Genomic DNA, 115,343 nt, shown 5'->3' with positions numbered 1-115,343 from the left:
TATCTTGGGTGATCATTTGCAGAATAGCATCACGCTTGGTGCTACGGTAGTTTAATTTGGGTACCTGTGCTACCTTGGTAAGCAAAGGAACATCGCCGAATTGGAATACGAGATTCAGATAGCGGAAGGCACGGTGGAAATAGGCCCTCCCTTTATACATATTTTTAGTCTCTTCGTCCAATGTCTCGATATCATCTACATATTGGATGACGGTATTCGCTTGCATGATGACGTAATAGGTTTCGTGCCAAAAATGCCAGATGCTGTTCGTTTGGGACAGGCTTTGGAACAACCGTTGGTCACTGCCGATATCTAAGCTCGTAGGGGTAAGCTCATTGGCCATATCGGAAAGCATTCTGGCCCTATCGGTCGCCGCAGAAACCATGAGATCGGAAAACATATATTCTGTTCCGATCGGAAGCAGTTCTCCATGATCGGCAGCATAATATAATTTGATGTGGCGATCACAAAATGCCAACACCGACTGTAACCCTTCTTCGGTGGTAAATGTAAGAGCCGGTTCGTAGAACGATAAGGGATCGGGTTTCAGAAAATCCTTTGAACAGCTGTTGAAAAATATCGTGCCGCCCATCATCGTAAGCAGGGCGAGGGCTATCTTTTTCATATCAATCATCATTAAAAGCGTTTATAAAACTAAATTTAGTCCCAATGTATAGAGTCGTGGTGCCCAGGCTGATGGATTATCGTTGGCATGCCAGGTCTCCGGATCACCGTATTCCCATTGTTTGGACCAATGGGCGACATTGCGTACCGATGCGAATGCTTTCACGCGGCCTATGTCGAGCCTTGACGTCCAGCTTTTGGGCAGTGTATACCCCACGGAAATATTTTCGAGACGGATAAAAGAGCGGTCATACAATTTTGGAGCAGTTTCGGCGCCAGTAGGGCCTTTAGCTTGTATGCGTCCATATTCATTGGTAGGATTGTCAATCGTCCAGTAATTTTTAGACGGTGAATTTGCCATACCGAAAGACATTCGCCCTCCATCGTCATCGTTGTTCAGATAATAGCCCGATACACTTTTGTGCCCCATATAAGAATATATATTGACCAAGACAGTGAGGTCGTTCCACAGGGTAAACTCGTTGCGTATAGACCAATTGAAAGGTGGTGCTGTTTGTCCGAGAATCACTTTATCATTGTTGTTATAGACAGGGGTGGTCGTGCCGTCTATATTTTCTCTATCATCAGCTGTGTACAGATTTGCTACCTTAGGATCGCCTGGTCTCTGCCCGTATTTGGCAGCTTCTTCAACCTCCTCCTTTTGCCAGATTCCCGTGACCCGATAATTCCAGATGGAACTGATCGGCTGTCCGATAAACCAACCGTTTGTTTCATCATCCATTTCTTTTCCGTCCTTATAATCATAGTAAAGGTGTTTTATCTCGTTCTTATTATAGAAAAAGCCCAATGTGGTCGCCCACTTAAAATTCTGCCGGTCTATATTAAGTGTATTGATAGAAATCTCGACCCCATTATTGTTCACCTGTCCAAGATTGGTCGTAATATGGGGGAAACCCGTGAACTCCGGCAAACGTTGTTGCATAATCATATCGTGGGTCTGCATCCGATAGTATTCTATACTTCCCGACAAACGATTGTTGAGAAAACCGAAATCAAGCCCTATATTCCATGAGGAGGTTTTTTCCCATTGTAATCCCGGATTGGCCATCCGCTCGGCCATTAGATAACGCAATAGTTCGAGTTCTCCTTGGTCATTGATATAGCCATGGAATCTACCTGCTCCCGAAGAAAGGTTAGAAAGTGCCAGATAGGGGTTGTCAAGCGATCTGTTTCCATTCTCACCGTAGGATACACGCAACTTGCCGAAATTCATGATATTGCTCCATTTAAAGAAATCTTCATTGGTAAATGTCCATGCCACGGCTGCTGAAGGGAAGAAGGCGTATGGATTGGATGTGCCGAAAGCCGAATAGCCGTCCCGTCGAAAAGATGTGGTAATCATATAGCGGTCATTGTAAGAATAAAACAAACGGGCCAATAGACCATCCGCTGATTCCCGGCTGTCATTAGAAGAGAAATTACTGTCTTCCTTACTTCCGTTTTGGGTGTTGTGGAATCCTAAGGCATCGGAAGGCAAGATTCTGCGAGCTTCAATGCGGTCGCTCCAGAATTGACGTTCCTCGGCTTCTTGTACCAACGTTACATTTACACGATGTTTTTGTGCGAACGTCTGTTCCCAACTTAGTATATTGTTGAGCGACCAATCGAAACGTTTTGCCTGCTCACGGTTTACACCCCGGTCGGCAGGGTTAGAGCCGGGGAGTGCGGCGGACATAAAGTAGCGGTCGTGAAAAAACTGATAACGCGGTGAGGCATTGAAGGTATAGGTGATATTGTACGGAAGTTTTATTTTCGCATTCCATATACTGTTTAGCACTGTATAGCCTTTTTCCAATTCCAGGTATTGTTTCTGAAAATCGTAGTTATACCCTCGTCTATCATAATTATTGTCTAATGGAAACTGCAATGGATTCCCGTATTCGTCGGCATAATCGGCGTATGGGCTGTTTTCCAATGTGCTTCCGACATTCAGATCTACATTGCCATCCGAGCGGTTTTGAAAGTTGACATTTGCACCGATTTCGAGCCACTTGTTCACATGGAGATTCACTTTCATATTAGCGCGTACCGCTTGATATTGATCGCTCTTTACGACACCTTCATTATTGAGATAACCCATAGAGAGGTAGTAGTTTGCCTTTTCTCCGGCTCCGCTGACACTTGCGTTATAATCCTGATTGAACCCTGTCCGAAAGGCGTGGTCTTTCCAGTTGATGGTTTTGCCGTTCAGTATGTTTTCCAGGGCATTCCCTCCTTTAAAACCAAGGCGTTTTGCCCAAATGCTCATGTCGGATTCGTCGGCAGCATTGGTCGTGTAATTCCGCCACGTATCCAGGGATACCGTTTCCGGTAACTGGTCGGGACGCATAAAGTAACCGGGACTATCTTTATAAGTTCCTACTTGATATGCCTCATAAGCACCGGTTACGGGATTCACCCCATGGGTGTTGACGGTGAGCCAATCCTGGCGATGTTGCAGATAGTCATCAGGGCTGAATCTTTCCCGGTAAGTGCTTAGTTGTGACCAACCAAAATTGGTGGTCATATTGATAACGGGTACACCTTGCTGTCCTTTTTTTGTCGTGATGATAATGACACCATTTGCGGCCTTCGCACCATAAACAGCTGCGGCCGAAGCGTCCTTGAGGATGTCGATTTGCTCAATGTCGTCCGGATTGATTTCGGAAAGTTCGCCATAGAAAAACATACCATCAAGAATAAGCAAAGGGGTATTGTGATTTCCGGCGGTATAAACCGAACGCTGTCCACGTAGCTCCAGCGAACCTCCTCCTTTGGCCGAAGTCTCAAAACCTACCCGTAAGCCCGGTGTTCCACGTAGGATATCTTGAACCGTTTTGGGATTTTCAATAGCTATGTTGTCCGGACGGATCTGTGTCACGGATCCGGTCAGATCTTTTTTCTGCATCGTTCCGTAACCGACTACCACCACTTCTTCAAGTGCATCTACTTCACTGGATAACGATATGTCAATGACATGTTGCGTGCCGATTTCCAATTCCTGTGTTTGATAGCCTATGATGGAAAAAACCAATATCTTGGCTGTGTTGGGTACAGATAAGGAATACTCTCCCTGTTCGTTGGAAGCCGTACTGACCGAGGTTCCTTTGGCAGTGATGGTGACCCCTCCCAAGGGCGTACCTTCTGTATCGGTTATTTTTCCGCTGATTTCTCTGGACTGCTTCCAAAAGGTTTTCGTTTCAGTGGTCGTGTTGGCCATCAACATTCGATTTGGTATGCCTACCGAAAGCAAACATATAAGGCATGTCATGGACATCCATCCTGCTCTTGTCAGAAAAAAGGGATGCCGGGTTTTATAACGAATGAGTGTACGGTTTATATGTATCATTGTAAAAACAGTTTATAAGTGGAGTCCCGTAAGGGATTTTCATAAAACAAAGTTTATTAATATTTGCGGATAGAAATTGCTCAATTGTATCAATAAATTGTTGTTTTGTCTCAAACTGGAAAAACTGGAAGTAGCATGGGGTTTTTGAATGTAGCGGTGATACAAAATGAAGTTTTTTTGATTTAAAATGGCAACTTTTAGTAGAAAGCAATTTGCAAATTTGTCATTGGTTTTTGTATGGCTATGTACAACGGGACCTTAGTCTAGGATGCAATTATAAACGAGTTTGCTTATTATTTTGATGTTAAATGATTGTTAGAGTCGGCAGTAGCGATAAAAGAATGAACAAAAATAACAGATCGTTGGGATCTTTTGTTTTTCCGTTGGTTTCCTCTTGTTTGTTTCTCTCCTGTGCGGGCAGTATGGGTGGACAGGGACAATTTTCAAAAGACGTGGACCGTGAGACGTATTTTGTCAACCCTGTATTCGAACCGATTTTGGCTGACCCCACTGTTCTTAAGGATCCGGTTTCGGGAGACTTCTTTGCGTATGGTACACAGGATGACTGGGGGGATGGTGCCGGGAGCAGATTGGTTCCCGTGTTGAGATCACGGGATCTAGCCAACTGGAAATTGGTAGGTACAGCTTTTGAATCGTTGCCTGATTGGAAAAAATCGGGCGGCATATGGGCACCGGAAGCAGTCTATATGGATGGGAAGTACTTTTTGTATTATGCCTATTCTGTATGGGATGATCCCAACCCTGGCATTGGTGTAGCAAGCTCGGATAGACCAGATGGACCTTTTGAGGATCATGGTAAAATCTTTGATAGTAAATCGATCGGTGTACCCAATTCGATTGATCCCTTTGTGTGGATGGAGGACGGACAGAAGTATCTTTTTTGGGGTAGCTTTGACAACGGCCCCCATCAAGGTACATACGGTGTCCCATTGCACAAGGATGGCCTTCAGATCACGGATTCCCATGAGAAATTTAAGATCGCCGCCGGTGATCTGGAAGCTGTCGTAATACATAAACGGAATGGGTACTACTATTTTATCGGTTCGCGTGGACATTGCTGCAACGGTTCCAGAAGTACGTACCATATGGTTGTGGGTAGAGCGGACGATATGAAAGGGCCTTATCTCGATAAGGAAGGTCGTGATCTGAAAGAACGGGGCAATGGAACGCTCTTGCTCGAAGGGAATGAGAAATTTGTCGGAGTAGGGCATGGATCCCGTATCATTACCGATGATGCTGATCGGGACTGGATATTATACCATGGAATTGATGTAGCACAGGGAAAAGTTTCTAGCGGAGCCAGCAGACGCATGCTATTCCTGGACAAAGTGGAGTGGGTAGATGACTGGCCGATCATAAAAGGAGATACCCCTGGTGTCAAATCACAGAATAGACCTTATTTTAAATAATAAATTATCATGAAGAGATTATTTTTTGTCCTGATCGGGCTGGTTTTTATGGCTATGTCGTGTCACCATCGAACGGATAGCAACGCAAAGAATACAACGGAAGTACACGAATCGAACAATCCTCTGGATGTCGCGTTTGGGGATCCGTTTATTGTGTATGACGATGAATCGGACACTTACTATATGTACGGAACCGGTGGTGTGCCTAATGGTTTTAGGGCATATTCTTCCAAAGATCTAAAGAATTGGGAGGAACGTGGACAGGTTTATTCGTCAGATCAGGAAAAAGCATGGGGGACAAAGGATTTTTGGGCGCCCGAAGTGTACAAGAGAAATGGAAAATATTACCTGTTCTATAGTGCGCATTGGAAGAACAACCCCAATAACGAACTTGAAAACTACAAAATAGGCGTAGCGGTAGCGGATAGTCCCTTAGGACCATTCGAGGATATGACCGGAGCGCCTTTGTTTGATCCGGGATACCCTATTATCGATGCCAATGTCTACTTTGCCGAGGATGGTAAATTGTATTTGTATTATTCGCGATGCTGTTACAAACATGCGGTAGAGTCTGAAATAGCGACTTGGGCCCGGGAAAAAAAGATGTTTGACGAAATCGAAGAGAGCTGGATTTATGGAGTAGAGCTGGCCGCAGACTTCTCCACTGTCATTGGTGAACCGGTATTGTTATTAAGACCGCCGGTTTCGATGGACGATCAGCAGGCCGAATGGGAGAGCCGTTCGGTAACCTCCGGGGAAGTCAACCGCAGATGGACAGAAGGTTCTTTTCTTTTTAAGCATGGTGACACCTATTATATGATGTACTCGGCCAATTTCTTTGGAGGGCAGCATTATGCAGTAGGTTATGCCACAGCATCTACTCCGTTAGGACCTTTTCAAAAATCAGCAGCTAACCCTATCCTGCAAAAAAATACGGACAGCGGAGGCGTTGTTTCGGGTACAGGACATAACAGTCTGCTAAAGGATAGAGACGGAAAAGTCTGGTGTGTATATCACGGTAGAACAAACAAAACGGGTGATGATCGCCTTGTATTTTTGGATGAACTGCAGATCGAGGAGAATGGGGAACTTAAAGTAAATGGCCCTACGGTGAAAATGGATTAAGTTAATTGGCATATACAACGTTTTCGTAAATTAATTATTACGGGTTAGGAAAGGATGTCCGATATTCTTTATTTTTGGTTAGCGTATAAACCGAAATAATTAGGATTATAAATTTCTTCTGATCTGAAAAATTAAAAGCGATAATGAATAGAAAAGATTTTATAAAGATATCATCCATCTTTGCCGCCTCCTCTTTCATGCCGCTTTCCGACGTGCTTGCCAGTCAACAGGATCTCAGAGTGGGACTGATCGGTGCACATGGAATGGGTTGGGGAAATCTGAATGCTATTTTAAAGCAAGCCAATGTGCGCTGTACTGCGCTGTGCGATGTGGATGAAAATGTTTTGGCAAAGCGTAAGAATGAATTGGCAGAGCGTGGCATCGATGTCAAAACTTTTGTCTCTTACAAAGATATGCTTGAAGGAGATATAGTAGATGTTGTCATTGTCGCTACACCGGATCATTGGCACTGTCTACAATTGGTAGATGCTGTGCGGGCAGGAAAGCATGTCTATCTTGAAAAGCCTATCGGAAATTCGGTGCAGGAATGTGAAGTCATGGTCAAAGCCGTGGACAATAGTTCAAGCATTGTCCAGGTCGGCCAGTGGCAACGTAGCCAGCAACATTTTCGGGATGCGATAGATTTTGTGCACTCAGGGCGATTGGGAAAGATACGGACTGTCAAGGCTTGGTCTTATGTGGATTGGAAAAAAACAATTGTCAAGAAACCCGATACCGCTGTTCCGGAAGGGGTACATTATGATTTGTGGCTAGGGCCTGCACGCAAACGTCCGTTTAATCCCAATAGATTTCATTTTGAGTTCCGTTGGTTTTGGGATTATGCCGGAGGGTTGATGACCGACTGGGGGGTGCATATGCTGGACTATGCCCTATTGGGCATGAAGGTATCGGACCCTGTCGCCGTAATGGCGTCGGGAGGAAAATTTGCCGATCCGGACGGAGCGTCCGAAACGCCGGACACGATGAGTGTTGTGTATGAATTTGATGATTTCAGCATACAGTGGGAACATGCCATAGGCATCGGTCTCGGTCCATATGGCAGAAGCCACGGGGTCGCCTTTATTGGAGACAACGGTACATTGGTATTGAACAGGGGCGGTTGGGAAGTCATTCCCGAAAAAGGGAGAATGGAAGCCGTTGCCCTTCAAAAGCCCAAAGAGAAAGGTTTGGATGCACATATGGCAAATTTTGTGCAGGCTATTGCCAAAAAAGACCGTTCGCATCTCCATGCACCGATCCAAGCGGGGGCACATATCGCTATACTTTCCCAAATGGGCAACATTGCCTATCGGACGGGTAAAAAACTATATTGGGATCGTGCTAAACGGCAGTTTACAGATCGGCAGGCCAATAGCTATCTATTTGCACATTATCATAACGGCTATAAATTGCCGAAAGTGTAAATGGACAGAAAGAATAAAGAATAAGGACATTATAAAGTCAGTTCTTGTTCCTTGCTCTTTTATCTTTTATCAAAAAACTAAACACAAAAAAATAAACATATGAAAACCAATAGTATTTTTAAGATTTTAGTTGCCCTTGCCGTAGGTTTTGCCTCACATCAACCCTTGTCGGCACAAAGCAAAGCAGGCAACGACAAGAACTGGATCAACCTTTTTGATGGGAAAACATTGAAAGGATGGAAGACCCTTGGTGGAGATGCCCCCTATACCGTGGAAAATGGGACTATCGTCGGAACCATGACAAAAGGTACACCCAACTCTTTCTTAGTGACAGAAAAAGAGTATGGAGATTTTATATTAGAACTGGAGATAAAGCTGGAAGGTGACCGAACCAATTCAGGTGTACAGACACGGAGTCATTTCGACCCCCAAGGCAATAAAGGAAAAGGCAGAGTCTATGGTAGACAAGTCGAAATCGACCCTACGGAACGGGCATGGACGGGCGGCATCTATGACGAAGCGCGTCGCAAATGGCTCTATCCACTCGACCTCAATGAATCTGCCAAATCCGCGTACAAACCCAACGAATTCAATCATATCCGTATTGAAGCGATCGGTGATGAGATGCGCACTTGGATCAATGATGTCCCTACTTCGTACGTAATCGACACCATAGACCGGGAAGGTTTCATCGGATTGCAGGTTCATAGCATTCCGGCAGACTTGCATGGCAAGAAAGTCTATTTTAAAAATATCCGTATTCAGACGAACAACTTAAAAACGAAGCCGTTCCCCAACGATGTATTTATCGTCAACCTCAAGCCCAATAACCTAAGTCCCGCAGAACAGAAGGCAGGATTCTCCTTGTTATTTGATGGCAAAGATGCCAGCCAATGGAGAAGTGTACGGGGCGATTCTTTCCCTGCAAAAGGGTGGAAAGTAGGTGACGGTGAGATTACGGTGCTGAAGTCAGATGGTGGCGAATCCACCAACGGTGGCGATATCATCACCCGCGATCAATACGCTGTCTTTGATCTATCATTTGAGTTTAAATTGACTCCGGGAGCAAATAGTGGTGTGAAGTATTTTGTCACACTCAAAGAAAAGACAAAGGGATCCGCGATAGGCTTGGAATATCAGGTTCTGGATGATAAGTTGCATCCGGATGCCAAGATGGGCCGCGACGGCAATCGTACATTAGCCTCTCTGTATGATCTGATTACCTCAAACAAAGATGCTCGTGCCCGCAGACCGATAGGAGAGTGGAACCGTGGTCGGGTAGTCGTGTCGGCAGATAATACCGTGACCCATTACCTCAACGGCATCAAGATGGTCGAATACAAACGTGGGTCGAAGGAATACCGTGATCTGGTAGCACTCAGTAAATATAAGGACTGGGATAGTTTTGGTGAAGCTCCGCAAGGACATATCCTGCTCCAGGATCATGGAGATAATGTGTCCTTTAGAAGCATCAAGGTTAAAAAGTTAAAATAGTTCATATTAAACTGAAAAAAGATGAATCATTACCTTTCGCGTCGTAGTTTCATTAGTCGTGCCGCCATGGCCGGCGGTGGTGTGATGCTATCCAATAGTCTGCTCGGAAAAATCCCTTTTGCTTCTGCTAACGAGCGGGTAAATCTAGCTTGTGTAGGTGTGGGAAACCGTGCCGGAGCCATCATTGAAGACCTGTACAAGACCGGGCTTTGTAATATTGTCGCACTGTGCGATGTGGATATGGAAGCCCCACATACACAGAAAATTTTAAAGATGTTTCCCGATGTTCCGCGGTTTACGGACTTTCGGGTGATGTTTGATAAAATGGCCAATCAGATCGACGCTGTATCTATAGGTACACCCGATTTTGCCCACTTTGCGATCACCATGACCGCTTTGGATCTGGGCAAGCATGTGTACGTCGAAAAGCCTATGGCACAGACCTTTTGGGAAGTGGAGCTTATGATGCAAAAAGCGAAAAAGCAACGTAAGGTCGTGACACAGATGGGTAATCAGGGACACTCGGAAGCCAATTATTTCCAATTTAAAGCCTGGAAAGATGCGGGTATCATCAAAGATGTGACCCGGATCGATGCACATATGAATATGCCACGTCGCTGGCACGGATGGGATCCGAATATGAAAAATTTCCCGCAGGCGGAAAAAGTTCCAAGCACATTGGATTGGGAACTATGGCAGATGCAAACGCTCGGGCATGACTATAATAAAGATTTCGTGAATGGCCAATGGCGCTGTTGGTTTGACTTTGGGATGGGTGCGTTGGGTGACTGGGGTGCGCATATTCTCGATACCGCACACGAATTTTTGCAGTTAGGTCTGCCGACAAGTATTGACCCAACTTTTCTGGAAGGACACAACTCTTTTTTCTTTCCGATGTCGTCTACTATTAAATTTCATTTTCCGAAACGTAAAGGTATGCCGGCTGTAGACATCACCTGGTACGACGGACTGGACAATCTGCCCAAGATTCCCGAAGGCTATGGTGTGTCTGGTCTAGATCCCAATATTCCGCCGCCAAGTACAGGTAAAATCGAACCTGTAAAACTGAATCCTGGAAAGATTATATACGGAAAAGACTTAACGTTTAAAGGAGGTTCGCATGGTAGTACTTTACAGATTATTCCCGAATCAAAAGCGAATGATCTAAAGAATAAGCTTCCGGAAGTACCTAAGTCTCCGTCAAACCATTTTGCCAATTTCCTGAAAGCATGCAAGGGAGAGGAAAAGACCCGGTCTCCATTTGAAATTGCGGGACCGTTGAGTCAGGTGTTTTGTTTAGGAGTCATTACGCAACGGTTAAATAAGAAGATAGACTTTGATCCGGTAAAAAAGGAAATTGTCAACGATAAGTTTGCGAACGCATTGTTGGTAGGGCCACCCCCGGCTAAAGGCTGGGAGCAATACTATAAGGTCTAATGGGATAAATGTTTTTGCCGTTTTACCTGCCTGCTTGATTCTTTTCTTAACTAGATAAGCCGTAAAACCATTATATAAAAGCTGTAATCTCTTTAGCTTGGGGTCTGACACCTTGAGCTAAAGGGATCTTACAGATCAGGCCCTTTAATGGTCTATACCAATAGGTGCGTGATACAGCATCTTAAAAAACAATTTATTCCCATGAAACATATCATACTGTACATTGTTGCGATAGGGCTGTTGTTTTCGTACCAGGAGACCCGTTGCCATGAATACCGTGCTGACGTGATCATCTATGGAGGCACTTCGGCTGCCATCACTGCTGCTGTGCAGGCGAAGAAATCCGGAAAATCTGTCATAGTGGTGTCGCCGGACACACATCTGGGTGGGTTGTCTTCGGGTGGTCTTGGTTTTACGGACACCGGTGATAAGTCTGTCATCGGTGGATTGGCACGTGATTTTTATCACAGGGTGTACCGACACTATCAGGACAGCGTGGCCTGGCGCTGGCAGCGACAGTCAGAATATGGCAACAAAGGACAAGGAACTCCTGCTATAGATGGAAATGAGCGTACCATGTGGATATTCGAGCCTCACGTGGCAGAGCGTGTATTCGAGGATTATGTGAAAGAATATGATCTGGAGGTTCGGCGTGAGGAGTGGCTGGACAGGGAGAAGGGAGTGCTGAAAGAGGGGGGGCGTATCGTTTCCATCACGACACTTAGTGGGAACACTTATGTGGGAAAGATGTTTATCGATGCGACCTATGAGGGTGATCTCTTGGCAGCCGCGGGAGTAAGTTATCATGTGGGACGCGAAGCAAATAGTGTGTACGGAGAGAGATGGAATGGTGTACAAACAGGCGTATTGCACCATCAGCATTGGTTCAGACATGACATTAGTCCTTATGTTGTGCCGGGAGACCGGAACAGTGGGCTCTTATATGGGGTCTCTGTGGATGACCCTGGTGTATATGGTACGGGTGACCATCGTGTGCAGGCCTACTGCTTTCGTATGTGTCTGAGCAGTCATCCGGACAACCGTGTACCTTTTACAAAACCGGACAATTATAGTCCGGATAACTATGAGTTGTTGGCACGGGTTTTTGCTTCGGGTTGGAGGGAAACATTCCATAAGTTTGACCCTATACCCAACCGCAAAACCGACACAAATAATCATGGTCCCTTCAGTACCGATTTTATCGGAATGAACTACGACTATCCCGAAGCCGGTTACCAACGCAGAAAAGAGATCATCAAGGAGCATGAAGAATACCAAAAAGGACTTATGTATTTTCTGGCCAATGATCCCAAGGTACCTAAGGAGGTGCGGAACGAAATGGCAAAATGGGGATTGGCAAAAGATGAGTTCATCGACAATGGGCATTGGCCACATCAGTTGTACATCAGAGAAGCCCGTCGGATGGTAGGACAGCATGTGATGACGGAACACGATACCTTTAGCGAACGGGAGATTTCCGATCCTGTGGGTATGGGGTCTTATACGCTCGACTCACATAATGTCCAACGGTATGTGAAAGCAGATGGGTATGTACAGAATGAGGGGGATATCGGTGTAAAACCGAAAAAGGGTCCTTACAAAATCTCTTATGGCTCACTTGTGCCCCAAAAAAGGGAATGTACAAATTTATTGGTTCCGGTATGTGTCTCCAGTTCGCATATCGCGTTCGGAAGCATACGGATGGAACCAGTATTTATGATTCTGGGACAAAGTGCAGCGGCGGCGGCTTCTCTGGCCATAGATGAAGGTACGGGGGTTCAGGATGTATCTTATGCCAAGCTCCAGAAAATTTTATTGGAATGCAAGCAGGTGTTGTCAAAGCCGTAGCTGTAGAAGTTTTATATAATGAGTTTCCCCTGTCTTCCTGTTGTTTAGTCTTGTGACCAATAACTTGGAAGGACTACATGTGCTGATTTTTAAATGAATCCAATGAATAGAGATATTATAAATAGAAGGACTGCCCTTCGTAGATTATTGTATATTGCCGGAGGAACACTTTTGCTCCCTGCCTGTTATCGGAAATCAGGCAAGGTAACCATAGAACTGACCCATCTGGTTATTGAGGAGGAGCATGAAAATCTACTTGCTGAACTGGTTGAAACCATTATTCCTTCTTCGGATACACCTGGCGGAAAGGAATTGCTGTTGCATCTTTTTGTTTTGAAGATGGTGGACGATTGTCATAATCCGGAGGATCAGGAAATCTTTATAAAAGGATTGACTGCATTTTCTGCTTATGCATACGATAGGTTGGGAAGGGATTTTATACAATTGGAGCCTGACAAACGTCTTGCTGTTGTAGAGGCTATCCCGGAAATTCAGGATGAAGATATCACGCGATTTTATGCCATTACCAAACGCAGGACAATACAAGGGTATCTGAATTCGAAGTACGTTATGACCAACTTGATCAAATATGAGCTTGTACCGGGACGGTATAACGGTTATGTAAAAGTAGAAGGGGTATAATAATGAAGATCTGTTAATTATCAACGAGAGAGCATGGCAAACTTAAATATAGATAGTGTAAAGGAGCGGACTTTCGATGCTATAGTCATCGGTTCGGGTGCAAGTGGTGGTTGGGCAGCAAAAGAATTTACGGAGCGAGGGCTCAGAACATTGGTTCTCGAACGAGGTCGTGACGTCGTACATATAAAGGATTACCCCACTACCAACCTTTATCCGTATGAGCTGGAACACCGTGGAGAGATCGTATATGCCGATAAGCAAGCAAATCCTATTGCAAATAGATGCTATGCTTATAGAGAAGATTCTCAACATTTTTTTGTCAAAGACGATGAGCATCCTTACGTTCAGGAAAAGGACTTTGATTGGATACGTGGCTATCAGGTAGGAGGGAAATCGCTGATCTGGGCCAGACAGACACAGCGTTGGAGCGAGTATGATTTTGAGGGGCCGGCACGGGACGGATTTGCAGTAGACTGGCCGATCCGATACCAGGATATTGCACCCTGGTATAGCTATGTAGAGCGTTTCGTGGGTATAGCGGGAAATAAAGATGGATTGTATACGCTTCCGGATGGCGACTTCTTGCCGGGGTATCCATTGAATGCTGTAGAGGATTATTTTCGCCAATCGGTCGACAACAATTTTAAGGACAGGCATGTCATCAGTGCGAGATGCGCACATCTTTCCGAACCACAGCCTATACATATCCAGCAGGGACGGGTGAAATGCCAGCACCGTGTGCTGTGCCAGCGTGGTTGTCCTTTTGGCGGATATTTCAGCAGCAATGCATCTACACTTCCTTGGGCACAAAAAACAGGTAATCTGACATTACGGCCACATTCCGTAGTGCATTCTATATTGTATGATCAGGAATCCGGAAAAGCCACCGGTGTCAAAGTGATCGATGCGGAATCTTTAGAAGAGATGGATTTCTTTGCTCCTGTGATTTTTGTGAACGCTTCGGCGTTGAATACGAATCTCATTTTGCTTAATTCCAAATCTGATCGTTTTCCGCAAGGACTTGGAAATGACAACGGATTGTTGGGTAAATACGTGGCTTTCCATAATTATACTGCTCGGATCAGTGCCGAATACGATGGATTGCTGCAATACCGTACCGATGGACGCAATCCGGCAGGAGGGGGATATATCCCCAATTTCCGTAATGTAACCCATCAGGAAACAGGCTTCCTACGGGGATGGGCTGCTACATTTGGGGCAAACCGTGCGGTGATCCGAGATACCCAAGCTGTGGGCGATGCACTCAAGAATGCCCTGTTGGATGACTCAAAATGGAGTAATTGGCGTGTACATTCACACATGATGGCCGAGACTATTCCGAAAGAAAATAATTGGGTATGGTTGGATGGCGATAAAACAGACAAATGGGGCGTGCCACTCTTGCATATCTCCATAGACTATGCCGAGGATGATTGGCAAAGGCGCCAAGATTATTACGAGCAGATGACCGCCATGTATGAGGCAGCGGGATTTACGAATATCAGGACCAGGGATGATCCCCGTCGTCCGGGAAATGATATCCATGAAATGGGAGGGGTGAGAATGGGACATGATCCCCAGACTTCTTTATTGAATAAGTGGAACCAGCTCCACCTCTGCCAGAACGTGTACGTCACGGATGGTGCCTGTATGACTTCGACCGGTACACAGAATCCTACATTGACCTATATGGCACTGACAGCGAGAGCTGTGGACCATGCCGTGAAATCGCTGAAAGATGGAACGTTATAGGTGGTTCACTGAATTTTTGACTTCTCGGACACCCTCCATCTCTGCTACCTGTACTTGGCAATAGGTCTATTAAAGAGGGATAACATATTGTCATTATTGAGACGATTTGACGTTATTTTGAATAAAAAGGTTAAGTTTATGTTTGTATTATATTGCATTTTTGAGACATAAACCGAAATCGAAGCGCTCATGGAGAGATTTTTTGTATTTGCATGTCTTATGACAAATATTTGGTTCACGGCACAGGCACAAGTTTGGAAGCCTGTGGAAGGCAAGATCCTAACGACGTGGGGAGAGCATCTGGATTATAAAAAGCCACATGCCGAATATCCTCGCCCGCAACTGGTGCGGGAAAACAATTGGGTAAATCTCAATGGTTTTTGGAAGTATGCGATCGTCGATAGAGAGCTGTCTACTGTACCCGCAGATTGGGAAGGAGATATTTTAGTGCCTTTTTCGGTAGAATCTGCCCTGTCCGGTGTGGGAAAACGAGTCGGCAAAGACAAAGCGTTGTGGTATCACAATACAATTACTATTTCCAAACAGCTTAGAAAAGGCCATGTTCTTCTTCACTTTGGTGCGGTGGATTGGCAATGCGATGTCTATGTGAACGGACAGCACGTGGGGCGTCACGAAGGCGGTTTTGATCCCTTCTCATTCAATATTACCCCATCCTTGAAAAAGGGAGAAAAGCAAGAAGTGGCTATCCGTGTCTGGGACCCGACCAATGAAGGGCCTCAGCCACGGGGAAAGCAGATCAACAACCCCCATGGTATTTGGTATACGCCGGTTACAGGTATCTGGCAAACCGTTTGGCTAGAGTCTGTACCGTCTACCTTTATCGCTCATACCAAGCACACCCCCGATGTGGATCAATCCGTGTTGCATGTCGAGACTGACATACAGCATGCTGAAGCAGGAGATGAATTGAAGGTCGTAGCCTTTGATAAAGATAAAATAATCGCTGAAACCTCTGTTTCTGTCGGAAACTCCGTAAAACTGTCGATACCGCAAGCTCAATTGTGGAGCCCGGATAACCCTAAACTCTATAATCTGGCTATACAAGTCGTCCGAAAAGGGAAGACGGTTGATGAGATCAAGAGTTATTTTGCCATGCGCAAAATTGAAATGAAGAAAGACAAGAACGGCATACAGCGTATATTTCTGAACAATGATTTTGTTTTTAATTATGGACCGTTAGATCAGGGTTGGTGGCCGGATGGATTGCATACACCACCTTCTGACGAGGCGATGCTATTTGATATTGTCAAAACCAAGGAAATGGGTTTTAACATGATCCGTAAGCACATCAAAGTAGAGCCCGCACGTTGGTATAGCTACTGTGACAGTATCGGTATTTTGGTGTGGCAGGATATGCCAAGTGGTGATCTGGGCGGAAATGTGTGGGATATGCAGCCCGGTAAGATTTCCAATGGTGTGCATGACAAGAATAGGACAGCCGAATCGGAGGCAATTTACAAAAGGGAATGGAAACACATCATGAATGCTTTGCACAATTTTCCGAGTATTGTGGTTTGGGTTCCGTTCAACGAAGCCTGGGGCCAGTTCAAGACAAAGGAAATTACAGCATGGACCATGGATTATGATCCGTCGAGATTGGTCAATAGCGCGAGCGGAGGCAACTTCTCGTACACCGGACATATATTGGATATACACAATTATCCGGATGCCGCTATGCCGGATCCTAGTCTGTTTGGCGATAAATTTATTTTGGCTTTGGGTGAATTTGGTGGACTGGGCTTGCCCATAGAGCATCATACCTGGCAGGATAAAGACAACTGGGGCTACCAATCTTTTAAAAACAAAGATGCCTTGAAGAAACGCTACCGAGAACTGGTCCATGATATGAACGAGCTTATCAAAAGAGGGCTATCTGCCGGTGTATATACCCAAACTACGGATGTAGAAGTCGAGACTAACGGTCTCATGACCTATGATCGAAAAGTGATCAAAATTCCGGAAGTAGAGCTGAAGAAAATGCACGAAGTGCTTTATCTCCATTCTATCGATTGATTAGATCGGAGATAGGACGGTTATTTATGCTTTGCGGCATAATCTTTAGGGCTGATTCCAAAATGTTTTTGGAAATTGCGGGAAAAATGTGAAGCCGTACTGAAGCCTAAGAGATCCGCAATCTCATAAACTTTGTGTTCACCATCCACCAATAGCTGGGTGGCCTTGTTCAACCGGGTGAGGTTGATCAATTCATTGGGAGACAGGTCTGACAGTACTTTTATTTTTCGATAGAGCGTCGGCCTGCTCATATACAGTCGATCTGCCAACATATCTACGCACAGAGCAGGGTCGGCCATGTTTTCCAAAATAAGTTTGTTGAGCTTCTTTAAGAAAATCTGATCGGATTTATTGTGTCCGCTGATGTCCAATGGACTGCTCGGCATACGCTGGAAATGATCTTTCACATGTTTTCTATTGCGTAGGAGGCTGGATATCTGAGCTTCTAAAAAGTTTGGAGAAAAAGGTTTTTCGATATAGGCATCTGCCCCATACTCCAAGCCTTCTATTTTGGATTGCAAACTGTTCTTTGCTGTCAGCATAATAAAAGGAATATGGCAATATTTTTCATTCTCTTTGAGCTTCGTGCAAAATTCATAGCCATTTAGTTGAGGCATCATGATATCACTGACGATCAGATCGACATCGTGCAGATAAACATAATCTAAAGCCTCTTGTCCATTTCGCGCTTTGACCACTTCGTACTTGCCCTCCAGGTCATCAGCTATAAAATCCAAGATATCCTCGTGATCATCTGCTAATAAGACAATGGATTTTTCGGTTTCAAAATCTGTTTGCATAGCATTTATATTGGTATCTCTAAGACAAATATATTCAAATTTTCTGTGTTTTTTTTGTATTCCAGTTTTCCGCCGTGCAGCGAAGCAAATGAGTATGCCAATGCCAGCCCTAAGCCCGATCCCTTCACGCGATAATGTGTACTGGCGCGTTGGAAAGGCTCGAAAATCTGCATGATCTCTTCGTCGGAAAGTAAAATCCCATCATTTTTTACTTCGATGCAGAAAGCCGTTTTTTCCCTTGTTTTGTACAGGTTGATATAAACTTCCTTTTCCGCATATTTGAAGGCATTTGATAAGAGATTGGACAGGATCTTATAAATGGTTTCGATATCGATATTGGCATATAAACGCTTGTCCAGCTTTGTGGTCAGCTTGATCTGTTTGCTCTCTATCAATGGGGAAAAATCTTGTAAACATATCAAAATGAGGGAACTCACCGATTGTTTTTTTAGTTTTAATGAAAATTGATTGCTTTCTACTTTTCTGAAATCTAGCAGATTGTCCGTCATTAAGAGTAGCTTTTCGGTGTTTTGGTGAATAGTTTTTAGCCACTTGTCTGCTTTTTGAGGTTCATTGCCCTCCATGATTTTTTCAAGGGGAGCTTTGATGAGGGTCAATGGTGTCTTGATATCGTGGGTAATCTGCATAAAGAAATCCATTTTGGCTTTATAAAGTTCCTTTTCTTTATGTGCCTTAATCTTTTCCAGACGTCGCCTATTCTTATCCTTCACTTTTCGGTCATAATTGTAAATCATCCAACCTATGAGGCCTATGGTCAGTAAAGCGTAAATGATATAAGCAGGGACACTGGCCCAATAGGGAGGAAGTATGACAATTTCCAGGGATTTTATTTTGGAGATAGGAGTCTTATTGGCATCGGCCGCCATGACTTCAAATGTGTACTTTCCCGGAGGAATTTTAATGAAATTAGCTTTTGCATTATTTCTCAAAAAAGTCCAGGTCGTGTCCAACCCAACCAGTCTATAAAGGTAAGAGGTGGAATTGGCCGAGGCAAAATTTAATGCAACAAAGTCTAGGCTAATGGTCGACTCATCGTATTTTAACTTTATTTTGTCGGTGTACAAAATGGATCGGGACAAGGCATTGTTATGGTCTTGGATAGTCAGCTCCTGTTGGTTGGCTTGTATGCCGGTGATATAAATAGGGGTGTCAAAATCTGTTTTGTACAGATCGGTGACAGCAGATGGGTTGAATCGGATAAGTCCTTTTGAGGATCCAAAGTAAAGCAGGCCCTGGGAATCCTTGAAAGCGGAGTTGTAGTTGAATTGCAAGTCCAATAAACCATGTTCCAGACTATAGGTCTCAATTCTGTGGGACTGAATATCCATTTTTACCAACCCTTTTGTAGTCGATATCCAAAGATATCCCAGGTCATCCTCTTGCATGGCCAAGATCAGATTACTAGGTAATCCCTCTTTTGTCGAGAAACGTCTAAAGGACGCATGTTCTTTATGATAGAGGCATAATCCGCTCTCTGTGGCCACCCAAATCTGTCCTTTGGAATCTTGAAATACACGATTGACACGGTTGCTGCTGATAGAGGTATGGTCTTTGGGGTCGTGTACAAAACGTATAGCTTCATTTTCTTCGGAATCTACTCTGTACAAACCATCCCGCCAGGTGGTCAGCCATAAATTATGGTCTTTGTCTTCAAATATATACGTAAAAAAGATGTATCCAGGAGCCGCTTTGAAAGGTATAAACTGATCCTTTCCAGGGATAAACTGATAAACTCCTGGGGCGGTGGCCAATAAAATTTTGCCTTTGGAAGTCTTGCAGATATGGTAGACAAAATTGTTTTTTAGGGTTTGATGGGTGTTGTTGGAATCGAAATGTTTTATCACTTTTTTTCGTCGGATGTCCATGACATCGAGTCCTTGAAAAAAAGTGCCGATGAGCAGACTGTCTCCTGCAATCAACAATCCGTGTATATTGGTATGCGCTAATCCGGCTTCGGGTCCAAAATTTATGAAGTTTTTTGTTTTTTGATCCCAATAGGATAGTCCTTGGTCCTCTGTGCCGATCCAAAGATTTTTTTGCGGATCTTCCACAATTTCCCTGACCGCGTGCCCACCGATAGTGTTGGGCGAATTGCGGGGAAAGATCTTTTCAAAAAGGTTGTGTTGCGGATGATAATAGTTTATTCCGCCGAAAAATGTGCCCACCCATATTCCATCTTGATTGTCTTTCAATACCGTATAAACAGCATTGTCAGAAAGACTCCAGGGATTGTCTTTTTCATGTATTACATGCAGCGTACGCTGTGACTTGATGTCGTGCATAAATAGCCCACTTTCGGTGGCTATCCACAATTGATTTTCATTTATTTGCTCGATATCCCGTACATATAGAGGTTTGTTGCCGATATCTTTGATGACTTGTTGTGTTTTTTTTGAATCTCTGTTCCATCTGTAGACTCCGTTTTGAGAGGTTCCGATCCAAATGTCATTGTTTTTGTCTACAAACAATTCTTCGACTCCGCCCGAGATTTGCTTGCCACTTGCAAATACATAGTGCTTGCCGCTTGCGATATGGCAGATGCTTTCTCTCAGACCTACCCAGACATTATCGTCATGGTCAATACAGAAGGCATGGATGTTTTCATTCCAACGCTGTGCGTAGGTATTGTCAATTTGTTGTGTTTTGGGGTCGTATTTGTAAAGTCGGCTGTTGGTTATAAACCAGATATTTCCTTGCCGGTCTTCAGAGATCTGTAAGGTTTCGCTTCTGGAGATCTTATCAAAACGAGCAAATTCTTCCTGTTGGGGGTTGTAGATGTAGATGCCTTGGTCCGTACCGACCCAGATCTCATTTGTATTGCGTACCATAAGGCTGTGGACGAGGTTGCTTCCCAAGCTTTTTTCGTTTTCGGATTCATGGAAAAAATTCTTGAAGCGGTATCCATCAAATCTGTTCAGCCCGTCTCGGGTACCAAACCAAATAAAACCATCCTTGTCCTGTACGCTACACAGTATAGCATTGTTTGATAGTCCCCTGTTCACTTGAAAGTGATTGAAATAGTATGGCGATGGCGACCCTCTGAGCAGTGTAGAGAAAAAGCAAAGAACAAGAAATAGCCAAAGTCTTGATAACATGCACACAGGTTTATCTTATAAAAATAGGGGAAGTTTTTATAACGGTCAAACACTAGGGGCTAGAAAAGTTTTTTTGAGACAAAATCGTGTTTTTATGATACGATTTTGATTGAAATTTTATGGGAATGTCGACATTTTTAGATGAACATAATGTATGGGTGCACGACAAAAATCCGTTTTTATGTCATGTCGACGATAGGAGACATCTGTTAGCCACAAAGATAGATTCCTCCTATTCCCGAATGCGTTCGGGACAAGCTGTCGGAATGACAATGATTTTTCAACAATCTGCATTTTGTCGTGCACCCTAATGTATGTTAAAAGAAATCCGTAATATTGGTAAGTCTAAGAGCCTGTCTAAAATTTTACCGAAAATTTTATTATGGTCTTTTTAGCTTTATCTTTGCTATATTTTGATGCTCTGTTGAGCCTATTTTTCACTTCATATTCTTGATTTAGCCCGCTAAATCTGCCAACACGAAGCAAAAAATCCATCTCAAAATAGCTATAAAATATTTAGCAATAAAATTTAAACAGGCTCTAAAAACAAAGAAATGAAGAAAAATTCCCTAGGCATACTTTCGGTCCTGGTATTGATATGGTGTTCTTGTAGCAATCATCGGGAAGAGCAAAAAACAGTTTCCGGACTGGAACGCAAGAATTTCCAAAGTATAGTCAAAGGTAAAGAAACAGATTTGTTTACCTTAAAGAATGCTTCCGGCATGGAGATCTGTATCACGAACTATGGAGGTAGAATAGTCTCTATTATGGTCCCGGACCGTGATGGTAAGCTACAGGATGTGGTATTGGGCTTTGACAATATACAAGAGTATGTGGTGAAACCGTCCTCCTTTGGCGCTACGGTAGGACGATTTGCAAACAGGATTGCTTATGGAAAATTTCCCTTAGACGGTGATACGGTCTCACTCGGTTTGAATAACGGCAACCATACTATTCATGGTGGTGCAGAGGGATGGCAAAACCAGGTATTCGATGCGGAACAGGTCGCGGATAGCTTGCTGCTGTTGCGCTATGTATCGAAGGATGGAGAGGCTGGTTTTCCGGGAGAAGTGCATGTTGAAGTCAGTTTTCGTCTAGAAGACGACCATACGTTAAAAATAGATTATTTGGCGAAAACCGATAAAAAGACCGTCATTAATATGACCAACCATAGTTTTTTTAATTTATCGGGTGGCCCAAAGAATGCTATACTGGATCATGTTCTTTTGGTAAATGCAGATGCTTATACACCACTAAATGGAGAACTCATCACTACAGGAGATATTGAAAATGTAGCTTCTACAGCATTTGATTTTACAAATCCGATTTCGGTTGAAGCCGCATTGCAACGGGATAGCCTACACCCTCAACTTCAGTTGGCACAAGGATTTGACCATAATTATGTACTGCGTGACACGCGTAGTCCGGAGGTGCCTGCTGCCCGTGTATATTCCCCTCGTACGGGTATCCTATTGGATGTGTACACCACGGAACCCGGATTGCAGGTGTACACCGGCAATATGCTGGATGGTTCAAGACAGGGTAAAGGGGGGATATTTTATCATAAGTATGCCGGGCTTTGCCTGGAGCCCCAACATTATCCCGACTCGCCGAACAAACCAAACTGGCCGTCGACGATACTGGAACCCGGCAATACTTATACAAGTTCCAGCATCTATCGATTTGGCCTTAAGGAGTAAGAATTGTTGCGAAAGAGATAAGAGTATATCCGTTAGGACAAAAATATCTTTTCCAATTCCAATGGAGGGATATACGTTCCTTGTTGGTAGACACGCATATTTCCACCCGAAATCTCATCGATCAAAAGGAGTTGGTTTGTTGCCTTGTCGTAACCAAATTCCAATTTGATATCGTACAGTTCGAGGCCTTTTTTTGCCAACTCTTCCTTGACAATATCACAGATTTGTTGGGTGAGTTGTTTGAGCTGCTGGTACAATTCTTTGGAGAGGATGCCCAACATCGCCAGAGCATCTTCTGAAATAACAGGGTCACCACGTTCGTCATCTTTGATCGTGACCTCGACAAAACGATCCAGATCCTGGCCCTCTTGGCAATAGGCCGCATAGCGTCTTAGGAAGCTTCCTACGGCTTTGTAGCGACAGATGACTTCCAGTCCCTTGCCCAATACCTGCGCTTCCTTGACGGTCATGGACACGTTGTCCAGATCGGCGCCGATAAAGTGGGTAGGGATGCCACGGCTGTTGAGCAGTTCGTAGAAGTATTTGGTCATTTTCAGCCCGGATTTTCCGGCTCCTTCGATAGTCAGTCCTACGGTGTTGGCTCCTGGATCGAAGACACCGTTTTCGCCTGTCACATCATCTTTGAATTTCAGTAAGATTTGGTTGTTGTCCAGTTTATAGACATCTTTTGTTTTTCCTCGATATATCAGTTGCATAGTATTTTTTGTTAGCGGCCGCAAATTACCCGAACTTTTCCAAAGTTCAAAACTTTGGAAAAGTTAATGGGAATCATTCAGACTTTTTATTTAATTTAGCCTAGTAAATCCGATCATAATGTCAACGAAGAAAACGCTTATTCTAAACAAAGAACAGATACATCAGAAATCCCGCCGTATTGCGTATCAGATTTTGGAGGACAATTTTGAGGAAAAAGAAATTGTTTTGGTCGGTATAGCAGACCGTGGTTATGTATTTGCCCAGCGTCTACAGAAAATTCTACAGGAGTTGGCCACGGACAAGAGTATCGCGCTTATAAAGGTTACGATCCAAAAAAACAAACGTAATCTCGAAGCTGATACAGACCTTCCTGTTGAGATTGCCAAGGACAAAGTGGTCATCATCGTGGATGATGTGCTCAACAGTGGCCGTACATTTACGTATGCTTTGGGTGTATTTATGGATGTTCCGCTCAAAAAGTTGCGTACAGCAGTACTCGTAGATCGCAGCCATCACTTATTTCCTATATTCAGCGACTTTTATGGGGTCAAACTATCCACTATTTTGAAAGAACATGTGGAGGTGTGTCTGGAAGAATTGGATAATGACGAGGATGCGGCGTGGGTACGATAAAGATTTTTGCTACAACTTGACGTCGCATTTTGCGACGTCAAGTTGTAGCCCTTAACCGATCCACCCAAACAATTTGGCAGCCCTCTCTGATAGCCAGGAATAATCCTTTGCATCGGCTGGAGGATTGAACAGTTTGGAGCCTAAGCCTACCGAGAATACCCCGGCATCAAACCAGTTCCGTATATTTTTTTCTTCTACATCTACGCCTCCGGTAGGCATAAATTTGGTGTTTGGAAACAACGGTCTGATTGCTTTTAGGAAGTTGGGTCCTAAAGTGTCTCCCGGAAAGAGTTTGACCAGGGGAGCACCCAAAGCTTCGGCTTGAGCGATTTCGGTGGGGGTCATACAACCCGGTATCCATAAGACGCCTTTGTCTAGTGTTACTGCGGCGATACTGCTCAATACAATAGGGCTGACGATAAAATCTGCTCCCGCTTCGATAAAGTCTTCCGCCTGTTTTGCCGTTTTGATCGTACCTATACCTAATAGGAGATCCGGGAAATGAGTTTTTTTGTATTCCAACAGGATACGGAAATTTTCCAAGGCCCTGGGACCTCGACTGACGAATTCGAAGACCCTTATCCCTCCGGTGTAGGCAGCTTGGAGTACATTGATACAGGTTTGGCTATCATCGTGATAGTAAACCGGTATGACGGGATGTTTTGCGATGGTTTGTAATATCTCGTTCATGATTGTATGTTCTTTACGGTTCTCAATATTTTCCATTTCCAAAATCACCTTCTACAAAAAGCTTTTGATAGCCTGCTCCTGTAGCTGTGTCGATGATCTCTTGAGGAGATTTATGCTGCTTCAATGCATGGATGAACCCGCCCATAAAGGCATCGCCACTACCGATTCGATCGACGACCTCGTGTGTTTCGTAGATGCGGGACATGGCATTGTCCTGGCGAGAGTGGTAGGTACCATAGAAGTAATTGTGACGAGCCTCATCCATAAAACGGAAGGTGTTGGCAATGTGTTTGGCCTTGGGAAAACGAGTAAATATCTCCGCAGCAGACTTCGCGGAGTAGTCTACATAGGTTTCCGTAGGTGTGTGTCGATGAAAGGCTTCGTCGATGGATGTCCCCAACATCTTATTCGCCGCCCATATATTGCCCATGATCACATCACAATATTCCACGAGTTGAGGCATGACTTCGATAGGATCTTTGCCATATTGCCACAATCTATTTCTATAATTCAAATCGACGGAGATCGTGATGTTACGTTTGTTTGCCTCGCTCAGGATATATTGGATCAAGGTAACCATCTGTGGATTGAGGGCAGGTGTCAATGCGGTCCAATGCAACCAATCGACGCTATGTAGTAATCTATCCACTTGAATGTCGGCTATATCCAATTGACTGAACGCCGAGTACTTCCTATCGTAGATCACTTCGCCTTTTGTCAGTCCATTGGCTGATAGAAGGATATAAGTTCCTATCCGGTCTCCGGTTTTGATAACTTTTGAGGTATCTATCTTTAATGCATCGAGTGTACGGATGATTTCGTCGGATAGTGCATTGTCGGGGAATGCACTGAAATAGCTCGTAGGCGTACCCATTTGTGCCAAAGTCGCGGCCACATTGGCCTCTGACCCTCCTGGATATATACGGAGTAGATTGTTATTTGGTTCGAAAAAAGAATTGCCTAGAGCCTGCTGTCTGATCAGTATCTCGCCAAGGCATAATACACTATTCATCGTTACGGTTTTTTAATATGACGGAAGCTAAAATACAACTATTAAACGAAATAGTAGACTGTTTTTCTATAGAATTCTACACGAAATCGTTATCGTAATTAATGTTCCTATAATTGGCTAATCTTCATTATCTTGCGAGCTATTTACGCTTATAAACAGTTAGCAATTATAACATGAATATCTTAGAAAAATTTTCATTAAAGGGAAAAGTAATCGTTGTCACCGGAGGTACCGGTATACTGGGCAAAAACTTTGTAAAAGCGCTTGCCGAGGCCGGAGCAAAAGTATGTATCCTCGGACGTAGCATTGAAAAGGCCAACGAACGTGCAAAGATGGTGGAAGAATTGGGAGGCGAGGCATTGGCGCTATCGGCCAATGTGATGGATGAGCAGTCGATGATCGATGCGAGGGAGCAGGTGCTGGCAAAATGGGGTACCATCGATGGCTTGGTCAATGCGGCAGGAGGAAATATTCCCGGTGCTACGATAGGACCGGATCAAGATTTGTTTGCCAGTAATGTACAAGATACGATCAAAGCTATCGAATTAAATTTGTTTGGCTCTATCATACCGACACATGTTTTTGGTAAAGTAATCGCCGAAAAAGGAAGTGGAAGTATTGTCAATATTGGATCTCTATCTTCCAGTCAGGCCATTACAAGGGTATTGGGCTATACTGTGGCAAAAAATGGAATCATCGGATACACCAAATGGATGGCGACAGAAATGGCCTTGAGATATGGAGACAAGGTGCGTGTCAATGCTATTGCACCGGGAGTGTTCCTCACAGAGCAGAACAGGACATTGCTCACCAATCCTGACGGCAGCTTTACAGAAAGGGCACAACGTTTTGTCAATGGTACACCTTTTTCGAGATTGGGTGATCCATCGGAGTTGGAAGGTACGCTGATCTATTTATTGAGTGATGCTGCTGGATTTGTCTCCGGGGAGACGGTATATGTAGATGGAGGATTTAATGCCTGGACAGGAGTTTAAAAAAAACGGATTAAATAAAAGTATGAATAAAAGATTTGAACAGACGTGGAGATGGTATGGGCCTAATGACCCCGTATCTTTGCAGGATGTAAAACAGGCCGGTGCCACAGGGATAGTGACGGCGCTACACCATATTGGCCATGGAGAAGTATGGCCTTTGGAAGATATACAAGAACGTAAACGTATTATCGAAGAGTCGGGGCTGACCTGGTCGGTGGTCGAAAGCGTGCCTGTGCACGAGGCGATCAAGACGCGCCGTGCCGATGCGGGGCCGTATCTCGAAAACTATAAGCAGTCTTTGCGCAATCTAGCCGCTTGTGGTATACATATCGTAACGTACAATTTCATGCCGGTACTGGATTGGACGCGTACCCAACTGGATCTGGAAATGCCCAATGGTGCCAAAGCTTTGTATTTTGATTGGAATGACTTGGCTGTGTTTGATATTTATGTCTTAAAGAGAGAGGGTGCGGAACAGGATTATCCGGCAAGTATCGTTGCAGAGGCTAAGCTACGTTATGAAACCAAATATTCTCCAGCGGATTTAGAAGAACTGAAACGTGTTGTTTTGATGGGGATACCGGGCGAAAAAGATGTTACGGTAGAAGAGTTCAATAAAAACCTGGAAACGTATAAGGACATCGGATTGGACGGATTGTTGGATAATCTGTTGTGGTTTTTGAATGAGATTGCGGAGGTGTGTGAAGAAAATAATATAAAGATGGCGATACATCCGGATGATCCACCTTATCCGATATTGGGCTTGCCTCGTATTGCATCCAATAAGGAGGATTATCTAAAAATAATACAAGGCGTGGACAAAGCTTTCAATGGAGTTTGTTTTTGTACGGGCTCTTTGGGTGCCGGCAAGGACAATAATGTGCCGGAGATAGCCGAAGCAATCAAACATCGTGTATATTTTGCGCATTTCCGTAATGTCAAGAAAGATGCTGAAGGAAATTTCTTCGAAGCGGATCACTTGGCCGGAGATGTAGACATGGCTGCGGTGGTCAAGATATTTATCGAGGAAAACCAACGTAGGAATACGCCGATTCCATTCAGACCTGACCACGGGCATCAGATGTTGGACGATCTGCATAAGCAGACCAATCCGGGATATTCTGCCATCGGCCGATTGAGGGGGCTAGCAGAAGTAAGAGGATTGGAATTAGGTATTCTAAGTGTGATTTAATACATTTAGCCTTTATAAATCTATTTTAAATATTAATTTTATAAAATGAATTTAACAAAAATGAGTAACTACCGATGGACCATCTGTAGCTTATTGTTTTTTGCGACGACGATCAATTATTTGGATAGACAGGTTCTTTCTCTCACTTGGACAGATTGGATACAACCTGAGTTTCATTGGACCAATGAGGATTATGGAAATATTGCCGGTGTTTTTTCTTTGGTATATGCGATCTCCATGCTGTTCGCAGGAAAATTTATTGATTGGATGGATACGAAAAAAGGCTTTTTGTGGGCTATTTTTATCTGGTCTATAGGAGCCTGTATACATGCTCTATGCGGGATAGCTACGTCAGGGATTTTAGCCGGGGAATGGTTTGTAGGATTTGAAGGTGCCAGAGAGGTTATTTCAAAAATTGGCAATACGACTTTAGTTGCTTCGACGAGCGTTACTTTATTTATTGTGGCCCGTGTTGTGTTGGCGGTCGGTGAGGCCGGGAACTTTCCGGCAGCTATCAAGACGACGGCAGAATACTTTCCAAAGAAAGATCGTGGCTTTGCAACGAGTATTTTCAATGCCGGCGCAACTATCGGTGCATTATTGGCTCCACTTACCATTCCGTTTATCGCGGATGCATGGGGATGGGAAGCTGCGTTTATCATCATCGGTGCGTTAGGTTTTATCTGGATGGGCTTTTGGTTATTCATGTATGACAAGCCGCACAGGCAAACTAAGGTGAACCAGGCAGAGCTCGATTACATCAATCAGGATGATAGCGTAGAGGTGACGGCTGAGCCTGTACAAGCTGTAGTGACAGAGCAGCCGAAAGTCAGTTTCGCTAAATTGCTGCAATACAAGCAGACATGGGCTTTTGCCGTGGGTAAGTTTATGACTGATGGGGTGTGGTGGTTTTACTTGTTTTGGATACCGGCTTATTTACACTCTGTGTATGGCCTGTCGTCGACAGAGAGTGCGCCATTGATCTTTGTGCTTTACTTGATTACATTGCTCTCTATCGTGGGAGGCTGGTTGCCGACGTATTTCGTAGAGAAGAAAGGGATGAACCCGTATGCCGGAAGGATGCGTTCCATGTTGATTTTTGCTTTCTTCCCATTACTGGCACTATTTGCACAACCTTTGGGTACTGTGTCTGTATGGTTGCCGGTTATTATCATCGGTATTGCCGGAGCTGCCCACCAGGCTTGGAGCGCTAATATTTTCTCAACTATCGGGGATATGTTTCCCAAGTCAGCGATCGCTACCGTAACAGGAATCGGGGGTATGGCTGGCGGTGTCGGAGCATTCTTTATCAATAAAGGATCCGGCATGCTGTTTGATTATTCGGCGAATACAAATATGAATTTCTTCGGGTTTGAAGGTGTGCATGCGGGTTACTTCATTATTTTCTCCATCTGTGCGGTGGCCTACCTTGTCGGCTGGGCCATTATGAAAGCATTGGTGCCAAAAATGAAGTTGATACAGCTTTAAGAGCAGTAGGGGCAAAAGATTTTTTGCCCCTACATGTTATTATTACCCTCTATTGATTTTCAAACGCATTCCGGGACGGATGAGGTTGGATTTTAAATTGTTGTCTGCTTTTAACTTAGCTACGGATACACCCTTATATCTTTGTGCAATCCTATCCAGCGAATCCCCTTTCTTGACTGTGTAATACACGATGTCTGATGCGGTTTTCTTATTGACCGCTTTCTTGACATTGGAAGCTAGTTTTGCATCTATCGGTTGCTCTACGATAAGTGTTCTCCCGGTGATTTTGCTTTTGGCACTCAGCCCATTCCATGCTCTTAGATTCTGTACCGATACACCAAACTTCTTGGCGACCGTATGGATGGATTCGTTACGACGCACACGGTAATTTTTCGAGGGGCGCGTGGTTGCCAAAGCTTCTTCTTGTACTAACGTAGCTATTGGCACAGGCTGTGTGTTTAAGGCTACGTAGAGGAGGCTATCGTTTATCGAAGAGGTTTCGGGTAGGAGCAGGCGCTTGGGACGTTCTGCCGTACCGTTGACGATATTATGCTTGTAAGCAGGGTTGTATTTTTTGAGTTGATCCAAAGGCAGGTCTATAGCCCGTGCGACCTTGTTGAGATCCACCGTTCTATTGACCATGAGCATCTTGCTTTGCAGATCCAATTCTGTATCTACTGGGTAGATATCATAGAAGTCGGCCATCTCCATGACATATGTCATCGCAATATACTTTGGGATGTAATTGCGTGTTTCCTGTGGAAGGTATGGTGACAATTCCCAGAAAGAGGGATTCCGAAGCCCCGAACGTTGAATAGCGCGCTGTACACAACCCCTTCCACAGTTATAAGAGGCCAGGGCCAATAACCAATCGTCGAATTGATCGTAGGCTTCGCTCAAATAGCGTGTGACGGCATAAGAAGAGGCGTATGCATCTTTGCGTTCGTCCACATAGCTATTCATGTCGAGATCATATATTTTGGCCGTGGCGTACATGAATTGCCAAGGGCCTACAGCACCGGAAGTGGATACCAAATGGGGATTGAGTGATGATTCGACCAGAGATAGATACTTGACCTCTTCGGGTATAGCATTTTCCCTAAATATCTGCTCGTAAATAGAAAAGTAATGTCGACTCAACCCCAAGAGTTTATTCATATAGGGACGGTAGTTGGCCGAGGTGTACTTGTCTATATAGCCTTTGACTTGGGAATTGTATTCCAGGGGAATAGTCGTCGCTATACTTTTTAGCCTTTTCAGGATGAGGATATCTTCCGAAGTATTTTCGACTGCAGGGTCTACATTCTCGCGGATCGAGTCCAGTTCAAAAGACAGCTTGTTGTTTAATGTCTCGATATAGCTTATCATGGAGCTTTGCAGCTCTTCCTTATGATTGTCAATAGATATTTCCTGTGCAAATCCGACTGTACTGAATAATCCGGCTGCAAAAGAAAGATATATATTTAACTTCATACGACTATTATTTGATAAGAATAGGGGAAATTAAAAAAAGAGACTTTCATTTTGGTGCGATAGCACAAAACGAAAGTCTCCAGTATGGTCTAAGCAGTAACCACTTATGGATTACTTGTTGTGTTTTCGTTGGACGATGTAGGCTTTGCTTCGGAGGTATCTTCTTTCTGACCCTCTTTAAACTCTTTGACACCTCTCCCCAGACCCCGCATTAATTCAGGGATTTTCTTTCCTCCAAACAAAAGAAGAGCCAATACAACGATGATAATGATCTCGTTGGTTCCGATAAACAATAATGATGATGATAACATATTTATAATAATAATCTTTTAAAAATCAGTTTTATACAATTCGACTAATACAAATATAAGTAATAATAATTTAATATCCTGTAACTATCTTGCTATCCAAGGCGTTGGATCGAAATCGTTTTGCCCTTGAGAGAGTCCAAAATTGACCACAGGATACCCTAGATCTGCATCTTCGCCTGCTGTACCGATCTGTTGGCCACGGGATATTTTTTGCCCACGACGTACGGATACACTTGCCAGATTGGAGTAGAAACTAAAATATTCACCATGTTTGAGCACGACTACTCCTGGCAGTGCCTGTACGACCTCTCCGTCAAATATTGCTTTGACGGAGGCATTGCTGGAGGTTCGGATGGCGATGTCTGGATTATTGGTGGGGATACCCTCTATGATTTCCCTTCCGTATCCTCGGACGATATTGCCTTGAGAGACGGGCCATGGCAGCCGGCCTCTGTTGGATTTGAAATCGGCCGAAAGGCGAGCGGCTTCTGGTGTAGAACGTAATATTTCGCTATCTGTTTTTTTAGGGGTTGCTTTTTCTACCTCGGCTACGGTCTTGCCTGTACGCCGTGCTTCTTCTTCTGCCGCTTTGCGCCGTGCTTCTTCTGCTCTACGCCGTTCTTCGGCGATTTCACGTGCAATAGCTGCCTTGATCTGTGCATTTATACGGTTTCGTTGCTGTTGTTTTTTGGAGAGTTGACTTTGGACAGAGCGCTCTTCCTTGACGAGTTGCCGCAGTTCGTTGGCATGTGCTGCCCTATCTTTGGCGATGATATCCCGTTCTTTTTGCTGCTCTTTGAGGAGTGCGGTCTGTGTCTGGCGGTCGGCTTCCAGACGGGCAATTTTCAATTCGATCTCTTTTTGGGTGCTTTCTATTTCAGCCGCTTTTATCTTTCGTGCGTCGCTGAATTGTTGAAGGTATTTTACACGTTTAAAAGCTTGGTTAAAATCTTTGGAAGCAAAGATAAACATCATCTTGTTATAGGCATTCTTGTTCCGGAAGGCAAACATGACCATCTTCTCATAGTCTTTTCGCATTTTTTCCAGTTCTGCCTTTAAAGTATTGATGGCTTTGGTGTTTTCATTGATTTGATGACTGAGATTACCGAGTTCACGATTGATGACGGTAATCTTGCTTTCACGAAGATTGAGCTGTTTGCTTAAGGCATTGACTTCACGCTGTGAAAGTATTTTTTCCCTGGTTGTGGCGGCTAGTTCTTTGTTCAGTGCAGCAATGTCAGCATTGATTTTTTCCAGCTCTTTTTTCAATTGGGCGCTGCTCTGTCCAAAACTCCACTGTCCTACAGCAATTATAAAGAGTACACTGAATAATAGTTTTTTCCAATCCATCGAATGATATACCTTGTTGACTAGCTTTTTACCAAGTGACCAAAATTAAACATATCTGAACGAGTTGCCTAATAAATTGGACTTTTTAACACCTTTTTAATTATACATGACAAAAAAACTTGTCCGACGCAAACTGGCGCACGAACCGAGCGAAGCGAGCTCATCGAAGATAATCCCTTCGTGTGCCATAAATAACAAGCAGCTAACATGACGGTCACAAGTTACCCTTTGGTAAACTTGCGACAGGTCAGAACAGGATATTTATACCCTATCCAGCTTATTCCACGACCTTATAGCGGGCCGGGACGGAAAACGGAAATTCCAAAATTTCATTGAATACAACCTTGTTGTATTCCAATTGGGCATTGATTTTCATGTTTTCTCCCCGAAGCTGTATATGCTGGTTTTGCGGAAAATCGTATCCGCCGAAATCAGCATATTTTCCGTAATAGGATTCCATGCTTTGATCGGTGGCCATCGGAACCAGCCGGAAGACTTTGGGTCTTCGATTGGTATTCAGACTGTATTGAAAAGACAGTTGATCTTTGACACCCACCAATTGCATCTCGTCCCCACTGTCGGCCACTGTCAGTTGATCCGTTCGAAGCAATGCGAGCGATACGTTGCCCATGAATAGGTCTTGCAGCGTTGCGAAGGTGATCCCTGGATTGGTGTAACGATGAATATAATTGAAAGGCTTGTGGATATACTCGGCCTGCAATTTATTCAAGATCTTCACGCTATCGGGCGTGATGAGGATACGGGCTACCTCTATGCCCAATAGTGCCGTGACCGATATCCAAATAGTCTGATCCCGATTGATCCTAAAATTGAGGGTGACATCGTGTTGTTGGTTGGCAAATTCGATCTTAGCTTTGGCTCTACCGGAGAAAGAATGAAAATCAAGGTTATTGATTTCCATATTGCCTACGGTGACCGTCGTGCCGTGTGTATCTTTCGATATAGAAGCGCTCTTTCGTTTTGTACCACAGGACGAAATGAGCAGTATGGCCACGAAGAAAATTGCCCACTTATTCCACATATCTTTTTTCTTTTATTTTTGTTTGGATTCGCTGTATGTCTGCAGTGTTTTCTTTACTCATGGTCAATGCTTTTTCCCATTGTTTGAGCGCATCTTTTTCACGCCCTACCATACTGAGGATATCTCCATAATGTTCGTACAATACGGCGGAAGTCTGCGTTCCTCTCATGGCTTTTTCGATCCATGTGAGGGCTTCCTTATATTTGGCCTGCTGAAACAGTACCCAGGCGTAGGTGTCCTGAAAAGTGGCCGAATTGGGCTCCATTTCATTGGACATTCTGGAGTAACGCTCGGCTTTTTCCAAGTCCTTTTTGCGCACGGATAGGTAGTAAGCGTAGTTGTTGAGTACCGTGACATTGGTGCTGTCCAAAGCGATTGCTTCTTCGTAAGCGACATCAGAGGCGGCGTCCATTTTCAATTGGTGGTACAGGTCTCCCAAAGCGCCATATATCATGGACTGTAGGTAGGTGTTTTCGTTTCCGCTCTGATCCAAGGCTGCTTCCAGCATTTTTCGGCTGTTGTCGTAATCTTCCTTCATCATGTAGGATAGCCCGGCAAAATAAAGGAGCATAGGGTTACCTGGGTTGACCGAGAGGGCTTCATGGCTATGCCGTACGGCATCATCGATCGAGCGTAAGGCCATATCGGTATTGATCAATAGGCGCCACGCATCGACATGATTGGGACTGATACCTACGGCTGTCAAAAAGAGGGACCTGGCTTCTTGAATATTGCCCCTACGCCATAGGATATTTCCTTTGATCACGTGACTTTCGGCTATTCGTGGATGTTTGAGCACAAGAATATTGGCCAATTCCTGTATCTGGTCACGTGAGAAAACCCTCATATCGGAGTCCATCAAGGTCAACATCACACGATGCTTGTCACCAAAGTCGACATTTTCGGCGTTGAAGGCGGCTTTGAGTGCTTCGTAGGATTGACGGGGTTTCTTTTCTTCTCGATAAGCATCCGCCAGATCCAGATAGAGCACAGGATCTGATGTGATTTTGAGCCCTCTTTCCAAGACCTCGATAGCTTGCTTGTTTTTCCGCTGCTCGCCATAAATGAAGCCTAACGTTCCGTAGACTTGCCGCAACGAAGATTTTCCATCCCAAGGTTTGAGTATGGCGGTGGCTCCATGCAGATCTTCTTTGCGGATCAATATATCGGCCTTGGCCACGTCCAGCGAATCGGAATGTCTTCCTGCTTTTACTTCCTCGTCGTATATCTGTAAGGCTTCGTCAAATTTTTTCAACCCTCCGAGAGTAGCCATCAGCTCACGTCCTACGAAACTCATCGTAGGGTTTTTGGCCCTAAAATCTTTTAACAGCTCTACGAGGTCTTCCCAATTCTTGCGTGCTCTATAGAGATCCATCAAAAATTGGAGGTTTTGTAAACTGGCCTCTTTTTCATAAGCTATCCGGGCATTTGTGACTGCGCCTTCGTAATCCCCCATTTGACCCAACAGTAGCCCTTTGGCATAATATACATCGGCTTCCTCCGGGTATTGGGTCGTGATCTGGTCCAGATCCGCAATAGCCCCTCTAAAGTCTCCAGCCCTTAACTTGACCTCCACGGCTTCCAGAGCCTTTTTGTAAGGTGTTTCCTTCTCCTGTGATCGAGCAGGCATCATACCTGCTATCAAAATGACCACTATCCAAATTACTCTTTTGTGCATACTACTAACAAACTTAGATAAAATGCTTCGCATTCACGAATACCAATAACAAAAAATATTTAGGAGTAATTTGCTTTTATTTAAATCACAGATCGCCGTGAAACTTTGGGTTTTTGCTGTAGCATTTTGTTGTTTTTATGCATTTTCATATTTTTAGGTATGACTTTGGACGAATTCAAGCAATCACTGTCGCAGGAGTATCCACCGGGAGGGATGCCCGTACAGTCAAAAGCCCTGTGGTATGATGCAAAAGGGGAATGGAAAACGGCCCATGACCTTATTGATCAATTGAAAGATCCTGTATCCGCTCATGTGCATGCTTACCTGCATCGGGTAGAGGGGGATCTATGGAATGCCCGGTATTGGTACAATCGTGCCCAACAACCTGAATTTATCGGTTCTTTGCAAGAAGAGTGGACATATCTGGTAGAAAAATATGGTTAATACAGGTGTGGACTGCTTTCCGGAAAATATACGGTTTAAATATCCTTGGCGAACCTATCAGCAACGTGTATTGGATGATCTGAGCAGCCATTTGCATGATGAACATTTGCATGTCATTGCTCCTCCCGGATCGGGAAAGACCGTACTTGGACTCGAAGTGATGTTGCGTTTGAACAGGCCTACCTTGATCCTGGCACCTACATTGGCTATCCGAAACCAATGGATACAACGATTCTGTGAGCTATTCCTCCAACAGGATGCCGAGCCCCATTGGATTTCGAGGGATATTTATGACCCACGTCAATTGACCGTAATCACGTATCAGGGATTACATGCGGCGTGCAACAATACTAAAGAAGAACTCATTCATGTGGAATTTGCCCATGAAACTGATGTCAAGGAGCGGAAAAAATCAAATTTTCTAAATCTTGATGCTATTGTACGAAAATTAAAAGAGCAGCAGATACAGACCTTGATCCTGGACGAAGCGCATCATCTGAAGAATGAGTGGTGGCAAACACTGACACGCTTAAAATCGAAACTTTCTCCCAAAGTGGTCGGACTAACGGCTACACCACCCTACGATGTCACGCCATTGGAGTGGAGTAGGTATACTGGACTGAATGGGGCTGTGGATGCAGAAATATCGGTGCCAGAACTTATCCGCGAAAAAGACCTGTGTCCCCATCAGGACTTTGTGTATTTCTCCAAAATTACGGCTACAGAGCATCAGAAAATCAGTGATTTTCGGGAAAAAGCAAGTAAGATTTTTGAACAGCTCTGTACAGATGCACTTTTGATAAAGGCTATAGAAGAACATCCTATGATGGTCGACCCGTTTGGACAAGAGTACTATATACATGAGAATCTGACTTTTTATTCTGCCTGTCTGATCTACCTTTCGGCAAATGACAGGGTTATTTCGCCCTCACATTTAGAATTATTGGGTATTCCGCTAGAAAAGGGTGCTATAGATCTTCCCCCGCTGGATGAAAAATGGATAGGCGAGCTTTTATATGCGTACCTTTTTGAAGAAAAGGGATATTTTGCCGCCAATTTTGAAGAAGAAAGAACGGCTTTACTGACAAAATTACGACGGGCCGGAATCGTGGATCGTAAGACCATCCGTTTTGATGGGCATCAATATATGGCTAAGCACTTGTCTTCGAGCATATCAAAATTGCATGCTATCGAGCGTATCGTGGATTTCGAATATGCACAGCTCGGGCAGGATCTGCGACAGGTGATATTGACGGATTATGTGCGCAAAGAATATTTGAGCAGCACGACCGACAATGAGATTCCCTTAAAGAGAATAGGCGTAGTCTCTATCTTCGAACAGTTGAGACGCCATAATCGCAATGCAAAGCGGTTAGGTGTGCTGACGGGCACATTGGTCATCATCCCTGCCGGGGCATTGACAGATTTTTATACGTTAGCCGACAGGGCGGGATTGGCCCATAGGCCGACTATTGCCCGGCTACCTTATGACGAAACTTATTTCAGCGTCCACGTAGATGACCGGTCGAGGGATAAGATCGTCCATATACTGACGGAATTGTTTCAGTCTGGTGCCATAGAGGTATTGATCGGTACCAAGGCGTTGCTAGGTGAGGGATGGGATGCTCCGGCCATCAACAGCCTGATATTGGCGAGTTTTGTCGGCTCATTCGTAGCGTCCAACCAAATGCGGGGAAGGGCTATCCGTACATCCTTGAAAAAACCGCAGAAAACCAGCAATATCTGGCATATTGTATGTCTTGATCCCCTAAGTAATGATGGTGGTGCAGACTTGCGGCTCATGCGACGACGCTTCCGCAATTTTGTGGGCATCTCTGAAAATGAAGGTATACGTATTGAAAATGGGTTGGGAAGGTTAGGAATACCCTTTCAGCAGCTATCGGTCGAAACGATATCTACTGTCAATGACCATATGTTTACGGTTGCAGCACAGCGTAACCGCTTGCACGAAAAATGGGAAAAGGCTCTACCTTATGGTACGACACTCGTGGAAGAAATCAAGATACCCTTTTTTGAGCCTAATCAGTTTGAACGGGTCAAAACCGCGCAGATGCAAAAGACTATCGGCAATATGGTAAGTGCTTTGGGGAGCAGTGTGTTGTTTTATGTGGAATGGTCCGGTCAGGTCATGCACAAGTTTTCCAAATTTCTGGGCGTGAATGGTAGTTATGCGCTTCTGGGAATGTTTGGCATAGGTACGGTGGTGTTTGGCTCACGGGCTTTGAAGACATTCGCTTACTATACCAGATATAGAGATATTTCCAAAGATATATACCATATCGGAAGAGCTTTGGTACAGACGCTGTGCAAGTGCAGGATATTCGCGACACCGATTGAAAAATTCAATGTGCTGACCTACAGCGACAAGGAAGGTGCTGTGTATTGCCATTTGGATGGAGGTACTACATACGAAAAATCTTTGTTTGTACAGATGATACAGGAAATAGTAGACCCTATTGCCAATCCAAGATATATCATTATCCGCAAGAGCAAGGCGCTACAACTTATCCGGCAGTGGGATTTTCATGCTGTTCCCGAAATATTGGGGAAGCATGCGGCATTAGCAAAGGATTTCGCTACTTTTTGGCAAGAACATGTGGGAGACTGCGAACTTGTGTTTACAAAAAGTATCAAAGGTCGAAAAATCATGATACGTGCCCGTGTTCATGCATTGGCCAATCATTTTAAAGGGAATGCCGAAGTAGAACATGTACATGCGTGGCAGTAGAAGTATTCAAAGACATCAGACTCTTTGATTTTTTATGTTCAGCTCAAGGAAGCAGTAGATCACATACTTATTTGCTTTCTGTTTTCGGACGGTTCTTTCTGCTGTCCCATATCCACAGCTTTTGCCAGAATTCCCGGATGCTATTGAATTCCTGTCGATAGATAAGTCCCAACGCACTGATATATTCGGCATCGTTCATGCGGATCAGAAAGTTGCGGGTGTACGGTCTGTTGTATGCCCGAAGCATCAGATTGCCGTCTTTGCGCAGGCGATAGGTCAATTCTGCATCTGTCGTGACACCCTCCCTAAAGAATGTCAGGTCGGTCGCCTGATAGTTTGTCCGATCCGTGATACCACCTGTCAGTACCAGTCGGTCATTCAGTAGCCTTACCGAAGCAGAAGCATCGTTGAACGAACGAATATTGAGGTCAAAGAAATTGATGTTGAGTGATTGGGAAATGATGTTGTTCAACTGGTTGAAAGCAATTTCCGTTCCGGCAGAAAGGAGTGTATTGTTGACCTCACGACCTATTTCATTGGTCGAGCTTGGTGTGAAACTACGCCGTACAATAAGGCTTAAAGCCTGTTGGTTGACATTGTTTGCGTCGCTGAGGTATCCCTGCAACTCATCCTTGATATACGGATTTTGAGGAAAATTAAGGTCGAACGTAATGTCTGGTTGTTCCAATGTTCCTTTGATGAGCATATCGGCCTGTGCCAGTACCCGCTCGTCTTCTCCTGCACGGCCGGCAGCATTGTAGAGTGGTCCTACGGCAGTACGTTGCTGGTAGATGGCGTTCAGATTGATGACGGCTTCGCTCGGATTGCCTGTCCAACGTATAGTCCCTCCTTCTTTGATATCAAAGTACTTGTTGATAAAGTCCTGCGCAGTAAAATGGAATTTACCGTCGGTGACCTGATAGTCACCGAACATCTCAAAATCCCCTAGACTGGATATCTTCATGGTGATTTCTCCCTCACCATTGCCTTTCAGCGTGCCCAGATTGGTCGGGAGATTGATTTCGGCGACCGGTGTCACGGCGATGTTCATATTCATCGTCAACCCTTTGAATAAGGATCTTCTTTCTTGTTTTTTGTTTTCGGTCGAATCCTTGCCGATAAAATAAATGAAATCACTGTCTGCCACGGTCATGGCACTGTTGAAAGGTATGGTCAGTACGGTATTGTTTTCTGATCGGGCATTGATATTGATGTCTATAGCAGATGTATGTCCCTTGAATCGGAATGTGCCTGAGGCAAAGGCTGTACCGTAATAGAGGTTGTTGTCCTTGAAGGTGGTGTTTAGGATCATGATATTGGATCCGGCGATGTCCACATCGATATAGGGATTGGCGATATTGGTCAGATTGATGATGCCATTAGCTGCTGCAGTACGGCCATGTGTATCTTTTATCGTCACATTCTGGAGCATGATGGCATTATTCTCCACGAGAGCAGATTGATTGTCGATACGGTAATGTGTCTGGAGATAGTTGACCGTAAATGCCGCTTGCTGGATACGGGCTATCCCACTGATCTTAGGATTTTTGAACGTTCCCTTGATCGTAATGTCCCCGTTTCCTTTGCCCTGCAGATCGGAGACCAGATTGCGTAAAAAGGGTTGAAATATGGCCAGATCTGCTTCATTCAGTTTACCTTCGATGCTCAGTTTTTCATTTTCATCAAAGAAATTGTAGTGACCGCCGAGTGTGATACCTCTGCTTTGGTCATCTGCGAGCTGCAGGTCTATATTGGCCAAACCGGTCAGAGGATCAAAATCGGCAAGCAGGTCGAGTTTGCCTACAGGCATTTGATTGTATATGATGGGGGAGGTCTGTATATTGGCCGAAAAGAAAGGCTTTTTGAAAATGGATTGTACTTCCATTTTTCCATTTAGCGTGCCTTCGAGCTCGATACCCAAGGGGTTGGTAATTCCGTTGAGCGAGCTTAACCCAAATTGATTGAACGCTACGTTCAGTTTGTCGTTTTCATCGGATAGGATACCATCGAGCTTGACTTGTTGCTTGTCTTGTTGGAGGAGAAGGTTGGAGAGGTATATTTTTCCTTTGGACACGCGCATGGTAGCATCGTTGTTGAGATTCCAATATTCCTTGTTGATCAGGATGGTAGAAGGTTCAAATTTGATGTAGGCCGGTGCGTGATGGGCAAAGTGGATATTGCCCTTGAGATCAAGGTAGTTTGGTGCATTTTTATCGGACATGATGACATTGAAATTCAGGCTGTCATTGGCCAATACATTATGGAGGACGATGTGGTTGATATAGACACTATCACTTAGATTCAGGCGATCTGCATAGATATTGAGAGAGAAAGCCTTGTCATCGGCATTTTCCTGTATCGCAAGGTTGGTCAAGCGAAGGCCTTTGAACTCTACTAACGGGCTGAATGCTACAAAGTTGGCGGTGTACCGATCGGTAGAAAAAGAGGCTTTGAGATGTGTGCCATTGTCAAGGTTTAGACTACGATCCAATAAAGCTGCTATGGGTTTGAAAGAACGTACATTGATTTCGAGGTCAAAATTTTGTTTGTTGTAGGGCTTTACCGGGATATCTATGGCCGGGGCATAGCGCATAGCCAAGGACATGAAGTAGGCATCCAGGGTATTGAGATCTATATTGCCGTACATCTTGGCATCGGCCATATCCGAATTGAACAATAATGTCCTGTCCTCTTGGCTTCCTTCGGCTGTAAAGTTAATTTTATGGATGTGGAAATCACCTTTTGTGGTGCTGAACTGTACAGAATCGGCATCAAAATGCCCGGTAATGGTATTGAGCGAATTGCCGATTATGTTGGTGTTTATCCTGGCGCGATGGATAATGATACTGTCTTGTTTTAGCCATTTTAATTTGCTGAGCTGTGCATAGGCTATGTCGGCATCCAATAGATAATTGGGCGCTTGTTCGTTCCAATCAATGACCGCATTGTACTGTAGCTTTAGATTGTCATCTGTTACGGTTCCTTTGGCTTCCAATGTTTGTTGCGCAATGTGGGTGTCCAATTCTATGCTGTCGTAGGTATAACCTCTGATCTGGCTGTCAGTCAGTGTTCCTTGCGTGTTTAGAATCAAATCTTCCAGGATAAGACCTTGACCGTCAAATGTGAGGTCCAACGCAGAACTGCCCAATTGTCCTTGCTGGATAAATTTGCCTACTTCAAACAGATCAGATTTTACCGTACCCTTGTAGCTTAATGATTTTTTGATGTCAATCTGACTGCGGGTCGCCAGTTTGCCCAAAGCTGTTTCGACTTTTCCGTCGACAAGAAAATCATTGTACAAACCCTGAAATTTCCCTTGAAAACTGACCTGTTCCAATCGATGCAACTCTTGAGGGAGGTCGAAATGTGCCTTGTTGGCAAATTTTGGGACGAGTATCTCTACATCGTTAGGTGTGGTCTGTAATTTTCGCAGGTCAACATCAAAAACAGTTTTATCGATATCCGGGAGTCCTTTGATCGTAAAATTGCCTTGCAAAGCTGTGCTTTGTGCCGTGGTCAATTGTATATTTTGCGCCTTGATATCCGATACTGTTCCTTTTACAGCGCCTTTTTGTATAGCGATTTCGAATACCACATATTTCATTGTAGGTGCAAAAAACTCGATGTCCCTTGAATCTACGTAGCTATCTTTTAGGTTTGCCGTGATACGTACCTTTTGGATAAAGTCACTGAAATCCTTCATGCTTTCGTATTCGAACTTTAGGTAGTCCTGTACAATAGAGCTGTTGGTGGCCAGATACAGTTGCTGAAATTCCATTTGATGGCCGGAATAGGAGGCTTGTGCAGAAAGATGGCGTAGATGCAGGCCGGATTTTTCTTTCAACGTTAATTTATGTATATCTGCCTGCATGATCGTATCCAACCGGATGTTTTCAAGGACAGTAGATATTTCGGTCACATCCAGATCCGAAAAATCAACCCCTTTGTTGTGGTGGTTGAAATTATGGTTGACCAGTTTGAAATGATTGTTGTCAAGCTCGACCCTGTTGAGGTCAAGCTTAAACTTCTTTTTACTAGGCTTGGTTTTACCTTTCTCTGTGGCAAAGTACCGTATCAAACGTGAAAAATTCGAACTGTCTGCATAAATTTCCAGGTTGACATACGCATCGGTCAGCTTGACTTCTTTGATGGTCAGTCTGTTGGTCAATATATAAGTCAGGGAAAAATCGGCAAGTAGCTTCCTCGTGTGCAGCATGGTCACACCGTTAGGGTCTTTTATCTGAAAACCTTGTACTTCTATACTGGAAAAAGGTTTGAAGTATATGCGTTCGAGAGAAATATCGCTATCCAACTCCTGTGAGAGATGTTGCGCTATCTTTTTGGTAAGATAGGTCTGTACAGAAGAAAATTGAAGAGAGAAAATAGCCAGTAATGCCAGTATAATGATACCGGTCAGCACAATTGACGTTATTTTCAGTATTTTTTTGATATTTTTGTATCCTTAAAAAATTACTTCCTCCATGGCTGTTATTCTCGGTATAGAGTCTTCATGCGACGAAACTTCAGCCTCTATATGTATAGACGGCGAAATTAGGTCAAATATTATTGCAAGTCAAGCAATTCATGCGAAATATGGGGGCGTGGTGCCCGAACTGGCTTCGCGTGCCCATCAGCAAAACATTATTCCTACGGTAGATCAAGCTATCCAACAAGCAAAAATAACAAAAAATGATGTAGATGCGGTAGCTTTTACACGAGGACCAGGATTGTTGGGCTCTCTGTTGGTGGGCACTTCTTTTGCCAAGGCCTTTGCTTTGGCCCGACAGATACCGTTGATTGAGATCAATCATATGCAAGCACATATCTTAGCACATTTTATCGATAACCCCAAGCCCGATTTTCCTTTTCTCTGCCTGACCGTATCGGGTGGGCATACGCAGATCGTTCTGGTCAAGGATTATTTTGATATGCAACTGGTAGGAGAGACGTTGGATGATGCGGCAGGAGAGGCTTTTGACAAGACGGCCAAGATATTGAACCTCCCATACCCGGGGGGACCACTGATCGACAAGTATGCGCAAATGGGTAACCCGACAGCTTTTGCTTTGCCAGAACCTCAGATTCCGGATTTTAACTTTAGTTTTTCGGGGCTGAAAACAGCTATTTTATACCTTATCCAAGGTAAAGTCAAGGAAAATCCGAATTTTATCGAAGAGCATCTATATGATATCTGTGCATCGGTACAGTATCGTATCGTGACTATCTTGCTGAACAAGCTGAAAAAAGCAGCGAAGCATACCGGTGTGAAGGATATTGCGATAGCGGGAGGTGTATCGGCCAATTCGGGATTGCGACAGGCATTGTTGGACATGGGTGAGCAGTACAAGTGGCGTGTGTTTATTCCTAAATTTGAGTATTGTACGGACAATGCGGCGATGATTGCCATCGCCGGGTACCATAAATACTTGAAGCAGGAGTTTGTAGGGCAGGATATCGCACCGTTGGCACGGATGCATGTGTGATAAGTTTCATTGCCACGGATTTAAACCCGTGGCAATGAAATGATTTACTTCCAGCCGAGATGCTGTTCAAACTGTGTCATGATGTCCAAATCTCTTTGTGGAATAGGAAACAGTTCGTGCTTTCCTTTGATCGTATAGCCTGGTCGTGCCACCGCATAATTCGGACTATTGGCAGACACCCACCATGTTCCCAGTCTCTGGGCTGTCTCTTTGACGGTTTCGTAATAAATACCCCAACGTATGAGGTCGTTTTTTCTATGCCCTTCGAAGGCTAGTTCAAAAGCCCGTTCTCTGCGGATAGCTTCGCGGAATCCGGCCATATCTAAGCCAGTCAAGTCTGCCGGGCTATTCGTATTGACCGGCAGGCCATAACCTCTCCTGCGTACCATATTGATGGCGGTATAGGCATCGGCTGTCGGCCCTTGTTTCCATTCATTCAGCGCTTCGGCATACAACAATAGGACATCGGCATAGCGCAATACATACCAGTTGACATTGGACTTGTCGTTATTGATGAGATGGTTGCTCTGTGGCACATATTTCTCCGTATCCCATTTGCCGGGCGTATAATTTTGTTTTTGCGGTTGTCTTGCTGTCGGATTGGCATCATTTTCTTCAGCCACTTGATCTGAATCCGTTCCGGTTTTGGCCCATAGCACCTTATCGTCGTTATATCGGTAGTTGGCAACCGAGATATCCCTGCGAAGATCACCCGGATAGTCTCGCCAATCGAGTACAAAAGTATGTATAACCTTTACGTTTGTACGGTAGTGCTAAACTGAACTTTTGTACTTCTATTTCCGCTCCTTCGCAAAGCCCGAAACCGTTAAGGCGGGAAGAAACTTTATAAGGTTTAAGTTTAGTTTATCAGAACTCCGTTATACTTTTCTTTTTCAATGTATTCTCACCAATATTATAAGCGTACAATGATGCGGGCAAAAAAGTAAACTGAAGATCGGCAACATCCTTTACTCCGGACTGATCAATGGAAGTGACTAACGAGCTCTTAAAGTCATTGGCTTGACAAAACTGGATCAAGCTATGCAACTCTTGAGGTTTGTCAAAGTAGCGGTTGCTCCATTTTATTTCCACTCCCCACAAAGGCTTGAATTTTTTATCGTCCAATAGTACCAGATCTACCTCACCCTCCTTTCTGTCTTTCCACCTTGCATAGGTCAGATCCAGATTTTCCCGATGCATCCATTGGGACAAAATGGCTGTTTCCACCATATTTCCCATTTCGCTGTCCACTTCGGATACAGGAGAGAATAAAGCTGTCCGCAAGGACGGATTGGTCAAATAAACCTTGAAACTGGTCACTCTTTTCAGACGTTTGGCATTTATATCTACTTTATTAAGGACCTTTATCAAAAAAGCTGATTCTAAATATTCGAGGTATTTTTTTAAGGTATCTTTAGAGATACCGCTTTCCTTCGACATGCTTTCATACGAAAACTCATTGCCGGTATTGTAAGCAATGTAGGTAAAGAAACGGTTCAGCTCTTGTACATCTTTGATGCCGTAAAGACTCGGCAAATCTCTCAGCAGTACCTTATCTACAATGTCACTTTTTACATATCGTCCCATATCGCTCTGGATTTTTTCGGATAAAACTACTTCTGGGTAGCCCCCAAAATTCAGGTAATCAACAAACTCCTTATTTAACGCCTTGATATTGCTCGTAATGCAATAAGGGATTTGTTGCCCACTATACACGATAGAATCTTTTAAAATCAGATGCTCCATTTTCTTTAAATGGATGTATTCCTGGAAAGTCAACGGCGGCAACATGAAATCGGTAAACCGACCGGCTCCACTTTCGGTACTATGCCATTTTAATGCCGCCGCCGCTGATCCCGACACCACGAATTTGGTATTGGGATAAGAGTCGACCAGTACTTTCAAATGCCGTTCCCAATCTTTCAAATATTGGATTTCATCAAAAAAAACATAGCAACCTTCCAGATTTTCTTGCTTAACGGCCTCTTTACATAGCGAAAGGATATCTTCCAGACTCAGATGGAGATAAATAGGATTGTCAATACCTATGAAAAATATTTTTTGAGGACCTATATCTTCCTTAAGCAAGCGATCTATTGTATGGAACATCATGACAGTTTTTCCGACACGTCTGGGCCCCATCAGTACAACTGCCCGCTGAATATCCTTTTCTTGTACAAATGGATAAAACAGGTTGAAATACAGACGTCTGGACATGCTTTTGTAAGACGAATGGATTTCCCCGGAAACCCACCAGGGATTTTCATAATGTAATCTTTCGATTATTTTGTCTACAGGAATAATACTGTATTTTTCCATAAAAACTCTTATTTATACAAAAATAGTAAAAATAAGAAGATTGTAAACTGCTTATTTATACAAAAATAGTAAAAATAAGAAATTATAGGCCTTAATAAACTCTTATTTCGGTCTCTGCCTAGCTCTCCAAAATCAAATTTCCAGATCTGGCAATTGATCCTTCAGCACGGTTTTTTTCATTTTCCGTGATCTTTGTCCGGCCGTGATGCCTTGACATTTGCCACAGTTCTGTATCCGTTCAATGGGAGCAAGGCTCCTCAGATCACTTTTGAGGAAGAAGCCGGAAATGATCCTCAAAAGGGCTTGATACATTTTTCTGTTGCGGTAGACGGGAAAAAGCAGACCGTTAGGCATAAGTTTTAATTTATAAACTTTCATTGCCACAGTCTTAAGCCCGTGGCAATGAAAGTTTTTTTCACTCCATCCGCCACCTTCTATCCGATTTTTTGGCAGACTGCTTTTTCTTGCGATCCAAGCGTTCGAGTATTTTCGCACGTGGAATTTTAGTTGGAATACGTTTTTTTGTAGGCAATAGTGCCTTGTCGAGCAGATCGACAAGTTTGGCCAAGGCATCTTCCTTGTTGGCGAGTTGGCTCCGGCTATCGGATGAAGACAATTGCAAAAAACCGTCTGCTTGTATCCGATTGGACAATTTATCTTCAATCCGGGCTTTTTGTTCAGCTGAAAACAGTTGCGAATCCCGGATATTCCACACCAGCGTGACCTTGGTTTCCACTTTATTGACATTCTGCCCTCCCGCTCCGCTTGAACGGGAAGTCTTGAAGGTTACCTCTTTTTGTAAATCCTCTAAATCTATTGCCATAACACAAACTTTACCTATTTATTGCAGTACGATTAAAAAACCTTACTTAAATTTGGGCGTTTAAATATAGCAATAAAAGTGATGGAGGTTATGGTAGTTATGAAAGTGAAGGAGAACTAAGGCTTTCGTAACCATCTTCACCATCATAACTGACATGACTTTAACACATAAAAACAAAACTTCATGAAAATAGGAATAGTTTGTTATCCCACATTTGGAGGCAGCGGTGTTGTCGCGACAGAACTGGGCAAAGGGCTGGCTTCCAATGGACACCAGGTGCATTTTATCACGTATAGCCAACCTGCGCGGTTGGACTTTTTTTCGGAAAATCTATTCTATCATGAAGTCGCCGTTGCACAATATCCGTTGTTTGACTTTCCGCCTTACGAATCGGCATTGGCCAGCAAGTTGGTCGATGTAGTCCGTTTTGAACAATTGGATGTATTGCATGTACACTATGCTATTCCCCATGCCTCGGCAGCTTATTTGGCCAAACAGATACTCAAGACCTATGGTATCGATATTCCAGTCATCACGACGCTACATGGTACGGATATCACCTTGGTTGGCAGGGATAAGAGCTTCAAGCCCGTGGTTACGTTTTCGATCAACGAATCGGATGGTGTCACGACGGTATCTGACAGCTTAAAACAGCAGACGTTGAGTTTTTTTGACATCAGCCGTGAAATAAAAGTAATACCCAATTTTATTGACTTGAACCGATTTGTCAACAAGAGAAGGGAACACTTTAAAAAAGCTATTGCGCCCGACGACGAACGTATACTGGTGCATACCTCTAATTTTAGAAAAGTAAAAAATGTCACGGATGTGGTTCGTATCTTCTACCAGGTCAACCAACAGATCCCCAGTAAATTGCTGATGGTCGGTGATGGACCTGAGCGTGGCAATGCGGAGGAACTTTGTCGCCAATTGGAGATATGCAACGATGTACGCTTCTTGGGTAAACAGGATGCCATCGAAGAAATATTGTCTGTATCTGATTTGTTTTTAATGCCTTCTTCGTCCGAAAGTTTTGGCCTTGCGGCATTGGAAGCTATGGCGTGTGGTGTTCCGGTCGTTTCTTCCAATACAGGAGGTCTTCCTGAACTCAATGTCCAAGGTGTGACGGGATTCTTGAGCGATATTGGCGATATAGAGGGTATGGCACAACATGCCATCCATATATTGGAGGATTGTGATCGATTAGAAAAGTTCAAGAAAGCAGCCTATCAAAGAGCTACAGATTTTGAGCTGTCTAAGATACTGCCACAATATGAAGAATATTACCAACAGGCAATCGATCACGCAAAAAATTTAGCCTGATCCTTTGAACTTTGCCAAAGTTGAGAACTTTGGCAAAGTTTTATTCGGGAGACTAAAAAAAATTATATCTTTGGCCTTTGGAACTATTCCAAAAAAGACAACGAATGAAATATAAACGTATCCTACTTAAACTCAGTGGCGAAGCCTTGATGGGCGAACAAAATTATGGTATCGACATCAATAGGGTTGCTCAATATGCAAACGATATCAAAGAAATTCATGAACAAGGCTTAGAAATTGCTATCGTCATCGGCGGGGGCAATATATACAGGGGGCTGAGTGCAGAAAAGGCAGGAATGGATCGTGTACAAGCCGATTATATGGGTATGCTTGCCACTGTGATCAATAGCATGGCTTTGCAAGATGCCTTGGAAAAAGTGGGATTGAAAACACGTCTGTTGACAGCGATCAAGATGGAACAGATCTGTGAACCTTTTATTCGTCGCAGGGCCGTTCGTCATTTGGAGAAAGGAAGGATCGTCATCTTTGGTGCAGGAACTGGAAATCCTTATTTCACTACGGATACTGCAGCATCCCTACGGGCTATCGAGATCAATGCCGATGCGGTATTGAAAGGCACACGTGTGGACGGCATCTATACAGCAGATCCTGAAAAAAATCCCGATGCACAACGTTTTGACAGCATCTCATTTACCGAGGTATATGAAAAAGGACTCAATGTCATGGACATGACAGCCTTCACGTTATGCCAAGAGAACAATTTGCCTATTATTGTATTTGACATGAATAAACCAGGCAATCTGAAAAAATTGGCAAATGGCGAACATGTAGGTACTATAGTCAGCTAACGAAGTTTAAAAAATATAGACATATGAACGAACTGATATCCATAGAACTTGACGACTGCAAGGAAAAAATGATCAAAGCAGTTGCACATACCGAATCCGAACTGACTAAGATACGTGCAGGCAAAGCGAATCCATCTATGTTGGACGGTATCCATGTGGATTATTACGGATCGGCGACTCCTCTGTCTCAGGTCAGTAATGTCAACACGACAGATGCCCGCACAATCGTTATCCAACCTTGGGAGAAAAGTCTGTTGTCGGCCATTGAAAAGGCCATTATCGATTCAAACTTGGGCTTGAATCCACAAAATGATGGTTCTATTATACGCCTGGTTATCCCACCATTGACCGAAGAAAGAAGACGGGAATTGGTCAAAAAAGCAAAAGAAGAAGCCGAGAAAGGTCGTGTAGCCGTGCGTAACATACGTAAAGATACAAATGAATCTATCAAAAAACTGAAAAATGACGGTGCTTCCGAAGATGAGATCAAAGCCGGAGAGGCAGAAGTACAGAAATTGACAGATACCTATATCGTCAAGGTAGACCAATTGGCAGAATTGAAGGAAAAGGACATCATGACGGTCTAAATAGACTTTAGTACATTATAAATAAAAAGGATTCTTAGTCACAAGAATCCTTTTTTATTTACAATTTTTATATCTTTATTTCTTCAATAAAAGATAATCCTATGCACAAGTCCAGAAGAGATTTTATAAAAAACACCGGGTTAGGTATCCTAGGTACATGGTTGGGAAGCACTTATCTGACAGCATGTGGTGGTGGGACAAAAGCTAAGGGTAAAGGCCCATTTGCCAATATAGGTCTGCAGCTCTATACTTTGAGAGACCTGCTGGATGCAGATCCCCGTGTTACCCTGGAAACGGTCGCCAAGATCGGGTACAGCCATGTAGAAACTTTTGGTTTAAATACGGATACAGATCAGTTTTGGGGATTGACAGTAGATGATCTCCAAAAAATCTTAAAGGATAACAATCTCCAGTCTTATAGCGGACATTACGACCTTTCAAAGTATCTGAGTAAAGACCACCAGGACAAGGAAAGTGTAGAGAAATATATTGAAGTAGCGCACAAGCTCGGACAAAAGTATATCATTGCGCCTGTCACTCCGATGTTTGACTTGAATAATCTGAAAATAGAAGACTATCAATATGCGGCCGAACAGCTGAACAAAGCCGGGGAAATGGCACAAAAGGCGGGTATCAAAATGGGATATCACAACCACTTTTGGGAATTCCGCAGTTTTCCGAATGGTACAAAAGGGCTGGATATCTTATTGGCGTTTACCGAACCCAATCTGGTTGTCTTTGAATTGGATATCTTCTGGGCCGAAAAATCCGGAATTAATCCGGTTTCCTATTTTACCAAATTTCCCGGAAGGTTTCCACTATGGCACATCAAGGATATGGATCGTGCCTACACCACTCCTGTAGTAGGTGAACCCTACGACAGTATGCCCTTGGACAGCATTAATGCTAAAGAGGTCAGATTTACCGAAGTGGGGACAGGCACAATAGATTACGTAGCGCTAAAGGATAGTGCCGAGGTTGCAGGACTGGATTATGCTTTTGTCGAGCAGGATCAGATTTATCTCCCGAATAAGTTTGAAAGTGTAAAGAAGAGTTATGATTTTGTGCAAAAGTATTTAGCTAAGCTGTAGATCTAAAATCATCAGGTTGCTTGAAAAACAACTGTCATTCTGACGATAGGAAGAATCTATAATTAGGTACTATATTTAAGATGTTTCCTATCGTCAACATGACAAAATAACGCATTGACAAAGATTTTTTGAACGACCCGGCAAACCATCCCACCTTTATTTTGTTATACAATAAAAATAACAAGATGAAGAAAGCAATACAGATACCTCTTATGGCATTGATCCTTCTACAGATGACCGGATGTTCGGTGATTGAGGGGATTTTCAAAGCAGGCTTTTGGTCCGGAATAATCATAGTTGTTATTGTAGTAGCCCTTGTGATATGGATCTTGACAAAATTATTGGGGCGGTAGGGGTTAGCCAGACGGTTTGGCGCCATCGTGTCGGGCAGTGTGTAGCTTGACTGCGCGCAGCATCTCCCTTTTACCAGGTGCTCCGGGTGCTTTTTCAATGGAGAAGCCCAAGGCTTTCATGCTTCGTTTTAGGTTTCCGGTAATGGCGTAGGTGACAAAGACTCCACCGGGTTTCAGAAATTTCGTGACATGGGCCAATGTCGCATCGTTCCACATTTCGGGTTGATGTACGGCCGCAAAAGCATCGAAGTAAATAACATCAAAGCTTTTTTCTGTTTCAAAATCCAATACTTTCGTGTGAGGAATCTGCAACCCGACAAAATAATCGAGTTGAACGTACTCAGATAGTGCTTTTGGATAATTATGGGTAAAGGTTTTCCAAATCTTATCCTGTACATAGGTAGCATAACCAGACTGCTCGAGGGTGTCCAAAGACAATGGATATGCTTCTATACCGCAGTAGTCCAGACCGATGCTATGCTGTGTGCAATACTCGGCTGTCAACAAAAAATTTAAACCTGTTCCAAAACCAACTTCCAAAACAGCAACAGAACTTTTATCTTCTTTTTCCAAAAAAAACTGCAACCCGGATTTCAGAAATACGTGTTGGCTCTCTTGAAGTGCTCCATGCTTGGAATGGTAATGTTCGCCTACGTCAGCATGGTAAAGTGTTTTTGATCCGTCACCCGTCGTTACAAAATCCATTGTGCAATTTATTTCATTCAAATGAGTGCACGACAAATATCCGTTTTATGTCATGTCGACGATAAGAGACATCTATAATAGTTATAGATCCCTCGTACCTCGGGATGACAAAACTAGCGGAATGGTAATGATTTTTTTCAATAATCTGCATTTTGTCGTGCACCCTATTCAAATCTAAAACAAAAAAACTATTTTAGTACTCGATAAGCTTACTATTCGTAGAGTTCCCATCGCCAAAGGCGAGGCACGGCGTAGGGCCTCTACGAATTTTCTAAATGAAGAAGAGTCTTTGACTCCATTTATAATAGACAGTCTGAAGACTACTATTCATTGAAAAATCCTTAGTGTTGAGCGTAGCGGTCACTAAGGATAGTGAATGCATAATGACAAATATGAATAAAATAATAACAAACTACAGCAGTATTATACTTCTTCTCGTGGGTATCACTATCGGAAGCTTGATCGGTTTGTTTTTGCCAGAACTAATTCCTACGATCAAGCCCTTGGGCGATGTATTTCTGAATCTGTTGTTTGTCTCTGTCATACCTTTATTGTTTTTTGCGATAGCTTCATCCATTGCCAATATCGAGCACAATAGTCAACTTGGACGTATATTGTCGACGATGATTGGTGTTTTTCTTGTGACGATAGTCATTGCCGCATTGCTTACCACTATTGCATTGTGGTTTTTCCCGGTTACGGCCATGAAGGACACGACAGCTCTATCGGAGGTCTTGTCCGAAGATCCGAATGACGGTTGGGGAGACAAGATCGTACGGTTCCTGACCGTGGGGGAATTTGCCGATCTGCTGTCCCGGCAGAATATACTGGCTTTTGTCATCTTTTCTTTTTTGGTTGGTATAGCCGTACGCAAGAGCGGCGAAGTGGCGAAGCCTTTCCAGGCATTTTTAAGAGCAGGCAATGAAGTCATGAAAAACATGCTCAACATGCTCATGAAAGCAGGGCCTATCGGTTTGGGGGCTTATTTTGCGTATCAGGTAAAGACCTTAGGTCCCGAATTATTTGGCTTTTATGCGAAGCCTCTTGCTTTTTATTATGTTTTTGGTACGATTTTCTTTTTCACAGTATTCTCATTTTATGCTTTTGTTGCGCGCGGAAACCAAGGGGTTAAGGATTATTGGACATTCAATATCACACCGTCACTCACGGCACTAAGTACTTGTAGTAGCTTAGCGACTTTACCATCGAACCTGCTTGCTGCGAAAGGAATGGGAATCCCAGATGCAATTGCCAATGTGGTCATTACCTTGGGCAATACTTTGTACAAAAATGGGTCAGCTATATCTTCTATTTTAAAGATATATGTGGCATTTGCCATTTTGGGGTGGAATTTTTTCGAACCTTCTACAATTATTACAGCTATAGGGATTACGATACTGGTCAGCATGGTCGCTGGTGGCATCCCCAACGGAGGATTTATCGGGGAGATGCTCATGATATCGGTGTACGGTATTCCCAATGAGGCTGTTCCGGCAGTCATGATTATCGGTGCTTTGGTCGATCCGTTGGCGACGGTATTGAATGCCACAGGTGATACAGTGGCGGCGATGTTGGTGGCGAGGTTTTCACCCTCAACGATAGAGACGTAATGCTTGTACCAGCGAATGTAGAGACGCAATGCATTGCGTCTCTACATTCGCTGTAGATTAGAACAGTTCTAAATAGATCGGATCATTTGCTAAATTCCTCCATTCCATTACCTTTTCGTAATTTTGTACTTTGGTAATGCGAAAAACGATATGAAAAAGAGTTCTATCATCCTAATTGTTATTATTGCGATTGCGATTGCGATGATTATGGTCATTTATACCGATTCGAGCACATATTCGACCTTTACAGAAGCTAAGGAAAAGAAAACTGAACTGTACGTGGTGGGCGTGTTGAATAAGGAGAAGGAGTTGTTTTATGATCCGGTTAAGGATGCCAATCATTTTTCTTTCTACATGTATGACAATGACAGTACGGAATGTAAGGTCGTCTTCAATGGATCGAAGCCACAGGATATCGAACGTTCAGAACAGATCGTGCTGACCGGAAAAATGGAAGGCGATGTTTTTCGTGCAACAAAGATCTTGATGAAATGCCCGTCAAAATACAATCAAGATGAAGTCGAAGTGATCGAAACAACAGCTTATCTAGATTATAAATAGTTGGAGAGATACCTTCATTTTTTACTTTTTACTTTTGTTTTTTTACTTTAATAATGGATGTAAACTACGTAGGTGAAAACCTTCTTCCCGGAAAAATAGGCCAGTTTTTTGTCGTTCTCTCGTTCGTAGCAGCCTTACTTTCCTTTATCAGCTACTTCTTTGCAACCCAGAATCCAACAGAAAAGTCTTGGAAAACGTTGGGACGGGTCGGTTTTTGGTTAAACACACTTTCGGTTGTTGTCATTGGTAGCGTACTTTTTTACATTATCTACAACCATTTGTTTGAGTATCATTACGCTTTTGCGCACTCTGATGAGCAACTTCCGACACACTATATTATTTCTTCTTTTTGGGAAGGCCAGGAAGGTAGCTTTTGGCTATGGATGTTTTGGCAGAATGTATTAGGTGTTGTTCTGGTATGGAGGGCCAAAAGCTGGGAGAGTCCGGTTATGACCTTTGTGATGCTCTGCCAGACATTTTTGGCCAGTATGTTGCTAGGGGTTGAGGTCTTTGGATCAAGAATAGGTAGCTCGCCTTTTATATTGCTTCGCGATGCGTTGGAAGCTCCTATATTCTTTGATCCGAATTACTTATCCATGATTCGTCCACGGGGATTGAATGCTTTGTTGCAAAATTACTGGATGGTCATCCACCCGCCTACGTTGTTTTTAGGTTTTGCTTCCATGATCGTCCCATTTGCCTATGCTGCTGCAGGACTTTGGCAACGTCGTTACAGGGAATGGTTGAATCCCGGTCTTCCCTGGGCATTGTTTGCTGTCATGATATTGGGAACAGGGATCATTATGGGATCTTTCTGGGCGTATGAAGCGTTGAACTTTGGCGGTTTTTGGGCGTGGGATCCTGTGGAGAACGTATCCATCATTCCGTGGTTTACGTTGATTGCGGCCGTGCATGTCATATTGGCTTTTAAGCATTCGGGACATGGTTTTTTTACGGCTACCTTGTTGTCTCTGGTGAGTTTTGTACTGGTTATTTATGCTTCTTACTTGACGCGTAGTGGGATATTGGGAGAGACCTCCGTACACTCGTTTACGAGCTTGGGTATGTCGGGCCAGTTGATCCTGTTTAATCTAACCTTTTTGGTCATTATGATCGGCTTGTTGGTGTGGAGAAGAAAAGAGATGCCCAGCACGCAAAAAGAGGAAGACATCTATTCCCGTGAGTTTTGGATGTTTATTGGAGCTTTGGTGTTGACCGTAGCTTGTGTGCAGATGATTGCGACGACTTCTATTCCTGTGTTCAATACCTTATTTGGTACGAAAGTGGCTCCGCCGATTGACCCTATAGCACACTTCAATCAGTTTCAGGGAGCTTTTGCAGTTGTCATTCTTTTGGTGACCGGGTTCACGCAGTTCCTCAAATATAAAAAAACAGAACCTAAACGTTTTTGGGCAGCTACTTTGGCCACCTTGCTGGTTGCTTTACTGCTCTCGGCCGCCGTTGTGTATTTTACCAAGCTGTACACGAATCTCATGTATATCTTGATTACCTTTACATCCATTTATTGTATTTTGGTCAATGGACGTGTATTGGCCGATGCTATCCAAGGCAAATGGAAGTTGACCGGGTCGGCGGTATCCCATATTGGCTTTGCCCTGTTGGTGTTGGGTGCCTTGATCGCTGCGGCGACGAATGAGGTGATCTCCATCAATGAAAGTGGATATATCGGTGTGAAAAACTTTGGAAAGGAAGGCGACAAATTTACCGATCCGGGAGAAAATCTCTTCCTGACCGAAGGGGAACCTGTGCAGATGGGTGATTACAAGATCACCTATGTAGGGGATAGCGTGGCTCCACCCAATGTGTATTACCATATCAAGTATGAAAAGATTGACGAAGAATCGGGGAAGGTGAAGGAGCAATTCGTACTGAGCCCTTTTGCCCAAAACAATCCAGATATGGGTGGACTCATTGGTACACCTGCGACCAAACACTACCTGACACATGATATCTATACACTGATCACAGCGGCTTCGCTCGATTCGCAGGCTCCCGCCAATGATGGGGAAAAGACCGGATACGAAGAGTACGATGAACCGGCGACCTATGAAGTGAATATAGGCGATACACTACGATATCGCAACGGAGTTTTTGTCATCGAAGGGATCAACAGAAATGCACATTTGCAAAATCTGCCATTGGCTCCTGAGGATGTCATTGTGGGATTAAAGATAAAAGTAATCTCTGCTGAAGGAAAGGAATTTCCGGTAGAACCCATATATTTATTGAAAAGTGGCACGGTGTACGATTTCAATAAGGATGTCGTAGAGCAAGGATTGCGTTTTAGGTTTACGAATATCTATCCGCAGCGTGACAAACTGGAAGTCATGGTCTATCAAAAGCCACTACCCGAAAAGAAATGGATCGTCTTTAAGGCAATCAAGTTTCCGTATATCAATTTCTTTTGGAGTGGTACAATTATCATGACTATTGGCTTTCTGATGGCTATATACCGTCGTGTGAAAGAGGCTCGGTCGTCGTCAAGGTCTCTGTAACTCATAAAGCGCGTTCGAAAAGATATTGTAACGTTATCAAAACGTCATTTCGAACGGAGGGAGAACTGAGTGAAACGAGCTCATTGAAGATAAATCTATGGATGAACTTGAATTGGTTAATTTTTAACAGGTTGAAAAACGGCTTATCCATAGATTTCTCCTTCCCGATTCATCGGGATCGAAATGACGATATAAAAATCATTTCATCATGAACATAGCTGTCATAGGTAGTGGAAATGTAGGTACGCACTTAGCGCAGTTATTCTACCGTCATGGTCATGCTATTACGCAGGTCTATAGCCGTACGGTGGCACATGCCCGTATATTGGCCGACACTGTTTCGGCTCAAGCTGTTGCCTCCTTGACAGAGCTGAATATAGACACAGACCTTATCCTCATTGCAGTAAGCGACGATGCTATTGCCGAGATTGTGGTTCAGCTTCCATCCCATTCCAAAGCCATCGTGGTCCACACTTCCGGATCCACTCCGATGGATATTTTATCTTCTTTCGGACAATACGGAGTTATCTATCCTCCTCAGAGCCTTAATAAGAAAGTGGAAGCAGACCTTACACAGATACCTTTTGCTGTCGAAGGATCGTCCAAAAGGGTAGAGGATAGGCTATTGGCCATGATGACCCAGATAGCATCAAAATCTTTCTTATGCTCGTCAAAACAGCGTTTAGCGTTGCATGTAGCTGCTGTCTTTGCCAACAACTTCTCCAATGCACTCTGCCAGATGGCTTATGATATCCTGCAACAGGAAAACCTGGACTTTGATCTCGTCAGACCCCTCATCCTGGAGACGGCCCAAAAAGTACAAAACTATATTCCTGAGCAGGTTCAGACTGGCCCGGCACTAAGAAATGACCGTAAAATTATCGAATTGCATTTACAGTTCTTAAGGAATCATCCTGAACAAGCCGAAATCTATCAACAATTGACAGATTTCATTGTCAAAAGCAGACGGAAAACCTAGTTTGTTTGCAAATAAAGTAAAAAAACACCCTTTCGTTCTAAAGACAGAAATACTTGCTAATTTTGTTCCGAAATTAAAACAAAGGCTTTACACAAACGTTTGTTATGAAATAAAGTGACGGAGGTGATGAAAGTTACGATAGTTAAATAGAATTAAGACTTCCGTAACCTTCTTCACTTCCATAACTCACGTAACTTAAAAATAATTTAGTTGCTTATCATGGCAGTTAGAAAACTTATCCTTACACTGATTGTTGTCATCAATCTGGTCATCATTTCATTTGGGATTATTTTTACCCCACGGTGGTTTTGGCTATTGACCATTCCCGTACCTCTGTTATTATTGGCGATTTATCACAGTGTACAAACCCATCACGCCATTCTTCGCAATTATCCTATTGTAGGGTATTTTAGGTTCTTTTTTGAGTCGATCCGACCCGAAATGCGGCAATATTTTTGGGAATCGGATACCGATGGAAGGCCTTTCAATAGGAGACAGCGCTCCATCGTGTACCAACGGGCCAAAAACGAACTGGAGACGGTGGCTTTCGGCATGCAATCCGATCCTCAAGCGGTAGGAAATGAATGGGTAGCTCATTCCGTTTTTCCTTGTCATATCGACAATCATGATCTGCGGACGATAGTCGGTAATAGTCAATGTCGCCAGCCTTATAGCCTTAGTATATTTAATATTTCGGCGATGAGTTATGGTGCACTCAGTAAGACAGCTATCACGGCATTGAACAAAGGTGCAGCACTACAGAATTTTGCCCATAATACAGGAGAGGGAGGGATCAGCAATTACCATATCAATGGGGGAGACCTTATCTGGCAGATCGGTACAGGCTATTTTGGCTGTCGTGACGAAAAGGGCAACTTTGATGGGGATCTGTATGCCGAAAAGGCCAACAGGCCCTATGTCAAAATGATCGAGCTGAAGATGTCGCAAGGAGCCAAGCCGGGACACGGAGGGATATTGCCTGCGGCAAAAAATACACCGGAAGTAGCTGCTATCCGGCATGTCATTCCGGGTACAGACGTCATGTCTCCACCGGCACATAGTGCTTTCAGCAACCCCTTGGAAATGATGCAGTTTATCCAGACTTTGCGGGAGCTTTCCAACTACAAACCTGTGGGTTTTAAGATATGTATAGGGGACAAGCAGGAGTTTCTTGATATTTGCTATGCCATGCAGACCACGCAGATATTTCCCGACTTCATTTCCATCGACGGTTCGGAAGGAGGAACGGGAGCTGCTCCCTTGGAATTCACCGACAACTTGGGTATGCCGCTTTATGATGCCTTGTCTTTTGTGACCACGACGCTGATCAACTTTGGGTTGAAGAAACATATCAAACTCTTGGTGTCCAGCCGTATCGTGACGGGCTTTGATGTTCTTAAAGTACTTGCATTGGGAGCCGATGCGTGTTATAGTGCACGGGGAATGATGTTTGCCCTTGGATGCATACAGGCGCTGAAATGTAACCTGGATGTATGTCCTGTCGGTGTGGCTACGCAGCGTCCACATCTTTACAAAGGTCTGGATGTAGAAGACAAGTATGTACGTGTGGCTCAGTTTCACCGCAATACGCTACGTGCCACCGTGGAAATCATGGAGGCTTGTGGATTCAAGACATTGGACGATGTGACTGCGGACAAGTTCTTCCGTAAGGTCGATAGTATCAATACACTAAGTTTTCAGGATATCTATTTTAAAAATACGGGAAAACTCAATAAAAGGGAAAATACCTTTGCAAAGGATGAGTTTTTAGAATAATTTTCAGCCTTGGGTTTAAGCCCAAGGCTGAAAATTATTTATCCCAGCAACTCCCTGGCATGTTGCAAAGCTGCTTCTCCGGGATTGGTTCCGCTAAGCATTTGGGCGATCTCCAATATCCTTTCTTCTGTATCGAGTAATTGTATATTCGAACGGGTTTTGTCTTCTTTGTCTTCTTTATATACCTTAAAGTGGGAGTTTCCTTTGGCAGCGATCTGCGGAAGATGCGATATGGCGATAACCTGTATATTGTGAGCCAATTTTTCCATGACTTCGCCGACACGCAGGGCAACTTCACCCGATATGCCTGTGTCGATTTCATCAAAAATAATAGTCGGTAATGCAGACGATCGAGCGACCAGGGATTTGAGGGCCAACATTACACGGGACAGTTCTCCTCCCGAAGCTACTTTGTGAATGGGCTGTAGGGCCTGGCCTTTATTGGCGGAGAATAAAAACCGGACACTGTCTAGTCCGCGTGTATTTATTTTTTGTGCCTCCATTTTCTGCAAATCGATCTTGAGTTGTGCATTACCCATACCGACATGTGCTAATGTAGTCTGTACGTAATTTTCGACCTGTGGAACAACGGATTTTCGGTTCTGATGGATGACTTCTGCCAACTCAAGTACTATTTCCGATTGCTGATCGCGCTCTAAGGCTATTTTTTCTAAAACCTCGTCTTGGTGCAATGCTATTTGCAGTTTCTCCTCCAATCTGTCTTTTAGCTCAATAAGATCGTTTTCAGAATCCAATCGATGTTTTTTCAACAAGGTGTACAGACTGCTTAAGCGGTTGTTCACTTCATCCAATCGACTTTCATCCAATATAACGCCTTCTTCCAGATGTGTGATTTCCTCCGCAATATCCTTGATTTCGATAAATGAACTTTGCAGTCTTTCGGCCAATTCTTCTACGCTTGGAAAATACTTGGCTGAATGTTGTATTTGTTGGAGGGCTTCTTTGAGCAAATTCGATACATTTTGTTCACCATCACACAAAAGGTAAGTCGAAGCCAGCAGACTCCGTTTGATTTCCTCCGCATGTTCTAATTGCTGCTGTTCCTCTTCCAAGGACTTTACCTCATCCCTTTGCGGATTGACCTTTTCCAATTCGTCGAACAAAAATTGATTGTAGTCTAATTCGGCATTAGCCTGTTCGGCTTGTTCTTTTAGGTCTTGCAACCGCTTTTCTATCGCTCTTAATTCTTTGAGTTCTTTTCGGAAAACTTCCAGATGTGTGGCATTGTTGGCCAAGCTGTCCAGTACAAAAAGTTGAAATTCTTCCGTGTTGAGCTGTAGGGTGGCATGTTGCGAGTGGATATCGATCAGGCGTTCGCCCAATAGCTTGAGTGTCGCCAAAGTGACGGGTGAATCGTTGACAAAAGCCCGTGATCTGCCATCCACAAAAATTTCCCGGCGTATAATGGTTTCTTTTTCATAGTCTAGGTCATTTTCGCTGAAAAAATCCGACAGCGCATAGGATTCCAGATTAAAATAACCTTCTATGACGCATTTCTTTTGCTCATCAAAAAACTGCTTACCCTCCGCCCTGTTTCCTAGGACCAACCCTAATGCGCCCATCAATATGGATTTACCCGCTCCTGTCTCACCGGTAATCATGTTCAATCCCTTGCCAAAAGAGATATTCAGGTTGTCGATAAGCGCATAGTTTTGAATGAGCAATCTTGATAGCATATACGTCTAAAGTTAAACAGCAAAAATAGTTATTTCTTGAGGCTCTCGTATTTAGAAAGGTTGGCGGGGTCAAGGTCTGCCAGCAGATTATATATTTTTATGCTTTCATTGGCAGGCATTTTGGAAAAGAGGCCGATAAACTCATTGGATTTAGCGGTATAAAGCGCTGTTGTCCATACATTGCCTGTATTGGAGCGATCTACCTCCTTGAGTTTCAATAGCAACTCGCTCATTTTTTTCTTAGCCTCGGATTCGTTTTCCATCATCTTGTCCAATCCTTCCCGGTGATAAGCGTATGCAAACTCTCGGTAAGGGTTATATTTTCTGTCCGTAAGGTTGTTGATGAGCCAATACCTGTTGTCCGTCGCTTCCATAGCACGCCAACCTTCGGTTTGGCTTGATTGTGAATAGTTTACGATTGTTTTGGCTTTGCCTAACATGGTCGTCCCACCCATATGCTTAAATGTATCCATATCCATGCCTGCAATGGTATAGCCGTAAAAGGCCAAAAGCGAAGCCAAAGGACTGAGGTTTTGCTCATTGTTGAAGTCCAGTTGTTCGCCCTCGGTATAGGTAAAGTTGAAATATTTGTCTCTAAAACTCAATATGGGAGAATTGTAGTTTGTGCCAAAAACAGGCCTTACGGAAGCAATATGTGCTGTAGCCGTGTACCTATTCATGCCATCATACTCCGAAATGACGATATTGAAGCTACAGTCTATGCGTTGATCTGGCTGTATAGCTGCACCTGTCCAGGATTTATTGTTCAGAAAATCGAATATGGCTTTTTTTAGTACTTCCAGCGTACGTGCATTGGCATTCAGTACTTGTGGAGACGAAACTTCCACACGTGCATTTAGGTCTTGGGAAAACACACTAAATGTACCCATGTACAATATTAAAAACAATAAAAAACGTATCATATTTATATTCTAATTATTTTTTAGTTAGTCAGTAATTCTACTTCTTAAATCCATTCTTTCGTGCAGTATCCTTATTACCTCAATTTCTGTTGAGGTGAGCACACGATAAAAAACAATGTGTTTTCCGACATGAAACCCTAGAATGTCTATTGCAATCGTTGCATAGCTCTTTCCCTTGTTTGGATCTTCAGCGATTGTTCGACAACTCTCCATAAGGAGTTTGTAGTATTTGTCGGCTTGGTTTTCTGACCACACTTCGTATGTGTAATCCCAGATTTTTGAAAGATCTTCGACGGCTTTATGGGTCAGAAAAAATTTAGCCATTATTTTTTTTGTGAGATTTGAGGGTATCCAAATGTTTTTTTGCATCAAAATCGTATGCAATCCCACTAATTAATCCTTCTTGAATTGCATTTTTTAATGCTTTAACTCGATTTTCCTCTTCTTCCAAAAGTCTTAGCCCAGCCCGAATAACTTCACTGGAATTTTTATAGCGACCTTCCGTGATACGACTTTCTACAAAATCTTCAAAATAACTCCCAAGTGATACTGAAGTGTTACGCCCCATAGCTTTCCTTTTTTATTTATATAAAGTTACCAAAAATTGGTAATATTTCCAAATCTGATGTTATTTTTCGGCTAGTCGGAAAATGACAAACTATAATCTGTCTTGTATTTTTCAATCTCTCAAACTAAAACCATAAGTTTGCACCTATGCCCGATTACAGCAAGCAATTGAGTAAATACATTCCGGAACAAGCGGCTCCCATTATTTCACAATGGATCAATGATACAGGTTGCAGGTTCAAGGTCACCCGTAGCCGCTCATCAAAATTGGGAGATTACCGGGCACCGTTTCGAGGACAGACACACCAGATTACGGTCAACCATGATCTCAACCCTTTTGCTTTCCTGATTACGACCATCCACGAATTTGCCCATCTAAAAACGTGGAATGAATTCAAAAATGGGGTAAAACCACATGGTGTCGAATGGAAAAGAAATTTTAAATTGTTAATCGAACCTTTCATCCGACTCCAGATATTTCCGTCCGATATACTCAAAGCTGTAACAACCTATATGGACAATCCTGCGGCATCTTCCTGTACAGACCTACACCTCTACCGTACACTGAAAAATTATGATACAAAAGATAGTTCTGCGCAGCATGTAGAAGATTTGGAAAACAACAGTGTCTTCTGTTTAAAGAACGGCCGCTCATTCCAAAAACTGGAGAAAATACGTAAGCGGTATAAGTGTATCGCATTGGACAGCCAAAAGATTTACCTTTTTCATCCATTGGCAGAAGTTTTTCCGGAGCAGGATTGATAAAGTTGTCTATTAATTCCTCTGATCGTCATTTCGAACGGAGAGAGACCGCGAAGCAGCTCCGAAGGAAAATCTATGGATGAATTAAAATTAACTAATTTTCAACAAGTTGAAAAATTGCTTAGCCCTAGATTTTACTTCGTAGAGCTCACTCCGTTCGGTTATCTTCGATGAGCTCGTTTCACTCGGTTCTCCTCCTAGCGTCGTCGAAATGACGGTGATGTTTACTTTTTTGGATACTATCCTATAAAACGTCGGGAGTCTCATTCAGTATTTTTTTATGGAAAATGTATGTTGCTATCATCATGAAATAAAACAACATACGATAACCCTAAAAAATATACTGTTATGTTTTCAAATTCAAATATCTACGCAAAAGAATGGTTGGACATCATCTTTGCGGACCGCAACAAGGCTTATGGTGCCTATGAATTGCGCCGTTTGGCTCCTCGCGCCACCAATTGGGCACTTGGTATCGTGAGTGGAGCTGTATTGATCGTGTGCGGTGCTGTCTATGCCCATCAAAAAAGCAATTTTCCGGTGATAATGTCGCCACAGGAACAGGTTATAGCTGTGGAGATCGAACCGGAGGAGATCCTTGAAATAGAACCGCCTTTGGAGCCATCGAAGCCAGAGGCTGCGGAACAGCCACAGCAGGTGGCGCAGGATGTTCCGGCGCAGGATGTGATTAAATTTACAGAACTCAATCCTACCGACAAGTCCCTGGTTAATGAAGATATTGTCGCTACGGAAGATGTGCTAGACAAGAAAAAGTTGCCGGGCAATATTACCATGGATGGTGTAAAAGGTGGAGAGCTCATCCCCAAGGGTACATTTGGGAAGACAAAGAAAGAAGGAGGTGAGCGTGGGATGAGAAACGGTAGTTTGATAGGATCGGCAGATGGCGTTGGAGAACCTTTTACGACGGTGGAAATCATGCCTGAACCCATTGGAGGAATGAAGGCTTTTGTACAATGGGTGGCGGACAATTACAATTTCCCGCAAGGAGCGATTGATGCCGGAGCCAAAGGTGTGATACAGGTTTCGTTTGTCGTAGAAGAAGACGGTAGCCTTTCCTCGTTTGAAGTGGGCAAGGACATGGGCTATGGAACGGGAACGGCGGCAATAAATTTACTTAAGAAGGCCCGGAAATGGAATCCGGGTGTTCAAAATGGTCGTCCTGTACGGGTAGCTTTTACCCTGCCTATCCGGTTGCAGGTGAATAGCAACTAAAAGAAATCCCTTTTCCAAAGTTCAAAACTTTGGAAAAGGGATAAAAAGACTACTTTGCCAGGTACCCACCGTCAACAGGGTAGTAAGCTCCTGTCACGAAGGACGATCTGTCTGAAGCTAACCAAAGTGCCAGTTCAGCAACTTCTTCAGGCTTGCCTAATCTCTGCATGGCATGTTGACTTTCTAAATACTTCAACGTGTCTTTGTCAAGGGCATTGTCTACCAATGGTGTGGCAATAAAACCGGGACCTATGGCATTGACGCGTACGCCTTTCGTGCCGTATTCCCAACCTGCTGTTTTTGTCAATCCTACGACACCGTGTTTGGCTGCAACATAGGCCGATGCCTGTGCAAAACCTACCTGACCCAAGATAGAAGCCATGTTGACGATGCTTCCGCCAACTTTTTCGATTTCGGGTAATTGGTAAAGCATACCGTAGAAGACACCGTTTAGATTGATATCGATGACTTTTTTCCAGCCATCTATGGGATATTCACCTATTGAGGCTGATGGACCTCCGATTCCTGCATTATTGACAGCGATGTGCAATGCTCCAAAATTTTCTACAGCTGTGTCCACCAATTTTTTGTTGTCTTCGGGTAAAGATGAATCTGCTTTGACAAATATTGCGTCCTCACCTAATTCGTCAACTACTTTTTTTCCTAGTTCTTCGTTTAAATCTGCAACGACTACCTTGGCACCTTCTTTTACAAAAAGTGTTACGATAGCTTTACCGATGCCTGACGCTCCTCCTGTAACAATAGCTACTTTGTTTTCTAATTGTTTCATGGCTTTATATTTTATGAAGTGAACAAATAAAATTATTTTCCTGTTCGATGCACGACAAGTTAAGCCTTTTTCGGAACGAAAAAAGTGACCTAAGGTTCAAAAAAAAGTAATATGATTTTGGCTTTACATTAGGGAATGTAAATGACAATAAGGGGATAAAAGGAAGAAGGTATTGACCTTTTCCAAAGTTCTGAACTTTGGAAAAGGTTATAAGGCTATTTAAAACTTCCGATAAATTCCGGGATTTTTTCCAAATAGTTTTCTTCGGCCAGTAATTTGACAAAAGCAGTGCCGACGATAGCACCGTTGGCGTAGGTCGTGGCTTTGGAGAATGTATTCTTGTCGTGGATACCGAACCCGATAATAAATGGGTTTTGCAGATCCATATCCTTGATCCGCTTGAAATAGGCTTCCGATTGATCTTTTACTTCGAGATTTTTTCCTGTAATCGCGTTGGATGACAATAGATAAATAAAGCTTGTGGACAGGGCGTCTATCTTACGGATACGCTCTTCCGAGGTCTGTGGCGTGACCAAGAAGATATTGCTGATCCCGTTTTCTTCAAAGGTACCCTTGTAAAGCTCCTCGTACTCGTACATAGGCAAATCCGGGATAATAGTTCCGTTGACTCCTACTTCTTTACAGGCCTTGCAAAAATTTTCTACACCAAATTGAAGTACAGGGTTGACATAGCCCATCAAAAATACAGGGATGGTAACGTGTTTGCGAAGATCTTTCAATTGTTCGAAAAGCACCTTTAGCGTCATGCCGTTTTTCAGTGCCTCTTCTGAAGCATGCTGAATAGTTGGTCCATCGGCTACCGGATCCGAATAGGGGAAGCCTATTTCCAGGAAATCAACCCCGGCATCTTCCAATGCCTTGGCAATAGTCACCGTACTGTCCAATGTCGGATAGCCGGCTGTAAAATATATGGACAACAGTCCGTTTGTGTGTTTGTTGAGTTGCATCGTAGTTGTTATTGAGTGAACCTGTTATCGAGTTATCTTGTTAACCTGATAACTTGATCACTTTTTACAAATTAAAATACTTCATATAATTGTCCAAATCCTTGTCGCCCCGACCCGAAAGACAGATGACGACAGTTTCATCTCCTTTGAAAGACATCTTTTCCAAATGGGCCAATGCATGCGAACTCTCGATAGCAGGGATGATACCTTCTAATTGAGTCAACAATAGCCCTGCTTGCATGGCTTCGTCGTCGGTAGCACTGACGTATTCTCCCCGTCCCGATTTGAACAGCCAGGCGTGTTGCGGGCCAATACCGGGATAGTCCAGTCCTGCTGAGATAGAGTAGGGTTCGATGACTTGGCCGTCTTCGGTCTGCATGAGAATGGAACGGCTGCCATGTAGTACACCTTCCTGACCGAGTGCAGTGGTAGCGGCAGATTCGCCACTGTTGACGCCATGGCCCGCGGCTTCTACCGCAATGATCTTGACGTCCTCATCATCCAGGAAGTGGTAGAACATGCCGGCCGCATTGGAACCTCCTCCTACGCAGGCCATGACAATGTCCGGTGTCTCCCGCCCGGTTTTTTCCAACAGTTGTTTTTTGGTCTCGGCCGAGATGATGGATTGAAAACGAGCTACCATATCGGGATAGGGGTGAGGGCCTACGACAGAACCGATGATGTAGTGGGTGTCCACGGGATTGTTGATCCAGTCCCGTAAGGCTTCGTTGGTTGCGTCTTTCAAGGTTTTGCTACCCGACTGTGCGGCGACTACTGTGGCTCCCATCATTTTCATACGGGCTACATTAGGTGCCTGGCGTTGGATGTCGATCTCGCCCATGTAGACGACACATTCCAGTCCTTTTAGGGCACATACTGTAGCTGTGGCTACCCCATGCTGTCCGGCACCGGTTTCGGCGATAATACGTTTTTTGCCCAAGCGCTCGGCCAGTAGGATCTGCCCGATGGTATTGTTGATTTTGTGCGCACCGGTGTGATTAAGGTCTTCACGTTTGAGGAAAATGTTGGCGCCATAACGTTCCGAAAGCCGTTTGGCAGGATACAAAGGTGAAGGTCGACCTACATAGTCTTTAAGCAATTGTTCGAATTCCTCCTTGAAAGAGGAGTCTTCCATGATTTTGAGGTATTGTGCCTGTAATTCTTCAACATTCGGATACAGCATTTCGGGGATATAAGCACCTCCGAATGGACCGTAATAACCTTTGTCATTTACCTGATATTTGCTCATTTTTAATGATTTTCAATGCTTGTGTCAATAAATTTATATCTTTTAGTCCGGGTTCGATTTCAAATTTTGAATTCAGATCCAGACCGATCATTCTTTCGTCTTCAAACCGGGAGGCTTGCCCGATATTTTCCAAAGATAATCCTCCACTCAGAAAATAAGACTTGTCGTAAGGGTATTCTTTCAGTTTTTCCCAATTGAAAGCCTGTCCTGTACCGCCATGTTGGGGACTTTTGGTGTCGAATAAAAGTACATCTGTTCTGTCCAGATATTCTTCCAATGTAGTCCAATCAAATTCATCGTCAATCCCAAATGCTTTGAAGACATATAGTCCGCTGTCCCGCAGGTATTGGCAGGTATTGGCAGGCTCATTGCCATGCAATTGTACAGTATCAAAACCAAATTCTTTAACTTTCTGTAAGATGGTTTCTGTTTGTTCATTGACGAATACCCCTACGTTTTGTACGGATGGAGACAAGGGCACAGGTTGTTCCACGTAACGAGACGACTTCGGGTAAAAGATGAATCCCATGTAATCTACAGGCAGTGCCGCAACCGCCTCGATATTCTCGGGGTACTTCATGCCGCAGACTTTTATTTTTTTAGATGATTTCACGGATTTAGATGATTACACAGATTTTTTAGATGATTTCACGGATTTAAATGATTACACAGATTTAAAAGATTATACAAGTTTTTTTAGTGGTTAGTGATCAGTAACTGTCCTCTGTCCTCTGTCAACTGTCCACTGATCACTGGTCAGTCAATTTCTTCAAACTATCTAATGCTTTCATTCCCAATAACGAACTTTCGGCCTCGTAATAGCAGTCTCCAAAGCTTTTCTCCGGATGAAATGTTTTGATGGCAAAGGCTGCGTTGGTCAGTACGACATTATTTTGCACGTTGGTTCCCTTTCCTTCGATGATGGTTCGGAATATGCCCGAGGCTTCTTCTACAGTGTCTCCGCCTGCCAAATCTTCCGCCTGTACGGGAGCAAACCCCAGCTCGTCTACCGAATAATAGCTTTCTCCACTATTGCTTATCAGTTTGAAATCACCTGTAAGCGATATCTCGTCGTAACCGTCCAAAGCATGGATAATGCTGTATTGCTTGTCCGAATTTTGGTATAAATAGCCATACAATCGAGCTAGTTCCAAACTAAAAACCCCTACGGATTGAAATCTTGGATTAGCCGGATTGGTCAGTGGACCTAACATATTGAAAAATGTCTTGACACCCAATGCGCGACGTATCGGTGCGACGGTTTTCATAGCCGGATGGAAGAGGGGAGCGTGCAGAAAGCAGATATGCGCTTCATCCAATTGCTTTTGTAGGGTATCCTTGTCATTTGTAAACTTGTATCCCAGGGCTTCCATCACATTGGATGATCCACAACCCGATGATACGCCGATATTACCATGCTTAGCCACGTGATAACCTGCTCCGGCAACTACCAGAGAGGCCAATGTGGAGATGTTGAAGGTGTTTTTTCCGTCTCCTCCGGTACCACACATGTCGATCAGATTGTATCCGTCAAAATCCATCTTCAGACATAGGTCGTACATGGCATCACGAAATCCGCCCAATTCTTCTACCCGTATACTGCGCATACCATAGGTCGTCATGAAGGCTGCAATCTGATGAGACTCGTATTTTCCGGTCGCAATGTTGGTCAAAATCTCGTAGGCCTCTGCCCTGGAGAAAGATTTGTATTCGAATAAATGTCTTAATATATCTTTCATTTTTTTATGTTTAACGTAAGGGTAAAAAAATTACCTTCGGTGAGCTCGCTTCGCTCGGTTTTTGCCCCTACTACAAAATCACAAACAAAAAAGGCTTACCTATGTGGCAAGCCTGTTATATTTTGTATGTATCAATTTTTTACAATAGGTCATTGCCGCAACATTAATCGTTGTGCCACCACCATGCGTTATTTGATACAAATTGTTTCATTCTTACATTAACGAAAGCAAATATGCTACAAGTTTTTTAGAAAGTCAAGAGGTTTTTTGAAGAAATGTCAAAAAAATGCCAATGTTCTTACTTTTCCAACTGCAATTCTATCATTACCGGATAATGGTCTGATGGGTATTTTCCATTAAAGTCATCTGTAATAATGTGATGACTCTTTACCTTTACGGACAAACCTGTGGAAAGGAATATATGATCTATGCGTGTGCCTGCATTTTGGCCCAGGTTATAACCATTGTGAGTGCCATAATTGGCATTGGTTTTTTCCGAGGTCATACTGTAGCTATCTTTCAACATGCCCGAATTGATTATTTTGTTGTAATTTACGCTGTTTTGATTGAAGTTGAAATCTCCTGTCAAAATACTGGGATATTTGGAAGATGCTGCTGGAATTAGTGAAAGCAACATTTGTACACTCATCTCTCTTGCTTTTGTGCCTATGTGATCCAAATGTACATTGAAAAAATTGAAGATTTTGCCCGTTGTTTTGTCCTTGAATTGGGCTCTGGTACATATTCTGGGTGATTGGGCATCCCAACCTATACTGCCCGGAGCTGAGCTTGTCGACGAAAACCAAAAAGTACCCCAATCCAATACTTCAAACTTTTCTTTTTTGTATAGGATAGGGGTATAATGCTTGTTCAATCCTGTGGTTTCTCCTTCTATACTGATCCCTATATAATCGTATTCGGGCAATAACTCCTTGATATCATTCAGCTGTCGTAGGTAAGGTTCCTGTGCACCGATAATATCGAAATCGTATTTTCTTAGTAGTTCTTTGAGGATATCCTTTCTATTGGACCACTCGCTGTCTGGAGAATTGGTTTTATTGTCGTATTGTATATTATAACTGGCAATTTTGAGTGGTGAAAGCCATTTGTCTGTAGCCGAATCGTTATTGTTTTTTTGACAAGACCAGAGACTGATTATAGCGAGCAAAGCATATAAGCTTTGCTTTATAAGTTTTTTTTGATGCTTCATCTTCTTCTATTCCTTATAGTACACGGCAAAATCGTCTATATTCAGGCGGCCATTGGATATTTCTTGGTTTTTAGAACCGTCACCCAAGCCAATCTTATTTATCCTAAACCTTACGCGGCCTTCTATATCCACTTTAAATTCTGCTTTAGTATATTTTTCTTTATTTGTTGCTACGATCAGATCGCCTATAGCCTGCCATTTCTTGCCTTTGTTTGTGGAATATTCCAGCTGGAACATACAAGGTTTGTCCAACGTAAATTGCTTATACCAAAATTCTACTTTGGTCGCTCCGTTGGGGAGATCAAACATCATTTGTAAATATGCAGACTTGGTATTGTTCTGATTCATACGTACTGCGTATTCTCCTGATACCGGTGTTTCGTATCTCTGGTTCTGGATGACGGCATTGTCCAGCCTCCATCTGCCGGTGGGCAATGAGACATCGTCTATGGCATATCGTTGCTTATTGCCTGTCTCGAAACTTTCCGGATAATTGGGGTAGAGTTTGTCCTGTGCTTTTGTGTTGAAGGCAAAGGCTGTTAGTACAAAAATTAATGTCAGTATGTTATAGTGTGTTTTTTTCATATTCTGATTTTTTTAATTTTTTATCGTCGTACCTTCTCGAAACGACGAGAAAGGGTGCCTTTAGACACCCTCAATGATGATCGTATTATTTCTTTTGATAAATCGCAAAATCATCAATATTCAGACTCCCGTTGTCAGCTCCGTTGGTAGGACTTCCAAACCTGTGAATCCTAAATCTGACCGGGCCTTCGATATCTACATCAAAGGAGACTTGTTTGGCCGTCCATGCCGCTTCGGTGATCACGTTGCCAATCTGTGTCCACGTACTGCCTTGATTCGTAGAGTATTCCAAAGCGAAAGTACATGGTGCTCCCAAATTGGCTCCCGATTGATTACCCCAGGTTCCATAATAAAAACTCACCTTGGAAGCACCGTTTGGCACGTCAAAGGCCATGGCCAAGTAGGTAGAAGGACCGGTAGCCGGCCGTGCACTTCGCCAAGCATGTGAGGGACTGACTATTTTGTCCGTAACTTGATTCCTAAATCCACTGTTGTCAAATGTCCAAACTCCCGTAGAAAGATAGATCGGCGTATCAAAACCTGCTATATACACGCCTACATCGGCGGTTCCTCCCGTACCTGTAAGGCCTGGTACATGCTCGAAAGTTTCCGGGAATCCGGCATATATAGGGCCGCTTGCACGATATTCGGGTAGAGATCGCAGATCGTTAAAAAATGTTTCGTACCTGTTGTACACTTCGTCATCTTTAAGGAGTATAACGGCTGTATTGCTATTCCGTAGAGAATTTGCAGTAAAGGACAGTGTCCCGGTAACCGTTACTTTTGTGCCGACAACTCCATCGTACGTCCCATTAATCAGCATAAAACGGCTACCAAAGTTGGTCAGCGGTCTTTCGTTATCATTCACATTCAATATCCGGACAAAGCCTCCTTTTGACTCAAATACTTCGAACCTTGACAATGTCGCTGCAACATTACTTTTCAGCACGATCTCTACTTTTGCTCCTTGTTCTACCAGTTCTATCAGTTTGTCCAATATGGCGATCCGGTTGTCATCCCAAAATGCCATGGCTATTCTGACCTCTGCAGTAGCCGGGTCACTGATCCTGTTGAGGAAATCGAGACTAACGTCTCCACTAATGACAGCCCCGTTGTTACGGTAGGGCATAAAGTGGGCTTCGGTATTGCCTGCATTCAGTATCTCGAAAAAATAGTTGTAGCCTGTCATTCCAGAGATAGCCCGATCTTTCATTTCATTCCAGTATTTTAAATAGGCATGGTATAGTTCCTCGTCCGATAAGGTTATGGCATCCTGGGCTCCTCTGGAATCGGCCACTGTAAAACTGCTCGAAGCTTGAAACACAATATGCTCCTTACTGCCTTCCGTAGTTTCTATTTTACTGAAAAGGATAAACCTGTTTTCATTGATGGCAGCATCCGCTATGTCGTTGTATGTCTCCCAGATCTGCGTGTTTTTCATATCGGCTCCTCGAAGAAAATTAAATGCAGCAGGGTTTACCCTTTGGGGTTCTACTCGACTCATATCTATCAACAGGTTAAGATTCACACCTCTGTTGTCTGCTCTTTTGAAAGCCTCCAAAATTCCTTCATGGTTGATTTGGTTGATACACATGTAGATAGAAGACTCTGGTTCGGCGGCATCTATCAATGCTATGATGCTGTTTAAAATAGCTTCTGATTCGAGGTTGGCACTGTAAAACTCTTTTTGTGTGAAACTCACTTCGGGCAAGTTGATGGTAATTGGTACCAATGTCGTATCGTTAATATTTCCCTCCGAATCCTCATAATGGATATTTTCATCTATCCGATGATGGATTTTTTCACACGATGAAATGATACTGCTTATCGCCCCAAGCAACAAGAGTATGAAAAATATATACTTTTTCATCTTTTTAACATTTGTTTTCTATTTCTTAATTTCTCACATACGTCACAGATATTGGATTCTCTATGTCATTTGTAAGCTATCACTTCTTAATAGGGTTGATACACGGCAAAGTCATCAATATTCAAGCGTCCGTTACTGATTGTCGTTGTACTGGTGCCTAATCCTAATTTATGGATACGGAAACGTACGGGTACGTTGATATCCATCATAAAGGTTTTTAATTTTATTTCTGAACCGGCATCTGTCACATGCTCGCCCATCTGTTTCCATGTTGCTCCCTGATCAATGGAATACTCCAGTCGCCAGGTAGATCCGGGATCACCGCCCCAACGTGCATAATAGACAGTCACCTTGGACGCTCCATCGGGCACATCAAACTCCATCTGAGCATAGGCAGGATTGGCATTGTTCAAGTTGAACCGAATGGCGTGGGTTCCACTTGATACCCTGTCAGTGACTTGGTTTCTTAGTCCTGCTATATTGAACTTCCATGTGCCTGTCGGTAATTCCATGAAAAATGCGGCATTCTGATAATCGTGGGACGACTCAAAACTCTCTGGAAATCCGGGATATACTCTTCCACTGGCATTTTCCATATCGGCTATGTTGCGCATTCTTATTTCTACCCCATTATTTTCCTTTCCTAGGATGACGCCTTGAAAGGAAGCGTTGCCCGGTAGGCGTTCATTGGCAAAGGATGCCTGTGCAGCTGTAAACAAGGAGACCTTAAACCCTAATTCTTCCAGTTGTTTATCTCCTGCAAACGTTTCGTCCGCTGCGGGGGCAGGTGTGATATCTCCCAAGACCTGTACCAAGGTGTTTTCATATTTATCCCGGTTATTGTACAAGGTTGCTACACCTACAGCTCGAGGTTGTACCGTTTTTCCACTGGTTACTTTTCGTACTTTGTCAGGTTCTATACCTCTTACCTGTAGTAAACCGTTATATCTGGTCAGCAGTTTTCCGGTAACATTGGCTACTATTGAATCGCCTAATTTGAAATCATTGGCATTATTGAGCTCTAGCGCCATACCATGATCGCCACTCTGCACCACAATGTATCCGGGTATATGGTTCCCGTTGTCTAGGTCCGTGATGACTATACCATTGATCCGGCTCTCGGGCAATACCATGTCTTCTCCTTTGTACAGGGCTTTGATGTACTTTAGCGGAAGCGGATCTGCATGATAGACATCCTTTGTACAGCTCCAAAGAACCATTAATCCAGCTAGGATCGTATAGAGTTTTATTTTTATCTTTTTCATGTTCTGTTTTTTTGATTTGGATTTGTACTGCGATTATTCCATCCACCAGACTTTTATGTTAAGATTATCCCCACCTATACGGTTTACGACTTCATCGTAATTGGCCCTGTTGTACAGTTGTGCGCTGACAGGATATTGCAGACGGGCGGGGTGTTTCCCTTCGTTCATCATATCGGGGCCTACGACGAGTGTCGGATAACCTGTTCTTCTGATCTCATGCCACTGCTGAAATCCATTCTCAAAAAGGGCTATATATTTCTGTCCCATAATACGTTCCAACGTGCCATTGTAGGCCACATCGGTATGGTTGAGAAAGGTTGTATTGTCGGTGATTCCCCAATAGGCCAAAGAAGCATTGACACCACTGTCGTAATATGTTTTTGCATTACCTACCATATATCCTTTCAGTACGGCTTCGGCCAATAGGAACTGCTGCTCGGAAAACTGCATAATATCGCCAAAGTACTTGGATTGCTTCAAGTTCATCTGATAGGTGGAATACGTGCCTGTACGGTAGCCGGGATCTGCTGAGGGGTAGCCTGTAGGAACACCCACATAACCTCCACCTACAGTTGTAGCCCATTTTGATAATCTAGGGTCATTGGTAGAGGCCAGTTTTGCTATAAAGGAACTTGAAAAATCGATAGCTCCATTGAACGCCATATCCCTGACATCGTAATAGGGGCCTAAGAAGGGGGTTACATTTGTGTAGACGAAGGTTGCGCCATCGTCGTTATCGCGCATCAACGGATATTTTGTAGGATTGGCCAAGAGTTCGATCAGTTTGTCCCTGTATTCCGGACCTTTGGACTCGACCCGCATCAGTAATCGTAATGCCAAAGCATTCGTAAAGCGCTGCCACTTGGTGATGTTGGCCGCAACGTTGGCATTGTATAGCAGATCTTCACCGGATAATGGCTTTGAAAGATCGTACAGACTATTCGCCCTTTCGAGGTTCACGAAGATGGAATCGTATATCTGCTTTTGGGTATCAAATTTTGGTGTTGTGTTTCCTTCGATTCCCTTGGAAGCATCCGTATAGGGTACATCACCGTAGATATCGGTAATGTTGGATATCAACCAGGACTCCAGTGTCAATGCAATGGCTGTATAGTTGGCATCACCACTTTCTTCTGCCAATTTGCGCATGACTTTAAAATTGAGTAGCTGTCTGTAAGGGGTGCCCCACATGGTATTGAATGTACTGGAACTCATCTGATAACGGTGTATCTGATTGTTGCCCTGTTGCTGTCTCATTACCGTAGCCTGGGCCAGCTGTGTATTGATAGAATGCCCTTGATACTGGATGTGTTTTACTGCCTGATACAGTGAGTTGTTCAAAAAAGATGATGCAGCGGGGTTATTTATCCCTTCGGGATTTACCTTCAGATCATCCAAGTTGGTTGTGCAAGCCGATAAAATACCGACGGCCGCCAACAAATAAATGATAATTTTAGTTCGTTCCATAATCATCCCTTTTAGAATTCTAGATTTAAACTTGCACCAAAAGATCGTGTGGAGGGGAATTGCCCTATTTCTATCCCCGGCAATACCTGTGCACTGTTCAAGGTTGCTGTTTCGGGGTCAAACAACGGGAAGCGGGTGAATACCAAAAGATCCCTGCCTGTCAGTGTGATGTTCGCACTTTTGATTGCATGCCATTTGATGAATTTTTTTGGTAGCTTGTAACCGATGCTTACCTCTCTCAATTTCATATAAGTCGCTGAGAATACGTGGGGTTCCAATACGGCAGAATGATAATATTGATTGTAGTAGAGGGCTGCGGGTACTCTCACCGTGTTTGGTGAATAGGTTCCATCCGGATTTTCTACCACTCCTTGACCGATGATCCCTGTTTCTCTACCGGGCAATGTATTCTTTAGCTTTCCGGAAGAAGACAACTGGGCATGTGAATGTGACATCATGTTGCCACCGACTTTTGCATCCAACATAAAGCTGGCCGTCACGCCTCTCCAACTGAAACTATTTTTCATACTTGCCGTAAAATCTGGATTGGTATTTCCGAAATTTTGGACCGTATCTGTATAGACCGGCAAGCCGTTATTGAAGATTTGTTGTCCATCCGGGGACCTTTTGAATGCTATTCCGTAGAGTTGACCCAATGGCTTTCCTTCTTCGGCTACTAAGTATGTGTTGGACCAGGCTCCGTACAAGGTCAATCTTTTTTCTGCTCCCAATGCAGAAGATACATCTACGACCTTATTTCTGTTGGCTGCCCAGTTGATATTGACATCCCATTTTAATCCATTGTTTTTTTGGATTGGTGTAGCTTTGAACTGCACCTCTATTCCCTTGTTTTCAACCTTTCCGACATTGGTCATAGCCGTATTGAAACCACTGGATTGATCTACAGGTAAGTTGATGATCTGATTTCGGGTACTTCCTTTGTACAAGGCGACATCCAATCCTAAACGTCCTTTAAATAGCCGCAAATCAAAACCTGTTTCGTAAGCATCCGTAAACTGGGGTTTTAAATCGGCATTTGGCAATACGCCCGGTGTGTTTAATGAGCCTGTAAAATCAGTTCTATAATAATTCATCAGGAAGGCATACGGATCTTTGGAATCAACACCTGTAGAGGCAAACGAACCTCTGACTTTGGCCAAAGAAATCCATCGTGGCATGGCAAACACTTCGTTAAGCAGTATGCTGGTATTGATGCTTGGGTAGAAGAAAGAAGAATTGTGTGATGGTAAGGTTGATGACCAATCATTACGTCCTGTCAGCTCCACAAAATATTTGCCTCTGAAATCAAGATTGACAATACCGTACAGGCTGTTGACCATAAAACGGTGTTTATCACTCCTGCTTATGACCGGATCTTTGCTATTGGCGATATTGTACACATTGGGCAGTGTCAATTTGTCTGCCATGAGATTGTCGAATTTATAATCGTTGAAGCGTTGGTTTCCCCCTATGCTTGCCGTATATTTTAATCCGGGGATCGCTCCTTTGTATTTTAATAGGAAATCGGTGTTTGCTTCTAGTCTGAATACATTTTGCTGACGGTACATACCTTCTTTCCAGCGATAGGTACTGTGCGGGCGTTGCTGTTGGCGATATTCATAGCTCATATCTGTGCCGGAGCGTAAACTAAAATCCAGGTTGTCACTTATTTTGGCAGTTGCCTGTATGTTTCCGATCACGTTATGCCGGTCGCTGGCGTTGGTCATATCGTACGCCACCACATAAGGATTGTCCAAAGCACCCCAAAACGGAGAAAATTCTTTTATGCCTTCCTGTCCGGGAACCCACCTCTGCTTGTACCAATCCATATTAATATTGGGTGTCTGCCAGATCATGAAGTACATGATCGTCTGGTTGTTGTACCCTTGACTTGGCAGATTATCCGTGAATTTTCTGTTATAATTGGCTTTTCCGTTGAGTGTGATACGAGAAGATATTTTTCTATTGCCTGCCAAGCCCAGTGTGATCCGTTCGAATCCGGTATTGGGTATGATCCACTCATTCTTATAGTAAGTGGCGGATGCCCTGAAACCTTCTCCAGCGACCGCTACAGACGTATTAGAAGAGGTAGCCGGTTGAAAAAAGCCACTATAAGCATTTTTTTGCGGAACCCAAGGCATACGTTCCGTTCTAGGCGCAGTGACGGGATCCGAATAGGTTTCGGTATCGTAAGGGGAATGGTATTGGAAATAGGGCTGTCCTAAAAAACGAGCTCCCCAGGCTGCAGGTGTTCCTCTCGTGCTGTTGCCATCCACACTGTTGCCGTAGGAATACCAATCTACGCCAATCGATCCTTGACCGTATTCCCATTGATAGTCTGGGTAATTGTTGACGTAGGAACGTGTCAGGTGCGTGTTGACGTAGATACCTAATCCCGGTGTTTTTTTGCCTGATTTTGTGGTGATGATAATGGCTCCATTGGATGCTCTCGATCCGTATAAGGCGGCAGCTCCAGGTCCTTTCAGCACGGAAATATTTTCTATATCTTCTGGATTTAAGTCGCTCAAAGAGCTTCCAAAATCGACCGGATTATCTGAATCTATGATTGGTCCGTCTCCTGTCCCGGTCTGCGACGAACTTATCGGAATACCATCTACGACGATCAAAGCTCCACTGCCACCCAGAGCGAGGACATTGTCTCCTCTTAGTACCACGTCGCTGGTCCCCACCGGACCTCCGATTTTATTGAGGTTTAAGCCGGCTACTTTGCCGGAGAGCGCATTGATCCAGTTGCTTGTGGGCGATTGAGAAACCTCTATGCCATCTATTTTCTGTACGGCATATCCCAACGATTTTTCTTCTCTTTCTATCCCTAAGGCAGTGACGACTACTTCGTTGATCTCTTGCACATCAGGCTGTAATCTGAACTCGACAGTAGTAGATTTGCCTGCGATGACTTTGACCTCTCTACGTGTCTGGGAAGCATACGATACAAAACTGGCTTCCAGGGTATAGGTGCCGGCTGGAAGAGAGATGTTAAAGATTCCCTGCTCGTTGGTGACGACGTTGCGGTTGAGCTCTACGACCTTGATGCCCGCTGCTGACAAGACTTCGTTTTTTTCATCAAAGACTTTTCCTGTCAATAATCCGGGGCCTTGTTGTGCATTTTTGGTAGAGGTTTCCGAAACTGGAAATACCGAAATCTGCTTACCACTTATTTTGTAGGCAAATGCTGTGTTTTTGAGGGTTTCGCTTAGAATTTCTGGAACACTTTTTTGTACAAAATTCACATTTACAGTAGAAGAAAGCTTCGCAATCTTGCCTTCTTCATAAAAGATTTTGTAATCGCTCATGTTTTGGATATACTCAAATACATCCTTAATTTTCCCATTTTTAATCTGGAACGAGAGCTTGGTTTGGGAGTAGGTTTTGCCGTAGACACTGACCATGGTCATAAAAAATATCAGGGACATAACCTTGATAATGCGCGCAAAACTTACTCCATTTCTTTTCAGAAAGTGTTGGTTGATGCTTGTTTTTTGCATAACTTAGGTAACTTTTTTAATTATTTCGGATAATTAATAAATTGTATTCTCGATGGAAGATGTTAGCCGCATCTTCCATTATTATCATTCAATGGTCTATCGCCTCACTATCTTAATATCCACCCCCTTTCTGTTTTCTCGGCTGTATAACCCGTAGTCAATGCGATGGCGTCCATCACTTCTCTGAGGTCTGTCTGCAGATCAAGACGTCCTGAGAAATACCGCTCTCCATCATTGATGTCGAGCTGTATCGGTACATTATAATATCTTATTAAGGTTTTGATGACATATGTGATGGATTGGTTTTGCATATATAGATAGCCTTCCTTCCATGAGGTGTAGGTCTCTGTCTTTACAACGGATCGGACAAATGAGCTACCGGCTTCATGTACCGCCATTTGCGTTGGTTTTAGCTGTGTCATGATCTTCGGTTGGTTCATATCGCTCAAAGCTACAGAACCCTCTACCAAGACTGTACTCATCGTTGTCTCGTCTTCGTAAGCTCTTACATTGAAGGAAGTCCCTAATACTTTGACATCTACATTTTTTGCATAGACGTGAAAGGGTTTTGCCGCATTGTGCGAAACATCAAAGAAGGCCTCTCCCTGTAAGAAAACTTCTCGCCTATCCCCATTGAAAGTGTTTGGATATACCAAACGGGAACCTGAGTTTAACCATACTTTTGTGCCGTCTGCGAGCTGTACCTCGGCTCGTCTCCCATAGGGGACGGCCAAGGTGCTGTAAGCATCTTTTGCTGTTTCTATTTTTTGCTTTTCATCTCCCTGACCGGTGTTTACAAAAAACTCATCACTTTCGTAATGGATATTGGCATTACCTTTCAAATCCAGTGTTTTGTCGTGATCCAAGATCAAACGGGTTTCTTTGAGATTGCTGATATCTGCATCAAGCGATTTGGCGTAGGACAAAAGTTCTTGCCGAGTGTCTGGTTTTGTTTTGTTGGTATAAAAGAAAACTGCTGTTCCCACCAATAAAATAACTGCGGCAGCGGCTGCACGGAAGAAAAACAACCGTTTGATTTTGTGATTATCCAAGTTGATTTTTCGATATAATCCTGCTTTCAATTGTTGGTTTTTATTATTCCAGGTGTACTCGGCACGGCCATCGTCTTCGTTCAATCGGTTATACCATTGCTCTACTATTCTGGTTTCTTCTTCAGAACATTTACCTTGAAGGTATTTTTCGATCAATTTTTCTAATTGAGGATTCACTGCTTTTCTGTGCTTATATTAAAGAGACAACGTTGCTCGCCGAAAGTACTAGACGTACTTATTTATTCTTTTACATTTTTAGGATCTCCGACTAGGGCACGGTGTCTGTCGATCATCTTTTTGAGTATGTCTGGATGAGTTTTGGCCAGATTATTTTGCTGTCCTATATCGTTCTTGATATTATAGAGTTGATACTCCGGGGAATTGCCTCGTTCAATATTTGTTGTTTTTGTCACAGCAGGTCCATCATAGGGCGGTATCATGACCCAGTCGCCTTGGAGTAAGGCGGTTTTGGTCAATGATTCCAAAATAAGTTCGTTTCGTCCTTTTTCGCTCTTTCCTAATAATGCATTCAGTATATTCTGACTATCGGTCTGTTCATGTGTTATATTTAGCATCTTTCCTAGGGATGTCATTAAGTCCATTTGACAAATGAGGGCATCTGACACGCCCGGTTTTATAGTCTGTTTCCATTGCACGATGAAAGGTACTCTTGTGCCTGCTTCGTAAAGGCTGGTTTTTCCGCCTCTGAATGGTCCCCAAGGCTTATGGTCTCCCAATCGTTCTACCGCGTCGTCATAATAACCGTCATTCAGTACTGGACCATTATCGCTTGAAAAGATAATTAAAGTGTTTTCGATCAGCCCCTCTTCTTCCAAAGTTTTCATAAATTCACCGATACACCAATCTGCTTCTAAAATCACATCTCCACGTGGCCCCAGACCGGACATGCCTTCAAATCTTTTGTGTGGAGTACGGGGCACATGCGGCTGATGCATAGCATAATAAAGAAAAAACGGCTTATTTTTATGTTGCCTTACATATTCTTGGGCTTTATTAAGAAATACATCTGCTAGATCTTCATCTATCCATTTTGCTTTTGTCCCTCCTTTCATAAAACCTATACGGGGTATACCATTCGTAATGCTGTTGTTGTGACCATGGTGGTACTTTATCCGCATGAGCTCAGGGTTGTTTAATCCGGTAGGTTCTCCTTCAAAATTTTTCGTATAGTCCACTTCAATAGGATCGTCGGCTTCTAGTCCTACTACATTCCCGTTTTCTATCAGGACGGTAGGGACTCTGTCTTGTGTCGCAGCCATAATAAAAGAATAGTCAAAGCCGACCTCATTGGGTCCGGGACGTATGTGTTTATTCCAGTCTATTTTTCCTTTACCAAGTCCCAAATGCCATTTGCCAACGATTCCGGTATGGTAGTCGGCCTGTTTTAATATTTTGGGTAGGGTTTGTTGCTGTGTGTCGATAAGCAAAGGAGCATCGCCCGGCAAAATTTTAGCTTCTTTGTTTCTCCAAGGGTACATCCCTGTCAACATGGCATAACGACTGGGGGTACAAGTAGAAGATGTCGAACGTCCGTTGGTAAAACGAATACCGTTTTTTGCCAATAGGTCTATATGGGGTGTCTTCAATGCTGTAGCACCATATGCACTTACATCTCCATAGCCGAGATCATCTAGATAGATGATGACAATATTGGGACGATTGGACTTTTTTTGCTCCTTGGAAACATGACTATATGCTGTATTGCATAAAATAAGAAGCAAAAAAAAGGCGAGTATTATTTTCATGGGGTATCAAATCTAAATAGTACAATAATCTGTTTTTGTATTAAGGAAGCCCTATCTCTAACATAATCGGAAAATGGTCTGACGGATACATTCCTTTGTAGGAATCTGTCAGAATGCGATAGCTTTTTATGTCTAAGGCCGGGCTTAGGGAAACATAGATGTGATCTATGCGATTGGTCCCTTTCAATTCGGCTCTATATCCATTGAAAGTCGGGGTATTTCTGTTTCGTATCCTTTTTGCCAGATGATAGCTGTCTTTGACCAGTCCCGATTCATTTAGGACTTTGTAGTTGTCATGATGTTGGTTTGTGTTGAAATCACCGGTCACGAAGAGGGGATACCCATCGGCGATCTCCTTGATTTTGGAAAGTAACAATTTAGGACTTTCACGTCTTGCAATGACCCCTTTGTGGTCGAAATGTATGTTGAAGAAAAAGAATTCTTTTCCTTCCTTTTTTTCCTTGAATTTGACCCATGTACATATCCTGTTGGAATGTGCATCCCAACCTCGTCCAGGTTTATCGGGTGTTTCAGAGAACCAGAATGTTCCCCAGTCCAGTACATCAAATTTTTCCTTTTTATAGAATATAGGTGTGTAATGGCCTTTCAATATGTTGGTAGTCCCCCTGATATTGATTCCTATATAGGCATAGTCTGGGATTTGGGGCATGAGGTCGTTCAACTGTGCTAAGTAAGGTTCCTGTCCTCCGACGATGTCAAACTGATATTTATTGAATATATAAACTACACCTGGAAGTCTTTTTTTCCAAGTATTTACGCTATCCCGAGGATTGTCATATTGGATGTTGTAACTCGCGATTTTCAGTTTAGCGGTTTGTGCAGAAAGTTGTGATTGACCGATAAGAAAAAGGGTAAGCAAAAATAGTAATCGTCTCATTTGAGTTCTTTAGATTTATGTTGTTTTTAATCAAAGAGACAAAACGAGTGTAGGAAAGTACTATAGGAAAAATAAAAAAGTATGTAATTTTTCTAAAAACAGGCGTAATCGCCTATTGGCTGTGCTGAGTTGATTCTTGACCGTTTGTTCGGAGATGTTGAGTTGAGAGGATATTTCGGATATGGACAGCCCGTCTTCTTTCCTGAGTCTCCAGATCCGGTGCATTTTTTCGGGTAGACGGTTGATCTCCGATGTTACCAGTTTGGATATACCTATGATGTCTGTTTCTCTTGCCAAGTCGGTATCTTCATGCGAAAGTGATTTTGTGTAGTCCAGCGCTCTTTTTTCTCGATTGTTGGTCTGTAGCAGATGATTTAGGATGTGGTTTCTGAGGGAGGTAAACAGAAAAGCTTTGAAGGAGGTGTTTACGGAGATATTTTCTTTTTTTCGCCATATTGAAGCAAAAAAATCCTGAAAAACATCATCTACTTCGTCTTTATTTTTGATTTTTTTGTAAATTGTATAGTAGACCGCTTCTGAATATCTTGCATATAGCTCGTCGAAAGCAGTCATAGACCCTTTGGACATTTCGCTGAAAAGCAATATTTCTTCTTCGTGGTCGTTTACCATTGTTGTTTCTCCTAAAACAAGATTGCTCCTCTTATTACAGAGATCAGACACATCTTCACCTCCGTTGCAAAAAGACATGTTTGATGTTAAGTTTTGATTAGCTTAGCTTCATGTTTTGGTTAAATATACAAACATGAGGAGCACTGCAACGTAGACAAACTTAGATAAATTTTACTTTATTTACAATAAGGAGGGGGTGAGAGATTTTTTATGGATACTTGTTTAATACCTTACAAAATGCGCTTTTCTACCCCCTTTGGAGACCAAGGTAAAAGAGCCTATTTTGTTGTTTTCGACATATACAGCCAACATTTGTCGTTTTCTGTAGTGTAGGAAATACATGTTTTGGGTGTCCAGATTCTCAGGGTCGATATCATTTATTTCCTTGCGAGGCATATTGCTATAGGGGGTATAGGTGATCTCGTCGGTACGTTTGGTCATCAGATTGATGCGTACTTCCTGAAGGCTAACCTCAAGATAATCGTACAGCTCGTCCGAAGGATTCTGGATGATGAGGTGTTGGCTCAATACGATGTCAATGGCTTTGCTATCATCTGCAAGATCTGCAATGAAGGATTGGATCATCGCTATATCCTTAGCATGGTCTTTGGAAGCTATGCTTTGTGCGGATAGTGAAGTCGTCAATAGTCCCAGCAGGATAAATGATAGTAATGGCCTCATTGTTTGCATGTATTTACTATTCCGACTTCGGAACGGGTCAAAGGATTAATTTACGGCATAAAATAAAAATCGCACTTATTTTGAAGTGCGATTTTTATAAATTCTTAATACTCATCTTCGTTGAAAAAGAAATCATCTTTCGTCGGATAGTCTGGCCAGATTTCCTCAATGTTTTCGTAGGGCTCTCCATCATCTTCCAAAGCTTGGAGGTTTTCGATGACCTCCACAGGAGCACCAGAACGAATTGCATAATCGATCAGCTCATCTTTAGTAGCTGGCCATGGTGCATCTTCCAAATGCGATGCTAATTCTAGAGTCCAATACATAGTCTTAACAAATTATGTTTTTACTTTTTCGCAAAAATAGCATTTAATTTAATTAAAACAAGCGATTTGTGTTTCTTTTAGAAAGAATGTGTTTAAGTGTCTTTATGTCAGTGTGTTGTGTTGTTTTAATTATATGTTTTTTACATTTTCGTGAAGATTGCCGGTTTTCCAATGTTCGCGCATGGCGATGTACATGTCTGTCTGTAATTTTTCTCTTGCTTCTGCACTGATGTCGCGGGTGTCGATAGGGGGGAGGATCGAGATATGGATGGTACCGGGGCGGGATCCATATTTCTTTCCTTCATCCCATAATACTCGCCATGCATCATGGATGACTATGGGAAGGATCTGCACATGGTTTTCGATGGCTAAGCGAAAAGGGCCTGATTTGAACCCATGGAGTTGAGGAGGATATTCGTCGTCGATCCTTCCTTCGGGAAAAATGACGACAGATTTTCCTTCTTTGATCAATATATCGGCTCGTTTGAAAGCCTTGAATGCGGATATTTTGCTTTGTCGGTTGACGGCAATATCAATGGTTTTGAAAAATATCCGTGTGACGGGGTTCTTTAATAATTCTACCTTTCCCATGAAAGAGAATTGCTGTGGACAGGTATAATTGATAGCTGTAATGTCCAGTATAGAGGTGTGATTGGGACAGATAACATAAGGTTTGGACCAATCGATAGGAACTTCTTCACGTACTTGGAAGCGTATGCCCACTGTAGTAGTAGCAAAGAGGCTAATCCACTTACGGAAAAAAACGATTTGTCTGAAGTACTTTTGGGGATTTCGGGTATAGAAGTATAAAAGAGGAAAGGCTAGGATGAAATAAAAGAGTACGGATGCAAAATATAGTATGGTGTGTATTTTTCTGAAAAAGTGTGCCATAATAATTTTTTATCCAAAACCTACCTTACTTACGCTGGCGCACGACTCCTGTCGTGTGCCCTTACTTAATTGATCGGGCACGAGAGAGGACTCTCGCGCCAGCGGTGTCGTCAGAATGACAACGCTTTTTAGCCTCCCACTTTATTTCACTATTTACTTAATTCTGCATAGTACTTGTGAAAAAGCGGGATAGTTTCTATCCCTTTCAGATAATTCTCTATACCGTATTTCTCGTTTGGCGAATGCAGGTTGTCGCTGTCTAAGCCAAATCCCAAGAGTACAGTTTTGATGCCCAGTTCTTTTTCGAAAAGTGCTACGATTGGGATGGAGCCTCCTCCACGTGTTGGGATAGGCTTTTTGTTGAATGTCTCTTCCAATGCTTTTTCAGCGGCCTTGTAGGCAATACTGTCCGTAGGAGTGACGACTGGCTCTCCGCCATGATGCGGTTTTACCTCTACCTTTACGGATTTGGGAGCTATACCCTCGAAATGCTTTTTGAACAATTGTGTGATTCTTTCGGAATTTTGATTAGGCACGAGACGCATGGAGATCTTTGCAAATGCCTTGGAAGGCAACACGGTCTTGGCTCCTTCACCAATGTACCCGCCCCAGATACCATTTACTTCCAATGTTGGGCGAACGCCTGTATGTTCGATGGAAGTATAGCCTTTTTCGCCCCAAAGTTCCTCTACACCAAGATCTGTCTTATATTCTTCGATGTCAAAAGGGGCTTCGTTTAGTGCTTGTCTTTCTTCGGCTGTCAGTTCGACAACATCGTCATAAAATCCGGGGATAGTGATGTGATTGTTTTCATCGTGCAATGAGGCGATCATTTGTGCCAATATCGTTGCAGGATTACCTACTGCACCTCCATAAACACCTGAATGCAGGTCACGGTTTGGCCCCGTGACTTCGACTTCTACATAGGACAGACCACGAAGTCCTGTTTCCAAAGAGGGGTTTTCCAGGCTGATCATGGAAGTATCCGAGATGACGATGACATCGGCTTTCAGACGTTCCTTATTCTCTTTGACATAAATGCCCAGATTGGCAGAGCCGACCTCTTCTTCGCCTTCAATCATGAATTTCACATTGCAGGCCAATTGGTTTTCTCTGACCATATATTCAAAGGCTTTCACGTGCATGTAAAACTGTCCTTTGTCGTCGGCTGCACCACGGGCGTATATTTTGCCATCACGCACGGTTGGTTCAAATGGCGGTGTGTTCCAAAGTTCCAGAGGATCTGCAGGTTGTACATCATAGTGACCATATACGAGTACTGTCGGCAACGAGGGGTCAAATATCTTTTCTCCGTAGACGATAGGATAACCGGCAGTCGGACATATTTCTACATTCTCGGCTCCGGCTTCTTTCAGTTTATTGGCCACATATTCAGCAGTGCTTAGTACACCTTCCTTGAATTGAGGATCTGCACTTACTGAAGGGAAACGCAATAATTCGAATAGTTCGTTCAAGAAGCGGTCTTTATGGGCTTCTACGTAATCTTTGATGTTCTGCATGTCAAATTTGTTTTTTTACATAACAAAGGTAGTAAACCTATAAGGTTTTTTTATAATTTACGATTTTTGATTTACGAATTATGAATTCATCCTATGTTAGCGCACGAATCCCTTCGTGTGCTTGAAGAGTATAGGCACACGAAAGGATTCGTGCGCTAGCGAGAGGTTTGGGTTGTTTGTCAATCCAAAGTCAATTAACCAAAGGGATTCCGTATGCTGTGGATTATTGATCTATTTTTGCGGCAGATCAATCCATAGAAAATAATATGTTAAGAATATTTCAACAAATTGCCCTTTGGGAAGCTATTTCTACTGTTATCCTGTTTTTTATAGCTATGCCGCTAAAGTATTTTGCTGATATCCCCGAAGCTGTACGCATTGCAGGTTCTATTCACGGATTTTTAGTCGTTCTATTTGTGATCTTTCTGGTCATGTGTTGGCAAAGTTACGGTTGGAAATTCTCCAGGGTAGCCACATATTTTGTCCTGTCTTTGATCCCGATTGTATCTTTTTGGATCGAGCGTGATGTGAAGCGTGAAATAGCTTTAGGTTCCGGGCGGTAGGGTAGGCTTTAGGCTGTAAACTCTAGGCTAATCGCTTATGGACCTATAATCTAAAGCATATAACAGCCTACGGCATATAGCCTAGATCTTTAATCCTTTCTCCGTCCGTCTGGTAAATTTTCTATGCTCATATAAGCATATGTGATTTCTGTCTTGCCGTGGGGTACAGGGTTTCCTTCTGTATCCAGATTGACAAAGACCAATCTGTCAATCGAAAGTATCGTTTTTCGGGTGATTTTGTTTCTTACTTCGCACGTTAGGGTGATGGATGTCCTTCCGAAGTGTGTTGCTGTGATGCCCAATTCGATGATATCCCCTTGTTTGGCTGAGCTGACAAAATTGATCTCAGAGATATACTTAGTCACGACATGGGGGTTGCCCAATTGTACAATAGCGTAGATAACGGCTTCTTCGTCTATCCAACTCAATAGCCTGCCACCAAACAGTGAACCATTTGGGTTGAGATCTTCGGGTTTGACCCATTTTCTGGTGTGAAAATTCATAATTAAAATACGATTGGGTTATTAAAAAAAGAGACGCGATCAAATCGCGTCTCTACTTTAAGCGTGTATTGCTCTATTTGCGGTGGCTGCCAGTGCAGCTTCTTTGAATGCTTCCGTATAGGTAGGGTGGGCATGGCATATGCGTCCGATGTCTTCGGCTGATGCGCGATATTCCATCGCGACGACGGCTTCGGCAATCATATCGGCAGCACGTGGGCCTATCATGTGTACACCCAGTATTTCGTCTGTGTCGGCATCGGCCAGTACTTTGATGAAGCCATCGGTATCACCGGAGGCTTTGGCACGACCGGAGGCCTTGAAAGAGAATGAACCGGATTTGTATTTTTTGCCGGCTTCTTTCAATTGCTCTTCCGTTTGGCCCACGGAGGCTACTTCGGGCCAGGTATATACGACACCAGGGATCAGATTGTAGTCGATATGTGGTTTTTGGCCGGCAATACGTTCGGCTACATAGATACCTTCGTCTTCGGCTTTGTGTGCCAACATAGCACCTTTGACGACGTCACCAATAGCATAAACCCCCTCTACAGCTGTCTCCAAATGTTCGTTGACGGGGATTTTATTGCCTCTCTCTTCAGGTGTGATACCTATGTTTTCCAGACCAAGATCTTTTGTATAGGCTATTCGCCCCACAGATACGATACAGTAATCTCCATCGAATGTAACGGGCTGACCTTTGCTGTCTTCTGCGGTGACGGTTACTTTTTTACCTTTTGCGGTAGCTCCTGTCACCTTATGGCCCAAGAAGAACTCCATGCCCAGGGATTTTTTGAGTACCCTTTGCAATTCTTTGCCCAAACCGCCATCCATCGTGCTGATAATGGATTTTGCAAATTCAACGACAGAAACTTTCGCTCCCAAACGGGCATATACCGATCCGAGTTCGAGACCGATGACGCCTCCTCCGATAACGATGAGGTGCTTGGGTACTTCAGTAAGATTTAAGGCTTCTGTAGAGGTGATGATTCGTTTTTTGTCAATAGGAAGGAAAGGTAGTGCAGTAGGTTTGGAACCTGTAGCGATGATAATATTCTTTCCTTTGATCTCTTCGGTCTTGCCGTCGTTTTTGGTAATCTTGATCGTGTTTTTGTCGATAAAGGATCCTGTGCCTTCATAGGTGTCGACTTTGTTCTTTTTGAAAAGAAAAGTAATGCCGGCCGTGTTTTGGGCAATTACTTCATTCTTGCGATCGATCATCTTTTGGACGTCGATTTTGAGATTACTCAACGATATACCGTGATCGGCAAAGGCGTGAGCCGCATTGTGGTAATGCTCGGAGGTATCCAACAGTGCTTTGGAAGGTATACACCCTACATTCAGACAGGTCCCCCCAAAGGTGCTGTATTTTTCGATTACAGCGGTCTTCAGCCCCAATTGGGCACAACGGATAGCGGCTACATAACCGCCCGGACCACTGCCTATTACTATGACATCGTATTGCATTTGTACAGATTTAAAACTTTGCTGCAAAGTTAAGACTTATCTGTAAGGAATGCTAGAATATTGTGGTAAAAAACAGAGAGGATAAAATAGCAAAAAGCCTTGGTAGGTTTTGATATCCTGCCAAGGCTTTGTCGTGATATTTTTTGTTGATTATTCTGCAACAATTTTTCCTTGCATCACACCGTAGTGACCAGGAAAGCTACAGATGAAAGGATAGACACCTTTTTCCAACGTGAACGTGATTTTATCTTCTTCACCAGGTCCTAAAAGTTTCGTGTGTGCTACGACGGAGGATAAAGATGATTTTGGAATATATTCATTGTCGGCCGCAGCTGCAGCTTCGCCACCGAAAGTGGGTAGGTCTACGTTAGGTTGGAGAACAACAAAGTTATGTCCCATGGACTCTTTTGGCATCTCACCGACATTTTTAAGGGTCAATTCTACAGGCTCTCCTGCTTTGACACGGATGAGGTCGGTATTGAACTTCATTTGGTCATTGCCTTCTACTGTCCACGTGTTGGATAGGGTTACATTTTCGATACCTGGCACAGTTTCGGTTGCTGTAGCCTCTTCGGTCGTTTCTTCCGTTGTTGCTTGGCTATCCGTGTTATTGGAAGTGGAAGAATTGTTGCAGGCAACGAATGTCAATCCAAGTGCTAAAAAAGGAATTACAAATAATTTTTTCATGTTTTTTATCTTTAGTTTAACGGCCATAAAGTTACATTATTATTTTGGTAATGCCATATGACCTAAATCATAATACGATATGAAACATGTCATCTGGAACTCACTTTTGCAACTGCTTCGGTATCCTTTCATGTCCGGTGTTCATCATTTAGTTTATAAGTTATAAACGATCATGCGAATGGATGCCACATACTTTGACTATCTTATTATATAGCTCAATAGGATTAAATGGTTTACCGATGACATCATTGGCTCCAGCTTCAAAGGCTGCTTTTTGCTCGTGTTCCAGTACAGAAGCTGATATCGTAATGATGGGCATTGTGCGTTGATATTCAATGTGATTGGTACGAATCTGCCTGATCGCTTCAAATCCACTCATAATGGGCATATGCGCATCCATCAATACGACATCGTAATCGGAAGTTTCTAGCGCTTCTAGGGCTAGACGGCCATTCTTTACAATGGTCACATCACAGTTCCACGTCTTTAACATATGGGAGAGTATAAAACTGTTTAGGTCGTTGTCTTCTGCAATTAGTATTTTAAGATCGTTTAGTTTTGAAAGCTGGGTGTAAGCTAGGTTTTCCTGGGTTTCGTTGGCTTCTGTATGAGATATTTCCTCCATTTCTGTGATGAAAGAGAATTGTGACCCTCGTCCATACTCGCTTTCGGCATGTACGGTACCACCTAATAGATTGGCCAATCTTTTGACAATAGCCAGGCCGAGACCCGTGCCGCCAAATTTTTTTGTGATACCATCGTCTCCCTGCTCAAAGGCTTGGAATATCTTTTCTACGACCTCAGGCTTGATGCCTATACCTGAATCTTTGACCGTAAATTTGATCTCTACACGGTTGTCTTGTTGTGCTAACTTTGTGGCGCTGAGTGTTATCTCGCCGGTATCTGTAAATTTGAGACTGTTAGAAATAAAGTTGGAAATGATCTGCTGTAGTCTTAATGAATCAAACCTCACATATTTGGGAAGGGTTGAATCTATGTCGACCCTAAAGTCGATCTTTTTGTTGAGTGCTTTGAAACGGAAAAACTTTTCGGTGTCCAACAAAAGGTTTTCGAGGTTAAATTCTTCAAACTCTATCTTGAGCTTTCCAGAATCAATCTTGGAAATGTCGAGGATATCATTGATAATGAGAAGCAGAGAATCGGATGCCATTTCCAAACGATGTAGCCAGTCCTGGTGTTCACTGTTTAGATCGGCACTTTTGAGCATTTGTATGATGCCTACTATTCCGTTGATTGGGGTACGTATTTCATGACTCATATTGGCCAGGAATATCTCTTTGGATTTTCGTGCAGCTTCGGCTTCTTCGTGCGCCTGCATCAAGGCTTTGCGTGAAAGCTCCAATTCCTGGTTTTTATGTATGATCTCTTCCTGTATATGTATCTGCTGAACAAAGGACTTGACCTTGGCAATGGTGATCTCAGGATTCAGCGGTTTGTATAAGTAGTCTACAGCACCGCTTTTAAGTCCACGGATCAGGAATTTATCTTCTTTGGAAATAGCCGTAACCATAATGGCTACAATGTGGCTTGTCTTGGGATTTGATTTCAGCAGGGAGACAAATTCAAAACCGTTTATTTCGGGCATCTGTACATCTACCAATACGATGGAAATATCATTTTTCCAACAGATTTTTAATGCTTCGTTCGGATCTGTAGAGCAAATGATGTTTATGTCCTCTATTTCAGACAACAGCGCTTGAAGACTGATCAGGTTTTCTTCTTTGTCATCCAGTATTAAAAGGTTAATGCTTTTCATTTCTGTAAGATTGATCAAGGTTTCTGAAAAAATCTATTATTGCTGCCTTTGACAATATTTTTGCATTTGGGTTGATCTCTAAGGCATATTTTGGCATCGTATCTATCGCAGCTTCCTCGGGATCCTGCACAAATATCTTTCCCCCGTTTGCGTCGATAGACATCAGTCCTTTACCTCCGTCCGTATTGGCGCCTGATAATAAGAATGCCATGCAGTTTTTGCCATAGATTTCAGCAGTCGTTTCGAAAAGTACATCGATAGAGGGTCTGGAATAGTTGACAGGTTCGGAGGAGTCCAGTGAAAAGGTCATATCTGGTTCTATCAAGAGGTGATAACCCGGTGGAGCAAAATAAATATTATTGTTGTGTATTTCTGTTTTATCTACGACGGATATGACATTTCTTTCCAAACGTCTCGAAAGCGATGCTTCGATCTGTGTGTCGAAATTAGGATTTCTGTGTATTACGACACAGATAGCCGATGAAATCTTGCGAGGCAATACATGGAGGATGTCCAAAATAAGGTTGTAAGATCCTGCCGAACCACCGATCAATATAATTTTCTGCGCTGAGGGGGTCATCTTATTTTCTGAAATATATTATACGTTTTGTCTATCACCTTAAAGTTGTCTTTGATAGGGTGTCCGAATAGGCTCTCTTTCGTTCCTAAGCACAAAAAACCGAAAAGATTTAGTGACTCGTAAAATAGGTTCAATACGCGCTCCTGCAATTTTTTATCAAAATATATCATCACATTGCGGCACGATATGAACTGGAATTCGTTAAAGACATTGTCGGAAACTAAGTTATGCATAGAAAACAGAACTTTTGATCGGAATTCATTGTTGATAATAGCTGCATCGTACATCGCGGTATAATGATTGGATAGTGATGATAGTGCATATACCTTGTTGAAATTCTCGGTATATTTTTTTATGTTTTTTATCGAATAGACACCTTTTTTTGCAATATCGAGTGTGTGTTGGTTGATGTCCGTACCATAGATGAATGATCTGTCGAGCATATTCTCTTTGTGGAGAAGTATAGCCAACGAATACGCTTCTTCCCCGGTTGCGCATCCGGCGCTCCATAGACGCACCTGTGGAAAGGTTTTCAGATAGGGAATCACCTTTTCCCGAATGGCCTCAAAAAAAGATGGATCTCGGAACATTTCGGTGACATTTACAGAAATTTCTTGCATGAAGTAGGAGGTGAATCTGTCAATGTTGAGGATAGCATTCTTGAGATCTACCAGATCCATTGTTTCCATGGCCATCACTCTTTCGACCCTTCTTTTCAGTGACGACCTGGAATATCCGGACAAATCAAAATCAGAGGACATCTTAAGCAGGTAGATAATGTCTTCCAATTGATCAAAGCTAATGGTTTTGTGCTGGTCTAACTGAGCCATATCTGCATCAATGAAGTGAGCTTTTCTATGTCGACGGGTTTGCTGACATAATCATTTGCCCCGATCTGTAGAGATTTTTCTTTATCGCCTTTCATGGCCTTAGCAGTCACGGCCAATATGGGTAGATTTTTGTAGCGTATGTTGCTCCTGATTTTTTTGATTGCTTCCAATCCATCCATTTCGGGCATCATGATATCCATGAGTACGATGTCGATTTTGTGGCCACGTTCTTCGATGATCTTTAAAGCTTCTAAGCCGTTGTTGGCTATCTCAATATGCATGTTATAAGCCTGTAAGGATGTGGATAGTGCAAAGACATTGCGCATATCATCGTCGGCTATCAAGACCGTCTTTCCTTCGAGGTTATTATCTTTGTTCTGAAGGTTGATCTTCTTTAAATCTTTGAATGGTGCGTACGATATATCGTTGATCTTATTTAGGAATAATTTGACCTCGTCAATAAGTCTGTCGTTGGATTTATCCGATTTGAGTATGGTCGCCTTGGCGTAAGAAAGTATTTTTTCGTGCTGTTCTTTAGAGATTTCGGCAGCGGTATTGATGATAATGGGAATATCGTTGGATGTGGGATCTTCTCTGATTTTTTCGATAAATTCTATTCCGCTGCCATCCGGTAAGATGAGATCCAGGATAATGCAGTCGATATTAGGTTCTTCCTTGATCTTATGTAGGCCAGACTCGATTGTGAAAGCTTGTATCACATTGATCTCATGCTCTGAAAAAGTGTTTTTTATAAAGTCGCTTTGAAGTTCCTGATCTTCAATGAGCAGTATTTTCTTTACATATTTGCTGAGGTTGAGATTGATGTTTTCAAAAGTTTTTTGAATCGCCTGTTCATTGACGGGCTTGTGCATGAAACCAATAGCTCCTCTTTCCAGAAATTCTTTCTTCGGAAATGAAGCGGCAGACATCATGTGTATGGGAATATGTTTTGTCTTTGTATCCGATTTCAGTGCGTCGAGTACTTCCCATCCGTCCGATATGGGCAGCATGACATCCAGTATGATAGCATCGGGGATACGGTCTTGGGCCAGTTTTATGCCTTTCGCCCCGTCATGGGCCAGCTGTACGCTGAAGCCGTAGTTTTCTGCAAATCCTTTGAGGATGTCGGCGAAATTGATATCGTCTTCAATGATGAGTATTTCTCTGTTTTTGTCGGTTTGAATAGTTGTGGTTTTAATCTCAATAGCATCTGAGGAGGTGTTTTTTGTCGTTTTGTCTTCCTGTTTTTGGGTTACTGTGCTTGTCGAAGTGGTCTGTTCGACTTTGAGCTCGGTAGGGATGATCAGCGTGAATGTGCTGCCCTTGTCCAGCTCGCTGTCCAATTGGATATTTCCCTGGAGCAAACCAGCTATCTCGCGGCTGATGGAAAGCCCTAAACCAGTTCCACCGTATTTTCGGTTTGTTGAACCGTCTTCTTGTCGAAAAGCCTCGAATATAATATCTTGCTTTTCTTTGGATATTCCTTTGCCCGTATCTTTTACTTCAAAATGAATGCGTTGATCTTTTTCGAATATGGAGAGTGACACTTTACCTTGTTTCCCCGTAAACTTGAACGCATTTGACAGAAAGTTTTTAAGAACTTGCTGAATTCTATATTCGTCTGATATGATTTGCTGCGGGGATTTAGGATCGATATGTACATTGAACTCAATCTCCTTGTCCTTGGCGAGTTCTCTAAAAAGCTCTTCCGTCTCTTGTGCAAATTCGCGGAGCTGGATGGCTTCGGGGTTCAATTCTATTTTTCCAGATTCTATTTTTGCGAGATCTAGCAGGTCATTGATCAGAGACAGTAGGTCGGTGCCGGCACCATGTATGACTTTTGCAAATTTTACTTGTTCCGGGGTTAGATTTTGGCTTTTGTTGTCGCTCAGTAATTTGGCTAAAATAAGAATACTGTTTAAGGGGGTCCTTAATTCATGACTCATATTCGCCATGAATTCGGACTTATACCTACTGGCTTGTTCTACTTCTTGTATTTTTTGTTCCACGATACTTTGAGCCTCATTGAGTTCTATGTTTCGTCTTTCCAGTTCTTTGGCTTTTTCATTCAGTTCGATGTTTGTTTGAGTGAGCTCTTCTTGCTGAACACGAAGCTCTTCCTCGGAAGATTCCAATAAGTGGGTTTTGTGGATAAGCTCTTCGTTAGTGATACGCAGCTCTTCTTGTTGAGCCTCCATTTCTTCGGTCTGGTGCTGTGTCTCTTCAAGTAGTTGCTCTACGAGGATATGACTTTGCCCAAATCGGATGGAAGTTGCTATATTGCGGCAGGCTCTTTGCAGAAATATGTCGTATTTTTCTATGTTCTCTCCGTTAGGATCATCTTTCAGTGACAGTTCTATGAGCCCCAGGCAATGACCTTCGTGGACAAGAGGACATAAGTATACTGCGGCCGGCAATTGGTCGATAAGCGAAGTCTCGGATTTGAGCAGTGTATGGTCATCTACCGGTATCCTAACCATTTTTTTATCTTCCACTATCTTGCCCAGATACCCTTCTCCATGGTGGAATATGGATAGCTCTTTTCGAGGGAGAATGCCGCTAAAAGACTGGAGGTGAAATTCGTATGAATCCATCTTACGGACATACATGGTGGAGGCAATGACTGGTAATAATTCGTTGAACTTGCTAATGACAATCCGACTGATCGTACTTTCGTCGTCTATACCATTGAGCTCTTCGTTTAGACGTGTGACATTTTGGAGTGCCCAATTGGTGTTCTCGATTTTCTGTGATGCAAGCTGAAAGTCGGTATGGGCCTGTTTGAGTTCCCGTCTAGACCTACGGACGTATTGTAGCGCATGGTACACACTGAAAAAAGTATATATGATGATGCCTAAGGCCACGACGATAGCCGCAGTCGTGGCTTTTTGGGCCCATAGGATATCCTCTCTGCTTTCGGTTAGTTTTGTCTGTCGAGCAGACAGTATTTCGTCTACGAGGCGGTCAAGCATAGCTTTTGCTTGAGTCTGCTCGCGAAGGAGGGTTAGTGCGACTTCTTCCCTTGGAATATCCTTTATGTTTTCGTTAAACCGATGCGTATCGATGATTTCTAAAGATATATCGTTCAGTTTTTTAAGTTCGGTTTGGATTGCCACACTATTCGAAGTGATGCTATAGTTTTCTAGATCGATTAAGGATTTCCTTATTTCATCTGTCGCAGGAAAGAGCGGTAATGCACTAAGATACTCTTTTGAGGAAAGGTAATCCGTTTTATATTGAATGACCCTAAATAATTCGGATTCCAACTGGTTTGCGTGGGAGGTTTGTTGCAGTGTATGGGCAATGATTTCTTCGTTCTTTTGCAAGAATCTGGACAGCTGAATAAAAAAATAAACACTAGAACTGATGATGATCAACGTTGCGAAGCCTATGCTTGCAAAGAGTTGAAGTTCCAATTTTTTTCTCTTGTTCATCGAGTTTATGTACGATTAATATTGTTCAAAAATCAATTATAAAGCATTTTCTTTTAAGGGTTTGTTGGCGACCATAAACCTGCAAAGCAAATACTTCTATTCAAGGAATAAGGTAGAAAAATGCTTTTCTAATCAAAATTTTTTTTAAAAGGTGGATGTCTATTATTCGGTTTGTGGGCCGAAATAAATACTTTTTGTTAAAAGTATTTAAAAAATAATCTATTTGCAAATATAGTTATACATACGAATTGTGATCAATTTTTGTGACCAAATATGTTCAAAAAACAAAATATATTGATATATTTAGGGAAATTTAATTAACACATCATATATGACTCAGGAAATTACGCTCATTATGTCGATTGTAGGCGGTGTTATAGCCCTATTTTTATTGTTTTACTTACTGCCTGTAAATCTTTGGTTTACCGCCCAGCTGTCCAATGTGCGGATCAGCTTGCTGAATCTGGTGCTGATGCGGCTGCGGAAAGTGTCGCCGGCTTTGGTGACAAATGCAATGATCACATCCACAAAAGCGGGATTACGCATCACGACGAATGAGATCGAAACACACTATCTTGCCGGAGGTAATGTCAATAAAGTGATCAAAGCACTTATTTCGGCAGACAAGGCCAATATTCCCTTGGATTTCAAATTGGCGACGGCTATTGATTTGGCCGGTAGGGATGTTTTTGATGCGGTTCAGCTTTCGGTCAATCCCCAGGTCATCAATACACCTCCTGTAGCAGCAGTTGCGAAAGATGGTATTCAGCTTATTGCGAAAGCCAGAGTAACCGTACGGGCTAATATCAATCAATTGGTGGGTGGTGCAGGCGAGGAAACGATCTTAGCACGGGTAGGCGAAGGGATTGTGACGACGATAGGTTCTTCTCAAGATCATAAGCAGGTGTTGGAAAATCCGGATCGTATATCGAAGACCGTTTTGTCTAAGGGTTTGGATTCGGGGACGGCATTTGAAATATTGTCCATCGATATCGCGGATATCGATATCGGTGAAAACGTGGGGGCTAAATTGCAGACCGATCAAGCCGAAGCAGATTTGAAAGTCGCTAATGCACGGGCAGAAGAAAGAAGAGCGATGGCTGTTGCTACCGAGCAGGAGATGAGAGCGAAGGCACAGGAAGCGAAGGCTAAAGTGATCGAAGCGGAAGCCCAAGTGCCTTTGGCGATGGCCGAAGCCTTTCGTAGCGGAAATCTGGGTGTAATGGACTATTACAAGATGCAGAATATACAGGCTGATACAGATATGCGTTCGTCCATTTCCAACCCCAAAGGGAATAAGGATAAGCAATAACGGGTGAGTTAACTTTTCCAAAGTTTTAAATTTTGGAAAAGTTAAAAAACCGCTTTGGTAATAAAAATTTTATATTAAAAAATACGTTTACACATCTTTTTATCGTTACATTTGTGTAAATGAAAAAGTTTTTCATCCTCATACTCAGTCTGTGCTACACGATGGTGTCTATAGGTGCTACCTTTCAGATACACCGTTGTGCTGGACATATATTGTGGTCTGTTTCTAGTGAAAAACTGACTCATGATGCCTGTCCGCTGTGTGGGCATTCGGAAAAGGATATTACTTCTAAAAGCAAAGATTGTCACAGTGGAGACTGTGCGGACATGGAATTTAAGTTTGACCAATTAACGGACAAGCTTTTTTCCTTTAGCAAAGATAATGGACTGTCGCTTAGTCCTGCCGTTGTTGTCATTCCCTGGATACAGGAAATTTTTTCATTTGCTGTATCTTCCCAAGATTCTACCCTTGAGACCGTCGTTTTGGCTTATGCCGATTCTTCCCCTCCGGTCTATCTGACAAATTGTATTTTCAGAATTTAGGATTTTTATACTTATCCCTTTCGCAAGTTTAGCGTAGCGTAACTTGTGAGTGAAAATAGTCTAAGTTTTCAACTTAGTTAAATACTCACAAGTTACACAAAGCAAAATCCCTTTTCTCAAGATTTTACTTTGTTAAACTTGCGAGAGAGAAGTTGAGAACTTTTCCAACGTTCCAAACCTTGGAAAAGCTAACTGCTTTTGCTGTATAAAAAACTAAAGAAGAAAAATGAAAAAGACAATTTATATACTAAGTTTTACCCTGTTTATTTTAGGATTATACCCTAGCGCATACGCGCAGACGGATAGTACGGCCACATTTGCGGTGGCCGGAAATTGTGGTATGTGTAAGAAAAGAATCGAAACAGCAGCACAGATCGACGGTGTGGAATCGGCTGTTTGGGATTTGAAGACACACCGGCTTACGGTGAAATATAACGCAGAAAAAGCTAAATTGACAACTATACAACAATCTGTTGCCAAGGCGGGTCATGATACGCCTTTATTTAGAGCGCCGGACGATGTGTATGAGAAGTTGCACGAATGTTGTCTGTATGATAGATTGGGTGACGAACACGGTAGTCATGAAGGTCACGAACATGGTGCTGACAAAAAAGGAAAGCCTGCCGATGAAGACCACCATGATCACGAGCATATCATTACGGGAGTCGTCGTCAACGAGAATACAAAAGGAGATCTGACACCCATTACCGGAGTCAATGTCAAATGGTTGGAAGGTCCGACACGGCAAGAGGTGACCAATGAAAATGGCGTCTTTAAAATCAAACATGAAAAAGACAATAAGCATTTGATCTTCTCTTTCGCAGGTATGCAGCCCGACACTATTGAAGTAAAAAATCTACATGAAGTATTGGTCGTACATGCGCAGGACAATGTATTGTCAGAAGTCGTGGTTTCCAGAAGAAAGAAATCCAACTACATCAACGCATTGACACCTAATCGGGTGGAAGTATTGACTGCACGGGAATTGTTCAAGGCCGCATGTTGCGATCTGAGCGAAAGTTTTGAAACGAATGTTTCGGTCGATGTCGTTAGCAACGATGCGGTCACGGGTAGTAAACAGATTCAGATGCTTGGGCTGAGTGGTATCTATACCCAATTGACGGTAGAGAACCTGCCGGGACCTAGGGGTTTTGCTACGCCGTTGGGTCTCAACAGTATTGCGGGTACATGGATTCAGTCCATTGAGATCAGCAAGGGGATAGGTTCGGTGGCCAATGGATTTGAGAATATGGCTGGACAGATCAATGTAGAATTGAAAAAGCCACAAAATTCGGAAAAGCTGTTTTTCAATGCGTATGCCAACAATATGGGGCGTACGGATGTCAATCTCAATCTGGCGCACAAAATCAACGAAGACTGGTCGGTTGGATTTTTGCTGCATGATAACTTCATGTACAACAAAAACATGAACTTCAGTCACAATGGCTTTCGGGATATTCCCGTTGGTAACCTTTTCTCCGGTGTAAATAGGTGGAATTATGAGAATGGAAAAGGAACGATCATACAGTTTGGTGTCAAATATCTTAAAGACGACCGAACAGGTGGACAGACTGATTTCAACAAGAATACAGACCGCTTGACGACGAATAGATATGGGATAGGCTTTGACAACCAACGGATAGAAGGGTTTGCGAAGATTGGTTATGTCTTTCCGGAGAACAGGTTAAGGAGTATTGGTCTGCAGTTGATGGCATCCAATTACAAACAGGATAGTTACTTTGGGCAGAAGACGTATGTCGGTGACCAAACGAGCGGATACGCCAATTTGATTTTCCAGGATGTGTTGGGGTCGGTAGCCCATAAGTATAAATTGGGGGCTTCTGTGAGTTATGACGATTACCAAGAAGACGTTGAAGGTTATAATTATGACCGCAAAGAGGTTGTGCCAGGTGCTTTTGCAGAATATACGTTCAGTCCATCCGAAAAATTTGATGCTGTCTTAGGGATTAGACAGGATTATAATTCGTTGTATGGATGGTTTACGACACCTCGTGCGGTGTTGCGTTATGCACCGGTTGCCGGAACAACCTTTCGTCTGAGTTCGGGACGTGGGCAACGTACGGCCAATATCTTTGCCGAAAATATCAGTATCCTTGCTTCGAGCAGAAACATTGATTTTGCCCACTATGCCAATACTGCGGTTGCCTACGGCTTACGACCGGAGGTTTCTTGGAACACAGGGATTACGTTTGACCAGGATTTTCAATTGTTTGGTCGAGAGTCGGGCATATCCTTGGAATTGTTTCATAGCAATTTTCAAAATCAAGTGGTCATTGATTACGAAGACCCTACGGCCGTTTCTTTCTATAACCTGGATGGAAAATCTTTTTCGAACAGTTTGCAGGCGGAATTCCGCTTTATGCCGGCAAGGCATTTTGAGGCCAGGATGGCTTATCGTATGTTGGATGTGCAAACGGATTACAGCAGCGGACGCTTGCAGAAACCTTTGACGGCCAAGCATAGGGGTTTTATGAACTTAGCATACAACCTGCATAGTGGATGGAGCTTTGATTACACACTGAATGTGGTAGGGGACAAGCGGCTTCCGTCTACGGCCAGCAATCCTGCACCTTACCAATTGCCGGAATATTCCAAGGCTTACGTGACGATGAATGCGCAGATCAGCAAGACGTTGGGTAAGGCCAAAAACTTTGATATTTATGTAGGTGGCGAGAATTTGACAAATTATTATCAAAAAGATCCGATCTTGGCATTTGATGATCCTTTTGGACCTCATTTTGACACCAATCTGCTTTGGGGACCTTTGACCGGACGTATGTTTTATACCGGAGTGAGGTATCATATTAAATAGTAAATGATGAGCATATGCTCATCATTTACTATTTAATAACTTTTTAAGTTCGCGATACAGGCGTTGCGTGGGCAACCCCATTACATTTTCAAAACTGCCTTCCAATCTATCGATGCCGATACGGCCTATCCATTCTTGGATGCCATAGGCACCTGCTTTGTCGTAAGGACAGTATTTGGTGATGTAATATTGGATTTCGTCGGTAGTAAGATTCGAGAATTTCACTTTAGTGGTTTCGGCAAATGAAATATCTTGCCCTTGGTAACGCAATGCTACTCCCGTAATGACGAGGTGTTCTTTGCCGCAGAGGCTGGCTATCATTTGGAATGCTTCTTTTTCATCATTCGGCTTGCCCAGTGATATCCCTGTCGGAGAAACAACAATCGTATCCGATGTAATGATCAGATTACCAGTATATTTTTCTCCACCAAACGCGGCTAACTTTGTCAATGCAATATTCTTAGCGATATCGTCCGGGGGTAAATCTAGGTTTATTTTTTCATCCACAGGCTTGACCTCTACGGCAAAGCCTATATCCATCGAGGCGAGGAGTTCTTTACGTCGAGGAGATTGCGAGCCTAGTATAATAGAAATGTTTTTGAGTTTGTCTAAGAGCATTTTTTAAATACTTTTGATATGTGTGTCGGGTTGCCACAGCCCTTGGAGCTTTAAGATTTTTTCCAGGATTTCCCGTACGATACCTTCTCCTCCTTTTCTTGTCGATACATAATGGCTTATCGCCTTGATTTCTTCGGCAGCGTCTGCGGGACAGACTGTTACACCGACCTGTTGCATGCAAGTCAGATCAGGCAGGTCATCCCCGATAAATAGACATTCTTGGTTTTGAAAGCCATATTTGTTTCGCAGATCTTCCAATACCGCTATTTTGTCAGAAACCCCGAAGTGTATTTCCTTTACACCGAGCGCTTCAAAACGTTTCTGCACGCCCAGTGATTTACCTCCGGTAATGATACAGATCTGTAGCCCTGCTTTGATGGCATATTGGATGGCATATCCGTCCTTTATGTTAAAGGTACGCAACTGTTCTCCCGTTTCGGTTACCAAAATACGACCGTCGGTCAATACGCCATCGACATCGAGAAAAACATACTTGATATTTTTTAATGTAGTCAAAAACATAATTGTCACAAACTTAGATAAAATGGCCGGTAATTCACGAATGTTGAAGGGTCCTTACTCAAAATTGCCAAAAATTTATTTGTTGCAACAACAAATTTCATCGCTTTGTCACAAATTAGTTGTTATCACAACTTTTCCTATCCAAACCCTTGACAGAGGACGAATGTTGACGTAAATTTGTATCAACAATTCAGCGGAAGAAATTCAGAAGTAGAATTGTTGCACATAAAGTAGTCTTTTCATAATTTAGGTTTATAATTGGTTAGTAACAAGCCTTGGCGCCCATCGCCAAGGTTTTGTTTTTTAGTAGGGGCGCAATGCATTGCGCCTCTACTAAAATTTCAATTCTAACCTTACGTTTTCAGCATCCTTTCCCTGTATCCAGATAGGGCCTTTTTGGAGAATATCGATAAGGATGGCATTGATCTCCTTGTTGTCGGAGTAGATAACTTGGATTTGTTCCGGTTTACCTTTGTGGTCGATCTTAAATTCGAATTGGAAATGCCCGGAGGTAATGCCTTTTGTAGACAATGTCTGCCCTAGGTAATCATCAAATGCTTTCCAACCTTTGATGGGGCGGCTTGCTGTTGTGGATTTCGACTTTTGATTGTCAGCCACCTTGCCAAATGTGACGGCAGGAGCAGATTCCGTCATGTTGTTATCCTTCTTTTCTTTTGATAGACTACTGTCGGCAGATTTTACATTGGCCAGATAGGTATAATTGTGGTCGGTAATATCTATATCTTTACGCTTATTTTCAGCGAGCTCCGATACCTCTGTTTGCTCTTGGGCTTGTTGGCTGAGCGCTTGATTTAACATCATACTGGTCTGTGGATCGATGTTCATGTTGTTCAACCTTGCCCTCACCTGTTCGGGACTGTTTGTATGTATTTTTTGTTCCACTTTTGCTTGGGCATGCTGGCTTTTTAAGCTTTGCACCATGGCTATGTCGGTACGCCCCAAACTGTCTTTTTTAGGAGCTTTGTAGGATAGGCTTATATCTTCCACTGTAGGGTTTGTCGTGTCATCGGTTGCCATCTCCACTAAACGTATCTCTTCTAGTGTGCCCGGTTTGTGTGTATCCACGGCAGCAAGGTCAAGTTTTCTCGAATTATCCTTGGGCAATATAGACAGATCGGATGAGCGGGCGGCTATTCGTTGTTCGGTATTGTCCATTTCTATATGTGCCGTATCCTTGTTAGGAAAAGGTTTATTTAAAACCCTCTCTTTCTGGATATCCGATTCGGTTTGAGGGGTGTTTTCGGTAACATCTTCCTCCGCTTTAGGTGCGATCACTTGATTTTCGATCTTCGATTCCCCCTGCGGTTGATAAGCTATTGTATCAGAGTTGTCTTGATCCTGTTGCGATAAGAAAATATAAGCGGTAATACCGATGGCGAGCAAGACAGAAGCTGCAATAGACCATTTAGCCCAAGGGAAAGATTTAACGGGGTGCGCCGGTGAAGTTTGTGAAGTACGCTCTTTTATCCTGCGATGGATTTCTTCGATATTGTCGGAGAGGTGGTGGCTCTTTTCGAATTCCATGCCCATGATGATATCCATAAGCATCTCGTTCTGCTGAGCGGCATGCTCTAGCTCAAACATCTCCCGGGGAGATAGTTCACCGTTGACATAACGGCGGATATATGCTATGTCCGTATATTGCTTATTCATCGTTCTTCTCCATACAGTTTTTCAAATTTCGCTTTCCATTCTGGATATAGCTCTTTACTTCCTTCAAGCTATAGCCTGTCATTTCGACGATTTCTTTATAACATTTTTCTCGAAGGAAAAACAGATCAATGCTCGTTTTTTGCTTTTCGGGCAACCGCTCTATACACCTCTCCATCAAGACAAAACGTTCTTCCTTATCTGCATAGCTTTCCTCGGGATGCAATTTTAGGGGCGATTCCACAAATTCATCAAAAGAAATTTCCACACCGTTCTTACGGGAGCGTATATCCATCAGGCAATGGTTTTTGCTGACGACATACAACCACTTTGGAAAATCCTTGATGTGTTGTTTGTTGACCTTGTGTACGAGTTCCTCGAAAATCTGCATGACGGCATCCTTGCTTTTTTCTTCTTCCTTGAAATAACGCAGACAGACGTAGTACACCATTTCCGCATGACGGCTATACAGTTCGCCCAAGACCTCCAAATCGTTGGTCTGAAAATAGCGCTGCAGTAGCATGCTATCTCCCTCATCTGTGGTATGGACAGCTGTAAACAGTTTCATAATGCAGGCTCAAAATAATTTTTTTTTCTGATTTATGGAAATTTTGATTTTGCTGCATCCGTTGGACAAATTGATAAATACGATTATTATGAAAGCAATATTGTCCTCTCTGATCCTGTCACTGGCCATAGTGGTCGGTATACAGGCCAAAACGATTACAGGTACTGTCACGGATAAAACCGATGGAACACCCCTTGCCGGTGTTCAGGTCAAGAATGGAAACGCCCATAGTGTGCAGACCAATGCACATGGAAAATATGCTGTCCAGGCCCAGAGCGGGGATGAATTGACCTTCAGCTATTTGGGTTATGATGTGTATACAATAAAGGTTGGCAAAAATTCTGTGGTAAATGTAAAGATGACCAAAACTGCTATGGCACTTGAAGAAGTTGTCGTTATAGGATATGGGGAAATACGAAAAGAAAATGTGGCGGGTTCTCCTGTTCGTGTGCATGATGGATTGCAGGGTAGGGTGGCCGGCGTGCAAGCTACCAACAGCTACCGTGAAAAACGTGCTCCTATACTGATTCGAGGAGTAGCCCACATACCGGCCAATACCGAAAGTTATGCTTCCATTACGGAAAACAAGTTTACGAATCCGCTGAAAGAACCGTTGTCTACATTTGCGGCGGACGTGGACGGAGCTTCATACAGTAATGTGAAGCGGTTTGTCAAAGGCGGAAATCTTCCTCCCGAAGATGCGGTACGTATCGAAGAGATGATCAATTATTTTCAATATGACCTCGAAGAACCACAACAGGGAGAGCCGGTGCGTATCAAGACCGAATTGACCCATTCCCCGTGGAACAGGCAACACCAACTGTTGCGTATATCGCTGAAAGCGAAAGATATCCCCAAGGATAAATTGCCGGCTTCTAATTTTGTGTTTTTGATCGACATTTCGGGATCGATGTCTGCATCCAATAAGTTGCCTTTGGTCAAATCGTCCCTAAAACTATTGGTGGATCAGCTTCGGCCTTCGGATAAGGTTGCCATTGTGACCTATGCCGGCAACGCCAATGTGGCATTGGAAAGTACGTCGGGCGACAAGAAGATGAAGATCAAAGAAGTCATAGATGCACTGCACGCCGGAGGAAGTACAGCAGGGGGAGATGGGTTGAAGATGGCCTACAACATTGCCCGGAAAAACTTTATCCAGAATGGCAACAACCGTATCGTGATGGCGACGGATGGCGATTTTAACGTAGGCGCCTCCAGTGACCAAGATATGGAAAAACTCATTGTCAAAGAGCGTGAAAGCAACGTGAATATTTCGATATTGGGTTATGGCATGGGCAACTACAAAGATAGTAAGTTGGAAACTTTGGCCAATAAGGGCCGGGGCAACTATGGGTATATCAATGATATTTCGGAGGCGAGGAAAGCTGTCATTACGGAATTTGGGGGTACGATGTTTACCGTGGCCAAGGATGTCAAGATACAGGTTGAGTTCAACCCTAAATTTGTACAATCCTATCGCTTGGTGGGGTATGAAAACCGTCTGATGGCTGCGGAGGATTTCAACAATGACAACAAAGTCGGAGGAGATATGGGGGTAGGGCATATGGTAACAGCCCTGTACGAGATTGTTCCCGTAGGTGTGAAAAGCACCATTATAGGCTCGGTAGACCCATTAAAGTACCAAGAGAACAAGCAAGCTCCTATACACAATACTTCTTCCGAACTGGCCACGGTCAAGTTCCGTTATAAAGATCCCCAAGGTGATAAAAGTAAACTCCAGCAACAGGCGGTATATGCTGCTCCGTTGGCTTGGGACAAGACGAGTGAAGATTTTAAGTTTATCACTTCGGTAGCGGAATTGGGGATGTTGTTGCGCAATTCGGAGTATAAGCAAGGCGCCAGTTTTGATGACCTCATCAAGCGGGCAAAGGCAAACAAGGGTATAGATGATGAAGGATATCGGGCAGAATTTGTTCGTTTGGCTGAGGATGCCAAGGTGTTGATGAAGAGTAACGATGTAGTTCTAAAATAATCCTTTTACCTTATAAATTTAAAGTTTAGTGTTAAATTTGCAAGGTAAATGGTATTTTTACCTTGCAAATTTAAAGTTTAGTGTTAAATTTGCAAGGATGATATTTAGACAAGCAGAAGCGGAAATAAAAGAATTGTTTGGCCAGTTTCCAGCAGTAGGAATTCTTGGGCCACGGCAGATCGGCAAGACTACATTGGCCTTGCAGATTGCCGGATCCATTTCTCCCGAGCCTATATATTTGGATTTGGAATCGCCCACGGATTTGGCCAAACTAACAGAACCCGAACTGTATTTTGCTGAGCATAGTGACCGCGTGATCATTCTTGACGAAATACAACGTGTCCCCGAATTATTTGCCCCTTTGCGAAGTATCATTGACAAGCGGAAGCGCAAGGGACAAAAAAGCGGCCAGTTTATTATTCTGGGATCCGCTTCCTTGGATTTGCTCAAGCAGTCTTCCGAAAGCCTAGCCGGGAGGATAGCCTACAAAACATTGTCCGGTCTGAAACCCACTGAGCTCGAAAGTGATAACAATAACAAGTTGTGGCTCAGAGGAGGCTTTCCCGATAGCTATCTGGCTAAAGATGATATCAGCAGTTTTAACTGGAGGCAGAATTTTATCACGACTTATCTGGAAAGGGACATCCCACAGTTGGGCGTGAATATTCCGGCTTTTACCTTGCATCGGTTTTGGACGATGCTTGCGCATACACAAGGCGGTATCTTGAATTCGAGTACACTGGCCAAAGGATTGGGCAATAGCGTGCCTACTATCAATCGCTATCTGGATCTGTTGCATGATTTGTTTTTAATACGGAAATTGCAGCCTTGGGCTTCCAATGTGGGTAAAAGACTTGTGAAATCGCCCAAAGTTTACATTCGTGACAGTGGCCTTACACATGCCCTATTGCGGATCAAAGACATGGAAGAGCTATGGGGAAACCCTGTCGTGGGTGGAAGTTGGGAAGGTTTTATCGTCGAAATGTTGATTGCTGACTTGCCATCATGGGCTTCTCCCTATTTTTATCGTACATCCGCCGGAGCAGAGATAGACTTGCTTATCGATGCCGGAAACAAAAAAAGGATTGCTATAGAAATCAAAAGGTCGATGACACCTTCCGTAACCAAAGGATTTACCATCGGTTGTGATGATGTAAAAGCTACGCATCGGTATTTTGTTTATCCGGGTTATGAACGTTTTCCACTATCAAAGGAAGTTACGGCCATTCCCCTTCGGGAAATGATGGAGGAACTGTCTTTGATTTTGAAAGGTCGGTAACAGTTTTTTATAAAACCTTATAGTACTTACCTTTTACTCCTTATTTCGTTGTTGCTCCTCCCATTGTCTAGAAAAAGATTTTTCGGCAAATTCGGGTAATTCACGTTGAGTGCCCCAGGCTTTTTTGAAAAATCGCCGCATGATGAAGTTTTTGAACTTGCCTCCAAACATGTCCACAAATTTTCTTTTTCGGATGAAATAGGCAAAGCCTTTCCACATTCTTTTTTCCGGAGCGGAAGTGAGGTCTTCTTGTACGGCATCACGGCGGTTGAGCAAGAGCATTTTTTGAATGTCGATAGCGACAGGGCATACCTCCGTACATTTGCCACAGAGACTGGAGGCGTAAGAGAGGTGCTTGAATTCTTTCATACCCTGCAAATGTGGGGAGATTAACGAGCCTATAGGGCCTTGATAAGTGGTATTGTATGTATGTCCTCCAATATTTTTGTAGATGGGACAGGCGTTGAGACAGGCTCCACAACGGATGCAATAAAGACCTTGTCGCTGTTCTTTCTGTGCGAGCAAGTTGGTGCGGCCATTGTCGAGCAGGATGACGTACATTTCTTCGGGCCCATCGGTTTCATTCGGTTGTCTGGGGCCGCTGAGGATAGAGTTGTACACGGTCAAGTTTTGTCCGGTTCCATGTGAAGCCAAAAGCGGCCAAAACAAATCCAGATCCCCTAGACTTGGAATGATTTTTTCGATGCCGACAATGGCGATGTGTGTCTTTGGAAAAGTTGTCGTCAATCGAGCATTACCTTCATTTTCGGTAATCGCAATACTACCTGTATCGGCTATGAGAAAATTGGCCCCTGTAATACCAATGTCTGCTGTGGTGTATCTATGGCGTAGGTTCTTCCGAGCTTCGGCCGTTAGTTCCTCTGCACTGGCTTCGGGTGGAGTGCCGAATTTTTCGTGGAATAGCTTTGCAATATCCTCTTGGCTGAGGTGCATAGCCGGTGTGACGATATGATAAGGCTTTTGATCCAATAACTGAACGATATATTCGCCGAGGTCACTTTCAACAATTTCTATTCCTTTGTCTTGCAAAAAATGGTTTAGTTCGATCTCCTCCGTCGCCATCGACTTGGATTTAATAATGGATCTGGCGGATTGCTGTTCCGCTATTTTCCAGATTTCTTGCCTTGCTTCTTCTGCATCGTTTGCCCAAATAACTTTTCCGCCCCGCTTGGTAAAGTTAGCTTCGAATTCTACAAGGTAACGGTCCAGATTTTCTATGGTTTTCCATTTGATGGCATTGGCCTTTTTCTTGGCGTGGGCCAAGTCCAAAAATTTGCTTTTGCCTTTCTCAAATGCCGCCTCATACCGATCTATGTTGTGGGTGATGATATCCCGATGACGGAGATCAAAGGCTTTGCTCGCACTCTCTTTTAAAAATTTCTCTGCAACACGTTGGGCCATGAAGTAAATCTACTCTTTTTTCGAAAGATATGCAAAGGTCTGTTTTTTTTAAGAACAAGGACAGATTGAAAATGTATCGTAATTAATCTTAACTTTGATCAAAAATTGTCCAATAAGCACAGAAATATGAGACATATCATCTTACTTTTTATATCTCTATTGGTATGGTATACGGGATATGCACAGGATATCACATACCAAACGACCAAAGACATAAGTTATGTGGAGGTTGGAGCAACCGATTATGAACAGGAGCAATGTAAACTGGATATACATTATCCGACTTCCGGAGAGGCAAAACCTATTCTCTTGTGGTTTCATGGCGGCGGATTGACAGGAGGGAAGAAGGAAATTCCCGCTTTTTTGAAAGAGAAAGACTTGGTCGTGGTGGGTGTGGGATATCGATTTGCACCTAAGGCAAAAGTAGCCGATATCATTCGTGATGCCGCAAAGGCGACATCCTTTGTCGTCAAAAATGCTGCTCAATATCGTGGTGATACCACTAAAATATTTATTTCCGGACATTCGGCAGGAGGTTATCTGGCATTGATGTTAGCCTTGAATAAGACCTATTTGGCTAAAGAAGGGATGGATGCAGATAGGTTGACGGGTATCATTCCGTTTAGCGGGCAGACTATCACGCATTTTACTGCCCGTAAAGAAAAAGGGATTGGCGAAAAGCAACCTACAATTGATGAATTGGCACCCTTATATTGGGTGAGAAAGGATGCGCCGCCCATCATACTACTGACTGGTGATCGAGAATTGGAGATATTGGGGCGGTATGAAGAAAATGCGTATTTGAAACGTATGCTCTCTATCGCCGGGCATAAAAACAACAAACTTCTGGAGTTTCAAGGATACGGCCATGATATGGTGTATCCCGGTCTTCCGGTCTTGTTGCAGGAAATAAAACGGTTAATGAAAGAGCAGAAGTTGAAGTAATTAAAAAAGCAGTCCACAGGACTGCTTTTTTAATTACTGGCTTACGAATCTTTTACATTCAGCTTCAAACTCAATTCATCCAGCTGTGCTTTGTCGATAACGGCAGGGGCATCTATCATGACGTCGCGGCCAGAATTATTTTTCGGGAAAGCGATGAAGTCACGTATGGTTTCCTGTCCGCCTAAGATAGCGGTCAGACGATCCAGTCCGAAGGCTAGTCCACCATGTGGAGGTGCCCCATATTGGAAGGCATTCATCAAGAAACCAAATTGCTCTTGTGCCTGTTCTTCTGTGAAGCCGAGGTGCCTGAACATCAGCGCCTGTGTCTCTTTGTCATGGATACGGATAGAGCCACCACCTATTTCGTTGCCATTCAAGACAAGATCGTAAGCGTTGGCACGTACTTTACCCGGATCGGTGTCTAGCAGGTGCATGTCTTCTTTCTTCGGAGAGGTGAATGGGTGGTGCATGGCATGGAAGCGTTTGGTATCTTCGTCCCATTCCAACAATGGAAAATCGACGACCCAAAGCGGCGCAAACTCATTTGGTTTGCGCAAACCGAGCCTATTGCCCAATTCCATACGTAGAGCACTCATTTGTGTACGTGTTTTGTGTGCAGGGCCGGATAGCACAAGGATGATATCTCCTGGTTTTGCACCGGTGATTTCAGCCCATTGGGCCAAATCGCTTTGATCATAAAATTTGTCGACTGAAGATTTGAATGTACCGTCTTCTTCACATTTGCAGTAGACCATACCCAAAGCACCGACTTGTGGACGTTTGACCCAATCGATAAGCTCATCGATTTGTTTTCTCGTGTAAGTAGCTGCTCCCGGCACAGCGATGCCGATGACGAGTTCGGCATTGTTGAATACGCCAAAATCCTTATGTTGAGCCACACTGTTTAGTTCGCCAAACTCCATCCCAAAACGAATATCCGGCTTATCATTGCCATATTTGCGCATAGCTTCTTCGAAGGTCATGCGAGGAAATTTCTCCACTTCGATGTTGTGTGTTTCCTTTAACAGATGGCGTGTCAGTCCTTCGAAAACATGCAGGATGTCTTCCTGCTCGATAAAGGACATTTCACAATCGATCTGTGTAAATTCGGGTTGACGGTCAGCACGGAGATCCTCGTCACGGAAACATTTTACGATTTGGAAATATTTGTCCATACCACCTACCATCAATAATTGTTTGAATGTCTGTGGCGATTGTGGCAAAGCATAAAATTGGCCTGGATTCATGCGGGAAGGTACGATAAAGTCACGTGCACCTTCGGGGGTGGACTTGATAAGATAGGGTGTTTCGATCTCGCAGAAGTCCAATTCGGACAAGTAGTTGCGTACCTCTTGGGTAACTTTGTGGCGAAACAATAAACTGTTTTTGACGGGGTTGCGGCGGATGTCGAGATAGCGGTATTTCATGCGGATATCCTCACCTCCATCGGTCTCGTCCTCTATCGTAAATGGAGGTAAGATCGCTTCGTTCAGAACAGTCAGCTCCTTGACAAGCAGTTCGATGTCCCCTGTAGGCATATTGGAGTTTTTGGATTCGCGTTCTACGACGATTCCTTTGGCTTGAATGACAAATTCGCGCCCTAGGGATTTAGCCAATTGCATGACAGTAGATTCGGTACGCTCTTCGTCAAAAATCAACTGGGTGACACCGTATCTATCCCGTAGATCGACCCATATCATAAAGCCTTTGTCCCGGGATTTTTGTACCCAACCTGCTAGGGTTACTTCTTTATTGATGTCGGCTATACGTAGTTCGCCGCAATTGTGACTTCTGTACATTATATAAGGTAAAAAGTTAAAAGTAAAAATTAAAAAAAATCCTGCTATTAGCTGCCAATAGAAGCACAAGCGACACGCTCGCGCCCAATGTCATTAAGTTAAGGATATAACCGTTCTTTTATGTCATCCCCGAGTTTTCTCGGGGCAGGCTCTGAGGCTTGCTTAAGGATCTGTTAACTGTATCGTTTTGCAGATCCCTCCTATCGTCGGGATGACAAAAAAAACGCTTAACTTAATACTATTACGCTTGCGCTAGCGAGACCTAACGGATTATCCTGCAAAAATATCGGATTTCGGGGAGAATAACGAAAGTATTTTTTGTTATGTACTTGTACAGAAAATGTCAATTTCACAGCATTAGACGGAGTGTGCAGTTGTTGACCGTATTTGCATTCAAAGCTACCAACTTATAGTCTGACTATCAATGTTTGTATCTGAACTCCCTATACTTAGACCTGAACTCCTCATAATTGTACTCAAACTCCTCGCGCTTTTGTCCAGACTATTGGTACGTATATACGAACTCTCCATACTTGCCGTCAGGCGATTCATAGTGCTCTGTGGATTACCCGTCATGATTTAGAGGCTAGCTGTACATCTGTATAGGCGGAGTTAAGTTTTTATTATTGCTACGTAACATGCTTCTAAAGAAACTGTAATGTGATTTTATGTAGCCTTTGTTTCTCTAAAAGAAATATTACTTTGGCTTAAGTTGCTTTTTGTCCAAGAAAAAGCATATGTATACAAGGCTATATCAAGTGATAGCTATTTGACAGGAAGTGTGATTCGATTAAAAAATAGAGAAGAGCTTGAATAATCCCTATGAAGCCGTTGTAAACACAGTATAACTTGTCGTAAAGCCCATATGATTTATCAAGAACGATAATTTGTTTGACAAAAATTACGATGACTTCCATGTAAAGTACTACGAGTCTGTCTCCATGTTACGTAGCAATTTCAAGACCGAATAACCATTGGACATTTGTTTTGTGAGGCTTAAAACTTCAACGTTTCATTCCATCCCCGAACCGTATACATTTGTCGCGAGTTAGGTTATCTTTCCGCAAATAAGGTTTCTATATATAGTAAAAATAGAAACCTTGGCCTTATTTCAAATTTGCTGATTATCAATAAATACCAATTATTCCTTGTCTCCAAATGCTATTTTAAAGTGTTTTTGTAGCGAAAATTCGATGTGGAAAACTTTTTTGTGGGAGATTGTGGGAGATTGTGGGAGAAAGTGTATACTTTTACATGAAATTAAGTTAGGATAATTAGCTATATGCTTCAGCTTATCGGAGAATTCGAATGTAAGTTGGACGCCAAAGGTAGATTGGTGGTCCCTTCTGCGCTCAAAAGGCAGTTGCCTAATGTGGAGCAGGACGGGCTTATCGTGAACCGTGGTTTCGAAAGGAATCTGGTGATCTACACGCGTAGCGAATGGGATAAGCAGGCGGCTAAGATTTCACGGTTGAATACATTCAATGCAAAAAATCGGGAGTTTATCCGTCAATTCATGCGCGGGGCGACTATGTTGACATTGGATGCGGCTGGGCGGGTATTGTTACCAAAGGTTCTTTTGGACTATGCCAAGATAGCGGGCGAGGTAGTGTTGGCTTGTCAATTTGATCGTATAGAAGTCTGGCCGAAAGCAGCGTATGAAGAGATGATGAATGGGGATGTAAGTGAGGATTTTGCTGCGTTAGCTGAGGAGGTGATGGGCAATATGGATTTTGGGGGAGGTGCCGATGAGTAATGTAGTGTACCATGTTCCCGTGATGCTTCAAGAATGTATAGAGGCTTTGGCGATCAAGCCCGATGGCGTGTATGTGGATGTGACGTTTGGTGGAGGGGGGCATTCGAGAGAGATCTTAAAGCATTTGGGCCCCAAGGGACGGTTGATCGCTTTTGATCAAGATCCCGACGCGTTGAATAATACTATCGAAGACGAGCGTTTTGAGTTGGTGCACCAGAATTTTAGGTTCTTAAAAAATAGTTTGCGTTTGTTGGGGGTTCGAGAGGTGGATGGAATATTAGCGGATTTAGGGGTGTCTTCCCATCAGTTTGATGATGCGGATCGAGGATTCTCCATCCGATTTGATGCGGATCTGGATATGCGCATGGATCAGGTGTCCGATCTGGATGCGCGCAGAGTGCTGAATACCTATAGTGAAGAGGAATTGCATCGCATTTTCGGTATGTATGGCGAGGTGCAGAATGCGAAATCCTTGGCAAAGACCATTGTGACGGCGAGACTGACCAAAGAGATTCGGACGGTGGAAGAGCTGAAGGAGGTGATTAGGAAGCATGTGCCGAGGGGAAAGGAGCACAAGTATCATGCGCAGGTGTTTCAGGCTTTACGGATTGAGGTCAATAAAGAGTTGGAGGTGTTGCAGGATTTTTTGATGCAGACCGTTCCTCTGCTGAAAGATGGAGGCCGATTGGTGGTCATGTCTTATCATTCGCTAGAGGATAGGCTGGTCAAGAATTTTATGCTGAAGGGTAAGTTTAAGGGAGATGTGGAGAAGGATTTTTATGGGAATGAAATCAAACCTTTCAAAGTCATCAGTAGGAAGGCTATTACGGCTGCTGCACAGGAGCTGGAAGAGAATACAAGATCCCGAAGCGCGAAGTTGAGGGTAGCGGAGAGGATTTGAAAATGTGAGGATTTGAAAATGTGAGGATTTGAAAATGTGGGGATTTGGAGAATTACGATTTTTGATTTACGAATTTGGAGAGGATCTAATTTGAAGATTAACTTCGTTGAGCCCTTCGGGGTTTGGAAATGGAGAGTTGATAATTGAAAGTTGAAAATGGAGAATTAGGAATTTAAAGGCCTGATAACTGACAACTGAACACAGACAACTGAATAATGTCAAAAAGGAACACAATAAAAGAAAGGGAGCTGAGCGAAGATATCCA

The 115,343-nt window shown here is 43.2% G+C and carries 93 protein-coding genes (2 of these 93 only partly in view); 39 read left to right on the top strand and 54 right to left on the bottom strand.

The window, feature by feature from the left end; genetic code table 11:
* Both G5B00_RS01250 and G5B00_RS01245 read right to left on the bottom strand, forming a co-directional pair.
* Positions 1-625, bottom strand: the start of a protein-coding gene (locus G5B00_RS01250) for a RagB/SusD family nutrient uptake outer membrane protein (protein ID WP_205966241.1). It extends 1,391 nt beyond the left edge of the window; 625 of the gene's 2,016 nt are visible here — the first part of the coding sequence; the start codon lies at positions 623-625; its stop codon lies beyond the left edge, outside the window.
* A gap of 21 nt (positions 626-646) precedes the next feature.
* Positions 647-3,973 (bottom strand): SusC/RagA family TonB-linked outer membrane protein, encoded by a 3,327-nt coding sequence (locus G5B00_RS01245; protein ID WP_205966240.1) that lies wholly within the window; start codon positions 3,971-3,973, stop codon positions 647-649.
* A gap of 341 nt (positions 3,974-4,314) precedes the next feature.
* On the opposite strand from G5B00_RS01245, the gene G5B00_RS01240 reads away from it, so the two are divergent.
* The 9 genes from G5B00_RS01240 (at position 4,315) to G5B00_RS01200 (ending at position 17,159) form a co-directional block, all read left to right on the top strand.
* On the top strand, positions 4,315-5,403 hold the full coding sequence (locus G5B00_RS01240) for a family 43 glycosylhydrolase (protein ID WP_240894343.1): 1,089 nt from the start codon (positions 4,315-4,317) through the stop codon (positions 5,401-5,403).
* 9 nt (positions 5,404-5,412) lie between these two features.
* A complete protein-coding gene (locus G5B00_RS01235) occupies positions 5,413-6,528 on the top strand; it encodes a glycoside hydrolase family 43 protein (protein ID WP_163871425.1) in 1,116 nt (371 codons plus the stop codon).
* Positions 6,529-6,671: 143 nt separating this feature from the next.
* Complete coding sequence (locus G5B00_RS01230; RefSeq protein WP_163871424.1) at positions 6,672-7,952, top strand: Gfo/Idh/MocA family protein; 1,281 nt, start codon at positions 6,672-6,674, stop codon at positions 7,950-7,952.
* A gap of 99 nt (positions 7,953-8,051) precedes the next feature.
* On the top strand, positions 8,052-9,446 hold the full coding sequence (locus tag G5B00_RS01225) for a DUF1080 domain-containing protein (RefSeq protein WP_163871423.1): 1,395 nt from the start codon (positions 8,052-8,054) through the stop codon (positions 9,444-9,446).
* Positions 9,447-9,467: 21 nt separating this feature from the next.
* The gene (locus G5B00_RS01220) at positions 9,468-10,883 is read left to right on the top strand and encodes a Gfo/Idh/MocA family oxidoreductase (RefSeq protein ID WP_163871422.1); all 1,416 of its coding nucleotides are present in this window, start codon (positions 9,468-9,470) and stop codon (positions 10,881-10,883) included.
* Between the two features lie 201 nt (positions 10,884-11,084).
* Entirely contained in the window at positions 11,085-12,731 is a 1,647-nt protein-coding gene (locus tag G5B00_RS01215; protein WP_163871421.1) for an FAD-dependent oxidoreductase, read from the top strand.
* Between the two features lie 102 nt (positions 12,732-12,833).
* Positions 12,834-13,373, top strand: a complete 540-nt coding sequence (locus tag G5B00_RS01210) for a gluconate 2-dehydrogenase subunit 3 family protein (RefSeq protein WP_205966239.1) — start codon at positions 12,834-12,836, stop codon at positions 13,371-13,373.
* A gap of 33 nt (positions 13,374-13,406) precedes the next feature.
* Complete coding sequence (locus G5B00_RS01205; RefSeq protein ID WP_163871420.1) at positions 13,407-15,125, top strand: GMC oxidoreductase; 1,719 nt, start codon at positions 13,407-13,409, stop codon at positions 15,123-15,125.
* 219 nt (positions 15,126-15,344) lie between these two features.
* Complete coding sequence (locus tag G5B00_RS01200; protein WP_240894342.1) at positions 15,345-17,159, top strand: glycoside hydrolase family 2 protein; 1,815 nt, start codon at positions 15,345-15,347, stop codon at positions 17,157-17,159.
* Positions 17,160-17,179: 20 nt separating this feature from the next.
* Here G5B00_RS01200 and G5B00_RS01195 read toward each other — a convergent pair whose 3' ends face one another.
* Positions 17,180-17,959, bottom strand: a complete 780-nt coding sequence (locus tag G5B00_RS01195; protein ID WP_163871418.1) for a response regulator — start codon at positions 17,957-17,959, stop codon at positions 17,180-17,182.
* A gap of 5 nt (positions 17,960-17,964) precedes the next feature.
* Positions 17,965-20,982 (bottom strand): two-component regulator propeller domain-containing protein, encoded by a 3,018-nt coding sequence (locus G5B00_RS01190; RefSeq protein ID WP_163871417.1) that lies wholly within the window; start codon positions 20,980-20,982, stop codon positions 17,965-17,967.
* Between the two features lie 647 nt (positions 20,983-21,629).
* On the opposite strand from G5B00_RS01190, the gene G5B00_RS01185 reads away from it, so the two are divergent.
* Positions 21,630-22,775 carry an aldose epimerase family protein gene (locus tag G5B00_RS01185; RefSeq protein ID WP_163871416.1) on the top strand — a complete coding sequence of 382 codons (1,146 nt, stop codon included), beginning with the start codon at positions 21,630-21,632 and terminating at the stop codon, positions 22,773-22,775.
* 32 nt (positions 22,776-22,807) lie between these two features.
* Here G5B00_RS01185 and G5B00_RS01180 read toward each other — a convergent pair whose 3' ends face one another.
* Positions 22,808-23,491: a phosphoribosylaminoimidazolesuccinocarboxamide synthase gene (locus tag G5B00_RS01180; protein ID WP_163871415.1), complete on the bottom strand. Its 684-nt coding sequence runs from the start codon at positions 23,489-23,491 to the stop codon at positions 22,808-22,810.
* A gap of 118 nt (positions 23,492-23,609) precedes the next feature.
* Between G5B00_RS01180 and G5B00_RS01175 the strand changes: the two genes are divergently transcribed.
* Complete coding sequence (locus G5B00_RS01175) at positions 23,610-24,125, top strand: phosphoribosyltransferase family protein (protein WP_163871414.1); 516 nt, start codon at positions 23,610-23,612, stop codon at positions 24,123-24,125.
* A gap of 51 nt (positions 24,126-24,176) precedes the next feature.
* Here G5B00_RS01175 and G5B00_RS01170 read toward each other — a convergent pair whose 3' ends face one another.
* Together G5B00_RS01170 and G5B00_RS01165 are read right to left on the bottom strand one after the other, a co-directional pair.
* On the bottom strand, positions 24,177-24,815 hold the full coding sequence (locus G5B00_RS01170) for a bifunctional 4-hydroxy-2-oxoglutarate aldolase/2-dehydro-3-deoxy-phosphogluconate aldolase (RefSeq protein ID WP_163871413.1): 639 nt from the start codon (positions 24,813-24,815) through the stop codon (positions 24,177-24,179).
* 22 nt (positions 24,816-24,837) lie between these two features.
* The gene (locus G5B00_RS01165; RefSeq protein WP_163871412.1) at positions 24,838-25,827 is read right to left on the bottom strand and encodes a sugar kinase; all 990 of its coding nucleotides are present in this window, start codon (positions 25,825-25,827) and stop codon (positions 24,838-24,840) included.
* Positions 25,828-26,000: 173 nt separating this feature from the next.
* On the opposite strand from G5B00_RS01165, the gene G5B00_RS01160 reads away from it, so the two are divergent.
* From G5B00_RS01160 to G5B00_RS01150, 3 genes are read left to right on the top strand one after another with little or no spacing between them, the layout of a single operon-like run.
* Positions 26,001-26,822, top strand: coding sequence for an SDR family oxidoreductase (locus G5B00_RS01160; RefSeq protein WP_163871411.1), 822 nt, complete (start codon positions 26,001-26,003; stop codon positions 26,820-26,822).
* Positions 26,823-26,844: 22 nt separating this feature from the next.
* Positions 26,845-28,014, top strand: a complete 1,170-nt coding sequence (gene uxuA / locus G5B00_RS01155) for a mannonate dehydratase (RefSeq protein ID WP_163871410.1) — start codon at positions 26,845-26,847, stop codon at positions 28,012-28,014.
* Between the two features lie 45 nt (positions 28,015-28,059).
* Positions 28,060-29,502, top strand: coding sequence for an MFS transporter (locus tag G5B00_RS01150; RefSeq protein ID WP_163871409.1), 1,443 nt, complete (start codon positions 28,060-28,062; stop codon positions 29,500-29,502).
* A 42-nt stretch (positions 29,503-29,544) separates the two neighbouring features.
* Here G5B00_RS01150 and G5B00_RS01145 read toward each other — a convergent pair whose 3' ends face one another.
* From G5B00_RS01145 to G5B00_RS01125, 5 genes are all read right to left on the bottom strand, one after another.
* The gene (locus tag G5B00_RS01145; RefSeq protein ID WP_163871408.1) at positions 29,545-30,975 is read right to left on the bottom strand and encodes a lytic transglycosylase domain-containing protein; all 1,431 of its coding nucleotides are present in this window, start codon (positions 30,973-30,975) and stop codon (positions 29,545-29,547) included.
* A 104-nt stretch (positions 30,976-31,079) separates the two neighbouring features.
* Positions 31,080-31,286 carry a twin-arginine translocase TatA/TatE family subunit gene (locus tag G5B00_RS01140; RefSeq protein WP_163871407.1) on the bottom strand — a complete coding sequence of 69 codons (207 nt, stop codon included), beginning with the start codon at positions 31,284-31,286 and terminating at the stop codon, positions 31,080-31,082.
* 84 nt (positions 31,287-31,370) lie between these two features.
* The gene (locus G5B00_RS01135) at positions 31,371-32,636 is read right to left on the bottom strand and encodes a murein hydrolase activator EnvC family protein (protein WP_163871406.1); all 1,266 of its coding nucleotides are present in this window, start codon (positions 32,634-32,636) and stop codon (positions 31,371-31,373) included.
* Between the two features lie 277 nt (positions 32,637-32,913).
* The gene (locus tag G5B00_RS01130; protein ID WP_163871405.1) at positions 32,914-33,678 is read right to left on the bottom strand and encodes a DUF4292 domain-containing protein; all 765 of its coding nucleotides are present in this window, start codon (positions 33,676-33,678) and stop codon (positions 32,914-32,916) included.
* A complete protein-coding gene (locus G5B00_RS01125; RefSeq protein WP_163871404.1) occupies positions 33,668-35,356 on the bottom strand; it encodes a tetratricopeptide repeat protein in 1,689 nt (562 codons plus the stop codon). The genes G5B00_RS01130 and G5B00_RS01125 overlap by 11 nt, the downstream gene beginning before the upstream one ends.
* Before the next feature lie 159 nt (positions 35,357-35,515).
* Here G5B00_RS01125 and G5B00_RS01120 point away from each other — a divergent pair, with 159 nt between their 5' ends.
* Both G5B00_RS01120 and G5B00_RS01115 read left to right on the top strand, forming a co-directional pair.
* Complete coding sequence (locus tag G5B00_RS01120) at positions 35,516-35,800, top strand: hypothetical protein (RefSeq protein WP_163871403.1); 285 nt, start codon at positions 35,516-35,518, stop codon at positions 35,798-35,800.
* Positions 35,793-38,549, top strand: coding sequence for a DEAD/DEAH box helicase family protein (locus G5B00_RS01115; protein WP_205966238.1), 2,757 nt, complete (start codon positions 35,793-35,795; stop codon positions 38,547-38,549). The genes G5B00_RS01120 and G5B00_RS01115 overlap by 8 nt, the downstream gene beginning before the upstream one ends.
* 67 nt (positions 38,550-38,616) lie before the next feature.
* Here the strand turns inward: G5B00_RS01115 and G5B00_RS01110 are convergent, their stop codons facing one another.
* A complete protein-coding gene (locus tag G5B00_RS01110) occupies positions 38,617-42,969 on the bottom strand; it encodes a translocation/assembly module TamB domain-containing protein (RefSeq protein WP_163871402.1) in 4,353 nt (1,450 codons plus the stop codon).
* Positions 42,970-43,030: 61 nt separating this feature from the next.
* On the opposite strand from G5B00_RS01110, the gene tsaD reads away from it, so the two are divergent.
* The gene (gene tsaD / locus G5B00_RS01105; RefSeq protein WP_163871401.1) at positions 43,031-44,032 is read left to right on the top strand and encodes a tRNA (adenosine(37)-N6)-threonylcarbamoyltransferase complex transferase subunit TsaD; all 1,002 of its coding nucleotides are present in this window, start codon (positions 43,031-43,033) and stop codon (positions 44,030-44,032) included.
* A 44-nt stretch (positions 44,033-44,076) separates the two neighbouring features.
* On the opposite strand, the gene G5B00_RS01100 is transcribed toward tsaD, so the two are convergent.
* From G5B00_RS01100 to arfB, 4 genes are all read right to left on the bottom strand, one after another.
* Complete coding sequence (locus G5B00_RS01100) at positions 44,077-44,781, bottom strand: RagB/SusD family nutrient uptake outer membrane protein (RefSeq protein ID WP_163871580.1); 705 nt, start codon at positions 44,779-44,781, stop codon at positions 44,077-44,079.
* A 118-nt stretch (positions 44,782-44,899) separates the two neighbouring features.
* A complete protein-coding gene (locus G5B00_RS01095; protein WP_163871400.1) occupies positions 44,900-46,351 on the bottom strand; it encodes an ATP-binding protein in 1,452 nt (483 codons plus the stop codon).
* 132 nt (positions 46,352-46,483) lie between these two features.
* Positions 46,484-46,729 carry a hypothetical protein gene (locus tag G5B00_RS01090; RefSeq protein ID WP_163871399.1) on the bottom strand — a complete coding sequence of 82 codons (246 nt, stop codon included), beginning with the start codon at positions 46,727-46,729 and terminating at the stop codon, positions 46,484-46,486.
* 37 nt (positions 46,730-46,766) lie between these two features.
* Complete coding sequence (gene arfB / locus G5B00_RS01085; RefSeq protein ID WP_163871398.1) at positions 46,767-47,174, bottom strand: alternative ribosome rescue aminoacyl-tRNA hydrolase ArfB; 408 nt, start codon at positions 47,172-47,174, stop codon at positions 46,767-46,769.
* Positions 47,175-47,357: 183 nt separating this feature from the next.
* Between arfB and bshA the strand changes: the two genes are divergently transcribed.
* The 5 genes from bshA to G5B00_RS01060 all read left to right on the top strand — a co-directional run bounded on the left by bshA (position 47,358) and on the right by G5B00_RS01060 (position 51,337).
* A complete protein-coding gene (gene bshA, locus G5B00_RS01080; RefSeq protein ID WP_163871397.1) occupies positions 47,358-48,497 on the top strand; it encodes an N-acetyl-alpha-D-glucosaminyl L-malate synthase BshA in 1,140 nt (379 codons plus the stop codon).
* Positions 48,498-48,601: 104 nt separating this feature from the next.
* Positions 48,602-49,306, top strand: a complete 705-nt coding sequence (pyrH, locus tag G5B00_RS01075; RefSeq protein WP_163871396.1) for a UMP kinase — start codon at positions 48,602-48,604, stop codon at positions 49,304-49,306.
* A 23-nt stretch (positions 49,307-49,329) separates the two neighbouring features.
* On the top strand, positions 49,330-49,893 hold the full coding sequence (frr, locus tag G5B00_RS01070; protein WP_163871395.1) for a ribosome recycling factor: 564 nt from the start codon (positions 49,330-49,332) through the stop codon (positions 49,891-49,893).
* A gap of 101 nt (positions 49,894-49,994) precedes the next feature.
* On the top strand, positions 49,995-50,984 hold the full coding sequence (locus tag G5B00_RS01065) for a sugar phosphate isomerase/epimerase family protein (protein WP_163871394.1): 990 nt from the start codon (positions 49,995-49,997) through the stop codon (positions 50,982-50,984).
* Positions 50,985-51,169: 185 nt separating this feature from the next.
* Complete coding sequence (locus G5B00_RS01060; RefSeq protein ID WP_163871393.1) at positions 51,170-51,337, top strand: hypothetical protein; 168 nt, start codon at positions 51,170-51,172, stop codon at positions 51,335-51,337.
* A 3-nt stretch (positions 51,338-51,340) separates the two neighbouring features.
* Here the strand turns inward: G5B00_RS01060 and mnmD are convergent, their stop codons facing one another.
* On the bottom strand, positions 51,341-52,042 hold the full coding sequence (mnmD, locus tag G5B00_RS01055; RefSeq protein ID WP_163871392.1) for a tRNA (5-methylaminomethyl-2-thiouridine)(34)-methyltransferase MnmD: 702 nt from the start codon (positions 52,040-52,042) through the stop codon (positions 51,341-51,343).
* A 392-nt stretch (positions 52,043-52,434) separates the two neighbouring features.
* Between mnmD and G5B00_RS01050 the strand changes: the two genes are divergently transcribed.
* The 5 genes from G5B00_RS01050 to G5B00_RS01030 all read left to right on the top strand — a co-directional run bounded on the left by G5B00_RS01050 (position 52,435) and on the right by G5B00_RS01030 (position 59,484).
* Entirely contained in the window at positions 52,435-53,652 is a 1,218-nt protein-coding gene (locus G5B00_RS01050) for a dicarboxylate/amino acid:cation symporter (RefSeq protein ID WP_240894340.1), read from the top strand.
* A gap of 150 nt (positions 53,653-53,802) precedes the next feature.
* Complete coding sequence (locus G5B00_RS01045) at positions 53,803-54,213, top strand: cytochrome c maturation protein CcmE (protein ID WP_163871390.1); 411 nt, start codon at positions 53,803-53,805, stop codon at positions 54,211-54,213.
* Between the two features lie 53 nt (positions 54,214-54,266).
* The gene (gene ccsA, locus G5B00_RS01040) at positions 54,267-56,729 is read left to right on the top strand and encodes a cytochrome c biogenesis protein CcsA (protein ID WP_163871389.1); all 2,463 of its coding nucleotides are present in this window, start codon (positions 54,267-54,269) and stop codon (positions 56,727-56,729) included.
* Positions 56,730-56,937: 208 nt separating this feature from the next.
* Entirely contained in the window at positions 56,938-57,708 is a 771-nt protein-coding gene (locus tag G5B00_RS01035) for a Rossmann-like and DUF2520 domain-containing protein (RefSeq protein ID WP_163871388.1), read from the top strand.
* 219 nt (positions 57,709-57,927) lie between these two features.
* The gene (locus tag G5B00_RS01030) at positions 57,928-59,484 is read left to right on the top strand and encodes an FMN-binding glutamate synthase family protein (protein ID WP_163871387.1); all 1,557 of its coding nucleotides are present in this window, start codon (positions 57,928-57,930) and stop codon (positions 59,482-59,484) included.
* Positions 59,485-59,522: 38 nt separating this feature from the next.
* On the opposite strand, the gene recN is transcribed toward G5B00_RS01030, so the two are convergent.
* The 4 genes from recN to G5B00_RS01010 are packed head-to-tail and all read right to left on the bottom strand — an operon-like array spanning position 59,523 to position 62,672.
* Positions 59,523-61,181, bottom strand: a complete 1,659-nt coding sequence (gene recN / locus G5B00_RS01025) for a DNA repair protein RecN (RefSeq protein ID WP_163871386.1) — start codon at positions 61,179-61,181, stop codon at positions 59,523-59,525.
* A 29-nt stretch (positions 61,182-61,210) separates the two neighbouring features.
* Positions 61,211-62,071, bottom strand: coding sequence for a DUF4835 family protein (locus tag G5B00_RS01020; protein WP_240894339.1), 861 nt, complete (start codon positions 62,069-62,071; stop codon positions 61,211-61,213).
* Positions 62,072-62,128: 57 nt separating this feature from the next.
* Entirely contained in the window at positions 62,129-62,428 is a 300-nt protein-coding gene (locus G5B00_RS01015; RefSeq protein WP_163871384.1) for a type II toxin-antitoxin system RelE/ParE family toxin, read from the bottom strand.
* Positions 62,421-62,672, bottom strand: coding sequence for a type II toxin-antitoxin system ParD family antitoxin (locus tag G5B00_RS01010; protein WP_163871383.1), 252 nt, complete (start codon positions 62,670-62,672; stop codon positions 62,421-62,423). Before G5B00_RS01010 ends, G5B00_RS01015 begins: the two co-directional genes overlap by 8 nt.
* Positions 62,673-62,818: 146 nt before the next feature.
* Between G5B00_RS01010 and G5B00_RS01005 the strand changes: the two genes are divergently transcribed.
* Together G5B00_RS01005 and G5B00_RS01000 are read left to right on the top strand one after the other, a co-directional pair.
* Entirely contained in the window at positions 62,819-63,433 is a 615-nt protein-coding gene (locus G5B00_RS01005; protein ID WP_163871382.1) for a SprT family zinc-dependent metalloprotease, read from the top strand.
* Positions 63,434-63,781: 348 nt separating this feature from the next.
* Positions 63,782-64,666: an energy transducer TonB gene (locus G5B00_RS01000; protein WP_163871381.1), complete on the top strand. Its 885-nt coding sequence runs from the start codon at positions 63,782-63,784 to the stop codon at positions 64,664-64,666.
* Between the two features lie 49 nt (positions 64,667-64,715).
* Here G5B00_RS01000 and G5B00_RS00995 read toward each other — a convergent pair whose 3' ends face one another.
* The 19 genes from G5B00_RS00995 to G5B00_RS00905 all read right to left on the bottom strand — a co-directional run bounded on the left by G5B00_RS00995 (position 64,716) and on the right by G5B00_RS00905 (position 87,079).
* Complete coding sequence (locus G5B00_RS00995) at positions 64,716-65,456, bottom strand: SDR family NAD(P)-dependent oxidoreductase (protein WP_163871380.1); 741 nt, start codon at positions 65,454-65,456, stop codon at positions 64,716-64,718.
* A 215-nt stretch (positions 65,457-65,671) separates the two neighbouring features.
* Positions 65,672-66,424 carry a tryptophan synthase subunit alpha gene (gene trpA / locus G5B00_RS00990; RefSeq protein ID WP_163871379.1) on the bottom strand — a complete coding sequence of 251 codons (753 nt, stop codon included), beginning with the start codon at positions 66,422-66,424 and terminating at the stop codon, positions 65,672-65,674.
* A gap of 64 nt (positions 66,425-66,488) precedes the next feature.
* Complete coding sequence (trpB, locus tag G5B00_RS00985) at positions 66,489-67,673, bottom strand: tryptophan synthase subunit beta (protein ID WP_163871378.1); 1,185 nt, start codon at positions 67,671-67,673, stop codon at positions 66,489-66,491.
* On the bottom strand, positions 67,651-68,253 hold the full coding sequence (locus G5B00_RS00980; RefSeq protein ID WP_163871377.1) for a phosphoribosylanthranilate isomerase: 603 nt from the start codon (positions 68,251-68,253) through the stop codon (positions 67,651-67,653). Before G5B00_RS00980 ends, trpB begins: the two co-directional genes overlap by 23 nt.
* 169 nt (positions 68,254-68,422) lie before the next feature.
* On the bottom strand, positions 68,423-69,412 hold the full coding sequence (trpD, locus tag G5B00_RS00975; protein WP_163871376.1) for an anthranilate phosphoribosyltransferase: 990 nt from the start codon (positions 69,410-69,412) through the stop codon (positions 68,423-68,425).
* Between the two features lie 298 nt (positions 69,413-69,710).
* A complete protein-coding gene (locus tag G5B00_RS00970) occupies positions 69,711-70,622 on the bottom strand; it encodes an endonuclease/exonuclease/phosphatase family protein (protein ID WP_163871375.1) in 912 nt (303 codons plus the stop codon).
* Between the two features lie 6 nt (positions 70,623-70,628).
* Positions 70,629-71,207: a hypothetical protein gene (locus G5B00_RS00965; RefSeq protein WP_163871374.1), complete on the bottom strand. Its 579-nt coding sequence runs from the start codon at positions 71,205-71,207 to the stop codon at positions 70,629-70,631.
* An 85-nt stretch (positions 71,208-71,292) separates the two neighbouring features.
* Positions 71,293-73,077 carry a phospholipase D-like domain-containing protein gene (locus tag G5B00_RS00960; protein ID WP_163871373.1) on the bottom strand — a complete coding sequence of 595 codons (1,785 nt, stop codon included), beginning with the start codon at positions 73,075-73,077 and terminating at the stop codon, positions 71,293-71,295.
* A gap of 86 nt (positions 73,078-73,163) precedes the next feature.
* The gene (locus tag G5B00_RS00955; protein WP_163871372.1) at positions 73,164-74,342 is read right to left on the bottom strand and encodes a DUF5689 domain-containing protein; all 1,179 of its coding nucleotides are present in this window, start codon (positions 74,340-74,342) and stop codon (positions 73,164-73,166) included.
* Positions 74,343-74,375: 33 nt separating this feature from the next.
* The gene (locus G5B00_RS00950; protein ID WP_163871371.1) at positions 74,376-75,809 is read right to left on the bottom strand and encodes a SusD/RagB family nutrient-binding outer membrane lipoprotein; all 1,434 of its coding nucleotides are present in this window, start codon (positions 75,807-75,809) and stop codon (positions 74,376-74,378) included.
* An 11-nt stretch (positions 75,810-75,820) separates the two neighbouring features.
* Positions 75,821-79,315 (bottom strand): SusC/RagA family TonB-linked outer membrane protein, encoded by a 3,495-nt coding sequence (locus tag G5B00_RS00945; protein WP_163871370.1) that lies wholly within the window; start codon positions 79,313-79,315, stop codon positions 75,821-75,823.
* 107 nt (positions 79,316-79,422) lie between these two features.
* Positions 79,423-80,544, bottom strand: coding sequence for a FecR family protein (locus G5B00_RS18315; RefSeq protein ID WP_163871369.1), 1,122 nt, complete (start codon positions 80,542-80,544; stop codon positions 79,423-79,425).
* A gap of 62 nt (positions 80,545-80,606) precedes the next feature.
* Complete coding sequence (locus G5B00_RS00935) at positions 80,607-82,133, bottom strand: sulfatase family protein (protein WP_163871368.1); 1,527 nt, start codon at positions 82,131-82,133, stop codon at positions 80,607-80,609.
* 40 nt (positions 82,134-82,173) lie between these two features.
* On the bottom strand, positions 82,174-83,031 hold the full coding sequence (locus tag G5B00_RS00930) for an endonuclease/exonuclease/phosphatase family protein (protein ID WP_163871367.1): 858 nt from the start codon (positions 83,029-83,031) through the stop codon (positions 82,174-82,176).
* Positions 83,032-83,091: 60 nt separating this feature from the next.
* On the bottom strand, positions 83,092-83,739 hold the full coding sequence (locus G5B00_RS00925; protein WP_205966237.1) for an RNA polymerase sigma factor: 648 nt from the start codon (positions 83,737-83,739) through the stop codon (positions 83,092-83,094).
* Between the two features lie 144 nt (positions 83,740-83,883).
* A complete protein-coding gene (locus G5B00_RS00920) occupies positions 83,884-84,342 on the bottom strand; it encodes a hypothetical protein (protein WP_163871365.1) in 459 nt (152 codons plus the stop codon).
* A gap of 104 nt (positions 84,343-84,446) precedes the next feature.
* A complete protein-coding gene (locus G5B00_RS00915; protein WP_002996718.1) occupies positions 84,447-84,668 on the bottom strand; it encodes a DUF2795 domain-containing protein in 222 nt (73 codons plus the stop codon).
* 129 nt (positions 84,669-84,797) lie between these two features.
* On the bottom strand, positions 84,798-85,559 hold the full coding sequence (locus G5B00_RS00910; RefSeq protein WP_163871364.1) for a lysophospholipid acyltransferase family protein: 762 nt from the start codon (positions 85,557-85,559) through the stop codon (positions 84,798-84,800).
* A gap of 149 nt (positions 85,560-85,708) precedes the next feature.
* Positions 85,709-87,079 (bottom strand): dipeptidase, encoded by a 1,371-nt coding sequence (locus G5B00_RS00905; RefSeq protein ID WP_163871363.1) that lies wholly within the window; start codon positions 87,077-87,079, stop codon positions 85,709-85,711.
* Between the two features lie 266 nt (positions 87,080-87,345).
* Between G5B00_RS00905 and G5B00_RS00900 the strand changes: the two genes are divergently transcribed.
* Positions 87,346-87,642, top strand: coding sequence for a DUF3817 domain-containing protein (locus G5B00_RS00900; protein WP_163871362.1), 297 nt, complete (start codon positions 87,346-87,348; stop codon positions 87,640-87,642).
* A gap of 89 nt (positions 87,643-87,731) precedes the next feature.
* Here the strand turns inward: G5B00_RS00900 and G5B00_RS00895 are convergent, their stop codons facing one another.
* The 7 genes from G5B00_RS00895 to G5B00_RS00865 form a co-directional block, all read right to left on the bottom strand.
* Positions 87,732-88,145 carry an acyl-CoA thioesterase gene (locus G5B00_RS00895; protein ID WP_163871361.1) on the bottom strand — a complete coding sequence of 138 codons (414 nt, stop codon included), beginning with the start codon at positions 88,143-88,145 and terminating at the stop codon, positions 87,732-87,734.
* A 57-nt stretch (positions 88,146-88,202) separates the two neighbouring features.
* Complete coding sequence (gene lpdA, locus G5B00_RS00890; protein WP_163871360.1) at positions 88,203-89,609, bottom strand: dihydrolipoyl dehydrogenase; 1,407 nt, start codon at positions 89,607-89,609, stop codon at positions 88,203-88,205.
* Positions 89,610-89,759: 150 nt separating this feature from the next.
* Positions 89,760-90,296: a plastocyanin/azurin family copper-binding protein gene (locus G5B00_RS00885; protein WP_163871359.1), complete on the bottom strand. Its 537-nt coding sequence runs from the start codon at positions 90,294-90,296 to the stop codon at positions 89,760-89,762.
* A gap of 160 nt (positions 90,297-90,456) precedes the next feature.
* A complete protein-coding gene (locus tag G5B00_RS00880; RefSeq protein WP_163871358.1) occupies positions 90,457-92,073 on the bottom strand; it encodes a response regulator in 1,617 nt (538 codons plus the stop codon).
* Positions 92,060-92,653, bottom strand: coding sequence for a chemotaxis protein CheB (locus G5B00_RS00875; protein WP_163871357.1), 594 nt, complete (start codon positions 92,651-92,653; stop codon positions 92,060-92,062). The genes G5B00_RS00880 and G5B00_RS00875 overlap by 14 nt, the downstream gene beginning before the upstream one ends.
* The gene (locus G5B00_RS00870; RefSeq protein WP_163871356.1) at positions 92,650-93,483 is read right to left on the bottom strand and encodes a CheR family methyltransferase; all 834 of its coding nucleotides are present in this window, start codon (positions 93,481-93,483) and stop codon (positions 92,650-92,652) included. Before G5B00_RS00870 ends, G5B00_RS00875 begins: the two co-directional genes overlap by 4 nt.
* Complete coding sequence (locus tag G5B00_RS00865; protein ID WP_163871355.1) at positions 93,471-96,917, bottom strand: response regulator; 3,447 nt, start codon at positions 96,915-96,917, stop codon at positions 93,471-93,473. Before G5B00_RS00865 ends, G5B00_RS00870 begins: the two co-directional genes overlap by 13 nt.
* Positions 96,918-97,248: 331 nt before the next feature.
* On the opposite strand from G5B00_RS00865, the gene floA reads away from it, so the two are divergent.
* From floA to G5B00_RS00850, 3 genes are all read left to right on the top strand, one after another.
* Entirely contained in the window at positions 97,249-98,229 is a 981-nt protein-coding gene (gene floA, locus G5B00_RS00860) for a flotillin-like protein FloA (RefSeq protein ID WP_163871354.1), read from the top strand.
* A 119-nt stretch (positions 98,230-98,348) separates the two neighbouring features.
* On the top strand, positions 98,349-98,771 hold the full coding sequence (locus tag G5B00_RS00855; protein WP_163871353.1) for a hypothetical protein: 423 nt from the start codon (positions 98,349-98,351) through the stop codon (positions 98,769-98,771).
* Positions 98,772-98,997: 226 nt separating this feature from the next.
* Positions 98,998-101,604 carry a cation transporter gene (locus G5B00_RS00850; RefSeq protein ID WP_163871352.1) on the top strand — a complete coding sequence of 869 codons (2,607 nt, stop codon included), beginning with the start codon at positions 98,998-99,000 and terminating at the stop codon, positions 101,602-101,604.
* Between the two features lie 21 nt (positions 101,605-101,625).
* Here G5B00_RS00850 and G5B00_RS00845 read toward each other — a convergent pair whose 3' ends face one another.
* From G5B00_RS00845 to G5B00_RS00830, 4 genes are all read right to left on the bottom strand, one after another.
* On the bottom strand, positions 101,626-102,222 hold the full coding sequence (locus G5B00_RS00845; protein WP_163871351.1) for a Maf family nucleotide pyrophosphatase: 597 nt from the start codon (positions 102,220-102,222) through the stop codon (positions 101,626-101,628).
* A 3-nt stretch (positions 102,223-102,225) separates the two neighbouring features.
* Positions 102,226-102,744 (bottom strand): KdsC family phosphatase, encoded by a 519-nt coding sequence (locus tag G5B00_RS00840; protein ID WP_163871350.1) that lies wholly within the window; start codon positions 102,742-102,744, stop codon positions 102,226-102,228.
* Positions 102,745-103,077: 333 nt separating this feature from the next.
* Complete coding sequence (locus tag G5B00_RS00835; protein WP_163871349.1) at positions 103,078-104,418, bottom strand: hypothetical protein; 1,341 nt, start codon at positions 104,416-104,418, stop codon at positions 103,078-103,080.
* A complete protein-coding gene (locus G5B00_RS00830; RefSeq protein WP_163871348.1) occupies positions 104,411-104,983 on the bottom strand; it encodes an RNA polymerase sigma factor in 573 nt (190 codons plus the stop codon). Before G5B00_RS00830 ends, G5B00_RS00835 begins: the two co-directional genes overlap by 8 nt.
* An 88-nt stretch (positions 104,984-105,071) precedes the next feature.
* Here G5B00_RS00830 and G5B00_RS00825 point away from each other — a divergent pair, with 88 nt between their 5' ends.
* Both G5B00_RS00825 and G5B00_RS00820 read left to right on the top strand, forming a co-directional pair.
* Positions 105,072-106,976, top strand: a complete 1,905-nt coding sequence (locus G5B00_RS00825; protein WP_163871347.1) for a vWA domain-containing protein — start codon at positions 105,072-105,074, stop codon at positions 106,974-106,976.
* Positions 106,977-107,073: 97 nt separating this feature from the next.
* Positions 107,074-108,255 (top strand): ATP-binding protein, encoded by a 1,182-nt coding sequence (locus G5B00_RS00820; RefSeq protein WP_163871346.1) that lies wholly within the window; start codon positions 107,074-107,076, stop codon positions 108,253-108,255.
* Between the two features lie 33 nt (positions 108,256-108,288).
* On the opposite strand, the gene G5B00_RS00815 is transcribed toward G5B00_RS00820, so the two are convergent.
* Positions 108,289-109,677 (bottom strand): LutB/LldF family L-lactate oxidation iron-sulfur protein, encoded by a 1,389-nt coding sequence (locus tag G5B00_RS00815; RefSeq protein WP_163871345.1) that lies wholly within the window; start codon positions 109,675-109,677, stop codon positions 108,289-108,291.
* A 126-nt stretch (positions 109,678-109,803) separates the two neighbouring features.
* Between G5B00_RS00815 and G5B00_RS00810 the strand changes: the two genes are divergently transcribed.
* Positions 109,804-110,622, top strand: a complete 819-nt coding sequence (locus G5B00_RS00810; protein ID WP_163871344.1) for an alpha/beta hydrolase — start codon at positions 109,804-109,806, stop codon at positions 110,620-110,622.
* Between the two features lie 41 nt (positions 110,623-110,663).
* Here G5B00_RS00810 and aspS read toward each other — a convergent pair whose 3' ends face one another.
* Positions 110,664-112,421 carry an aspartate--tRNA ligase gene (aspS, locus tag G5B00_RS00805; RefSeq protein ID WP_163871343.1) on the bottom strand — a complete coding sequence of 586 codons (1,758 nt, stop codon included), beginning with the start codon at positions 112,419-112,421 and terminating at the stop codon, positions 110,664-110,666.
* A gap of 1,282 nt (positions 112,422-113,703) precedes the next feature.
* Here aspS and mraZ point away from each other — a divergent pair.
* The 3 genes from mraZ to G5B00_RS00790 form a co-directional block, all read left to right on the top strand.
* Entirely contained in the window at positions 113,704-114,177 is a 474-nt protein-coding gene (gene mraZ / locus G5B00_RS00800; protein WP_163871342.1) for a division/cell wall cluster transcriptional repressor MraZ, read from the top strand.
* Positions 114,170-115,078 (top strand): 16S rRNA (cytosine(1402)-N(4))-methyltransferase RsmH, encoded by a 909-nt coding sequence (gene rsmH / locus G5B00_RS00795; protein ID WP_163871341.1) that lies wholly within the window; start codon positions 114,170-114,172, stop codon positions 115,076-115,078. Before mraZ ends, rsmH begins: the two co-directional genes overlap by 8 nt.
* A gap of 215 nt (positions 115,079-115,293) precedes the next feature.
* On the top strand, positions 115,294-115,343 hold the 5' end (the start) of the coding sequence (locus G5B00_RS00790; RefSeq protein ID WP_163871340.1) for an FtsL-like putative cell division protein. 361 nt of this gene lie beyond the right edge of the window; the window shows 50 of its 411 coding nt (coding positions 1-50); its start codon is at positions 115,294-115,296; the stop codon falls past the right edge of the window.

The organism is Parapedobacter sp. SGR-10, from assembly GCF_011030405.1.
In the GTDB taxonomy this organism is placed as follows: domain Bacteria; phylum Bacteroidota; class Bacteroidia; order Sphingobacteriales; family Sphingobacteriaceae; genus Sphingobacterium.
The sequence above is the reverse complement of the archived record's forward strand: the minus strand, read 5'-3'. Positions and strand labels throughout refer to the sequence as shown.

Coding starts and splice junctions, on each gene's coding strand:
- G5B00_RS01235 (WP_163871425.1), top strand. CDS start 5,413: ATGAAGAGATTATTTTTTGTCCTGATCGGGCTGGTTTTTATGGCTATG.
- G5B00_RS00960 (WP_163871373.1), bottom strand. CDS start 73,077: ATGAAAAAGTATATATTTTTCATACTCTTGTTGCTTGGGGCGATAAGC.
- G5B00_RS01065 (WP_163871394.1), top strand. CDS start 49,995: ATGCACAAGTCCAGAAGAGATTTTATAAAAAACACCGGGTTAGGTATC.
- G5B00_RS01210 (WP_205966239.1), top strand. CDS start 12,834: ATGAATAGAGATATTATAAATAGAAGGACTGCCCTTCGTAGATTATTG.
- pyrH (WP_163871396.1), top strand. CDS start 48,602: ATGAAATATAAACGTATCCTACTTAAACTCAGTGGCGAAGCCTTGATG.
- G5B00_RS01170 (WP_163871413.1), bottom strand. CDS start 24,815: ATGAACGAGATATTACAAACCATCGCAAAACATCCCGTCATACCGGTT.
- G5B00_RS00980 (WP_163871377.1), bottom strand. CDS start 68,253: ATGAAGTACCCCGAGAATATCGAGGCGGTTGCGGCACTGCCTGTAGAT.
- G5B00_RS00835 (WP_163871349.1), bottom strand. CDS start 104,418: ATGAATAAGCAATATACGGACATAGCATATATCCGCCGTTATGTCAAC.
- aspS (WP_163871343.1), bottom strand. CDS start 112,421: ATGTACAGAAGTCACAATTGCGGCGAACTACGTATAGCCGACATCAAT.
- G5B00_RS01145 (WP_163871408.1), bottom strand. CDS start 30,975: ATGAAGTTAAATATATATCTTTCTTTTGCAGCCGGATTATTCAGTACA.
- G5B00_RS01195 (WP_163871418.1), bottom strand. CDS start 17,959: ATGCAAACAGATTTTGAAACCGAAAAATCCATTGTCTTATTAGCAGAT.
- mnmD (WP_163871392.1), bottom strand. CDS start 52,042: ATGGATTTTGTAACGACGGGTGACGGATCAAAAACACTTTACCATGCT.
- uxuA (WP_163871410.1), top strand. CDS start 26,845: ATGAATAAAAGATTTGAACAGACGTGGAGATGGTATGGGCCTAATGAC.
- G5B00_RS00905 (WP_163871363.1), bottom strand. CDS start 87,079: ATGCAGAACATCAAAGATTACGTAGAAGCCCATAAAGACCGCTTCTTG.
- trpB (WP_163871378.1), bottom strand. CDS start 67,673: ATGAGCAAATATCAGGTAAATGACAAAGGTTATTACGGTCCATTCGGA.
- G5B00_RS00865 (WP_163871355.1), bottom strand. CDS start 96,917: ATGAACAAGAGAAAAAAATTGGAACTTCAACTCTTTGCAAGCATAGGC.
- G5B00_RS01150 (WP_163871409.1), top strand. CDS start 28,060: ATGAATTTAACAAAAATGAGTAACTACCGATGGACCATCTGTAGCTTA.
- floA (WP_163871354.1), top strand. CDS start 97,249: ATGACTCAGGAAATTACGCTCATTATGTCGATTGTAGGCGGTGTTATA.
- G5B00_RS01200 (WP_240894342.1), top strand. CDS start 15,345: ATGACAAATATTTGGTTCACGGCACAGGCACAAGTTTGGAAGCCTGTG.
- lpdA (WP_163871360.1), bottom strand. CDS start 89,609: ATGCAATACGATGTCATAGTAATAGGCAGTGGTCCGGGCGGTTATGTA.
- G5B00_RS01115 (WP_205966238.1), top strand. CDS start 35,793: ATGGTTAATACAGGTGTGGACTGCTTTCCGGAAAATATACGGTTTAAA.
- G5B00_RS00945 (WP_163871370.1), bottom strand. CDS start 79,315: ATGCAAAAAACAAGCATCAACCAACACTTTCTGAAAAGAAATGGAGTA.
- G5B00_RS01225 (WP_163871423.1), top strand. CDS start 8,052: ATGAAAACCAATAGTATTTTTAAGATTTTAGTTGCCCTTGCCGTAGGT.
- trpA (WP_163871379.1), bottom strand. CDS start 66,424: ATGCAACTCAACAAACACACAAACGGACTGTTGTCCATATATTTTACA.
- G5B00_RS01050 (WP_240894340.1), top strand. CDS start 52,435: ATGAATAAAATAATAACAAACTACAGCAGTATTATACTTCTTCTCGTG.
- G5B00_RS00915 (WP_002996718.1), bottom strand. CDS start 84,668: ATGTATTGGACTCTAGAATTAGCATCGCATTTGGAAGATGCACCATGG.
- G5B00_RS01205 (WP_163871420.1), top strand. CDS start 13,407: ATGGCAAACTTAAATATAGATAGTGTAAAGGAGCGGACTTTCGATGCT.
- G5B00_RS00900 (WP_163871362.1), top strand. CDS start 87,346: ATGTTAAGAATATTTCAACAAATTGCCCTTTGGGAAGCTATTTCTACT.
- G5B00_RS01090 (WP_163871399.1), bottom strand. CDS start 46,729: ATGAAAGTTTATAAATTAAAACTTATGCCTAACGGTCTGCTTTTTCCC.
- G5B00_RS01135 (WP_163871406.1), bottom strand. CDS start 32,636: ATGGATTGGAAAAAACTATTATTCAGTGTACTCTTTATAATTGCTGTA.
- G5B00_RS01015 (WP_163871384.1), bottom strand. CDS start 62,428: ATGGCTAAATTTTTTCTGACCCATAAAGCCGTCGAAGATCTTTCAAAA.
- bshA (WP_163871397.1), top strand. CDS start 47,358: ATGAAAATAGGAATAGTTTGTTATCCCACATTTGGAGGCAGCGGTGTT.
- G5B00_RS01140 (WP_163871407.1), bottom strand. CDS start 31,286: ATGTTATCATCATCATTATTGTTTATCGGAACCAACGAGATCATTATC.
- G5B00_RS01125 (WP_163871404.1), bottom strand. CDS start 35,356: ATGCACAAAAGAGTAATTTGGATAGTGGTCATTTTGATAGCAGGTATG.
- G5B00_RS01020 (WP_240894339.1), bottom strand. CDS start 62,071: ATGGGTACATTTAGTGTGTTTTCCCAAGACCTAAATGCACGTGTGGAA.
- G5B00_RS01165 (WP_163871412.1), bottom strand. CDS start 25,827: ATGAATAGTGTATTATGCCTTGGCGAGATACTGATCAGACAGCAGGCT.
- G5B00_RS01215 (WP_163871421.1), top strand. CDS start 11,085: ATGAAACATATCATACTGTACATTGTTGCGATAGGGCTGTTGTTTTCG.
- G5B00_RS01130 (WP_163871405.1), bottom strand. CDS start 33,678: ATGTGGAATAAGTGGGCAATTTTCTTCGTGGCCATACTGCTCATTTCG.
- G5B00_RS01035 (WP_163871388.1), top strand. CDS start 56,938: ATGAACATAGCTGTCATAGGTAGTGGAAATGTAGGTACGCACTTAGCG.
- G5B00_RS00870 (WP_163871356.1), bottom strand. CDS start 93,483: ATGGCTCAGTTAGACCAGCACAAAACCATTAGCTTTGATCAATTGGAA.
- rsmH (WP_163871341.1), top strand. CDS start 114,170: ATGAGTAATGTAGTGTACCATGTTCCCGTGATGCTTCAAGAATGTATA.
- G5B00_RS01230 (WP_163871424.1), top strand. CDS start 6,672: ATGAATAGAAAAGATTTTATAAAGATATCATCCATCTTTGCCGCCTCC.
- G5B00_RS01030 (WP_163871387.1), top strand. CDS start 57,928: ATGGCAGTTAGAAAACTTATCCTTACACTGATTGTTGTCATCAATCTG.
- G5B00_RS00850 (WP_163871352.1), top strand. CDS start 98,998: ATGAAAAAGACAATTTATATACTAAGTTTTACCCTGTTTATTTTAGGA.
- G5B00_RS00895 (WP_163871361.1), bottom strand. CDS start 88,145: ATGAATTTTCACACCAGAAAATGGGTCAAACCCGAAGATCTCAACCCA.
- G5B00_RS01240 (WP_240894343.1), top strand. CDS start 4,315: ATGAACAAAAATAACAGATCGTTGGGATCTTTTGTTTTTCCGTTGGTT.
- G5B00_RS01220 (WP_163871422.1), top strand. CDS start 9,468: ATGAATCATTACCTTTCGCGTCGTAGTTTCATTAGTCGTGCCGCCATG.
- G5B00_RS00930 (WP_163871367.1), bottom strand. CDS start 83,031: ATGAGACGATTACTATTTTTGCTTACCCTTTTTCTTATCGGTCAATCA.
- G5B00_RS00815 (WP_163871345.1), bottom strand. CDS start 109,677: ATGGCCCAACGTGTTGCAGAGAAATTTTTAAAAGAGAGTGCGAGCAAA.
- G5B00_RS01000 (WP_163871381.1), top strand. CDS start 63,782: ATGTTTTCAAATTCAAATATCTACGCAAAAGAATGGTTGGACATCATC.
- tsaD (WP_163871401.1), top strand. CDS start 43,031: ATGGCTGTTATTCTCGGTATAGAGTCTTCATGCGACGAAACTTCAGCC.
- G5B00_RS00955 (WP_163871372.1), bottom strand. CDS start 74,342: ATGAAAAAGATAAAAATAAAACTCTATACGATCCTAGCTGGATTAATG.
- G5B00_RS01185 (WP_163871416.1), top strand. CDS start 21,630: ATGAAGAAAAATTCCCTAGGCATACTTTCGGTCCTGGTATTGATATGG.
- ccsA (WP_163871389.1), top strand. CDS start 54,267: ATGGATGTAAACTACGTAGGTGAAAACCTTCTTCCCGGAAAAATAGGC.
- G5B00_RS00885 (WP_163871359.1), bottom strand. CDS start 90,296: ATGAAAAAATTATTTGTAATTCCTTTTTTAGCACTTGGATTGACATTC.
- G5B00_RS01045 (WP_163871390.1), top strand. CDS start 53,803: ATGAAAAAGAGTTCTATCATCCTAATTGTTATTATTGCGATTGCGATT.
- G5B00_RS01095 (WP_163871400.1), bottom strand. CDS start 46,351: ATGGAAAAATACAGTATTATTCCTGTAGACAAAATAATCGAAAGATTA.
- G5B00_RS00880 (WP_163871358.1), bottom strand. CDS start 92,073: ATGAAAAGCATTAACCTTTTAATACTGGATGACAAAGAAGAAAACCTG.
- G5B00_RS00925 (WP_205966237.1), bottom strand. CDS start 83,739: ATGTCTTTTTGCAACGGAGGTGAAGATGTGTCTGATCTCTGTAATAAG.
- G5B00_RS00965 (WP_163871374.1), bottom strand. CDS start 71,207: ATGAAAAAAACACACTATAACATACTGACATTAATTTTTGTACTAACA.
- G5B00_RS01245 (WP_205966240.1), bottom strand. CDS start 3,973: ATGATACATATAAACCGTACACTCATTCGTTATAAAACCCGGCATCCC.
- G5B00_RS00875 (WP_163871357.1), bottom strand. CDS start 92,653: ATGACCCCCTCAGCGCAGAAAATTATATTGATCGGTGGTTCGGCAGGA.
- G5B00_RS00935 (WP_163871368.1), bottom strand. CDS start 82,133: ATGAAAATAATACTCGCCTTTTTTTTGCTTCTTATTTTATGCAATACA.
- G5B00_RS00840 (WP_163871350.1), bottom strand. CDS start 102,744: ATGTTTTTGACTACATTAAAAAATATCAAGTATGTTTTTCTCGATGTC.
- G5B00_RS01160 (WP_163871411.1), top strand. CDS start 26,001: ATGAATATCTTAGAAAAATTTTCATTAAAGGGAAAAGTAATCGTTGTC.
- G5B00_RS00845 (WP_163871351.1), bottom strand. CDS start 102,222: ATGCTCTTAGACAAACTCAAAAACATTTCTATTATACTAGGCTCGCAA.
- G5B00_RS00820 (WP_163871346.1), top strand. CDS start 107,074: ATGATATTTAGACAAGCAGAAGCGGAAATAAAAGAATTGTTTGGCCAG.
- G5B00_RS00830 (WP_163871348.1), bottom strand. CDS start 104,983: ATGAAACTGTTTACAGCTGTCCATACCACAGATGAGGGAGATAGCATG.
- G5B00_RS00825 (WP_163871347.1), top strand. CDS start 105,072: ATGAAAGCAATATTGTCCTCTCTGATCCTGTCACTGGCCATAGTGGTC.
- arfB (WP_163871398.1), bottom strand. CDS start 47,174: ATGGCAATAGATTTAGAGGATTTACAAAAAGAGGTAACCTTCAAGACT.
- mraZ (WP_163871342.1), top strand. CDS start 113,704: ATGCTTCAGCTTATCGGAGAATTCGAATGTAAGTTGGACGCCAAAGGT.
- G5B00_RS00910 (WP_163871364.1), bottom strand. CDS start 85,559: ATGGCACACTTTTTCAGAAAAATACACACCATACTATATTTTGCATCC.
- G5B00_RS00995 (WP_163871380.1), bottom strand. CDS start 65,456: ATGAAACAATTAGAAAACAAAGTAGCTATTGTTACAGGAGGAGCGTCA.
- G5B00_RS01120 (WP_163871403.1), top strand. CDS start 35,516: ATGACTTTGGACGAATTCAAGCAATCACTGTCGCAGGAGTATCCACCG.
- G5B00_RS00920 (WP_163871365.1), bottom strand. CDS start 84,342: ATGAGGCCATTACTATCATTTATCCTGCTGGGACTATTGACGACTTCA.
- G5B00_RS00950 (WP_163871371.1), bottom strand. CDS start 75,809: ATGGAACGAACTAAAATTATCATTTATTTGTTGGCGGCCGTCGGTATT.
- G5B00_RS01175 (WP_163871414.1), top strand. CDS start 23,610: ATGTCAACGAAGAAAACGCTTATTCTAAACAAAGAACAGATACATCAG.
- G5B00_RS01180 (WP_163871415.1), bottom strand. CDS start 23,491: ATGCAACTGATATATCGAGGAAAAACAAAAGATGTCTATAAACTGGAC.
- G5B00_RS00970 (WP_163871375.1), bottom strand. CDS start 70,622: ATGAAGCATCAAAAAAAACTTATAAAGCAAAGCTTATATGCTTTGCTC.
- G5B00_RS01060 (WP_163871393.1), top strand. CDS start 51,170: ATGAAGAAAGCAATACAGATACCTCTTATGGCATTGATCCTTCTACAG.
- frr (WP_163871395.1), top strand. CDS start 49,330: ATGAACGAACTGATATCCATAGAACTTGACGACTGCAAGGAAAAAATG.
- G5B00_RS01010 (WP_163871383.1), bottom strand. CDS start 62,672: ATGGGGCGTAACACTTCAGTATCACTTGGGAGTTATTTTGAAGATTTT.
- G5B00_RS00810 (WP_163871344.1), top strand. CDS start 109,804: ATGAGACATATCATCTTACTTTTTATATCTCTATTGGTATGGTATACG.
- trpD (WP_163871376.1), bottom strand. CDS start 69,412: ATGAAAGATATATTAAGACATTTATTCGAATACAAATCTTTCTCCAGG.
- G5B00_RS00855 (WP_163871353.1), top strand. CDS start 98,349: ATGAAAAAGTTTTTCATCCTCATACTCAGTCTGTGCTACACGATGGTG.
- recN (WP_163871386.1), bottom strand. CDS start 61,181: ATGCTATCAAGATTGCTCATTCAAAACTATGCGCTTATCGACAACCTG.
- G5B00_RS01005 (WP_163871382.1), top strand. CDS start 62,819: ATGCCCGATTACAGCAAGCAATTGAGTAAATACATTCCGGAACAAGCG.